At 70.7% G+C, this 115343-nt stretch carries 92 protein-coding genes (2 of these 92 running past the window's edge); 38 read left to right on the top strand and 54 right to left on the bottom strand.

Going from position 1 to position 115343, the window contains the following annotated elements; translation table 11 throughout:
• Positions 1-440: the 3' portion of a DUF5937 family protein gene (locus ACIRQH_RS27000; protein WP_388866543.1), read on the top strand. Its footprint begins 544 nt before the window's first position; the window shows 440 of its 984 coding nt (coding positions 545-984); its start codon lies beyond the left edge, outside the window; its stop codon occupies positions 438-440.
• A 53-nt stretch (positions 441-493) separates the two neighbouring features.
• Here the strand turns inward: ACIRQH_RS27000 and ACIRQH_RS26995 are convergent, their stop codons facing one another.
• From ACIRQH_RS26995 to ACIRQH_RS26975, 5 genes are all read right to left on the bottom strand, one after another.
• The gene (locus tag ACIRQH_RS26995; protein ID WP_388866546.1) at positions 494-1486 is read right to left on the bottom strand and encodes a glycoside hydrolase family 6 protein; all 993 of its coding nucleotides are present in this window, start codon (positions 1484-1486) and stop codon (positions 494-496) included.
• A 136-nt stretch (positions 1487-1622) separates the two neighbouring features.
• The gene (locus ACIRQH_RS26990) at positions 1623-3578 is read right to left on the bottom strand and encodes a galactose oxidase-like domain-containing protein (protein ID WP_404227166.1); all 1956 of its coding nucleotides are present in this window, start codon (positions 3576-3578) and stop codon (positions 1623-1625) included.
• A 3-nt stretch (positions 3579-3581) separates the two neighbouring features.
• Entirely contained in the window at positions 3582-5363 is a 1782-nt protein-coding gene (locus ACIRQH_RS26985) for a glycosyltransferase family 2 protein (RefSeq protein ID WP_404227164.1), read from the bottom strand.
• A 187-nt stretch (positions 5364-5550) separates the two neighbouring features.
• Complete coding sequence (locus ACIRQH_RS26980; RefSeq protein ID WP_404227161.1) at positions 5551-5844, bottom strand: MTH1187 family thiamine-binding protein; 294 nt, start codon at positions 5842-5844, stop codon at positions 5551-5553.
• Positions 5841-6185: a DUF3817 domain-containing protein gene (locus ACIRQH_RS26975; protein ID WP_358819403.1), complete on the bottom strand. Its 345-nt coding sequence runs from the start codon at positions 6183-6185 to the stop codon at positions 5841-5843. The genes ACIRQH_RS26980 and ACIRQH_RS26975 overlap by 4 nt, the downstream gene beginning before the upstream one ends.
• Before the next feature lie 226 nt (positions 6186-6411).
• Between ACIRQH_RS26975 and ACIRQH_RS26970 the strand changes: the two genes are divergently transcribed.
• The 4 genes from ACIRQH_RS26970 (at position 6412) to ACIRQH_RS26955 (ending at position 9062) form a co-directional block, all read left to right on the top strand.
• Complete coding sequence (locus ACIRQH_RS26970) at positions 6412-7044, top strand: AIM24 family protein (RefSeq protein WP_355875956.1); 633 nt, start codon at positions 6412-6414, stop codon at positions 7042-7044.
• 1 nt (position 7045) lies between these two features.
• Complete coding sequence (locus ACIRQH_RS26965; RefSeq protein WP_358819445.1) at positions 7046-7696, top strand: AIM24 family protein; 651 nt, start codon at positions 7046-7048, stop codon at positions 7694-7696.
• A complete protein-coding gene (locus ACIRQH_RS26960) occupies positions 7693-8493 on the top strand; it encodes an AIM24 family protein (RefSeq protein WP_388866556.1) in 801 nt (266 codons plus the stop codon). Before ACIRQH_RS26965 ends, ACIRQH_RS26960 begins: the two co-directional genes overlap by 4 nt.
• A 92-nt stretch (positions 8494-8585) precedes the next feature.
• Positions 8586-9062 carry a MarR family transcriptional regulator gene (locus ACIRQH_RS26955; RefSeq protein ID WP_355875657.1) on the top strand — a complete coding sequence of 159 codons (477 nt, stop codon included), beginning with the start codon at positions 8586-8588 and terminating at the stop codon, positions 9060-9062.
• Positions 9063-9165: 103 nt separating this feature from the next.
• On the opposite strand, the gene ACIRQH_RS26950 is transcribed toward ACIRQH_RS26955, so the two are convergent.
• Both ACIRQH_RS26950 and ACIRQH_RS26945 read right to left on the bottom strand, forming a co-directional pair.
• The gene (locus ACIRQH_RS26950) at positions 9166-10761 is read right to left on the bottom strand and encodes a sensor histidine kinase (RefSeq protein WP_388866560.1); all 1596 of its coding nucleotides are present in this window, start codon (positions 10759-10761) and stop codon (positions 9166-9168) included.
• On the bottom strand, positions 10758-11420 hold the full coding sequence (locus tag ACIRQH_RS26945) for a response regulator transcription factor (protein WP_358819406.1): 663 nt from the start codon (positions 11418-11420) through the stop codon (positions 10758-10760). The genes ACIRQH_RS26950 and ACIRQH_RS26945 overlap by 4 nt, the downstream gene beginning before the upstream one ends.
• A 162-nt stretch (positions 11421-11582) precedes the next feature.
• On the opposite strand from ACIRQH_RS26945, the gene ACIRQH_RS26940 reads away from it, so the two are divergent.
• The 4 genes from ACIRQH_RS26940 (at position 11583) to ACIRQH_RS26925 (ending at position 16453) form a co-directional block, all read left to right on the top strand.
• Complete coding sequence (locus ACIRQH_RS26940; protein ID WP_388866563.1) at positions 11583-12422, top strand: PepSY domain-containing protein; 840 nt, start codon at positions 11583-11585, stop codon at positions 12420-12422.
• Between the two features lie 514 nt (positions 12423-12936).
• The gene (locus ACIRQH_RS26935) at positions 12937-13704 is read left to right on the top strand and encodes a DUF4142 domain-containing protein (protein ID WP_404227157.1); all 768 of its coding nucleotides are present in this window, start codon (positions 12937-12939) and stop codon (positions 13702-13704) included.
• Between the two features lie 127 nt (positions 13705-13831).
• Complete coding sequence (locus ACIRQH_RS26930) at positions 13832-14614, top strand: TIGR04222 domain-containing membrane protein (RefSeq protein ID WP_388867101.1); 783 nt, start codon at positions 13832-13834, stop codon at positions 14612-14614.
• A 144-nt stretch (positions 14615-14758) separates the two neighbouring features.
• The gene (locus tag ACIRQH_RS26925) at positions 14759-16453 is read left to right on the top strand and encodes an alpha/beta hydrolase (RefSeq protein ID WP_388867104.1); all 1695 of its coding nucleotides are present in this window, start codon (positions 14759-14761) and stop codon (positions 16451-16453) included.
• A gap of 77 nt (positions 16454-16530) precedes the next feature.
• Here ACIRQH_RS26925 and hemQ read toward each other — a convergent pair whose 3' ends face one another.
• Both hemQ and hemG read right to left on the bottom strand, forming a co-directional pair.
• Entirely contained in the window at positions 16531-17262 is a 732-nt protein-coding gene (hemQ, locus tag ACIRQH_RS26920) for a hydrogen peroxide-dependent heme synthase (protein ID WP_358818416.1), read from the bottom strand.
• A gap of 4 nt (positions 17263-17266) precedes the next feature.
• Positions 17267-18757: a protoporphyrinogen oxidase gene (gene hemG, locus ACIRQH_RS26915; protein ID WP_404227154.1), complete on the bottom strand. Its 1491-nt coding sequence runs from the start codon at positions 18755-18757 to the stop codon at positions 17267-17269.
• A gap of 157 nt (positions 18758-18914) precedes the next feature.
• Here hemG and ACIRQH_RS26910 point away from each other — a divergent pair, with 157 nt between their 5' ends.
• Together ACIRQH_RS26910 and ACIRQH_RS26905 are read left to right on the top strand one after the other, a co-directional pair.
• The gene (locus ACIRQH_RS26910; RefSeq protein ID WP_388867113.1) at positions 18915-20009 is read left to right on the top strand and encodes a DUF4349 domain-containing protein; all 1095 of its coding nucleotides are present in this window, start codon (positions 18915-18917) and stop codon (positions 20007-20009) included.
• A 27-nt stretch (positions 20010-20036) separates the two neighbouring features.
• On the top strand, positions 20037-21446 hold the full coding sequence (locus tag ACIRQH_RS26905; RefSeq protein ID WP_404227153.1) for an FAD-dependent oxidoreductase: 1410 nt from the start codon (positions 20037-20039) through the stop codon (positions 21444-21446).
• 64 nt (positions 21447-21510) lie between these two features.
• Here ACIRQH_RS26905 and ACIRQH_RS26900 read toward each other — a convergent pair whose 3' ends face one another.
• Positions 21511-21843: a hypothetical protein gene (locus ACIRQH_RS26900; RefSeq protein WP_358818420.1), complete on the bottom strand. Its 333-nt coding sequence runs from the start codon at positions 21841-21843 to the stop codon at positions 21511-21513.
• Positions 21844-22043: 200 nt separating this feature from the next.
• Between ACIRQH_RS26900 and ACIRQH_RS26895 the strand changes: the two genes are divergently transcribed.
• Positions 22044-22862, top strand: a complete 819-nt coding sequence (locus tag ACIRQH_RS26895; RefSeq protein WP_358818484.1) for a rhomboid family intramembrane serine protease — start codon at positions 22044-22046, stop codon at positions 22860-22862.
• 45 nt (positions 22863-22907) lie between these two features.
• Here the strand turns inward: ACIRQH_RS26895 and hemE are convergent, their stop codons facing one another.
• Positions 22908-23975 carry a uroporphyrinogen decarboxylase gene (gene hemE, locus ACIRQH_RS26890; RefSeq protein ID WP_404227151.1) on the bottom strand — a complete coding sequence of 356 codons (1068 nt, stop codon included), beginning with the start codon at positions 23973-23975 and terminating at the stop codon, positions 22908-22910.
• A 184-nt stretch (positions 23976-24159) separates the two neighbouring features.
• Here hemE and ACIRQH_RS26885 point away from each other — a divergent pair, with 184 nt between their 5' ends.
• The 5 genes from ACIRQH_RS26885 to ACIRQH_RS26865 all read left to right on the top strand — a co-directional run bounded on the left by ACIRQH_RS26885 (position 24160) and on the right by ACIRQH_RS26865 (position 30898).
• Positions 24160-24828 carry a DUF3000 domain-containing protein gene (locus tag ACIRQH_RS26885; RefSeq protein ID WP_358818422.1) on the top strand — a complete coding sequence of 223 codons (669 nt, stop codon included), beginning with the start codon at positions 24160-24162 and terminating at the stop codon, positions 24826-24828.
• 326 nt (positions 24829-25154) lie between these two features.
• Entirely contained in the window at positions 25155-25817 is a 663-nt protein-coding gene (locus ACIRQH_RS26880; protein WP_358818423.1) for a response regulator transcription factor, read from the top strand.
• A gap of 156 nt (positions 25818-25973) precedes the next feature.
• Positions 25974-27272: a ribonuclease D gene (locus tag ACIRQH_RS26875; RefSeq protein WP_388867121.1), complete on the top strand. Its 1299-nt coding sequence runs from the start codon at positions 25974-25976 to the stop codon at positions 27270-27272.
• Positions 27273-27548: 276 nt separating this feature from the next.
• Complete coding sequence (locus ACIRQH_RS26870) at positions 27549-28775, top strand: acetyl-CoA C-acyltransferase (RefSeq protein ID WP_358818425.1); 1227 nt, start codon at positions 27549-27551, stop codon at positions 28773-28775.
• Positions 28772-30898 carry a 3-hydroxyacyl-CoA dehydrogenase NAD-binding domain-containing protein gene (locus ACIRQH_RS26865; RefSeq protein ID WP_358818426.1) on the top strand — a complete coding sequence of 709 codons (2127 nt, stop codon included), beginning with the start codon at positions 28772-28774 and terminating at the stop codon, positions 30896-30898. Before ACIRQH_RS26870 ends, ACIRQH_RS26865 begins: the two co-directional genes overlap by 4 nt.
• A 149-nt stretch (positions 30899-31047) precedes the next feature.
• On the opposite strand, the gene ACIRQH_RS26860 is transcribed toward ACIRQH_RS26865, so the two are convergent.
• From ACIRQH_RS26860 to ACIRQH_RS26835, 6 genes are all read right to left on the bottom strand, one after another.
• Entirely contained in the window at positions 31048-32064 is a 1017-nt protein-coding gene (locus ACIRQH_RS26860; RefSeq protein ID WP_404227148.1) for a hypothetical protein, read from the bottom strand.
• 52 nt (positions 32065-32116) lie between these two features.
• The gene (locus ACIRQH_RS26855) at positions 32117-33175 is read right to left on the bottom strand and encodes an NlpC/P60 family protein (RefSeq protein WP_404227146.1); all 1059 of its coding nucleotides are present in this window, start codon (positions 33173-33175) and stop codon (positions 32117-32119) included.
• Positions 33176-33210: 35 nt separating this feature from the next.
• The gene (locus ACIRQH_RS26850; RefSeq protein WP_358818429.1) at positions 33211-33693 is read right to left on the bottom strand and encodes a poly-gamma-glutamate biosynthesis protein PgsC/CapC; all 483 of its coding nucleotides are present in this window, start codon (positions 33691-33693) and stop codon (positions 33211-33213) included.
• Positions 33690-35516: a poly-gamma-glutamate synthase PgsB gene (pgsB, locus tag ACIRQH_RS26845; protein ID WP_404227144.1), complete on the bottom strand. Its 1827-nt coding sequence runs from the start codon at positions 35514-35516 to the stop codon at positions 33690-33692. The genes ACIRQH_RS26850 and pgsB overlap by 4 nt, the downstream gene beginning before the upstream one ends.
• A 6-nt stretch (positions 35517-35522) precedes the next feature.
• Positions 35523-37784 (bottom strand): cache and HAMP domain-containing protein, encoded by a 2262-nt coding sequence (locus tag ACIRQH_RS26840; protein WP_358818431.1) that lies wholly within the window; start codon positions 37782-37784, stop codon positions 35523-35525.
• A 405-nt stretch (positions 37785-38189) separates the two neighbouring features.
• Entirely contained in the window at positions 38190-39416 is a 1227-nt protein-coding gene (locus ACIRQH_RS26835; protein WP_404227142.1) for a CapA family protein, read from the bottom strand.
• Between the two features lie 104 nt (positions 39417-39520).
• Between ACIRQH_RS26835 and ACIRQH_RS26830 the strand changes: the two genes are divergently transcribed.
• Together ACIRQH_RS26830 and ACIRQH_RS26825 are read left to right on the top strand one after the other, a co-directional pair.
• The gene (locus ACIRQH_RS26830) at positions 39521-40414 is read left to right on the top strand and encodes a hypothetical protein (RefSeq protein ID WP_404227140.1); all 894 of its coding nucleotides are present in this window, start codon (positions 39521-39523) and stop codon (positions 40412-40414) included.
• Between the two features lie 4 nt (positions 40415-40418).
• Positions 40419-40793, top strand: a complete 375-nt coding sequence (locus ACIRQH_RS26825; RefSeq protein WP_404227139.1) for an NTP pyrophosphohydrolase — start codon at positions 40419-40421, stop codon at positions 40791-40793.
• 259 nt (positions 40794-41052) lie between these two features.
• Here the strand turns inward: ACIRQH_RS26825 and ACIRQH_RS26820 are convergent, their stop codons facing one another.
• From ACIRQH_RS26820 to ngcE, 9 genes are all read right to left on the bottom strand, one after another.
• Positions 41053-42591, bottom strand: a complete 1539-nt coding sequence (locus ACIRQH_RS26820) for an amino acid permease (RefSeq protein WP_358818433.1) — start codon at positions 42589-42591, stop codon at positions 41053-41055.
• A 148-nt stretch (positions 42592-42739) separates the two neighbouring features.
• Positions 42740-44671, bottom strand: a complete 1932-nt coding sequence (gene dxs / locus ACIRQH_RS26815; RefSeq protein ID WP_358818434.1) for a 1-deoxy-D-xylulose-5-phosphate synthase — start codon at positions 44669-44671, stop codon at positions 42740-42742.
• A 214-nt stretch (positions 44672-44885) separates the two neighbouring features.
• Entirely contained in the window at positions 44886-46178 is a 1293-nt protein-coding gene (locus ACIRQH_RS26810) for an ABC transporter permease subunit (RefSeq protein ID WP_358818435.1), read from the bottom strand.
• Positions 46175-46969, bottom strand: a complete 795-nt coding sequence (locus ACIRQH_RS26805) for an ATP-binding cassette domain-containing protein (protein ID WP_358818436.1) — start codon at positions 46967-46969, stop codon at positions 46175-46177. The genes ACIRQH_RS26810 and ACIRQH_RS26805 overlap by 4 nt, the downstream gene beginning before the upstream one ends.
• Before the next feature lie 182 nt (positions 46970-47151).
• Entirely contained in the window at positions 47152-48249 is a 1098-nt protein-coding gene (locus tag ACIRQH_RS26800) for a substrate-binding domain-containing protein (RefSeq protein ID WP_358818486.1), read from the bottom strand.
• Positions 48250-48381: 132 nt separating this feature from the next.
• Entirely contained in the window at positions 48382-49581 is a 1200-nt protein-coding gene (locus ACIRQH_RS26795) for an ROK family transcriptional regulator (protein ID WP_358818437.1), read from the bottom strand.
• Between the two features lie 244 nt (positions 49582-49825).
• Positions 49826-50764, bottom strand: coding sequence for a carbohydrate ABC transporter permease (locus ACIRQH_RS26790; RefSeq protein WP_388867147.1), 939 nt, complete (start codon positions 50762-50764; stop codon positions 49826-49828).
• A 15-nt stretch (positions 50765-50779) separates the two neighbouring features.
• Positions 50780-51712 carry a carbohydrate ABC transporter permease gene (locus ACIRQH_RS26785; RefSeq protein ID WP_388867150.1) on the bottom strand — a complete coding sequence of 311 codons (933 nt, stop codon included), beginning with the start codon at positions 51710-51712 and terminating at the stop codon, positions 50780-50782.
• Positions 51713-51746: 34 nt separating this feature from the next.
• Positions 51747-53198, bottom strand: coding sequence for an N-acetylglucosamine/diacetylchitobiose ABC transporter substrate-binding protein (gene ngcE / locus ACIRQH_RS26780; RefSeq protein ID WP_388867153.1), 1452 nt, complete (start codon positions 53196-53198; stop codon positions 51747-51749).
• A gap of 484 nt (positions 53199-53682) precedes the next feature.
• Here ngcE and ACIRQH_RS26775 point away from each other — a divergent pair, with 484 nt between their 5' ends.
• Positions 53683-57507, top strand: coding sequence for a GH92 family glycosyl hydrolase (locus ACIRQH_RS26775; RefSeq protein ID WP_404227136.1), 3825 nt, complete (start codon positions 53683-53685; stop codon positions 57505-57507).
• 88 nt (positions 57508-57595) lie between these two features.
• On the opposite strand, the gene ACIRQH_RS26770 is transcribed toward ACIRQH_RS26775, so the two are convergent.
• Positions 57596-60874, bottom strand: a complete 3279-nt coding sequence (locus ACIRQH_RS26770) for a GH92 family glycosyl hydrolase (protein ID WP_404227134.1) — start codon at positions 60872-60874, stop codon at positions 57596-57598.
• Positions 60875-61371: 497 nt separating this feature from the next.
• Positions 61372-64086 carry an aconitate hydratase AcnA gene (acnA, locus tag ACIRQH_RS26765; protein ID WP_388933323.1) on the bottom strand — a complete coding sequence of 905 codons (2715 nt, stop codon included), beginning with the start codon at positions 64084-64086 and terminating at the stop codon, positions 61372-61374.
• Between the two features lie 600 nt (positions 64087-64686).
• Here acnA and ACIRQH_RS26760 point away from each other — a divergent pair.
• Together ACIRQH_RS26760 and ACIRQH_RS26755 are read left to right on the top strand one after the other, a co-directional pair.
• Positions 64687-64878: a DUF4236 domain-containing protein gene (locus tag ACIRQH_RS26760; RefSeq protein WP_081219920.1), complete on the top strand. Its 192-nt coding sequence runs from the start codon at positions 64687-64689 to the stop codon at positions 64876-64878.
• Positions 64879-65118: 240 nt separating this feature from the next.
• Positions 65119-66648: a UDP-N-acetylglucosamine 1-carboxyvinyltransferase gene (locus tag ACIRQH_RS26755; protein WP_358818442.1), complete on the top strand. Its 1530-nt coding sequence runs from the start codon at positions 65119-65121 to the stop codon at positions 66646-66648.
• A 19-nt stretch (positions 66649-66667) separates the two neighbouring features.
• Here the strand turns inward: ACIRQH_RS26755 and ACIRQH_RS26750 are convergent, their stop codons facing one another.
• On the bottom strand, positions 66668-67753 hold the full coding sequence (locus tag ACIRQH_RS26750; RefSeq protein WP_404227132.1) for an IS630 family transposase: 1086 nt from the start codon (positions 67751-67753) through the stop codon (positions 66668-66670).
• Between the two features lie 1201 nt (positions 67754-68954).
• Between ACIRQH_RS26750 and ACIRQH_RS26745 the strand changes: the two genes are divergently transcribed.
• Complete coding sequence (locus ACIRQH_RS26745) at positions 68955-69464, top strand: nucleoside-diphosphate kinase (protein WP_404227131.1); 510 nt, start codon at positions 68955-68957, stop codon at positions 69462-69464.
• A gap of 76 nt (positions 69465-69540) precedes the next feature.
• A complete protein-coding gene (locus ACIRQH_RS26740; protein WP_404227130.1) occupies positions 69541-69840 on the top strand; it encodes a hypothetical protein in 300 nt (99 codons plus the stop codon).
• Between the two features lie 103 nt (positions 69841-69943).
• Here the strand turns inward: ACIRQH_RS26740 and ACIRQH_RS26735 are convergent, their stop codons facing one another.
• Positions 69944-70066, bottom strand: coding sequence for a hypothetical protein (locus tag ACIRQH_RS26735; protein WP_404227129.1), 123 nt, complete (start codon positions 70064-70066; stop codon positions 69944-69946).
• Between the two features lie 264 nt (positions 70067-70330).
• Here ACIRQH_RS26735 and ACIRQH_RS26730 point away from each other — a divergent pair, with 264 nt between their 5' ends.
• Positions 70331-74422, top strand: coding sequence for a HEAT repeat domain-containing protein (locus ACIRQH_RS26730; protein ID WP_404227128.1), 4092 nt, complete (start codon positions 70331-70333; stop codon positions 74420-74422).
• Here ACIRQH_RS26730 and pgk read toward each other — a convergent pair.
• The gene (gene pgk, locus ACIRQH_RS26725; RefSeq protein ID WP_404227127.1) at positions 74400-75800 is read right to left on the bottom strand and encodes a phosphoglycerate kinase; all 1401 of its coding nucleotides are present in this window, start codon (positions 75798-75800) and stop codon (positions 74400-74402) included. The genes ACIRQH_RS26730 and pgk overlap by 23 nt on opposite strands.
• Before the next feature lie 29 nt (positions 75801-75829).
• Positions 75830-76411 (bottom strand): class I SAM-dependent methyltransferase, encoded by a 582-nt coding sequence (locus ACIRQH_RS26720; RefSeq protein WP_404227126.1) that lies wholly within the window; start codon positions 76409-76411, stop codon positions 75830-75832.
• A 165-nt stretch (positions 76412-76576) separates the two neighbouring features.
• Between ACIRQH_RS26720 and ACIRQH_RS26715 the strand changes: the two genes are divergently transcribed.
• Both ACIRQH_RS26715 and ACIRQH_RS26710 read left to right on the top strand, forming a co-directional pair.
• Positions 76577-77677 (top strand): mannose-1-phosphate guanylyltransferase, encoded by a 1101-nt coding sequence (locus ACIRQH_RS26715; protein WP_404227125.1) that lies wholly within the window; start codon positions 76577-76579, stop codon positions 77675-77677.
• 25 nt (positions 77678-77702) lie between these two features.
• A complete protein-coding gene (locus ACIRQH_RS26710; protein WP_404227124.1) occupies positions 77703-78251 on the top strand; it encodes an HIT family protein in 549 nt (182 codons plus the stop codon).
• 37 nt (positions 78252-78288) lie between these two features.
• On the opposite strand, the gene ACIRQH_RS26705 is transcribed toward ACIRQH_RS26710, so the two are convergent.
• From ACIRQH_RS26705 to ACIRQH_RS26690, 4 genes are all read right to left on the bottom strand, one after another.
• Entirely contained in the window at positions 78289-78933 is a 645-nt protein-coding gene (locus ACIRQH_RS26705) for a hypothetical protein (RefSeq protein ID WP_404227123.1), read from the bottom strand.
• Between the two features lie 81 nt (positions 78934-79014).
• Positions 79015-80163 (bottom strand): amidohydrolase family protein, encoded by a 1149-nt coding sequence (locus tag ACIRQH_RS26700; RefSeq protein ID WP_404227122.1) that lies wholly within the window; start codon positions 80161-80163, stop codon positions 79015-79017.
• A gap of 127 nt (positions 80164-80290) precedes the next feature.
• Positions 80291-81400 (bottom strand): aminotransferase class I/II-fold pyridoxal phosphate-dependent enzyme, encoded by a 1110-nt coding sequence (locus tag ACIRQH_RS26695; RefSeq protein ID WP_404227121.1) that lies wholly within the window; start codon positions 81398-81400, stop codon positions 80291-80293.
• A gap of 238 nt (positions 81401-81638) precedes the next feature.
• The gene (locus ACIRQH_RS26690; protein ID WP_404227120.1) at positions 81639-82238 is read right to left on the bottom strand and encodes a DUF1707 domain-containing protein; all 600 of its coding nucleotides are present in this window, start codon (positions 82236-82238) and stop codon (positions 81639-81641) included.
• A gap of 141 nt (positions 82239-82379) precedes the next feature.
• Here ACIRQH_RS26690 and ACIRQH_RS26685 point away from each other — a divergent pair, with 141 nt between their 5' ends.
• Positions 82380-83612: an IS701 family transposase gene (locus ACIRQH_RS26685; protein WP_404227213.1), complete on the top strand. Its 1233-nt coding sequence runs from the start codon at positions 82380-82382 to the stop codon at positions 83610-83612.
• Positions 83613-84304: 692 nt separating this feature from the next.
• On the opposite strand, the gene ACIRQH_RS26680 is transcribed toward ACIRQH_RS26685, so the two are convergent.
• On the bottom strand, positions 84305-84730 hold the full coding sequence (locus ACIRQH_RS26680; RefSeq protein WP_358818443.1) for a DUF6299 family protein: 426 nt from the start codon (positions 84728-84730) through the stop codon (positions 84305-84307).
• A 263-nt stretch (positions 84731-84993) separates the two neighbouring features.
• Here ACIRQH_RS26680 and ACIRQH_RS26675 point away from each other — a divergent pair, with 263 nt between their 5' ends.
• A complete protein-coding gene (locus ACIRQH_RS26675) occupies positions 84994-85188 on the top strand; it encodes a DUF5999 family protein (protein ID WP_358818444.1) in 195 nt (64 codons plus the stop codon).
• 12 nt (positions 85189-85200) lie between these two features.
• Here the strand turns inward: ACIRQH_RS26675 and ACIRQH_RS26670 are convergent, their stop codons facing one another.
• Both ACIRQH_RS26670 and ACIRQH_RS26665 read right to left on the bottom strand, forming a co-directional pair.
• The gene (locus ACIRQH_RS26670; protein ID WP_358818445.1) at positions 85201-85599 is read right to left on the bottom strand and encodes a RidA family protein; all 399 of its coding nucleotides are present in this window, start codon (positions 85597-85599) and stop codon (positions 85201-85203) included.
• Positions 85596-86747: an acyl-CoA dehydrogenase family protein gene (locus ACIRQH_RS26665; protein WP_358818446.1), complete on the bottom strand. Its 1152-nt coding sequence runs from the start codon at positions 86745-86747 to the stop codon at positions 85596-85598. The genes ACIRQH_RS26670 and ACIRQH_RS26665 overlap by 4 nt, the downstream gene beginning before the upstream one ends.
• Before the next feature lie 139 nt (positions 86748-86886).
• Here ACIRQH_RS26665 and ACIRQH_RS26660 point away from each other — a divergent pair, with 139 nt between their 5' ends.
• Both ACIRQH_RS26660 and ACIRQH_RS26655 read left to right on the top strand, forming a co-directional pair.
• Entirely contained in the window at positions 86887-88572 is a 1686-nt protein-coding gene (locus ACIRQH_RS26660; protein WP_358818447.1) for an AMP-binding protein, read from the top strand.
• Between the two features lie 15 nt (positions 88573-88587).
• A complete protein-coding gene (locus ACIRQH_RS26655) occupies positions 88588-89430 on the top strand; it encodes a PaaX family transcriptional regulator C-terminal domain-containing protein (RefSeq protein ID WP_388867416.1) in 843 nt (280 codons plus the stop codon).
• Positions 89431-89464: 34 nt separating this feature from the next.
• Here ACIRQH_RS26655 and ACIRQH_RS26650 read toward each other — a convergent pair whose 3' ends face one another.
• Both ACIRQH_RS26650 and ACIRQH_RS26645 read right to left on the bottom strand, forming a co-directional pair.
• Complete coding sequence (locus ACIRQH_RS26650; RefSeq protein ID WP_404227119.1) at positions 89465-91810, bottom strand: bifunctional salicylyl-CoA 5-hydroxylase/oxidoreductase; 2346 nt, start codon at positions 91808-91810, stop codon at positions 89465-89467.
• Between the two features lie 7 nt (positions 91811-91817).
• Positions 91818-92645, bottom strand: a complete 828-nt coding sequence (locus ACIRQH_RS26645) for an enoyl-CoA hydratase family protein (RefSeq protein WP_388867419.1) — start codon at positions 92643-92645, stop codon at positions 91818-91820.
• Between the two features lie 403 nt (positions 92646-93048).
• Between ACIRQH_RS26645 and ACIRQH_RS26640 the strand changes: the two genes are divergently transcribed.
• Complete coding sequence (locus ACIRQH_RS26640) at positions 93049-93501, top strand: ATP-binding protein (protein ID WP_388867422.1); 453 nt, start codon at positions 93049-93051, stop codon at positions 93499-93501.
• Here the strand turns inward: ACIRQH_RS26640 and ACIRQH_RS26635 are convergent.
• The 3 genes from ACIRQH_RS26635 to ACIRQH_RS26625 all read right to left on the bottom strand — a co-directional run bounded on the left by ACIRQH_RS26635 (position 93458) and on the right by ACIRQH_RS26625 (position 97512).
• A complete protein-coding gene (locus ACIRQH_RS26635) occupies positions 93458-94912 on the bottom strand; it encodes an amino acid permease (RefSeq protein WP_388867425.1) in 1455 nt (484 codons plus the stop codon). The two genes, ACIRQH_RS26640 and ACIRQH_RS26635, sit on opposite strands and share 44 nt — an antisense overlap.
• Before the next feature lie 141 nt (positions 94913-95053).
• Entirely contained in the window at positions 95054-96061 is a 1008-nt protein-coding gene (gene argF, locus ACIRQH_RS26630) for an ornithine carbamoyltransferase (RefSeq protein ID WP_388867428.1), read from the bottom strand.
• Positions 96062-96288: 227 nt separating this feature from the next.
• Positions 96289-97512, bottom strand: coding sequence for an arginine deiminase (locus ACIRQH_RS26625; protein ID WP_358818454.1), 1224 nt, complete (start codon positions 97510-97512; stop codon positions 96289-96291).
• Between the two features lie 165 nt (positions 97513-97677).
• Here ACIRQH_RS26625 and ACIRQH_RS26620 point away from each other — a divergent pair, with 165 nt between their 5' ends.
• Both ACIRQH_RS26620 and ACIRQH_RS26615 read left to right on the top strand, forming a co-directional pair.
• The gene (locus ACIRQH_RS26620; RefSeq protein ID WP_358818455.1) at positions 97678-98757 is read left to right on the top strand and encodes an SPFH domain-containing protein; all 1080 of its coding nucleotides are present in this window, start codon (positions 97678-97680) and stop codon (positions 98755-98757) included.
• Positions 98754-99647, top strand: coding sequence for a hypothetical protein (locus ACIRQH_RS26615; protein ID WP_358818456.1), 894 nt, complete (start codon positions 98754-98756; stop codon positions 99645-99647). Before ACIRQH_RS26620 ends, ACIRQH_RS26615 begins: the two co-directional genes overlap by 4 nt.
• A gap of 539 nt (positions 99648-100186) precedes the next feature.
• On the opposite strand, the gene ACIRQH_RS26610 is transcribed toward ACIRQH_RS26615, so the two are convergent.
• The 3 genes from ACIRQH_RS26610 to ACIRQH_RS26600 all read right to left on the bottom strand — a co-directional run bounded on the left by ACIRQH_RS26610 (position 100187) and on the right by ACIRQH_RS26600 (position 105127).
• Positions 100187-102730: a polynucleotide kinase-phosphatase gene (locus ACIRQH_RS26610; protein ID WP_404227118.1), complete on the bottom strand. Its 2544-nt coding sequence runs from the start codon at positions 102728-102730 to the stop codon at positions 100187-100189.
• Positions 102727-104205, bottom strand: coding sequence for a 3' terminal RNA ribose 2'-O-methyltransferase Hen1 (locus ACIRQH_RS26605; protein ID WP_388867435.1), 1479 nt, complete (start codon positions 104203-104205; stop codon positions 102727-102729). The genes ACIRQH_RS26610 and ACIRQH_RS26605 overlap by 4 nt, the downstream gene beginning before the upstream one ends.
• A 283-nt stretch (positions 104206-104488) precedes the next feature.
• A complete protein-coding gene (locus ACIRQH_RS26600) occupies positions 104489-105127 on the bottom strand; it encodes a TetR/AcrR family transcriptional regulator (protein ID WP_388867438.1) in 639 nt (212 codons plus the stop codon).
• Positions 105128-105225: 98 nt separating this feature from the next.
• Here ACIRQH_RS26600 and ACIRQH_RS26595 point away from each other — a divergent pair, with 98 nt between their 5' ends.
• Positions 105226-105939 (top strand): SDR family oxidoreductase, encoded by a 714-nt coding sequence (locus tag ACIRQH_RS26595; RefSeq protein WP_388867441.1) that lies wholly within the window; start codon positions 105226-105228, stop codon positions 105937-105939.
• Positions 105940-105960: 21 nt separating this feature from the next.
• On the opposite strand, the gene ACIRQH_RS26590 is transcribed toward ACIRQH_RS26595, so the two are convergent.
• Positions 105961-106950 (bottom strand): alpha/beta fold hydrolase, encoded by a 990-nt coding sequence (locus ACIRQH_RS26590; RefSeq protein ID WP_388867445.1) that lies wholly within the window; start codon positions 106948-106950, stop codon positions 105961-105963.
• Between the two features lie 222 nt (positions 106951-107172).
• Between ACIRQH_RS26590 and ACIRQH_RS26585 the strand changes: the two genes are divergently transcribed.
• On the top strand, positions 107173-108096 hold the full coding sequence (locus tag ACIRQH_RS26585; protein WP_388867448.1) for an LLM class F420-dependent oxidoreductase: 924 nt from the start codon (positions 107173-107175) through the stop codon (positions 108094-108096).
• A gap of 343 nt (positions 108097-108439) precedes the next feature.
• Positions 108440-108604: a hypothetical protein gene (locus ACIRQH_RS26580; protein ID WP_404227117.1), complete on the top strand. Its 165-nt coding sequence runs from the start codon at positions 108440-108442 to the stop codon at positions 108602-108604.
• Between the two features lie 142 nt (positions 108605-108746).
• Here ACIRQH_RS26580 and ACIRQH_RS26575 read toward each other — a convergent pair whose 3' ends face one another.
• From ACIRQH_RS26575 to ACIRQH_RS26560, 4 genes are all read right to left on the bottom strand, one after another.
• Positions 108747-109226, bottom strand: coding sequence for a DUF6099 family protein (locus ACIRQH_RS26575; RefSeq protein WP_358818463.1), 480 nt, complete (start codon positions 109224-109226; stop codon positions 108747-108749).
• Between the two features lie 199 nt (positions 109227-109425).
• Positions 109426-109758 (bottom strand): nucleotide pyrophosphohydrolase, encoded by a 333-nt coding sequence (locus ACIRQH_RS26570; protein ID WP_358818464.1) that lies wholly within the window; start codon positions 109756-109758, stop codon positions 109426-109428.
• Complete coding sequence (locus tag ACIRQH_RS26565; RefSeq protein ID WP_404227116.1) at positions 109755-110912, bottom strand: AAA family ATPase; 1158 nt, start codon at positions 110910-110912, stop codon at positions 109755-109757. Before ACIRQH_RS26565 ends, ACIRQH_RS26570 begins: the two co-directional genes overlap by 4 nt.
• A gap of 256 nt (positions 110913-111168) precedes the next feature.
• A complete protein-coding gene (locus ACIRQH_RS26560; protein WP_358818466.1) occupies positions 111169-111558 on the bottom strand; it encodes a cell division protein SepF in 390 nt (129 codons plus the stop codon).
• 269 nt (positions 111559-111827) lie between these two features.
• On the opposite strand from ACIRQH_RS26560, the gene ACIRQH_RS26555 reads away from it, so the two are divergent.
• Entirely contained in the window at positions 111828-112607 is a 780-nt protein-coding gene (locus ACIRQH_RS26555) for an SDR family NAD(P)-dependent oxidoreductase (protein WP_388867459.1), read from the top strand.
• A gap of 243 nt (positions 112608-112850) precedes the next feature.
• On the opposite strand, the gene ACIRQH_RS26550 is transcribed toward ACIRQH_RS26555, so the two are convergent.
• Positions 112851-114119 carry a DUF2201 family putative metallopeptidase gene (locus ACIRQH_RS26550; protein WP_388867462.1) on the bottom strand — a complete coding sequence of 423 codons (1269 nt, stop codon included), beginning with the start codon at positions 114117-114119 and terminating at the stop codon, positions 112851-112853.
• Positions 114116-115343: the 3' portion of an AAA family ATPase gene (locus ACIRQH_RS26545; RefSeq protein WP_388867466.1), read on the bottom strand. The gene runs 47 nt beyond the window's last position; only the last 1228 of its 1275 coding nucleotides appear in the window; the start codon falls outside the window, past its right edge; the stop codon is at positions 114116-114118. Before ACIRQH_RS26545 ends, ACIRQH_RS26550 begins: the two co-directional genes overlap by 4 nt.

Raw genomic sequence — 115343 nt, 5'->3', positions numbered from 1 at the left:
GCCGGCTCGGCTGGCGCGCCCACACCCTCACGATCGAAGGAGGCGGCCGCCACGAACGCCACCTCGCCGGACAGGGCCTGGTGCTCATGCCCAGCGTCTTCTCCTGGCCCGACGTGATCAGCGGCTTCGATCCCCCCTGGCAGCCCACCCTCGCCTACCCCGCCCGCGGCATCGGCGGCCTCTGGGCCGAGCCCACCGACCGCACCTCCGACGCGCTCGTACGCCTCCTCGGCCGCGGCCGAGCCGCCGTCCTCACCGCCCTCGACGAACCCGCCACCACCACGGCACTCGCCCACCGGCTGCGCCTCGCCCCGTCCTCCGTCTCCGCCCACCTCACCGCCCTGCGCGACACCGGCCTCCTCGTCCCACGCCGCTACGGTCACCAGGTGCTGTACGAACGGACGCCGCTGGGGATCGCACTCGCCTCGGGGGGAGGGTGATGCGAGGGGGAAGGTGAAGGGGGCCCGGGCAAACGCCCGAGGGCGGCCGCCGGTCAGCCCCCGGAGTCGCGGGCCAGCGCCAACGCGTAGTCCGGCCACCACTGCCCGGCCGCCGGTCCGCCCTCGCACTCTCCGTCCGATTCGCCCGGCCTCTTGATCCACAGGTAGGCGTCCAGGGCCGGTTCGCCGGTGGCCGTGGCGGGGCGGGTGCCGAGGGCGCGGCCGGGTGGGTTGCACCAGGCTCCCGGGAGGGGGCCGTTGCCGTTGCGGCTGGTGTCGACGACGAAGTGTTTCCCGCCGAGTCTCCCCGCGAGCTCAACGCCGTACGTCCTGGTCACGGCGTCCGTCTGGAAGTTCGAGACGTTCAGCGAGAACCCGTCGGCGTTCGCGATGCCCGCCCGCGTGAGGGGTTCGACGAGTCTGCCGGAGTCGCGGATCCAGGCCGGGTTGCCGGCGTCCACGTAGACCTTGGTGTGGGGCTGGTGCTTGAGCCGGTTGACCGCGTCGCTGAGCAGCTGGGTGCGTTCGTCCTGGTATTCGCCGGGTGTGCAGCCGTCGACGATGTGGGCGATCGCGTCCGGTTCGAGGACGACCAGGGCCCGGCTGTCGGCGAGGGCGTCCGCGAACTGTCCGATCCATCGCCGGTAGGCGTCGGCGTCCGCCGCGCCGCCCGCCGAGTGCTGGCCGCAGTCCCGGTGGGGGATGTTGTAGGCCACGAACAGCGCCGTGCGGTCCTGCCGCGCGGCTGCCGTGGTGGCCGCCCGGACGGCCGGGCCCGGATCGGTCTCGCCGGCCGGCCACAGTGCGGTGGGTTCGTCGGCGATCCGCTTCAGCAGCGCGGCGTCCTCGCTACGGCCCTGGCGTCGCCACAGCTGGATCTGCGCCGCGGCGGGGCCGGCGGGGTCGACCCAGAAGGGGGAGTCGCCGGTGGCGGCCCGCTGTGTCGCCGCGGCGACGGCGGTCCCCTCGGCCCGGGGCCCGGACGAGCAACCCGCGGTGAGGCCGAGCGCCACGAGTGCCACGAGGGTGCGGATCAGCCGGGGCATGCTGCTGCTCCCTCGCGCGCAGGTGACGTCCGGTCACCGGTGGTCGTACGGGCCGGTGCAGCGGAACGAGATCGACGCGGCGGGCGCCGCTCCCCGGCGTCCGACCGTCCACGGCCCGCCCTCCGGCGCCCGCCCGTCACGTGATCCGCACCCACTTCGCCTCGGAAGGCGTCCCCTGAGCGTCCGTCACGAACAGCATGTACCAGCCCGGCGGTACCAGAGCCGGGTCCTTCGGCACCTCGACTGTCACGGAGTTCCCGGTCTTCGTCAGGCCGAGTTCGATGGACCGCTGTTCGACGTCCGTGGTGTGGGTGACGGCGCTGGGGCGCATCAGGCGGGCCTTGGTGACGCGTTCGGGATGGTCCGTGGCGAACGTCGCCCGCCCGTCCTTGTCCAGCCTGTCCGCCCCCTCTCCCAGGACCGGCCGGTTCTTGCCGTTCCGGTGCAGCGCGGGCGGGGTGTAGATCTCCATGCGCTGCTCGAAGTGACCCAGTTTGGTGTTCCGCTGGTCGTCGAAGAGCGGGTCGGAACCGAAGGTGGCGACCCGGCCGTCGGGCAGGAGCAGGGCCTCGGAGTGGTAGTTGCGGCCCACGGTCGGGGACGCGGCTTCGCGGAAGGTGTTGGCCTTGGGGTCGTAGAACTGGGCTTTGAGGATGTTGCCGGCGCTGCGCCCCCGGTAGTCCCGGGAACCGTTCGTGGTGAAGACGGTGTCGTCGGGCATGATCACGCTGTTCAGGTAGCGGGTGCCCTGGGGGAGGTCGGGTCCGTCCTGGAAGGTGGGGTTGTCCTTCTTCAGGTCGACGACCGCGGTGCGGGGGGTGGATCTCTTCGATTCTCCGACGCCTCCTCCGCCGAGGATCATGACCTTCTGGTCCTGTGCGGGGGGCAGGAGGAGCGAGGCGGAGGTTTCGGTCTCGTCGGCGTCCCGTAGTCCGGGCACCTTCTCGAAGGTGTTGGTCCTCAGGTCCCAGAGCCCGGCGTCGCGGCCCTGGTCGGCGGGGCCGTATCCGGCGTTGGAGGCCGGGTAGAACAGTTTGCCGCCCTGGGTGAGGAAGAGGGCGGGGTAGGTGGGGAAGTAGCGTTTGGGGCCGGGGGTCCACTTCTTGGTGCGGGGGTCGTAGATCTCGTTGTCGCCGGGGTCGATGGTTCCGACGTCGTCGAGGCCGGAGACGGCGAGGACGCGTCCGTCGTCGAGTCCGACCAGGGTGGGGTACCAGCGCGCCTTGTCCATCGGGTCGACGGGGAGGTACTTCTCGGCCCGGGGGTCGAACTCGTAGGCGGCTCTGATGCCTTGGAAGTCCTGTTTTTCGAGGGTGATCTTCTCGGAGAGGCCGTAGGTGTTGGCGGCGTCCTCACCGCGCAGGCCGGCGATCTCGTACTGGGCCTGGGTGTCGGTGACCGCCAGGGGCCCTTTTTCCGTGGCCTCGACGAAGACGCGTGCTTCGCCGGCGGTGACGGTGGTCCGCCACGGTTGCATGACGCCGGCCTGGTCGTAGGTGGCCGTCTGGTCGCGTCTGGCCCTGGGGACGGTGACGTCGAACCGGCTGACGTACGCGACGCCGGCGGGTGAGCGGAAGACGGTGCCCTTCTTGAGGACGATGTCCTTGTCGGGGTTCTCGTTCTTCACGCGCATGCCGCCGCCGGCCCGCCGGACCTCGCCGTCGAGTTGTTCGTAGCGGGCGGTTCCGCCGGCGACGAGCATTCTGCCGTCGGGAAGTTGGGCGTGGCCGGAGCAGAAGAAGTCGTCCGGGGTGGGGATCTTCTTGAAGGTGTCGTTCCCGGGGTCCCACAGGACGGTGTCGAAGGATCCCTTGTCGAACTTCCTCTGTTCGTTTCCGGAGCCGGCGACGATGAGCACTTTTCCGGTGTGGAGCAGGGCGGCGTGGATGGCGTTGGTGCGGTAGGCGCCGGGGATGTCGATCTGCGTCCAGGAGCCGAAGGCGGCCTGGTAGGAGGGCTGGGAGACCTTGTAGGCGTGATAGGTCTCGCCGGCGAGACCGAGTGCGGCGGGGGCGTTGAGTCCGGCGAGGACGGCGATCCCGGTGATGCCGAGGAGTCTCTTCCGGGCCTTCTTCGAGGGCGGGTGGGCCATGGCCTAGCTACCTCCTGGGGTGGAGCCGGTGACCGGGGCGGCGGTTCGGGCGGCGAGGGCCGGTTCCTTGGGCTGGGGGACGCGGACGGGGGCGGGGTGCGGCCGCCGGGTCCGGCGTTCCTTGAGGAGGGTGGTGATCCATACGGCGACGGGTGCCAGGGAGAGGGCCATGGCGAGGAGGGCCCAGGTCCGCATGGCCGCGTGGGTGTGACCGAGGGCGGTGGAGGCGCCGAGGGAGACGGCGAGGAGTGCGGCCCAGCCGAGGTGGATGCGGAAGGTGCGGAGCCGGTCGGGGCTGGTGTCGCCCCCTTTGGGGGTGACGACGAAACCGCTGGGGCGGCGGGTGAGGGCGTCGGCCAGCGCTTTGAGGTAGATGGGGGCCGAGAGCGCGGACATGGCCATGCCGGCGAGGCCGCCGGAGCCCTCGGGTTCGTGGGGGGAGACGTTGTGGCGCCGGTTCCAGAGGTAGAGGGCGATCCGGAGGGCGGCGGCGTCGCTGTAGAGCATGAGCCACAGGGAGGCGGTGACTTGTGTTCCGGAGGCTCCGAACCACAGGAAGAGGACGCAGCTGATGATGCCGAGGAGCCAGTTGACGGCGGTCATCGGGTAGTAGATGAGCATCATCGTGTAGGAGAAGAGGCGGCCCGGAGGCATGGTGAAGACCGCCTTCCAGTACTGCTTGATGAGTGTTTCGTAGGTGCCGCGGGACCAGCGCATCTGCTGGGTGAAGAAGTCGGTCCAGGAGGCGGGGCCTTCGCCGACGGCGAGGACGTCGGGTGTGTAGACGGATCGCCAGTGGCGGCCGGTGCGGGGGTTGCGGTGGCGGTGCAGTTCGAACCCGGTGGCCATGTCCTCGGTGATGGAGTCCTGGAGTCCGCCGATCTGGCGGAGGGCCGCGAGGCGTACGACGTTGTTGGTGCCGACGAACATGGGTGAGCGGTAGCGGTTGCCGGCGCGCTGGATCAGGGCGTGGAAGAGGAACTGCTGGGACTCGGCGCCCTTGGTGACGGGGTGCTCGTAGTTTCCGTAGACCTGGGGGCCGACGACGAAGGCGACGTCGGGGTCGCGGAAGTAGCCCATCATCCGGTCGAGGAAGCCGGGCAGGGGGGTGTGGTCCGCGTCGACGGAGGCGAAGTACTCGTAGGCGTGGCCGTGGAGGGTGAGCCAGGCGTTGTAGTTGCCGTGTTTGGTCCGGGCCTTGTGGGCGCCGTGGGGGCGGTTCCAGTCGGGGATGCCGTGGCGGGTGAAGTGGCGGACGCCGAGTTCGGCGCAGAGGTCTTTGGCCCGGTCGTCGTCGCCTTCGTCGAGGAGCCAGACGTGGAGGAGCCCGGCGTGGGTGACGCGGAGGGCGCCTTCGAGGGTGGCGCGGACGGTGGCGAGGGGCTCCTTGCCGGGGACGTAGGTGGTGAGGAAGGCGACCCGGGTTCCCTCCTCGGGGGCGAGGGGGACGGGGTCGCGGGCGGTGAGGGTGGCGTGGGCGATGCTCAGGACGTTGACGACCATGAAGAGCTCGATGAGGCCGATGGCGATGAGCATGATCGTGTCGAGGCCCACGAGCCAGGTCTCGCCGTTCTCGCGTTCGACCCAGTGGGTGGGCCACAGGAGGTAGACGAGGAGGGTGGCGGTGAGCGCGGGCGCGAGGGTCGTCAGGAGGAGAGCGCGTATTCGGTGCGGTCCGCGTGACAGGAGCTTGGTGTACTGCACCTGTTGGGCCGTGCCGGCGGGGTGGGTCAGGGGTCCGGCGAGTCGGCTGTAGGAGTCGTAGTCGTAGCCCTCGGGCCGCACGCGCCCTCCTGTGGTCGAGGCGGCCTGACTGGCCGTTATCAACACACAAGGTGAGTTTTGGTTGGGTGTCGAACGGGGTGCGTCCGATGGGGTGTGCGGGCCGGGCGGCCGGGTGGTCTTTGCTGCGGGCATACGAGAAACCCCGGTCCTGGGGGCCGGGGTTCTCGGGTGGTGAGGTGAGGCGCCGTCAGGCGGACAGGTACCGTTCGACGGTTTCCACCTTGGTGGTGAGACCGTCGGTGACGCCGGGCCGGATGTCGGCCTTGAGGACGAGGGAGACGCGGGGTGCGCGTTCTTCGACGACGGCGACGGCGCGTTTGACGACGGCCATGACCTCGTCCCAGTCGCCTTCGACGGAGGTGAACATCGCGTCGGTGCGGTTGGGGAGGCCGGACTCACGGACGACGCGGACGGCGTCGGCGACATACTCCCCGACGTCCTCGCCGACACCGAGCGGTGTCACGGAGAAGGCGACGATCATGCGTTGACGATCCCTTCCTGGCGGGCGCGGGAGGCGATGACCGCCCTCTCGGCCTCGTGCTTGAGCCTGCGCTCGGCGAAGAAGCCGCCGGTGGGCAGGACCGAGAGGACGAAGTAGAGGATGCCGGTGCCGACGCTCCAGCGGGCGCGGTTCCAGGCGTCGGCCCAGAAGATCACGTAGAGGACGAAGAGGACACCGTGGATCGCGCCCATGACGGGGACGGCGTTGAAGTCCGTGGTCCGCTTCAGCACCGAGCAGACGAGCAGCAGCAGGAAGGAGACGGCTTCGGGGGCCGAGACCAGGCGGAGGCGGCGGAGTGCGCTGGCGGTCTTTATGTCCACGGGTCACCTTCGGTGGGAGTTTCGCTGGCGGGGTGACGCTGCTTTGTGAACGCAAGCACAAGCGTCGTGCCCATTGTGGCATCCGGGGGTGTGGTGCCGGTCCGAGGGGCTGGGTGGGGCATTCGGACGGGTGTCCTGACGGTCCCCTGAGGGTCGGTTCGGGGGTGGGATCCATCCGGGGACTCTGTCGGTGGCCGGATGCTGGGGTTACCTTCGCTTCGTGGCGATGTTTCGACTTCAAGGCAGCAAGGTGCTGGCCGTCGATGTGACCGGGGACGCCGTGAAGGCGAAGAACGGCTCGATGGTCGCGTACGACGGCCAGATGGCCTTCAAGAAGCTGAGCGGGGGCGGTGAGGGGGTCCGGGGGATGGTCACCCGGCGCCTGACCGGTGAGCAGATGACGGTGATGGAGGTGAGGGGGCACGGGACGTGCTGGTTCGCCGACCGGGCCTCGGAGATCAATCTGGTGGGGCTTCAGGGGGACAAGCTGTATGTGGAGTCGAGCAATCTGCTGGTGACGGACGCGGGACTGCGGACCGGGACGACGTTCACGGGTCTGCGGGGCGCGTCGCAGGGCAACGGGTTGTTCACGACGACGGTCGAGGGGCACGGCCAGGCGGCGATCATGTCGGACGGGCCGGCGGTGGTGCTGCGGGTGAGTGCGCAGTATCCGCTGACGGTGGACCCGGGCGCGTACATCGCGCACCAGGGGAACGTGCGGCAGTCCCTGCAGTCGGGTGTGACGTTCCGCACGCTGCTGGGTGAGGGTGGCGGTGAGGCGTTCCAGATGCGGTTCGAGGGCGACGGTCTGGTCTACGTGCAGCCCAGTGAGCGGAACACGATCGCGGGGGATGTGTGAGATGCCGTTCCGCGAGGTGAACTCGAAGGTGGTCGAGGCGACGGTGATGCCGGGGCAGCGGCTGTTCAGTCAGCGGGGCGCGATGCTGGCGTACCGGGGCGAGGTGTCGTTCACGCCGAACGTCCAGGGTGGTCAGGGCGGTGTGATGTCGATGATCGGCCGTCGTCTGGCGAACGAGGCGACTCCGCTGATGACGGTGGAGGGGTCGGGGACGGTGCTGTTCGGTCACGGCGGTCATCACGTGCAGGTGATCGAGTTGTCCGGGGACACCTTGTACGTGGAGGCGGACCGGCTGCTGGCCTTCGACGGCGCGTTGCAGCAGGGGACGATGTTCCTGGGCTCGCAGGGCGGCGTGATGGGGATGGTCCGGGGCCAGGTGACGGGTCAGGGACTGTTCACGACGACGCTGAAGGGCCACGGCGCGGTGGCGGTGATGGCGCACGGGGGTGTGTTTGAGGTGCCGATCACTCCGCAGCGTCCGGTGCATGTGGATCCGCAGGCGTACGTGGCGCATCACGGGGACGTGCGGAACAAGCTGTCGACGGCGCTGGGCTGGCGGGACATGGTGGGGCGCGGTTCGGGTGAGGCGTTCCAGCTGGAGCTGAGCGGCAGCGGTTCGGTGTTCGTGCAGGCGTCGGAGGAGAAGCTGTGAGCGGGTACGGAGTCCCGGGCGGCCCGGTGATCCATGATCCGATGTCGCTGCCGGTCGACGACAACGTGAACAACTACACCTTCTGTGTGGAACTCAAGGGGAGCCAGTGGTTCCTGCAGAAGGGCAAGATGATCGCCTATTACGGATCGATGGAGTTCAACGGGATCGGGCACGGCCGTCTGGACCGTCTGGTGCGTACGTCGTTCCATTCACCTCTGCACGCGAGCGACTGGGTCGTGGCGGAGGGTTCGGGCAAGATGCTGCTCGCCGACCGGGCCTTCGACGTGAATTCGTACGACCTGGACGACGGCAACCTGACCATTCGCTCTGGCAACTTGCTCGCTTTTCAGCCAAGTCTCGCGCTGAAGCAGTCGATCGTGCCGGGCTTTCTGACACTGATCGGAACGGGCAAGTTCGTGGCCGCGTCGAACGGTCCGGTGGTGTTCATGGAACCCCCGATCCGGGTGGACCCGCAGGCCCTTGTCGGGTGGGCCGACTGCCCGTCCCCGTGCCACCACTACGACCATGGGTACATGACGGGCGTGATGGGCGGTCTACGTGCGATGACGGGCCTCGGCGGAGCCTCCGGGGAGGAGCACCAGTTCGAGTTCGTGGGGGCGGGTACGGTGCTGCTCCAGTCGACCGAGATCCTGATGGCGGAGCAGGCCACGGGGGCGGTGCCGCAGCAGGCCGGAGTGCCGGGTGCGGGCGGGATGCCGGGTCAGCACGGGCAGCAGCCCGGGGCACCGCGCCTTCCCGGACAGCTGGGGGACCTCCAGCGTCGCTTCGGGCTGTGAGCGATAGTGTGCGGGGTGTGACTTCGAACGCGTGCGCACCGTCACACCACCCTCACTAGTTCGCCTTTCAACATTTTAGGTAGACTTCATCTATGGAGACCGAGACGGCCACACCCTGGCTGACCGATGCGGAGCAGTGCGCCTGGCGCACCCACCTGGAGGTCAACAGGCTGTTGACGTACCAGCTCGAAAGGGATCTTCAGCCGTTCGGGCTGACGATGAACGACTACGAGATTCTGGTGAACCTCTCCGAGTCGGAGGGCGACCGTATGCGGATGAGCGACCTGGCGTCCGCCACCCTCCAGTCCAAGAGCCGCCTCTCGCACCAGATCACGCGGATGGAGAGCGCCGACCTGGTGCGCCGCGAGAACTGCGAGTCCGACCGGCGAGGGCTGTACGCGGTCCTGACCGAGCACGGCGCGGAGACCATGAAGAAGGTCTCCCCGCACCACGTCGCCTCGGTGCGCAGGCACTTCATCGACCTGCTCTCGCCCGAGGCCCTGGAGGATCTGCACAAGTCGCTGCGGCCGATCGCCGAGCACTTGCGCGGGCAGCGCGGCAAGCCGTAGTACCCCCCTCGGGGCATGGAACGAAGGCCGCAGCGCACTCATCGCGAGTGCGCTGCGGCTTTTCCGTCGAACACCCCGGAGAATCCGCGGGGTTCCGGGCGGCTCAGGGAGCCGTGAGCGGCAGCCGGAGCACGAACAGCGCGCCGCCGGAGGGCGCCTCGACGAGGGTGAGGGTTCCGCCGTGCCGTACGGCGACGTCCCGGGCGATCGCCAGACCGAGACCGGCGCCGCCGTCGTCCCGGCTGCGGGCGTCGTCGAGGCGTACGAACCGCTCGAAGACCCGTTCCCGCTGACCGGCGGGCACTCCGTCCCCGTCGTCGGCGACGGTCAGCTCCGCCCAGCCGCCGTCGGCACGCACCCGCACCTCGACCCGTTCACGGGCGTGGCGCCGGGCGTTGTCCAGCAGGTTGGCCAGCACTCGCGCCACCTGCCCGCGGGACCCGGACACCCGGACCCCGTCCTCGGCCGTGACGGCGATCCCGGTCCTGCGTTCCGCCTCCTCGGCCGCGAGGGCGCCCAGGTCGAAGCGCCCGTCGGCGGGCCGCTCCCCCGCGTCCAGCCGGGCGAGCAGCAGCAGGTCCGCTGCGAGCCGCTGCAGTCGTACGGTGTCCTCGACCGCGCCCGCCACGTCGAGCAGCTCCGGGTGGGCGGCGCCCACTTCGAGCTGGGTGCGCAGCGAGGCGATGGGGCTGCGCAGTTCGTGCGAGGCGTCGGCGACGAACCGGCGCTGCCGTTCCACCGACTCCTCCAGCGCGGACAGCGTCTCGTTGGTGGTGCGGGCGAGCCGGGCGACCTCGTCGTGCGTGTCCGGGACGGGGACGCGGCGTGCGAGGTCCTGGGAGGCGGTGATGGCGGCCATCTCGCCGCGGATGCCCTCGACGGGCCGCAGTGCGCGCCGGGTGACCCGCCAGGTCACCGCGGCGACCGTGGCGAGGAGGAGCGGGAGGCCGATCAGCATGGAGGTCAGGGCGGTGCGGACGGCGCCCTGTTCGGCGGCGAGGGGGGCGCCGGCCCAGACGGTGAGGGTGACGTCCTGGGGTGTGGTGACCTCGACGGCCGCGAACCGGTGGTCCGTGGTGTCGCCGTCGACGGTGGCGGTGCCCTGGCTGGTGTGCACGTCCTCGGAGATCTCCCCGACGGCGGGATCGTCGTCGTCCCCGCCGCTGTCGTCGGCCCCGCCGCTGTCGTCGCCGCTCCCCTTGCCCTTCCCGCTGTCGCTGTCGTCGCTCCCGCTGCCCTTGCCGCCTCGGCCCCGCCTGCCGTCGTCTCCGCCGCTGTCCTCGTCCTCGCCGTCGTCGTCCGTCGCGCTCGCGGAGGGAGCGGAGGACACCGAAGGAGCGGAGGACACCGAAGGAGCGGGGGACGCGGAGGGAGCCGGGGCCGGCCGTACGGCGGTGACTCCCGTGCCGCTGACGCTCTCCAGGTCCTCGCTCGCGGCGACGAGGCGTCCTTCCTCGTCGGCGACCTGGACCGGGTGTTCCTCGGCGTCGCCGAGTTCGAGGTCCTTGTAGGCGATGCCCGCGGCGAGCTGCGAGGCCACGTGGCGGGCCGCCGTGTCGGCCTGGGCGTCCGCCTGTCCGACGAGGTCCGCGCGCAGCGACAGGAGCACGGCGGTGCCCGCGGCGACGAGGACGACCGCGACGACCAGGGTGGCTCCGAGGGTCGCCTTCGCCCGTACGGAACCGAACAGCCGCCTCACCTCGCCTCCAGGCGGTATCCGGCGCCGCGTACGGTCCGGATGAGTTCGGCGCCGAGTTTGCGGCGCAGCGCGCTGACGTACACCTCGACGATGTTGGGGTCGCCGTCGTAGGCGAAGTCCCAGACGTGTTCGAGGATGTCGGCCTTGGAGACGACCTCGCCGGCCCGCAGGACGAGGTGTTCGAGGACGGAGAACTCCTTGGTGGTGAGGGCCACTTCCTCTCCGTCGCGCTGGACGCGGCGGGCGGCGGTGTCGACCCGGATCGGGCCGAGGACGTGCACTGGGGACGCTCCGGCCTGTCCGCGGCGGCGCAGCAGCGCCTTGATCCGGGCGACGAGGACCACGTAGGAGAACGGCTTCGTCAGATAGTCGTCGGCGCCGGTGTCGAGTCCCTCGGCCTCGTCGTACTCGCCGTCCTTGGCGGTGAGCATCAGGATCGGGACGTCGTGTCCGCCGGCGCGGAGCGCGGCGCACACGCGGTAGCCGTTCATGCCCGGCAGCATGATGTCGAGGACGACGAGGTCGTAGCCTCCCCCGGCGGCCCGGTGCAGTCCTTCGAGGCCGTCGTGCACGACGTCCACGGCGTAGCCCTCGGCCCGTAGGCCCCCGGCAAGCGACAGGGCGAGCCGCTTCTCGTCCTCCACGATCAACAGGCGCATGGAGACAGGGTCGCAAACCGAACCTGAAGACGGCTTCAGGTTCCTTCAGGCTGCCTTCAGCGTCCGTCCCGCAGATTGGTCCACGTCGTCCCGGTCGCACCGCTTCCGGCGGAACGTCCGGGACGGGACAGCGTGAACCAGTGGACTTCGGGAGGGCTTTCCATGAAGCGCAACATCGTCATCGCCACGGTCGCGGCCGCGGCTCTGATCGCCGGAGGCACGGCGACGTCCCTCGCCGTCACGGGGGGCGGCACGGCGGCGCCGGCGACGCGGGCGAGCGGACAGCCGGGGGCGGACGACCGCCGGGACGACAAGGCCGTCGAGGGAACGAACCTGACAGGCGGCAAGGCGGTGACGGCGCAGGACGCCATCGGCCGCGCCCTGGAGCACACGCCGGGTACCGCAGTCGGCGCGGAACTCGACGACGAGAACGGTTCCGTGGTCTGGGAGGTCGACATCATCGGCAGCGACGGCACCTGGCACGACGTACGGGTCTCCCCCGCCGCCGGTACGGTGCTCGGTTCCCGGACCGGGCACGAGGACGACGCCGCCCGGGTGCGGGCCGCGCTCGACGGGACGTCCGTCTCGGCCGCCGAGGCCGCCCGGGCCGCCGCCGCCAAGGGCCGGGTAACGGAGATCGACGTCGACGAGGACAGCAGGACGCCCGCCTGGAAGGTGGAGACCCTGACGTCGGACGGCGCCGAGCGGGAGTGGCGCGTCGGCCTCGACACGGCCCGGATCACCGCGGACCACGGGGCGGACGACCGGGCCGGCCACGACTCCGACGACGACCGTACGGACCCCACGTACGCTCCGGACGACCGTACGGGGCGTGAGCGCGGGTCGGACGACGGGGCGGCCCGCGGTTCGGACGACGGGGCCGGGCACACCGAGCGCCATCGGGCCGGGCACGGGTCGGACGACGGCCCGGAGCACCACGCGCGGCACGGCTCGGACGACGACTCGGACGACGACTCGGGCCACGGCTCGGACGACGACTGACCGGACGGTCGGGGATCGACAGGGCCGGGGGGGGGGGGGGGGGGGGGGGGGGGGGGGGGCCGGGGGGGGGGGGGGGGGGGGGGGGGGGGGGGGGGGGGGGGGGGGGGGGGGGGGCCGCCCCGGGGGCCCGGGCGCGGGGGGGCCGGGGGGCCCCCCCCCCCCCGCTGGGGGGGGGGGGGCGGGGGCCGGGCGGGGGGGGGGGGGGCCCCCCCCCCCCGCCACGGCCGGGAATCCGGGCCGCGCCCGGCTCCCGTGCACCGCTTCGAGCACTCGCGCGCGACACGGGACGTCCGCGGAGTGTGCCCGGACTAACACCGCTCCCTGTGAAGGTGATGTGCGCGTCCGTTTCCGGCGGGTTCCGTGCGGTCTGGCGTAGGCACGAACCACCGCAACCGGCGCCTTCCACCCTCCGCGCAACCCCATTTTCCTGTACGGCAGTTGGCGTAGCGCCCGCAGTAGCATGCCAATCCGCACGCGAAGCGCATTAGCGTACGGTGCCGCAACAGGAGGCACCATGCGATCCATCAACCGCACCGGATTGGTCAGTGGAACAGGGCTCATCATCACGGCCCTCCTGGCGACCCTGGCCGCCCTGGCCTTTCCGATCTGGTCGTACGCGGACCGCGCCGGCACCGGCCTGGACACCCTGAACGCGCAGACCGTGTCGACGCGGTACGGACCGCTGTCGGCGCTGGACCGGGAGTTCGTCACCAAGGTCCGGCTGGCCGGGCTCTGGGAGCTGCCCGCGGGCCAGCAGGCCCAGGAGCGCGGCACCACCCAGGCCGTACGGACGGCAGGCGAGCACCTCATCGAGGGGCACACGTTCCTCGACGCGCGCGTCCGCAACGTCGCGGCCCGCCTCGGCCTGGAGCTGCCCAACCAGCCGAACCCGCAGCAGCGCGGCTGGCTGGCCACCCTGAGCGCGGCCCACGGCTCCGAGTACGACCGGGACTTCGCGAACATCCTGCGCAAGGCGCACGGCAAGGTCTTCGCCGTCGTCGCCCAGGTCCGCGCGAACACCCGCAACTCCCTGGTCCGCGATCTCGCCGACGACGCGAACACCACCGTGCTCGACCACATCAAGGTGCTGGAGGCGACCGGTTACGTCGACTTCGACGCGCTGGCCGAGGACGCCGCGACCGCGAGCCCGCCGCCGCTCACCGGTTCCCCCGCGCCGCCCGGCCCGACCGAGGCCCCGCAGTCGCCGGTCCCGGTGACGCCGTCCTCGGGATATCCGCTCCCGCCGCCGGCGACGCGCCCCAGGCCGACGTCGAGTCCCTGACGGCACCGGTCCGCACGTCACCGGTCCGCACGGAACGGGCCGAGCGGAACGTCACAGACCCACAACGCTCCGTCCACATAGTGAATAAGGCATGGCGCCCGCCCCCCACTTCGCATAGAAACACGCCATGTTCTGGGTCCTTCTCCTGCTGCTGGCCTGGGCCGCGGCCGGCATATCGTGCACGCGGCTGTGCCTGGCCGCCGTGCGCGCCGCCACGGTCGACACCCGCGAGGCACGCGGGCACGACCTGACGCTGTACGAGGCGGCGTTCCTCTCGGGCGGGCCGGCGCGGGTGGCCGACCTGACCCTGGTGTCGATGGCCCGCCAGCGCCGGCTGCTGCTCGCGCACACCGGCTGGGCGACGGTGGTGGACCCGCGCGGGCGGGACGACATGGAGCGCTCGGTACTCGGGGCGATCGGTCCGCAGGGCCAGTCCCGGATAGCTCCGGTACGGGCGGCCACGGCCGCCGCGGGCTCGGTGCACCGGCTCGCGGACCGTCTGGTCGCGGCGGGGCTCGCCGTGCCCGACGGGGCCCGCACCACGGTGGCGGGCGCCGTCCGCCAGGTCCAGGCCGCCTCCGCGGCGGTCCTCGCGCTGGCCGTCGCGGCCCTGCTGCTGCCGGCCAGGACCAGCGGAAGCGGGGTCCCGGTGGCCGTCTGGTTCGCCCTCCCGCTCGTTCTGACCCTCAGCTGTCTCGCGATCGCCCGCATCGAGGTGCACCCGTACACGCGCTGGGCCTCGCCCGCCGGGCAGCGGCTGCTCGGCACCCTCGCCCGGCACTCCGACGCGTCCGGCGACGACCGCACGTATCTCACCTCTGTCGCCGTTCGCGGGGTGCGGGCGATCGGCGAGCCGGACGTGCGCGCGGCGCTGGCCCACCGGGACCGCGGCGCCGGTCACGGCGCCTGACGGCGGGGGCTCGCACGGGGGCTGAGGGGCGCCCCGGGGGGCGCATCGGGGTCATTGACGCCGACACCCGCGGCCGGTGCTTTACATCGCCGGCGGCCGAACGAAGCATCCTTCTGTCGCTGCCGTGCGCCGAAGGGATTCGCGATGAGAGCTGCCGTCCTCCACGGAACCGCGGGGTCCTTGCTCCTGACGGCCCTCGTCGCCGCCCCGGCCGGCGGCACCACCGCCTGGCCGGACGGGACCGGTTCCGCCCCGGCCGAGGCGCGCGGCACCGTCGTCGCGGCGCAGCGCGCGGCGGCCGCCGGCATCCGCTTCGGCGCGTGCCCCAAGGTGGAGGGGCTGCCGGGCAACCTCCAGTGCGGCACGGTGACCGTGCCCCTCGACTACGCGCACCCCGACGGCGAGCTGATCAGACTGACCGTCAGCCGCGTCAAGGCCACCGGCAAGGACGCGCGGAACCCGAAGCGCAAGGTGCCCCGCCAGGGCGCCCTCGTCTACAACCCCGGCGGGCCCGGCGCGTCCGGCATGTACTTCCCGCTGATCGGCTTCCTCCCCGAGTGGAAGCCGATCGGCGCGGCCTACGACCTCGTGGGCTACGCGCCGCGCGGCGTCGACCGTTCCGCGCCGCTGTCCTGCCAGGATCCGAAGAGGCTCCAGAAGGCGCCGTCACAGTCGCCGACGTTCCCGTCCGAGTCGTACAAGAAGGAGCGGATCGCGGAGGCGAAGGCGTACGCCCGCGGCTGCGCGCGGCGTTCCGGGGCGGGCCTGCGCCACTACACGTCGCTGAACAACGCCCGTGACCTGGACGTGCTGCGCGCCGGACTCGGCGAGCGGAAGCTGACGTTCATGGGCGCGTCGTACGGGACGTACTTCGGTGCCCTGTACGCGACGCTGTTCCCCTCGCACGTGCGCCGGATGGTCTTCGACTCGGCGGTGAACCCGGACCCCGCGCAGATCTGGTACCGCAACAACCTCGACCAGTCGGCCGCTTTCGAGGGCCGCTGGACCGACTTCCGCAGCTGGATCGCGCGCCACGACGACGTGTACGGCCTCGGCGGCACCGCCGAGGAGGTGCTGCACTCCTACGAGAAGGCGCGGGCCCTGCTCGCCGCGAAGCCCGCGGGCGGCAAGGTGGGGCCGGCACAGCTGCAGGGCGCGTTCCTCCAGGCCGGGTACTACGACGACTACTGGCCGCAGCGCGCTCTGGCGCTGTCCGCCTACCTGAAGGGTGACCCGAAGCCGCTGGTGCAGATCGCCGGGCCGCATCCGGAGGCGGCGGCCGAGCAGGAGAACGGCAGCGCCGTCTACACGGCCGTGGAGTGCAACGACGCGTCCTGGCCGACCGACTGGGGCACCTGGGACCGCGACAACACGCGGCTCGCGCGAGTGGCGCCGTTCGAGACCTGGGACAACGTGTGGATGAACCTGCCGTGCGCGTATTGGCCGGTGCCCCGGCAGAAGCCGCTCGACGTGCGGACGCTGCCCGGTCAGTTGCCGCCGACGCTGATCCTGGCGGCCGAGCGGGACGCGGCGACGCCGTACGACGGGGCCAAGGAGTTGCACAGGAGGCTGTGGGGTTCGGTGCTGGTGACGGAGAACGGCGCCGGGACCCACGGGATCGGCGGCGGCCCCAACAAGTGTGTCAACGGCTTTCTGGACGCCTACCTGCTGGAGGGGCGGCTCCCCGAGCGGAGCGCCGGATGCGCACCTCACAAGGAGCCCACGGCGCAGGCGCCCGACCGTCAGGGCGGCACCGGGGGCGCGAAGGATGCGGCGGCGGCACCGAAGGACTCGGAACAGGCGGAGCCGGCCGCGAAGAGCGTCGGACAGGCGCCCTGACCGGCGGCTCGGTGACATGACGACGGCGGGCGCCCCTCGAAAGGGGCGCCCGCCGTCGTCATGTCGTGTCGTGCCGGTCAGGCGAGGCCGGCCACCAGTTCGGCGACGTCCTTGCGGCGGCCCGTGTAGAACGGGACCTCCTCACGCACGTGCATCCGGGCCTCGGAGGCGCGCAGATGACGCATCAGGTCGACGATGCGGTACAGCTCGTCGGCCTCGAACGCGAGGATCCACTCGTAGTCGCCGAGGGAGAACGAGGCGACCGTGTTGGCGCGCACGTCCGGGTAGCCGCGGGCCATCTTGCCGTGGTCGGCGAGCATCCGGCGGCGGTCCTCGTCCGCCAGCAGGTACCAGTCGTAGGAGCGCACGAAGGGGTACACGCTGACGTAATCACGCGGCGCCTCGTCGGCGAGGAACGCCGGGATGTGCGCACGGTTGAACTCGGCGGGCCGGTGCAGCGCCATGTTCGACCAGACCGGCTCCAGGGCGCGGCCGAGGCGGGTGCGCCGGAAGAGGTTGTACGCCTCCTGGAGCTGGTCGCTGGTCTCGGCGTGCCACCAGATCATGAGGTCGGCGTCGGCCCGCAGCCCCGACACGTCGTAGGTGCCGCGGACGGTGACGTCCTTCGCGGCGAGCTGGTCGAACAGCTCCTGGACCTCGTCGGCGTATCCGGCGCGGTCCTCCGGCAGTACGTCCTTCAGCCGGAAGACGGACCACAGGGTGTAGCGGATGGCCTCGTTCAGGTCCTTGGCCAGCTTGCCCTTGTTCGGGACCCTGCCGGACTCGGTGGTGGGGGCGTCGTCACTCATGGGGCTATTCTCCCGCTCCGCCGTGCAGGCTCTGCACCGGGTCGGCCCGCAGCGCGTCCAGACCGCCGGAGTCGCCGCCGAGGCCGTCCACGGCGGCGTGCGCGGAGGCGATGCAGGCGGGGATGCCGACCCCGTCGTAGGCGGCGCCGCAGACCGCGAGGCCCGGGAGTCTGCGGACGTGCTCGCGGACGCGGGCCACGCGCGCGTGGTGGCCGACGGGGTACTGGGGCAGTCCGTCGTCCCAGCGCGTCACCCGGGTCTCCACCGGCTCGGCGTCGAGGCCGGTGGCCTCCCGCAGGTCGTGCCGGGACACCCGGACGAGGTCGGCGTCGGAACGGCCGAGCACCTCCGTCTCGCCGTATCGCCCGACGGACGTGCGCAGCACCGTCAGGCCGGGGTTCTGCTCGGCGATCCAGCCCCACTTGCGGGAGGCGAACGTCGAGGCCTTGATGGTGTGCCCGTCGACCGGCGGGACCAGGAATCCGCTGCCCTCGGGGAGGGTGGCGTCGGCGCTGCGGTAGGCAAGGGTCACGAGGGCCATCGACGCGTACTCGACGGCGGCCAGCTCGGTCGCGGCGGCGGGTGCCTCGGCGCGCAGCAGCGCGGCGGCGGCCGGCGCGGGGACGGCGAGGACGACCGCGTCGGCGTGCAGGACCCGGCCGCCTGCGACGATCCGCCAGGCGGACCGGGGCCGCTCACCGGACGCGGGGCCGGCCGGGCTCGTCCTGCGCAGTTCGGTGACCGGCGTCCCGGTGAGGATCTCGCCGCCGTCTGCGGTCACCGACTCGGCCACGGCGAGGGGCAGTCGGCCCACACCGCCTTCGATGCCCATGAACACCGGGCCGGTCTGCTGGGCGGCGGCGGCTTTGGCCTGGATCTCGCGGACCGCCTCGGTGAGGGAGGTGTGGGTGCGGGCGGCGGCGTACAGCTGGGGGACGGCGAGGCGCAGGGAGATGCGGTAGGCGTCGCCCGCGTACACCCCGCCCAGGAGGGGTTCGACGAGGCGGTCGACGACCTCGCGGCCCATGCGGGCCGCCACGTACTCGCCCACCGCGATGTCGTCGCCGACCTCGGTGCGGGGGAGGTCGGCGTCGCGCTCGACGCGGCGCAGGCCCTCTTCCGAGAGGACGCCCGCGAGGGCGGAGGCGCTGCCGGGGACGCCCATGACGTGGCCCTTGGGCATCGGGCGCAGGACGCCTCGGTTCCACAGCGAGGCCGAGGCCGTGGCGGGCGGCTGGAGGAGGTCGCCGAGGCCGGTCTCGCGGGCGAGGGCCACGGCCTCGGGGCGGCGCGCCAGCATCGACTCGGCGCCGAGGTCCACGCGCGCGCCCGCGATCTCGCCGGTCAGCAGCTTGCCGCCGAGACGGTCCGACGCCTCCAGCACGGTGACGCGGAACCCGCGCCCCAGCAGGCGGTGTGCGGCGGCCAGCCCGGCGATACCGCCGCCGACGACCACGACGTGTCCCGAACCCGTACGAACGTCCTCTTCGCGCATGTCTCCACCTTCTCAGACCTCGCCGGCACCTCCTCCGGGGAGCCCGGTGTCCTCCGCGAGTCCGGACCGTGACCCCATCGGGACCGGATCCGGCCAACGTCCCGCGCCGTCCGGGCGTCGAAGGAGCGTCAGAAAGTCATCACCCCGGGGGTAGGCCATGCGCACACGTACGTCAGCACGTCCGGCACGACCCGCGTCACCGGACCCGTCCCCGCATCCCTCCCGCCCGTCGGGGCCGTTCCGTGTCCTGGCCGGGGTGCTCCTCGTCAGCGCGCTCGCGCTGACGGGATGCGGCGCTTCCGACAACTCGTCCGACAGCGGTGGCGACAACAAGGCGGCAGCGGCCGAGGGCGGCGGGGCGAAAGCCGACGCGCAGAAGGCGGACTCGGGCGCCGCGGGCAGCGACAGCGCGACCGGCCGCACGGCCCCCGCCCCGCCGAAGCTGTCCACGAACAGCATCATCCGCACCGCCTCCCTGACCGTGCGGGTCAAGGACGTGCCCAAGGCCCTGGACGACGCCCGGACCACGGTCGAGAGCGCCGGGGGCTACGTGGGCAACGAGACGACCACGCGCGACGGTGCGGGCCGCGAACGCACCCGCGTCGTCCTGCGGGTGCCCACCGAGCAGTACGACCAGGTGCTCGCCGACCTGGAGGGCACCGGAAAGGTCCTCGAACGCACGGCCAAGGCGCAGGACGTCACCGACCAGGTGGTGGACGTGCAGAGCCGCATCGCCTCGCAGCGCGCGAGCGTGGCCCGGGTCCGCGAGCTGATGGACAAGGCCACCAAGCTCAGCGATGTGGTCACCCTGGAAGGGGAGTTGAGCAGCCGCGAGTCCGACCTGGAGTCGCTGCTCGCCCGGCAGGCCTCGCTGAAGGACCGCACGAGTCTGGCCACGATCACGTTGTCGCTGTCCCAGACGGCGGTGAAGCACGCCGAGAAGAAGGACGGCGACCCGGGCTTCCTGGACGCGCTCTCGGGCGGCTGGAACGTGCTGGTCACCATGGTCCGCTGGCTGGCTCTCGCGATCGGGGCGGTGCTCCCGTTCGCGGCGGGCTTCGCACTGATCGCCGTGGTGTGGCTGTTCGTGGTGCGGCCCCGGCTGCGCCGCCGGCCCGCCGCGGCCACCGTGTCGGGACCGGCCGCTGTCCCGGCCTCGCGCCCGTCCCCGGGCGCCGCTTCGGGGACCGTGGCTCCGAAGGCCGCTCCGCCGGCCGGCGGCAGGCCCGAGGACGGCGGTGAGCAGGACTGAAATGCCGGGCGCCCGTAGCGTGTTCGTATGAGCATGAGCCGAACGAGCGGTAGTGGCGGGGCCCGGGAACGACTGGTCGTGATCGGTGGTGACGCGGCGGGCATGTCCGCCGCGTCACAGGCACGCCGGCTGCGCGGGCCGGACGAGCTGGAGATCGTCGCCTTCGAGCGGGGCCACTTCTCGTCGTACTCGGCGTGCGGCATCCCGTACTGGGTGGGCGGCGACGTGCAGGACCGCGACCGGCTGGTGGCGCGGACCCCGGAGGAGCACCGGGAGCGCGACATCGACCTGCGGATGCGCACGGAGGTCACGGAGATCGACGTCGCGGGCGCCCGGGTGCGGTCCCGCGAGCTGGACACCGGGACCGAGGCGTGGACGTCGTACGACAAGCTCGTGATCGCGACCGGCGCGCGGCCCGTGCGCCCCGAGCTGCCGGGCATCGACGCGCCGGGGGTGCACGGCGTGCAGACCCTGGACGACGGGCAGGCCCTCCTCGACACGCTGGAGAGGACGGAGGGTCGCCGTGCCGTGGTCGTCGGCGCGGGCTACATCGGCGTGGAGATGGCCGAGGCGCTCATCAACCGCGGGTACGAGGTGACGGTCGTCAACCGCGGCCAGGAGCCGATGTCCACGCTGGACCCGGACATGGGGCGCCTGGTGCACAAGGCCATGGAGGGCCTCGGCATCACGATGGTCGACGACGCCGAGGTCACCGAGGTGCTCACGGGTGACGACGGCAGGGTCCGCGCGGTCGTCACGGAGGACGCCGAATACCCGGCGGACGTGGTGGTGCTCGGCATCGGCGTACGCCCCGAGACGGCGCTGGCCCGGGAGGCGGGGCTGCCCGTGGGCGACCACGGCGGACTGCTCACCGATCTCGCGATGCGGGTGCGCGGGCACGAGAACATCTGGGCCGGCGGCGACTGCGTCGAGGTGCTGGACCTGGTCTCGGGGCGCGAGCGGCACATCGCGCTGGGCACGCACGCGAACAAGCACGGCCAGGTGATCGGCACCAACGTGGGCGGCGGGTACGCCACGTTCCCCGGGGTCGTCGGCACGGCGGTGAGCAAGGTGTGCGACCTGGAGATCGCCCGCACCGGCCTGCGCGAGAAGGACGCGCACCGGGCGGGCCTGCGGTTCGAGGCGGTCACCGTCGAGTCGACGAGCCGCGCGGGTTACTACCCGGGGGCCGAGGTCATGACGGTGAAGATGCTGGCGGAGCGGCGCACCGGGCGACTGCTCGGCGTGCAGATCGTCGGCCGGGAGGGCGCGGCGAAGCGCGTGGACGTCGCGGCGGTGGCGCTGACCGCGGGCATGACGGTGGAACGGATGACGGCCCTCGACCTCGGTTACGCGCCGCCGTTCTCCCCCGTCTGGGACCCCGTCCTGGTGGCGGCCCGCAAGGCGATGGCGAAGGTGCGGGACGGCGCCTCGTAACGGCGCGCACCGGTCCCCCACGCCAACCGCCCACCGCATGACGGCCGTTGTCGCCCCGGACCGGTCAGGCGGACTCGTGGCCCGCTGATCCGTTGATGCGGTCTATCGCCTGGCGGGCCTGCTCCCCCGGCGGCCGGGCCGGCAGCGACGAGACGGAGGCGGGTGCCGTGACCACGGGGGGCGCCTGGGCGGGCTTGGCGTGCGCCGCCGACCGGGTGGACCGCAGGCGGTGGCTGACGGCCTCGTCCAGGGTCACCGGGCGCTGCATCCGGGCCGCGAGCCGTCCGGCCTCCTGGCCGAGCGCGGCGACGTCCTCCCAGGGGAGGTGCACCACCAGGGCGATCTCCGCCTCGCCGTCGGGCAGGGCCTGCATCGGAGGAGTAACTCGGTCGTTCATCGCCTGTGTCCTCACGTCATCACGTCGTCCCGTCGAACCCACGCCAAGACGTCCGTCACGGCGGGGCGGTTGAGGACACATACGGCCGGCGGGGCGAGTGTGTTCAGTGGGACGACTCGGTGAACTCCGGTCGGGCGCACGGGTCCCGGGGCACCGGGGGCACGCGGATTCACCCCGTGCATCGCGGGCAGTACTTCCTCGTGGTCATTCCCGTCCATGACGTGAACCCGGTGCGGCGCACGCCCTATGTGACGTACGCGCTGATCGCCGCCAATGTCATCGTGTTCCTCTACACACCCGGTCTGGCCGGATCCGCGGCGGGCGACAGCGCCCTGTCGCAGCTGTGCCACCTGCACGCGTTCATGGACCAGTACGCGGCCGTGCCGCAGGAACTGATCCACCATCGGATGGCGCGTCTGGTGCCGACCGGCGAGGTCGGTGCCGGGCCGCACGGCGCCGGGTGTGCGATGGGCCCGCCGGACTACGACAAGTCGCCCCCGCTGTCGGTGCTCACGGCGATGTTCCTGCACGGGAGCTGGCTGCACCTGCTGGGCAACATGCTCTTCCTGCTGATCTTCGGCAACAACATCGAGGACCGCCTCGGGCACGTCCGCTTCACGCTGTTCTACGCGGCGTGCGGCTTCGCGGCTGCCTACGGCTTCGCGCTGGTCAACGCGGACTCGGGCGACCCGCTGATCGGCGCCTCGGGAGCGATCGCGGGGGTCCTCGGCGCCTACCTGGTGCTGTATCCGAGGGCCAGGGTCTGGGTGCTGGTCCCGTTCCTGGTGTTCCTGCCGCTACGGCTGCCCGCCTGGCTCGTGCTGGGCTCCTGGTTCGTGCTCCAGGCCGCGTACTCGTCGGGCGCGGCCGTGCCGGACGCGGGCACCGTCGCCTACGCGGCGCACGTCGTGGGCTTCCTCGCCGGCATGCTGCTGGCCTGGCCGCTGCGCCCCGGCACCCCACCACCGCCGGAACCGCGCCGCCTGCTCTTCGGCAGACAGGCGCGGCACGGCTGGTGAGCCGATGGGCCGGCGCGGGCTGCGGCGGGTCCACGGACCGCCGGGCTAGCGCGCCGTCCGGGTGTGGACGTACTCCACGAGGCGGGTCAGGGAGTCCGGGTCCATCGAGGGCAGGACGCCGTGGCCGAGGTTGAAGATGTGGCCCTCAAGACCGGCGGCCGCGTCCAGCACCTCGCGGGTCTTGGCCTCCACGGCGGAGGTCGGCGCGAACAGCACGGCCGGGTCGAGGTTGCCCTGGAGCGCCTTGCCGGGGCCGACACGGCGGGCGGCCTCGTCGAGCGGGACGCGCCAGTCGACGCCCACGACGTCCGCGCCGGCCTCGCCCATGAGGCCGAGCAGCTCGCCGGTGCCGACGCCGAAATGGATGCGCGGGACGCCGTACCCGGCGACGGCGTCGAAGACCTTCGTGGACGCGGGGAGGATCGAGCGGCGGTAGTCCGCGGGGGCCAGGGCACCGACCCAGGAGTCGAACAGCTGGACGGCGCTCGCGCCCGCCTCGATCTGCACCTTCAGGAAGGTGGAGGTGATCTCGGCGAGACGGTCGAGCAGGTCGGCCCACAGCTGCGGGTCGCCGTACATGAGCGCCTTGGTGTGCTCGTGGTTCTTCGACGGTCCGCCCTCGACGAGGTAACTCGCGAGGGTGAAGGGCGCGCCCGCGAATCCGATGAGCGGGGTCTCGCCGAGCTCGGCCGTCAGGAGCTGGATCGCCTCCGTGACGTACCAGACGTCCTCGGGGGTCAGGTCGCGGAGCTGGGCCAGGTCGGCGCGGGTGCGGATCGGGTTCTGCACGACGGGGCCGACGCCCGGCTTGATGTCCAGGTCGACACCGATGGCCTTCAGCGGGACGACGATGTCGCTGAAGTAGATCGCGGCGTCCACGCCGTGCCGGCGGACCGGCTGGAGCGTGATCTCGGCGACCAGCTCGGGCCGCATGCAGGACTCCAGCATGGGGATGCCCTCGCGCACCTTGAGGTACTCGGGCAGTGAGCGACCGGCCTGCCGCATGAACCACACGGGCGTGTGCGGCACGGGCTCGCGCCTGCACGCCTTCAGGAAGGCGGACTCGTACGTGGCTGTCGGCTGCTGCCCGGCGGGGCTGTGGTTGGCGCTCACGACGGAAAGTCTCCCACGGCTCGCGGACCGCCCGGTCCCGGGCTCCGACGGCCCGCGGTGACCGCCGCGGCCCCTCGCGGAGGCCGCCCGGAAAGCGGTGTTCGCGCAGCACGATCCGGACAGGGGTCCCACGCACGGGTGTCTCTCCCTGCACGCGGGCTCCGTTCCCCTTAACCTTCCCCGCATGGCTGCGGCTCAGGGACGACTGTCGGACGGCGCTGGCGGAATGGACGACGCGAAGGAGGAGGACAGGAATGCGGTGGACACGGCCCCGTTGCCCTTCCGGGCTGCCGTCGACGCACTGAGGGCCGCGCGACTGCGGCCGGACATCGAGATCGACCCGACGCGACCACCGCAGCGACTGGCTCCTCACGCCTACGCGCTGGAGGCCGCGGTCGTCGCCGACGACGAGGATCTGGCCGACGGCCGGCTCGTCCTGCTGCACGATCCGGCCGGGCACGACGCCTGGCAGGGATCCTTCCGGCTGGTGACCCTGGTCCGCGCGGAGCTGGAACCCGAGATGGCCGCGGACCCGCTCCTCCCCGAGGTCTGCTGGTCGTGGCTGACGGGCGCGCTCCAGGCCCGCGGACTGTCGTACGGCGAACCGAGCGGCACCGTCACGCGTGCCAGTTCCCACTACTTCGGCGGGCTCTCGGAACGCCCTGCCGCCTCACAGATCGAGATCCGGGCGTCCTGGACGCCACGGGAGGGCCTCGGCGGCGTTCCGGACACCGCCGGCCACCTCACGGCCTGGTGCGACCTGCTGTGCCAGATCGCCGGACTGCCGCCGGTGCCCCCGGGCGACGCCTCGGTGGTCACCCTGCCGCAGCGCCGGGGACCGCAGTCCCGCTGATCCCGCTCTCCGCCTCCCCGAAAAAGGCGCGCGTCACGACGCGCGCCTTTCTCATGCCCTGACGGGTTTGGCCTCCGGCCTTCACCCTCTTGCCGGTTTCTTTGTCGATACGGCCACTTTCGGCCGCGTATCGACGCGGAGCGACTCGGTTCGATCTTCGGATGATCGATCGCGTGTCCGAATTGCACGGATTGTTACTCACCACATCGTGATCATTCTCTAAAGGTCCACGGGTTTGATGCCGAAGACGTCTGTGACCTTGAAAGCACGGTTCGTCCTGGCTCGCCCTCAGAGCCGGTCCCCGTCCCCGCACCCCAGGAGGCCTGGTGTCCGTTCTCCTCGAGCAGCCCGCAAGCCTGGTCGCCTACCGCCCGAACAAGCCGACCGCCATGGTGGTCGTGGCCGACCCCCGGGTCCGCTCCACCGTCACCCGCCATCTGTGGGCGCTCGGAGTGCGCGACGTCATCGAGGCGTCGTCCGTCGCGGAGGCCCGTCCCCGCATCGGCAGCCCGCGCGACATCTGCGTCGCCGATGTCCACCTGCCGGATGGTTCCGGCCTCACCCTTCTGTCCGAAACCCGAGCCGCGGGCTGGCCCAACGGCCTCGCCCTCTCCGCCGCCGACGACATCGGTGCCGTGCGCAACGCCCTCGCGGGCGGCGTCAAGGGCTACGTCGTCACCGGTACCCGTACGAACGTCGGGCTCCCCACCCGGCCGGGCGCCGCGCCCATCGGCTCGGCCGCCGCCCGTATGCACCGCCGCCCCCCGGGTGCCCCGAACCACCCGGGCGGCTACCGCGAACTGTCCGGCCGAGAGGTCGAGGTCCTGCGCCTGGTCGCGGAGGGCCAGTCGAACAAGGCCATCGGCGTCTCCATGGGCCTGTCCGCACTGACCGTGAAGAGCCACCTGGCCCGTATCGCCCGCAAGCTCGGCACGGGTGACCGCGCCGGGATGGTCGCGGTCGCACTGCGGACCGGCATCATCCACTGACCCCTCCCCGCACCGCTCCCGACTCCCCCACCCGGCCTCCTCCCCCCCGTGCGTGAACCGGATCTTTCACCGAGCTGACTGGTTTACGACCCTCAGACGCCCGTCGACGGAACGTTCCGTCGACGGGCGTTGTCCATACACGGATACCCTTGACAGGTGACCGACGCCCAAGAGACCGCAGCAGACAGCTCACTGCGAACCACCGGAGGCGGCCCTCCGGACGACGTCGAATCGGCGCCGATCCCCTTGCTCGAGCCCCGCGAGGGCATTCCACCGGTGATCGCCGACGACGCCGCCCTCGCCGAGGTGATCGCTGCCTTCGCCGCGGGCACCGGCCCGGTGGCCGTCGACGCCGAACGCGCGTCCGGGTACCGATACGGCCAGCGCGCCTATCTCGTGCAGCTGCGCCGCGAGGGCGCGGGCAGCGCGCTGATCGACCCCGTCGCCTGTCCCGACCTGTCGGGTCTCGGCGAGGCGATCTCCGACGCCGAGTGGGTGCTGCACGCCGCCACCCAGGACCTGCCCTGTCTCCGCGAGATAGGCATGATCCCCACCAGCCTCTTCGACACCGAGCTGGCCGGCCGCCTGGCCGGGTTCCCCCGTGTGGGCCTCGGCGCCATGGTCGAGAGCGTCCTCGGGTTCGTCCTGGAGAAGGGGCACTCCGCCGTCGACTGGTCCACCCGCCCGCTGCCCGAGCCCTGGCTGCGCTACGCCGCGCTCGACGTGGAACTCCTCGTGGACCTGCGCGACGCCCTGGAGAAGGAGCTCGACCGGCAGGGCAAGCTGGACTGGGCCCGCCAGGAGTTCGACGCCATCGCCGCCGCCGAGCCCGCCCCGCCCCGCAAGGACCCCTGGCGCCGCACGTCCGGGATGCACAAGGTCCGCCGCCGCCGGCAGATGGCCGTCGTGCGGGAGCTGTGGGAGACGCGCGACCAGGTGGCGCAGCGCCGGGACATCTCGCCGGGCAAGGTGCTCGGGGACGGGGCCATCGTCGAGGCCGCGCTGGGCCTGCCGGCCAACGTGCACGCCCTGGCCGCGCTTAACGGCTTCGGACACCGCATGGGACGGCGCCAGCTTGACCAGTGGCAGGCCGCCGTCGACCGTGCCAGGGAACTGCCGGACGCCGAGCTGCCGCAGCCCGGGCAGCCGGTGACCGGTCCGCCGCCGCCGCGCGCGTGGGCCGACAAGGACCCGGCCGCCGCCGCCCGGCTCTCCGCCGCGCGGACCGCCGTGTCGGCGCTGGCCGAGCAGCTGAACATGCCGCAGGAGAACCTGATCACCCCGGACACCGTGCGGCGCGTGTGCTGGGAGCCGCCCTCGACCCCGGACAACGACTCCGTGGGCGCGGCCCTCGCCGGGTACGGGGCGCGCCGCTGGCAGGTCGAGCTGGTCACGCCCGTCCTGGTGACCGCGTTGTCCCTGGAGGCGGTCCAGGAACCCCTGGACCGCCCCTGAAGGGACTCGCGGTGACGCCTGTGGCGGCCGGGACTACGCCGAACGGGCTCCGGAGGCCGTTTTGGAACGTCGAGTTCACGCCAAGATCCGCGGGCCGGGCCGGGGCGCACGCGGGTACGCCCGCGGATCCCTTCGTACGCCTTACGGATGTGACCTTCACCGCTCCCGGCCGCGGGACTGGGCACGATGGTTACTCGTAAGTAGCATGGGTGCTGAGCGCGCGCTCAGGCGTGTGCCCGCGCAGCAGTGCCATCCCGCATCTGGAGGAGAGCCATCGTGCCTCGTACCGTCAGGGACGTCGTCTTCGTCGACGGCGTCCGCACCCCGTTCGGCAAGGCGGGCCCGAAGGGCATCTACCACGAGACCCGCGCCGACGACCTCGTCGTGAAGGCCATCCGGGAGCTGCTGCGCCGCAACCCCGGTCTTGACCCCAAGAAGATCGACGAGGTCGCCATCGCGGCGACCACGCAGATCGGTGACCAGGGCCTGACCCTGGGCCGCACGGCCGGCATCCTGGCCGGGCTGCCCCAGTCGGTCCCCGGTTACTCCATCGACCGCATGTGCGCGGGCGCGCTGACCGCCGTCACCGCCACCGCGGGCTCCATCGCCTTCGGCGCGTACGACGCCGTCATCGCCGGCGGTGTCGAGCACATGGGCCGTCACCCCATGGGCGAGGGCGTGGACCCGAACCCGCGGTTCGTCAGCGAGAAGCTGGTCGACGAGTCCGCCCTGTTCATGGGCATGACCGCCGAGAACCTGCACGACCGCTACCCCACGATCACCAAGCGGCGCGCCGACGAGTACGCCGTGCGCTCGCAGGAGAAGGCCGCCAAGGCGTACGCCAACGGCAAGATCCAGCAGGACCTGGTGCCGGTCTCGGTGCGCAACACCAACGCGGAGGTCGGTGAGACGGGCTGGGGCCTGGTCACCGCCGACGAGCCGATGCGCCCGGGCACCACGCTGGAGAACCTCTCCGGTCTGAAGACCCCGTTCCGCGTGCACGGCCGGGTCACCGCCGGCAACGCGGCCGGTCTGAACGACGGCGCGACGGCCTCGATCATCGCCTCCGAGGACTTCGCCCGCGAGCACGACCTGCCCGTGCGGATGCGCCTCGTCTCGTACGCCTTCGCGGGTGTCGAGCCGGAGGTCATGGGTTACGGCCCGATCCCGGCCACCGAGAAGGCCCTCGCGAAGGCCGGTCTGTCGATCGAGGACATCAACCTCTTCGAGATCAACGAGGCCTTCGCCGTCCAGGTGCTCGCGTTCCTGGAGCACTACGGCATCGCCGACGACGACGCGCGCGTCAACCAGTACGGCGGCGCCATCGCCTACGGCCACCCGCTCGCCTCCTCCGGCGTCCGTCTGATGACGCAGCTGGCCCGCCAGTTCGAGGAGCAGCCGGAGGTCCGTTACGGCCTCACGACCATGTGCGTCGGCTTCGGCATGGGCGCCACGGTCATCTGGGAGAACCCGCACCACAAGGACGCCGGAGGCGACAAGTGAGCACCACCGAACTCCTCAAGGGCGCGGCCGAGCTGTTCCCCGACGAGGTCGTGACGTCCGCGCACGTACGCCACCTCGACCTGCCGTTCGGTGCCGGGCGCTTCGCGCTCATCACCCTCGACAACGGCTTCGACCACACCAAGCCGACCACCTTCGGCCCCGCGTCGCTGGCGAACCTCGACGCCGCCGTCGACCAGGTCGAGAAGGAGGCGGCGGCCGGGGAGATCGTCGGTGTCGGCGTCACCGGCAAGCCGTTCATCTTCGCGGTCGGCGCCGACCTCAAGGGTGTCGAGCTGCTCAAGCGGCACGAGGACGCGCTCGCCATCGGCAAGGGCGGCCACGAGGTCTTCAAGCGTCTGTCGGGCCTCGCGGTCCCGACCTTCGCCTACTACAACGGCGCGGCGATGGGCGGTGGCGTCGAGGTCGGTCTGCACTGCACCTACCGGACCGTCTCCGCGTCCCTGCCGGCCTTCTCGCTGCCCGAGGTCTTCCTCGGTCTGGTTCCCGGCTGGGGCGGCTGCGCGATCCTGCCGAACCTGATCGGCGCCGACAAGGCCGTCTCGGTGATCATCGAGAACTCGCTCAATCAGAACAAGCAGCTGAAGGGCGGCCAGGTCTACGACCTCGGCATCGCCGACGCGCTGTTCGAGGGCGCGGACTTCCTGGAGCAGTCGCTGCTGTGGACGGCCGCCGTCCTCAAGGGCGACATCGCCATCGAGCGCCCGGCGATCGACCGCGGTGAGGCCTGGGACCAGGCCGTCGCGCGCGGCCGGTTCATCGCCGACAGCAAGGTGCACGGGGCCGCTCCGGCCGCCTACCGCGCGCTCGACATCATCGCCGCGGCCAAGGACGGGGACCTGCAGAAGGGCTTCGACGCCGAGGACACGGCGCTCGCCGACCTGATCATGGGCGGCGAACTGCGTGCGGGCATCTACGCCTTCAACCTGGTCCAGAAGCGCGGCAAGCGCCCGGCGGGTGCGCCGGACAAGTCCCTGGCCCGCCCGGTCACCAAGGTGGGCGTCGTGGGCGCGGGCCTGATGGCCAGCCAGCTCGCCCTCCTCTTCCTCCGCCGCCTGGAGGTCCCGGTCGTCCTCACGGACATCGACCAGGCGCGCGTCGACAAGGGTGTGGGCTACGTCCACGCCGAGATCGACAAGCTGCTGCTCAAGGGCCGCGTCAACCAGGACAAGGCCAACCGCCTGAAGGCCCTGGTCTCCGGTGTGCTCGACAAGGCCGAGGGCTTCTCCGACGCGGACTTCATCATCGAGGCCGTGTTCGAGGAGATCGGCGTCAAGCAGCAGGTGTTCGCGGAGGTCGAGGCGGTCGCTCCGGCGCACGCGATCCTCGCCACCAACACCTCCTCGCTGTCGGTCAGCGAGATGGCGTCGAAGCTGAAGAACCCCGAGCGGGTCGTCGGCTTCCACTTCTTCAACCCGGTCGCGATCCTCCCGCTCCTGGAGATCGTGCGCGGCGAGCAGACGGACGACGCCTCGCTCGCCACGGCGTTCGCCGTCGCCAAGAAGCTGAAGAAGACCGCGGTGCTCACCAAGGACGCCCCGGCGTTCGTCGTGAACCGCATCCTGACCCGCTTCATGGGCGAGATCCAGAACGTCATCGACGAGGGCACCTCGGTCGAGGTCGCCGAGAAGGCCATCGAGCCGCTCGGGCTGCCGATGTCCCCGCTGGTCCTGCTCGAACTGGTGGGCCCCGCGATCGGTCTGCACGTCTCGGAGACCCTCAACCGGGCCTTCCCGGACCGCTTCACGGTCTCCCCGAACCTCGCGGCGGTCGTCAAGGCGGGCAAGCGCGGCTTCTACGTGTACGACTCCGGTAAGCCGGAGCTGGACCCCGAGGTCGCCGCGCTGCTCCGGCAGGGCGATGTCGTCCTGACCGAGGAGCAGGTCCGTGACCGCGTCCTGGACGCCGTCGCCCAGGAGATCGGGCTCATGCTCGACGAGGGTGTCGTCGCCGAGGCGCAGGACATCGACCTCTGCCTGATCACCGGCGCCGGTTGGCCGTTCCACCTCGGTGGGATCACGCCGTACCTGGACCGGGAGGGTGTCTCCGAGCGGGCCACCGGCAAGCGTTTCCTGGCCCAGGGCCTCGCCTCGGTCCCCGCGTAACGCCCCACGGCCTGTACCGGTGCCCCGCACGTCAGTCGACGTGCGGGGCATCGGTGCAGGCGGAGACACTGAAAGGCTTGGCCCGTCCGGGCGATTGAGGACGAGGCCCGTTCAGGCCGGAGCGGGGCGCCGGGGGCGGCGCCCCCGGGTCACACCTGCTGCCAGGGTTCCAGGGCGAGGACCGGTTCGGGCTTGCGGCGGGTGACGAGGAGTTCCCCGGTCCCAGGGGAAAGGCTCGCGGCGACGACGCGCCCGTACTCGTCCTCCGCCAGCGACACCAGCGCGTCGGCGGGAAGTTCGGGCCCCGACTCCGTCCACCACGCCCCCGCCGCCTCGTCCTCGGTCGGATACGCGGCGAACGCGACCCGCCCGCTCGCGGACCGCTGCGCGAGCAACGTGCAGTCGTGCCCGTCGAGTTCGCAACGGATGGCGCAGACGGGCCCCGACCCGGCGGAGGCGAGGACGGGTACGGGCTTGGTGCCGGGACGCCAGGCGCACACGTCGCCCGACTCGTCGGTGAAGAAGAGCGTGGTGGAGTCGAAGGAGGTCGCGAGCGCGCGCAGGGTGTCCGCGCGGACCGGTGCCTCCAGCGCCTCCTCCAGCGCCGGCTCGGCACCCGCCTCCTGCTGGCGCCAGTGCAGGACACCTCCTGGGACGGCCGCGTACAGCTCGACCAGGCCGGATGTCCCCGTGACGGCCGCCAAGTCCCCTTGGACATCGTGCCCCTTGAGGTCGCGCCAGGGCCCCCAGCCGCCCTTGAGTTTCTGGGCGATCATGCTCACCCCGCCGCCCTTGTTGCGGACGAAGACGTGGGCACGCCCCTCCGCGTCGACGGCGACGGCCGGGGTGCCGGTCCGGCCCCCGGTCCGGTCGGGATGCCCGATCGGGTGCCAGTCGAGCGCGGCGAGGTCCGGCCGGTAGTGGGTCGAGTGGACGAGCCCCGACTCGTCACGGACCGTCGGGCGCCAGGAGACGAGGTGGGCATAGCGGTCGGGCCCCTGGCCCAGGGCCAGTACGGGGTGCAGGCGTTGACCGCCGCCCACGGTGCGCGGCGGATCCCAGGGGCCACCGGGTCCGCGCTCCGCCCGGCAGCGGACGGCGGCCTCCGACAGCAGGTACACACTGAGCCTGCCGTCGCGGCCGCGTATGAGCCAGTCGACGTTCACCGCTTCACCTTAATCGGGGACGCCCCGCACACCGAGGCCCGCCCCCGCCCGCTCACAACCGCTTGGCGCTGCGCAGGAGACCGGCGTAGAAGCCGTTCCCGTCGATCCGGGACGCGCCGCCCTTGTCGCCCATGGTCGGCCCGTTGACCTCCTTGCGGCTGGAGATGAAGACGCGGTGACCGTCGGTGTCGACACCCAGGTACAGGGCCACGTGGTCGAGGTGGTTGCCGGTGCGGTGGTCCATCTTGAAGAAGAGGAGGTCACCGGGCTGGACGACGTCGATGTTCTTGGGGCGGGTGTACCAGGGGGCGGGGCCGGAGAGCTTCAGGATGTCGACGCCCACCTTGGAGCGGGCCATGCCGTCGGCGCTGCGTGCCAGTCCGTCGCCCGACGTGTTCGTCGCCATCAGGGGGTAGCGGGCCCGGTAGCCCCAGATCATGCGCATGAAGCCGGAGCAGTCCAGGGCGCGGTAGCGCTCCTTGCGGGCCTGCATCGTGGAGCCGTCGCGGAACGAGTAGTTGATGCCGAGGTAGTCGTAGAAGTCGTTCTGTTCGAGGCGGTCGACGCCGTCGTCCTTGAACGGGCCGAATACCGCGTCACCCGCGTACGGAACGCCCTCGTCGTCCTTCTTCACCGGCGCGCCGGCGACGTACTGGAAGGCGATGGCGAAGATGTCGTCGGCCTCGCTGCCGTAGAACTCCTTGAACCAGTCCTTGAACCACTTCTCCTTCTCGGCGCCCTTGCGCCAGGCCTCCGGCATGAGGCGCACCCAGTCCTGGGTGACCACGCGGGACTGGGTGTTGGCCGGTTCGGTGAAGGTGCGGGAGGGGCCGCGCAGGGTCGCGGTGCGGGCTCCGTCCGTGAAGGTGGCGAGGATGTCGCCGTTCTCCCCGCGCAGTACGGACCGCGTGGGGTTGTTCAGGCGCTCCCAGGTCTGCTTGCCGGTGGCCTTCCCCGAGTTCTCCAGGTCGGGCCGGTCGGTGACGGCCTGCACGGCCGGGACCTTCGCCTCCTCGTCCTTGCGGAGTTCGAAGGTGAGGAAGGCGCTGCCGGTGAGCAGCACGAGGACGGTGGCCGCGTGAAGAACGGGACGGCCTTTGCGCTTCGGCATGGTGACGGCTCCAATGGTTCCGAAGAGAAGGCGGGTCAGGCGGTCGGCATGGCGCCGAGGAGGATTCCGGCGGTCAGCACGACGTAGGTGGCGAGCGTGACCGAGCCGGTCGACAGCAGCGTGGCCCCCTTCGGCTGGCGCACCAGCTGGTAGCCGATGAGACCGGGGACGATGAAGCCCAGGGTCTGGTTGGCGTAGAGCAGCGGGAACTCCATCTGGAGCACGATGATCACGGTCGCCTGGATCAGCACGCCGGACAGCACGACGGCCGCGAACAGACGCTTGCCGTAGAGGATCACGAAGCGCTGGAGGAGCAGCGTGGTGACGTACGTCAGGACGGTGACGCCCACGACGAGGGCGGCGCGCTGCAGGTCCTCGATGAGGGTGAGCGCCAGCCAGCCCGGTGTGATCATGCCGCCGGGCGAGAGGTTGGTCGTGAGGTAGCAGATCAGCGAGAACATCAGGCCCAGGCCGATGCCGATCGCGGCGATCTCGGGGGTGAGGACGGAGGGGATCAACGGGGCTCTCCTGGGCTGTGCCACTGCTGGTCGTCGGTGGGGTGTGTGGGAGGTACGCGGGGTTCGAACAGGCCACGGGACGGGGGCTGTTCACCGTGCTCGGGCGGCTGGGGCCGCGCGGCGCCGGGTCCCTGCGACACGTCCGGCCAGGCGGCGGGCGCCTGCTCCGGCCGGCGGCTCTGGTGGGCCGCCCCCTCGGTCTGCTGCGGATGCTGCGGCTGGTGCGGGTACTGCGGCTGCTGCGCCTGCTGCGGGAAGTCGTGAAGCGTCGGCCCGCGGCGGGTCTGCGCGCGGCCCTCCGGCGAGAGCACCGTCTGCGGGTGGTTCTGCTGCGGGTGCCCGGTCTGCTGGTGGGCGTCCTGGCGGTGGCCCTGCTGCGGCCGGCCCTGCTGCGGGTACGGGTTGTCCGCGGAACGCTGCACGGGGACCTGGGGCTGGGACCGGTCGGCCTGCGGTGCGTACCGCGTCTCGTACGCCTCCGAGTACCGCTGGTACGGGTCGATCCGCGGCGCGTACAGCTGAACGGTCTCGACGTGCTCGCGTACCGCCACCGTGGTGCGCGGTGCGGCGGAGACCCCGGGCCCCTTGCCCTTTCCGTCCCCACGGCCGTCGTCGACACTCTCGGCGCTGTCGTCGGCGCTCTCGTCGGCGGGAAGTTCGGCGAGGTGCTCCAGCAGGTGCTCGCCCTGGCCGTGGATGTTGCCGATGGCCACCAGCGAGCTGTCCGGCCCGAGTTCGGCGAGGAGCCGCCGCATGAACTCCTCCGGGTCGCGGCGGTCGCCACCGAGGTCGACGGCGCGGGAGCGGTACTGGGCGGGCATGGCGTCGATGGCGCTCTTCGCCGGGTGACCGATGACGAAGACCTTGTCGGGGTCCAGCTGCGGGATGATCTCGCCCATCTGCCCGTTCCGCTCGACGCGGTCGGGGCGGCAGTTGATGACCACGTTGAGCGGACGGTGGACGGCGCCGAGGTCGAGCAGCTGGTTGATGTTCATCAGCGTCGACTCGGGGTCGTTGGCCGCGAAGACGTTGGCGAAGCGGACCTTCTTGCCGTCCTCGGTGACATACCGCTCGACGGAGAGGACACCGGGGTCCGGCGGCGCGTCGTACATGCCCTGCAGGGCCGTCTCGCGCTCCACGCCGAGCAGTTCGGCGACGGTGAGCGCGATCGCCACGTTCTCCTTGAAGGTGAACCAGCTGAAGCCGCGCAGTTCCTCGTCCGAGACCGTTTCCGGGTCGGCGTAGATCAGCTTGCAGTCGCGGGAGTCGGCCTCCTCCTGGAGGATCGCGAAGCGTTCCTGCTCGGCGGTGACACAGATGCCGCCCTCCGGCATGGACCGGGAGAGCGAGCGGGCCACGTCGTCGAGGGTGGGGCCCATCTCCGCGAGGTGGTCCTCACGGACGTTGCACAGGACGCCGATCGTGGAGCGGATCAGCTTGGACTGGTTGATCTCCTGGAGCGCCGGCATCACGGCCATGCACTCGATGACGAGCGCGTCCGGGTTGTACGCGGCGGCGCGTCGGACGATGCCGATCTGCTCGACCACGTTGGCGATGCCGAACTTGCGGTAGACCGGCTCCTCGGTGGCGTCGGGATGGATGAAGCGGGCGGCCGTGCCGGTGGTCTTGGCGACGGTGGCGAGGCCTCCGCCGCGCAGCGCGCCCGCGCAGAGCCGGGTGATGGACGACTTTCCGCGGATGCCGTTGACCAGCACCCGGGTCGGGATGTTGTCCAGGTTGGTGAAGTGGCGCCGCTGTTCGACGATGCCCGCCACGAGCAGGATCGCGCAGCACACCATCAGGACGGTGTAGAGGAAGAGCACGGCCGATCAGTTCCTAACCTGCTGCTGCTGGGCCGTGCCGGGTGCGCTCCGGCGTGGCGTTGGCTGCTGTCTGCGCTGTTCCTGGAGCTGCTGGCGGACGAGTTCGAGGGAGCGGGTGACCGCGCCGACCTCGTCGTGGTTGCGCGGGAACAGGACGGTCTTGCGGTCGCCGTCGGCCAGCGCCTCGGCCTGGCCGGCCAGGGCACGCAGCGGGCGGGCCACCACGATGTGCATCCACCCGAGGCAGGCGGCCGCCGCCGCGGCGCCGAGCAGTCCGGCGAGCACCGTGCGGTGCTGGACGTCGTACTCGGGGATCGCGAGCCGGTCGGCGGGCTGCCAGCTGACGACGGTCCAGCCGAGCTGTTTGGCCGCGCCGCCGCCCACGAACGGGGCCGCCGCCGCGATCTGCACGCCGTTCTCGCGGTAGAGGACACCGGCGGCGTGCGCGGACTTGCCGACCTTCTGGCCGGATGCGGAGACCAGGTCCTTGAGACGCTCGTCGGGCAGCGACTGGAAGGCGAGGTAGCCGGTGTTGCCGGCGATGACCTCGCCCTTGTCGTCGACGAGGCGGACGACGCCGAGGCCGGGCCGCTTGAGCACGGAGTTGAGGAAGTCGATGCGGAACTCGCCGACCAGCGCGGAGCCGTCACGGCCGGGGATCTCCGCGGTGCCGACGACGAGCGGCTTCTTGCCGCCCTGGCCGAGCAACTGCAGCGGGTCCGCGGTGGCGGGCTTGGGCCGGGCCTCGCGGGGCTCGTCGCCGACTCCGGCGACCACGTCCCCTGAGGCGTCGACGACGTAGAGCGCCTGGTAGCGAAGGTGCTGGTTGAGGGTGCGGTCGAGGACCTTGGTCATGTCCGCGGGGGTGGTGCGGTCGCCGATCAGCGTGGCGACGGACTGGAGGTCGGCCTCGCCCTCGTTGAGCGCCCGGCGCACCCGGTCGGTGAGGGTGTCGGTCCGTTCCCGCTGGTCGTTGACGAGCTGCTGCGGGACGACGACGGTGCCGTCGGCGCGGTTCAGGATGAGCAGCAGCGGGGCGGACCAGGCGAGGAGGAGGACCGCGCAGACGGCGAGGAGGGCGCGGGTGCCGACGCGGCGCAGGCCTCGCGGGGGCGGCGCGGAGTCGTCCCGGTCCGCCGGTCCGCCGAGCAGTTGTCCGCGCAGCCTTTCGAGGGAGAGGCCGATCCGACGGGCCTCGCCGTAGCCGGGGACGCTCACCGGGCGTGCCAGGTCGCCGCGGGTGAGGCGGCGCGACTCCAGGAAGAGCCGGATGAGCGGTCGCTGCACCGTGCCGAGCAGTACGGCGACGGCGATGCCGCCGACGACGAGGAGCGCTCCGGCCGCGATCAACCCGAAGACGGGCGAGGTGGAACGGGTGGGGTCCTCGGCGACCTTCACCATGGCGACCACGGTGAGTCCGAGGGCGGTCGCGGTGGTGGTCTCGCCGGGTTCGGGCGAGGAGAGGCCGGCGTAGCCGCCGACGGACCGGTCGCTGAGGAAGCTGCCGCCGAGCAGGCTGCCGCTGACGCCCAGGTAGCCGCCGGAGCCGGGCTCCTTGGTGCTGAGCGGGTGTTGAGCGGCGCGGCCGGCCGCCTTCTTCGCGAAGGCCTTGAGCTGCTTGTTGGAGGCGGCGACCTCCTCGCGCTGGAGGTCGGTGAGGACCTGCTCGGGCTCGGGGATGCCGTCGCTGCTGAGGATCGTGCCGGAGCGGTCCACGACCGCGATGGAACGGAACTGGCCGAGGCTGATGCCGGGGAACTTGAGGCTGTTGGAGGCGACGAGCAGCAGCTGCGGCTTCCCCGGCCACGAGAGCAGCGCGAACGACAGCAGCCGGACCTCGCCGTTCTCCAGGCGCACCATGCGCGGCGCGAGCCCGCCCTCGGCGCCGAGCGTGGACCGGTCGAGGGAGGTCAGCGGCACGGTCTCGCCGCGGGTCGCGACGAGCTTGCCGGACCGGATCTCGACGACCGCCGTGCCCATCCACTTCTGGTACGTGTTGCCCAGTTTGTCGAGGACGGTGTCGGCGGAGACCGGTGCGCCGGCGCTGAACAGCGCGGCCGAGCGGTCCAGGTCGGTCACCGACTCGTCGATGGAGGCGCGCATGGCGATCGCGCCGTCCTCCGCGAAGTGCTGCTGCGACGTCTGCACGGCCTTGGGCACCGAGGTGTCACCGGCCGGGCCGAGAACCAGTGCGGTGACGGCCGCCAGGGAGAGGAGGAGCGCCGACAGGACCGCGATGGGCGGTCGTATGCCGCCAAGCAGCGACATGTCAGCTCTGCGGCGAGCACGGTGCTGCCGCGCCGGGGGCGATGGCGCCAACGGACAGGTCCTCTCAAGCGGTTGTACGGGCGTGCGGGCACGGAAACGGCCCGCGTGCGGGTGCGGGTGCGGCGCGGGGACACGGCTGGGAAAACTGAGTCTCCGCGCGTGTCAGACCCGCCGGGGTGTCAGAAAGTTGCACGGATCAAAAGTGATCTGGACAACATCATGTTTTAGTTGGGCATCTTCGGGCAGGAGTCGTCAATTCCGGTTCAGATGAAGTTCAGCCGGATGTCGGGCTCTGGACATGTCCGGCCCTGACATGTCGGCCCCCGCCCAGGCCGGTCCGGCCCAGGACGTGCTTCGCGCCCGGCCCGTCGAGGGGGCCGGGCGCGTTCAAGACGCCGGGTGTTCTCAGCCGGGCAGCTCCGTGAGGGGCTTCAGGCCGTCCTTCGCCGCTCCGCGGTTCAGCATGGTGCCCTCCGTCCGCTCGAAGGCCAGCCGGAGGCGGGAACGTTCCTGGTCGCTGAGGTCGTCCCGCTTGAGCTCGGCCGCCACGTCCACCAGCCGGTAGTTCTCCACCCCGCCCTTGGCGGGCTCGGCCGGGGTGCCGTCCGTGGTGACCTCGGGGTCCGGCGGGATCTCCACGAGGGTCGGTTCGTAGCGGGCCTCGACGTCCCACTTGCCGCCGCGCTGCGTGAAGGTGAACCACCCGATCACGCCCTCCTCGGTCAGCCCCGTGGGCACGTCGTGACGTGCGACCTGATTGCCGAGGCCGTACGCGATCCATGTGCCGTCGACCTTCTCCATCGGCTGCACGACGTGCGCGTGGTGGCCGATGACGAGGTCGACAGTGGTCTCACGCGCGAGCCGGCGGGCGAACTCGAGCTGCGGGGTCGACGGGTTGGGGTGGTGCTCACGGCCCCAGTGGATCGAGAGGATCACGACCTCGGCGCCGGCCGCGCGGGCCTGCTTCTCGGCCTTCTTGATCCGGCTCAGGTCGTTCTGGTTGACCAGCCAGGGCTTGTCCTTCGGCAGCTCGTGGGCGTTGAAGCCGAAGGCGAAGGAGATCTGCGCGACCTTCACGCCCTTGACGTCCATGACCAGCGGGGTGAGGGCGTCCTTCTCGGTCCGGAAGGAGCCGGTGTGCTTCAGTCCGGCCGCGTCCAGGGTGTCCAGGGTGCGCTTCACCCCCTCGTACCCGTGGTCGATCGAGTGGTTGGAGGCGGTGGAGCAGGTGTCGTAGCCGACGTCCTTGATGGTCCCGGCGATCTGCGGCGGGATGAGGAAGTTGGGGTAGCTCTCGAAGGGCCCCTTCGGCTTGCCGATCACCGGCTCCATGTGGCAGATACCCAGATCGGCCATGCTGATCACGGGCTTGATCCCGGCCATCAGCGGACCGAAGTCCAGGCCGTTCGTCCCCTTGCCGGTCTTCTTGGCGTCGGCACTGGCCTGGTCGATCAGCTGAGGATGGATCAGGATGTCCCCGGCTGCGGCGACGGTGAACGACCGGCCGCCCCCCTTCGACGAGGAGTCGGAGTCCTCGCCGCCTCCGACGAGCCCGCACCCCGCCAGTGCGGCGACAAGGGCCAGCGGGGTGAGGAGAGTGGGCAGGGTGCGGCGGCTACGACGTCTGGTCACCGAGATATCTTGATACAACCATGAGGGCAAACCGCTCCAGAACGATAACGATCGCAACACTTCTCCTGGTCCTCACCGCTCTGGGCGGTTTGGGGACAGTTGTCGTGCGCGGGACCCACACCAAGGGGGAGAATCCCTCCGCCGACCGGCACGGGGACGGCCCTCCGTCCGTCGACCTGGCGCGCTCCGTCGCCGCCTACACCGCTCGGTTCGCGCCGCACGGCTCCTTCCGTCCGCCGTCCCGAACCGATCGGGAGACCATCGCGGACGGCGTCGGCCTGCTCCTCGACGGCCACCGTGAACAGGCCGAACAGCGTCTCGCCGAGGTGGACTTCGCGCTGCGCACCGTCGTCGACAGCTCGACCGGCCGACGATTCGCAGAGGTGTACGACCGCGTCGACCAGGGGCCCGCGCCGCGCGGCTGGGGCCGCGTCCTCGTCGACCTGGAGCACCCGGTCCGATGGTCGGTACAGGTGCCCCATCCGGTCGCCGACCAGGACACGGAGTTGCTCGGCGTACGAGTTCTGAGGGGCGCTCCGGGGGGCCTGCTCGTGATTGCTGGCGCACATCGCAAATCCGGAGAGGGGAATGCGGCGGACGTGGCCCACCGGCGGGACACGGTGTTCCACGCGATCTGCGCCGAACTCGTCCGGCGCCATGTCCCGGGCGTCCAGCTGCACGGGTTCGCCGAGAAGTCGGCCCCGCGGTACGACGTCATCGCCTCGACGGGAGCCGGCGAGGACGGTCTCACCGCCGGCCGCCGGCTCGCCGACGCGCTGGGCGACCGGGACTTCGCCGTGTGCCGGGCCTGGACCCGCTCCTGCCCGCTCGCCGGGCGGGACAACGTGCAGGGGCGGGCGGCCGCCGACGCCGGGGTGCCGTTCCTGCATGTGGAGTTCGCCCCCGGACCGCGGACGAACGATGGTCAGGCCGCCCGGGCCGCCGAAGCCCTGTCCTTCGTGACGCGCGCCTGGGCCGGGAGTGCTCTGGCAGGGTGAGGGCATGACGACTCTGCTCATCGTGGACGGCGCCAACGTGGTCGGATCCGTGCCCGACGGATGGTGGCGCGACCGGCGTGGAGCGGCCGAGCGGCTCCGGGACGGGCTGGCCGGCCTCGCGGAGGCAGGGGTGCCCGGTCGTGCCGGCCCACTGGAGATCGTCCTCGTGGTGGAGGGCGCCGCCCGGGGAGTGGGCTCCGTCCCCGGAGTCCGGGTGGACGAAGCACCGGGCAGCGGTGACGACCGGATCGTGGAGCTCGTGGCCGGGGCGCCCGACCGTCCCCGCCTGGTCGTCACGGCCGACCGCGAACTGCGGCGGCGGGTGACCGAACTGGGCGCCGAGGTCACCGGGCCGCGGACCGTACGCCCCGGTTCCTGAACCGGCCCCCTCACGCTTAGGGGGCTGCAACCCGCCGCCGCGGATCCCCTCGCGGCACGGGCGGGCCCCCGAAGCGCTACGCCGGACCACCGGGCCTTCCCGGCTCCCCGGCTCCCCGGCTCCCCGGCTCCCCGGCTCCCCGGCGGAGCGTGGACACATCACCGGCCCCGCACGTCCGCGCCGAGACGGGGGACGTACGAGGCCGGAGGGCTCCCGGGCGGTAGCGCGGCGTGCAAGGCCGAGCCGGGCGGCTGGACCGCTAGGCCGCGGGGCCGCTCGGCGGGGGGCCTGCCGGAGGGGTTCCGCCGGTGCTGGGGGCCGGTTCCTGGGGGCCGGCCAGACGGCTGTGCGTGCGGCCGTACAGGAAGTACACGACGCAGCCGATCACCATCCAGATCGCGAACCGTAGCCAGGTCTCCGCGGGCAGGTTCAGCATCAGCCACAGGGACGCGAGCACCGACAGGATCGGCACCCAGGGAACCAGCGGGGTGCGGAAGGCGCGGTGCAGGTCGGGGCGGGTGTGGCGCAGGATGATGACCCCGATGGCGACCACGACGAAGGCGAAGAGCGTGCCGATGTTGACCAGCTCGGCCAGCGCGCTGAGGCTCGTGAAGCCCGCGACGATCGCGATGATCACGCCGAGCAGGATCGTCGGCCGGTGCGGGGTGCGGAACCGCGGGTGGACGCGGGAGAAGAACCGCGGCAGCAGCCCGTCGCGGCTCATCGCGAAGAAGACACGGGTCTGGCCGAGCAGAAGGATCATGCAGACCGTGGTGAGGCCGATGGCGGCGCCGAAGCTGATGACGCCCGCGTACCAGGGATGTCCGGTGGCCTTGAACGCGTCGGCGAGCGGGGCGTCGACGGACAGCTCGGTGTACTTCTGCATGCCCGTGACCACGATCGACACCAGGACGTAGAGCGCGGTGCAGATGAAGAGCGAGCCGAGGATGCCGCGCGGCATGTCCCGCTGCGGGTTCTTCGTCTCCTCGGCTGCCGTCGCGACCACGTCGAAGCCGATGAAGGCGAAGAACACGACGGACGCGGCGGTGAAGATGCCGAGCAGTCCGAAGTTGGTGGGTGCCCAGCCGAACATGAGCTGGATCAGCGGGGATTTGATGCCGCTGCCCGCCTCCACGTTCTGCGCCTTGGGAATGAACGGCTTGTAGTTGTCGCCCTTGATGAAGAAGGCGCCCGCGATGATCACGATCATGACGACGGTGACCTTGATGGCCACGACCAGCGTGGTGATCCGGGCGGAGAGCTTCACGCCGATGACGAGGATGGCGGTCAGGACGAGCACCAGGCCCGCGGCGAGGATGTCGAACCCGAACCCGGTGGCGCCCTCGCGCCCGCTGAGGGACTCGGGCAGATGCCAGCCCGCGTTGTCCATCAGCGAGCGGACGTAGCCCGACCAGCCGACGGCGACCACCGCCGTGCCGAGCGCGAACTCCAGGACCAGGTCCCAGCCGATGATCCAGGCGGGCAGCTCGCCGAGGGAGGCGTAGGAGAAGGTGTAGGCGGATCCCGCGACCGGCACCGTGGAGGCGAACTCCGCGTAGCAGAGGGCCGCCAGGCCGCAGGCGACACCCGCGACGACGAAGGCCAGTGAGACGCCGGGTCCCGCGTTCTCCTTGGCGACCTTGCCGGTGAGGACGAAGATGCCGGTGCCGATGATGACGCCGACACCGAACACGGTGAGATCCAGAGCGGACAGCGACTTCTTGAGTGCGTGCTCCGGCTCCTCAGTGTCGGCGATCGACTGTTCGATCTTCTTCGTCCTGAAGAGGGTGTTCCTCACGGGCGTACCTCCCACGCTTGTCGTCCTCGACATCATCGAGAGGGCGGGTGACACCTATGCCCCGACGCGGGCCCCGTTAACGCGAACGGCCGGTTTCACCACCCGTCCAGGGTGCTGAAACCGGCCCTTCGGCCCTGCTGTCGGTGCGTCAGTCGCGCGCCGGCTCCACCGCGTCCACGGCCTGCGGGGTGTTCCGCTCGTAGCGCCCGTCGAGCTTGGCGACCAGGCCGGTGACCTGCCGGGCGATGTCCGGCGCGGTCAGCCCGATCTCCGCCATGACCTCGGCGCGGGAGGCGTGGTCGAGGAAGCGCGGCGGGATGCCGAAGTCGCGCAGCGGTACGTCGACGCCCGCGTCGCGCAGCGCCTGGGCGATCGTGGAACCGACGCCACCGACGCGCGAGTTGTCCTCGACGGTGACGACGACGCGGTGCTGTTCGGCGAGCGGGGCCATGGCCTCGTCGACCGGCTTGACCCAGCGGGGGTCCACGACGGTGGTGGAGATGCCCTGCTGGTCGAGGAGCGTGGCGATCTCCAGGCACATCGGGGCGAGCGCGCCGATGGAGACCAGGAGCACGTCCGGTGCGTCGGTGCCGGGCGCCCGCAGGACGTCCATGCCGCCGATCCGGCCCACGGCGGGGACGGCCGGGCCGACCGCGCCCTTGGAGAAGCGGACCACGGTGGGCGCGTCCGTCACCTCGACGGCCTCGCGCAGCTGGGCGCGGACCTGGTCGGCGTCACGCGGTGCGGCGAGCCTGAGGGTGGGGACCACCTGGAGGATCGACATGTCCCACATGCCGTTGTGGGAGGCGCCGTCGGTGCCGGTGACACCCGCGCGGTCCAGTACGAAGGTGACGCCGCACTTGTGCAGGGCCACGTCCATCAGGACCTGGTCGAAGGCCCGGTTGAGGAACGTCGCGTAGACGGCGAAGACCGGGTGGAGGCCGCCGGTGGCGAGGCCCGCCGCGGAGACGGCGCCGTGCTGCTCGGCGATGCCGACGTCGTAGATGCGGTTCGGGAAGGCGTCGGCGAACTTCTTCAGGCCGACGGGCTGGAGCATCGCGGCGGTGATCGCGACGATGTCCTCGCGCTCCTTGCCGAGCGCGACCATCTCGTCGCCGAAGACGGAGGTCCAGTCGGCGCCGGAGGCCTTGATGGGCAGGCCGGTGTCGGGGTGGATCGGGCCGATGCCGTGGAAGCGGTCCGCCTCGTCCTGGAGGGCGGGCTGGTAGCCGCGGCCCTTCTCGGTGAGGCAGTGCACGATGACCGGGCCGCCGAACCGCTTGGCGCGGGCGAGGGCGGACTCCAGGGCCTCGATGTCGTGGCCGTCGATCGGGCCGACGTACTTCAGGCCGAGGTCCTCGAACATGCCCTGCGGGGCGATGAAGTCCTTCAGACCCTTCTTCGCGCCGTGCAGCGTCTCGTAGAGGGGCTTGCCGACGACCGGAGTACGCCCCAGGAGGTCCTTGCCGCGGGCCAGGAAGCGCTCGTAGCCGTCGGTGGTCCGCAGGGTCGCCAGATGGTTCGCGAGGCCGCCGATGGTCGGTGCGTACGACCGCTCGTTGTCGTTGACGACGATGATCAGCGGGCGGTCCTTGGCGTCGGCGATGTTGTTCAGCGCCTCCCAGGCCATGCCGCCGGTGAGGGCGCCGTCACCGATGACGGCGACCACGTGGTCGTCACGGCCGAGGACCTCGTTCGCCTTCGCCAGGCCGTCGGCCCAGCCGAGGACGGTGGAGGCGTGCGAGTTCTCGATGACGTCGTGCTCGGACTCGGCCTGCGAGGGGTAGCCGGACAGGCCGCCCTTCATCTTCAGCCGGGAGAAGTCCTGGCGGCCGGTGAGCAGCTTGTGCACGTAGGACTGGTGGCCGGTGTCCCACAGCACCCTGTCCTTGGGCGACTCGAAGACGCGGTGCAGGGCGAGGGTCAGCTCCACGACACCGAGGTTGGGGCCGAGGTGGCCGCCGGTCTTGGAGACCGCGTCCACGAGGAAGGTCCTGATCTCGCCGGCCAGCTGGTCCAGCTGCTCCAGGCTGAGCCGGTCCAGATCGCGCGGTCCCGTGATGCGGGTCAGCAGCGGCACCCGTGCCTCCTTGCAGTAGAGCTGTTGCCGGGCTTTGTCGAGTCTAATGTTCCGCCTTTTCGGGCGCGGGCCGGGCCCGTCGAACTACGTCACACGATCGGCGGTACCGGGCGAGAACGCACGTTCGTGTCCGAACCTGACGGCGTCGGGTCCGGACGTGACTGTGCCCGGCACCGCCATTGGCGCCGGGCACAGGACTGAGTGGGTCGGGACCCTACGCGCGACCCGCCGACTTCTGGGTCTTGCGGGTGACGGCGTCGATGACGACCGTGGCGAGAAGCACACCACCGGTGATCATGTACTGGACCGGCGAGGCGATGCCCTGCAGAGCCAGGCCGTACTGGATCGAGACGATCACCAGAACACCGAGCAGGGCGTTCCAGGTGCGACCACGGCCACCGAAGAGGCTGGTGCCACCGATGACGGCCGCCGCGATGGCGTTCATCAGCAGGTCACCGGCACCGGCGCCCTGGTTGGCGGAGGCGATCTTCGAGGCGATGAACAGACCGCCGATGGCGGCGAAGGTGCCGGAGATCGCGAAGACCGAGATCCGGACCATCTCCACGTTGATGCCCGCACGCCGGGAGGCCTCGACGCTGCCACCGAGCGCGAAGATCTTCCGGCCGTACGCGGTGCGGCGCAGCACGAAGTCCGTGAGCAGCAGGACCGCGACGAAGATCACCACGGCGAGCGGCAGGCCCTTGTACTGGTTGTACACAGCGCCGACGGCCAGCGTGAGGACCGCCAGAAGCGCGGTGCGCACGATGATCTCGCCGAGCGGCTGGGACGGCACGCCGGCGGCCTCGCGGCGACGGTTGCCGAGCAGCGAGGTGACGAAGTACCCGGCGGTCACGACGATCGCGAGCGCGTAGGCGGCGGCCACATCGGAGAAGTAGTAGCTGGTCAGCTTGGCGACGATGCCGTTGCTGTCCAGGTTGATGGTGCCGTTGCTGCCCAGGATCTGGAGCATGAGGCCGTTCCAGAACAGCAGACCCGCCAGCGTGACGGCGAAGGCCGGCACACCGATGCGCGCGAAGAAGAAGCCCTGGATGGCACCAGCGACCGTGCCGGTGAGTACGGCCAGGACGAGGGCGAGCCACTCGTTCATGCCGTGGGTGACGCTGAGTACCGCGAACGTCGCCCCGGCCACACCGGAGAGCGAACCGACCGACAGGTCGATCTCACCGAGCAGCAGCACGAAGACGATGCCGACCGCGATCATGCCCGTGCCGACCATGGCGACGGAGATGTCGGAGAGGTTGCCGGCGGTGAGGAAGTTCGAGTTCAGGCTCGCGAAGATCGCCCAGATGATGATCAGGCCGATCACGACGGGGATGGAGCCCAGGTCGCCGGACTTCACCTTCCGCTTGAACTCGGTGACGTAGCCCTTGACACCCTGCTCGCGCACGAGCAGTCGCGGGTCTACGACGGGGACCGCCGCAGCGGCCGCCTCCGGGTTCGGTACCGCGTGGTCCTCAGGGGACTCGGAGGTCTTGTCGATGCTCACTTCTGAGCCTCCCCATTGCTGCTGCGCGCCGCACGACGGGTCACGGCGTTCTCCGTGGCGCCCGTGATGGCGGAAATGATCTCTTCCTGGGAGGTCGACTTGACCTCGAAGACGCCGTTGTTGCGCCCGAGGCGCAGGACGGCGACCTTGTCGGCCACGGCCTTCACGTCAGCCATGTTGTGGCTGATGAGGATGACCGCGTGACCCCGCTCGCGCAGACGCTCGACCAGGTCGAGAACCTGGGCGGTCTGCTCGACGCCGAGCGCGGCGGTGGGCTCGTCGAGGATGACGAGCTTGGGCTCACCGAGCATCGAGCGGGCGATCGCCACGGTCTGGCGCTGACCGCCGGAGAGCGAGGCGATCGGGATGCGGACGCTGGGGATGCGGATCGACAGCGTGTCCAGGAGCTCGCGGGAGCGGCGCTCCATCTCGACCTCGTCCAGGATGCCGCGCTTCTTCACCTCGCGCCCCAGGTAGAGGTTGCCGACGACATCGATGTTGTCGCAGAGCGCGAGGTCCTGGTAGACCGTCGCGATGCCCAGGTTCTGGGCGTCGTGCGGGCGGTTGATCTGGACGGCCTTGCCGTCCCACTCGATCGAGCCCTCGTCGATGGGGTGCACGCCGGCGATCGTCTTCACCAGCGTGGACTTTCCGGCGCCGTTGTCGCCCACCAGGGCGACCACTTCACCGGCGTGGACTTCAAGCTCTACATCGGTGAGCGCCTGGACGGCACCGAATCGCTTGGAGACCCCGCGCAACGCCAGAACAGGCGTAGCGGACACGTTAACCATCTCCTTCGCCGCCTGACCCGGCGGGAGGTTGTGCAGAAGTTTGTGGAGGGGTGTTCTCTCCGGCGCCCCGCTTAGCTTGCGGGGCTGTTGGATGCGGGGCGCCGGAGGGGCTTTGTTCAGCAAGTCACGTACGGGAATTCAGGTACGAATTCCCGTACGCGGTTCGTGACTTGCGGTTGGTTCTACTGGAGACCGATCTTCTTGCAGGCCGCGGCGTAGGCCGTGGTGCAGATGTCGTTCACCGTGTAGACGCCGTCCTTGACGACGGTGTCCTTGATGTTGTCCTTGGTCAGCGAGGTGACCGGGACCAGGACGGACGCGACCTGCTTGGTGGTCGGGCTGTCGACCTTGTCCTTGGCGATGGAGTCGAGCGACTTGCCCTGGGCGAGCGCGACAGCCATCTCCGCGGCGGCGTCGGCCTCCGGGGCGTACGGCTTGTAGACGCTCATGAACTGGGTGCCGGCGACGATGCGCTGGACACCGGCGAGCTCGGCGTCCTGGCCGGTGACCGGGACGGAGATGCCGGCGGCCTTCAGAGCGGTGATGATACCGCCGGCCATGCCGTCGTTGGCGGAGTAGACGCCGACGATGTTCTTCTTGCCGAGAGCCGAGATGGCGCCCTCCATGTTGGAGTTGGCGTTCTCCGGCTTCCACTCCTTGGTGTCGTACTCCTTGCCGATGTTCACCTTGCCGTCCAGCACCTCGTGGGCACCGGCCTTGAACAGGGCGGCGTTCGGGTCGGTGACCGAACCGTTCATCATGACGATCTTGCCGGACTTGGCCTTGGAGCCGAGCGCCTTGAGAAGCGCCTCACCCTGCGTCTTGCCGACAGTCTTGTTGTCGAACGAGGTGTAGGCGTCGATCGGACCCTGCGCGAGGCGGTCGTAGGCCACGACCGGGATGCCGGCGTCCTTGGCCTTCTGGACCGAGCTCTTGATGGCGGCGGAGTCCACAGCGTCAACGATCAGCACGTCCACCTTGTTGGTGATCATGGTGTCGACCTGCTGGTTCTGGGTGCTCGCGTCCTGCTTGGCGTTGGCGTAGACGATCTTGCCCTTGCCGTTCGTGAGCTCCGAGACCTTCTTCTCGATCAGCGGCTTGTCGAACTTCTCGTAGCGGGCCGTCTGGTTCTCCGGAAGGAGCAGACCGACCTTGATCGCGTCGCCCTTCTTGGCGGAGCTGGAGCTGTCGCTCCCGCCGCCGGAGTCCTTGGCGCTGCCACAAGCGGCCAGCGAGACAGCCATTGCACCAGCGGCAACGGCAACGGCGGCACGACGCATCTGCGTGTTCACTTTGAAACCTCCCTGACGAGGCCGCGTCGTTGCGGCCGAGGTGGCTGGAAGTCAACTCGGCCACACGTGCGACGTCAAGAAGTAAATACTTAACGAGATGGCAACGGTGCCATGCGTTCTCTAAGTGAAGGCAGGCGTAGCAGCATTCAGAGAACCGTCCAAAAGCGACGAATCGCCCATCTCGCTGAGCGCGAGAGCGAGCGCTCCGAGCACCTCCGCACGGCCTCCAAGTGCCCCTGGCAACACCGAGAGTTGACGTGCCGCGCTGGGGATCGCATACCGGCCGACAGACTCCCTGATGGGCCCGAGAACGAGCTCCCCGGCCTCGGCGAGATCGCCGCCGAGGACGACCCGGCTCGGGTTCAGCAAATTGCAGAGATTCGCGACTCCACTCCCGATATGTCGGCCGACGTCGGCGATCACCCGACGGCAGCCCGGATCACCGTCCCGCGCGAGCCTGACCACCCCTTCCATGGTCAGGTCCGTGCCGTGACTGGACTGGAGGAGCGGCAGCACATAGCGCGCCGCCGCAAAGGTCTCCAGGCAGCCGCGGTTGCCGCAACGGCACACGGGGCCGGATTCATCAAGAGTAATATGCCCGATTTCTCCCGCTGTGCCACCCGGGCCGCGGTAGATCTTCCCGTCGATCACCAGGCCCGCGCCGACACCGCTCGCGACCTTGATGTACGCGAGGTCCCTGACCCCGCGCCCGCTCCCCCAGACCATCTCGCCGAGCGCGCCCAGATTGGCGTCGTTGTCCACGTGCACCGGCACGCCGAGCCGCCCCCGCAGCTCCTCGGCGGGCCTGGCACCGGTCCAGCCCGGCAGGATCGAGGTGGACCCGAGGGTCCCCGACTCCACGTCGATCGGACCCGGCACACCGAGCCCCACACCCGCGATCTTGGACCGGTCGACGCCGGTTGCCGCGATCAGACGACTGACCAGCTCCTCGGCCCGGTCGAAGCCCTGTGCGGCCGAGGCGTCGACGTCCAGCGGCTCGGACTCCTCCGCGAGCACCTGGTGGGCCAGATTCCCGACCGCGACGCGCAAATGGGTGTGACCGAAGTCCACCCCGATGACGATGCCGGCGTCCCCGCTCAGGGACACGCTGCGGGCCCTTCGCCCGCCCGCCGAAGTGGGAGTGACCTCGACCGTTCCCCCGTCCTTGAGTTCACGGACGATATTGGAAACGGTCGCGGCCGACAGGCCCGTCGTCCTCGCGATCTCCGCCTGCGTGAGCGATCCGGCGAGGCGCACCGCTCTTACGACGCGCTCCAGATTGGCTCGGTGCAGCGACGACTGCGACCCCGGAGTCTCCATCGACTCATCCACTCCTGCCCTCAGCCGGGCGGCCCCGATGCCACCCGTGTGATCCGGGTCACAGCAACGGGACGCCGGTCACTTACAAGTTGTGAACTCCAAGCTCCGCTGAACGGGTTACCGCAGTCAAGTCCTTGACGGAAATCGGGTCCGTCCAGTCTTGTTCGATTTCCGTCACCGTCCGGACACGCGGACGCCACCCCCGCGGGACGGGGGTGGCGTTGGCACGGAAGGGGCCGGAGGGCTACTTGAGCGTCGCCGAGGTGAGGCCGGCCTGTACCTGGCGCTGGAAGGACAGGTACACGATGAGCATCGGGATCATCGCGATCGTCACGCCCGCGAAGAGGACGGGAAGGTCGGTGGCGTACCCCTGCTGCTGCTGGAGCTGGATGAGTCCCTGCGTGAGGACGTAGCGTTCCGGGTCCGAACTGCTCTGCGGCTGCATCAGCACCGAGGGCAGGATGTACTGGTTCCACTGGCCCAGCACGTTGAAGATGCCGACGCTGAGCAGTCCGGGCTTGGCCATCGGGAGCATGACCTGGAAGAACGCCCGGGTGTGCGAGGCCCCGTCGAGGACCGCCGCCTCGAAGACCGCCCCGGGCAGTGTCCGGAAGAACGCGTGCATGAAGAACACGGTGAACGGCAGCGAGTAGGCCACGTACACCAGGACCAGGCCTTGGTACGAGTTCAGCATGTCGAGGCGCTTGACCATGAAGAACAGCGGGACCAGGGCGAGGAAGACGGGGAACATGGCCCCGCCGACGAAGAAGAAGTAGATGATCCGGTTGCCCGGGAACTCGTAGCGGGCCAGGACGTACGCCGCCATCGCCCCGAGGAGCATGGTCAGCGGGACCGAGAAGACCAGCACGATCAGGGTGTTGGCGAAGTAGTCGCCGATGCCCTTGTCCCAGGCCCTGCTGAAGACGTCCAGTTGCCAGTTGGACGGCCAGCCGAGGGCCGAACCGCCGATCTGCGCATCGGTCTTGAACGAGCTCAGGACGAGCCAGAGCAGCGGCAGGATGATCAGGACGGCCCACAGGGCCAGGAAGCCGTGCGAGAAGACGTTGAGGGCCATTCCCTCGGTGCGCTTGTCGCCCGGCCGGGGAGGGGCCTTCTTCACCGTTCGTTGCGGGGGTACTCCGGCGCCGTCGACCTTCGTCGGCTCCGTGATGGGTGCGCTCATAGTCGTGTCTCCCGCTCAGAACTCGATGCGCTCGCGGCGGGTGGCGCGCAGCGTGACCACGGACAGGATCAGGGTGAGAAGGAGCATGACGACGCCCATGGCACAGGCGTAGCCGCTCTTCCCGTAGTAGAGGAAGTTGCGCATCATGACGTTCGCCATGACCTCGCTGTGGTGGTCGGGCCCGCCGCCGTAGCCGGTGCCCTGCGTCGTGGTCGAGACGAGCACGAACATGTCCATCGCGATGATGCCGAGATAGACCCAGGCGGTCTGCACCGTGTCCCACAGCAGGGGCAGGGTGACCCGGAAGAACGTGTGGGTGCGGCTCGCGCCGTCCAGCAGCGCGGCCTCGTAGATGTCCTTCGGGATGGACTGCATGGCGGCGGAGAACAGCACCAGGTAGAAGCCGACGCCGTGCCAGACGACGACCGCCATCAGGCACCAGAGCACCAGGTTGGGCTCGTTCATCCACTCGATGGGGTTGTTGACGTCGACCAGGCCGAGCTTGATCAGCAGGCCGTTGAGCAGCCCGCCGCCGTCACTGCGGTAGAGGGCTCCGAAGAGCACCGCCACGATCGCGAGCGACAGCACCTGCGGGAAGAAGTACACGATCTTGTAGAAGCGCGAGCCGGCGACGCCCTGCACGCCACCGGCGCCGCCCCGCCCGCCCGCGTTCACCATGAAGGCGAAGAAGAGGGCGAGCAGGATGGTGATCACCGGGATGAACACCAGGAACAGGATGTTGTGCCAGATCGCTCCGAGGAATACGTCGTCCTGGAACAGCGCCTTGTAATTGTCCAGGCCGACGAAACTGAACGTCTGCGACTGGCCTCTCCAGTCGGTGAAGGAGTAGCCGATGGTCTGTATGTAAGGCCAGATCACGAAGATCAGATACAGCGCCAAAGGTGCGAGGAGAAACCCCGCGACGAACCGGTACTGCCCTTTTCGCATGGCATCCTGCCCCTGGTGTGCCGGGTTTACGTGATCAGTCGCGGTGGTTCTTCTTGGAGTCCGGGTCCTTGGCCGCCTTGTCGACCGCCGCCTGGGCCCGCTTCAGCCATTCCTTCGGCTGAATGCGCTTCGACATCAGCTCGTTGGACGCGTTCTCGATGGAGGTGCCCATCTCGCTGTACCAGTTGGGGTACAGGTAGTTGAACGTGTTGTCGCCGGCCGCCTTGGAGGCCTCGACCGTCGACTGCGTGCCGGGGCGCAGCTGCACGCCGTCGGCGACACCGTCCTTGAGGATGGTGAGCGAGTTGGCCTTCTGCGCGAAGAGCGTCGACCACTCCTTGGAGAGCATGGAGCGCATGAACTCCTTGGCCTCGGGCAGGTTCGCGGCCTTCGCCGGGATGATGAACGGCTCGCCGGAGCCGGCCCGGATCGCCTCGAACGGCAGCGCACTGTCCGGCAGGTTGGGCATCGGCATGAACTTCATGTCGAAGTCGTCCGGGGTCTGCTTGAGCTGCTCGTTCTCCAGCCAGGAACCACAGGTGATGAACGCGGCCTTGTACTGGTTCCACCGGGTCTGCGACTCGGTGTGGGTGAGGCCGTTGGTACCCGGCATCAGGTAGCCCTTTTCGACGATCTCGTAGATCGCCTCGACGGCCGCCTGGGCCGCGTCGCTGCCGACGAACGCCTTGGGGTCCAGGTTGTCGATCGCCTTCATGGCGTCCAGACCGCCCTTCTTGGCGATCAGGTCCATGATGGCGACGTTGATGTAGTACGGGTACTTGCCCTGGTGGGCGAGGCCGCCGATGCCCTGCGACTTGGCGTCCTTGCAGATGGCCAGGAAGTCGTCCCAGGTCTTGGGGACGTCCCAGCCCTTCTCCTTGAAGAGCTTGCCGGAGTACCAGAGGCCCCACACCGTGTAGATGTAGTTCAGGGAGACGACCTTGCCGCCCTGCAGGCCCGGGTCCAGCGTGCCCGGGATCAGGGTGTCGCGGACCTTCTTGCTCGGGTCGTCGATGGACGGAGCGTCGAGGACGGCCGCCAGGTCGAGGAGCTGACCGCTCTTGTAGAGCACGTCCAGCTTGATCTGCTGGGCGCCCGAGTCGTCGACGACGTCCGGCGGGTTGCCGCCGTTGAAGCGCGGCTGGAGCTTGCCGGTGATCTCCTGGGTGCCGGTGTGGGCGCTCTTGCTGCCCCACTTCTTGTCGAAGGCCGCTTCCCAGGCCTTGGCGTACTCGTCGCCGTAGCCGCCCTTGAAGACGACGACGTCGAGCTTGCCGCCGCCCTTCTTCACGCCGAAGGGGTTGTCCTTGCTGGTCTTGCCGGTGCCCTTGTCTCCGGAGTTGTCGTCGTCTCCCCCGCCGCTCGCACACGCGGACAGGAAGCTCATCGTCGGAACGGAGATCAGACCAAGTGCGGCCGACCTCTTGATGAGGTCACGGCGGCCGACACCCTCGGGGCTGCTGTTCTCGGCGGAAGTGGATCCCATGCTCAAGTCCTCGCCTTCTCCAGGACTCAGGCGGTGAACCGGATCCTCCCCGGCACCGCGGTTAGGTCAAGCTGGGGTCGTGCATGGGGGATTCACTGGGACGAATCGGCGGTAGGTGTATCGACCACGGTCCGCCGGCCCTCGAATTTCCCCCCTGGGTCCTGCCTGTCCAGAGCCTGTCGATCGACAGGCCGGACGCGACAGGTATAGTCCACTTCCCGCCAGCGGAGCAAGATCGAATGCAGGTTTGCCCGTCGGTCTTTTCCGAGTTGAGACCTCCCGGAAATATGGGGCAGCCACGGATCACCCCGACGAAGGCCCCCTGGGGGCCAACCTCCCGCAATGGAACCAATGCCTGGTTCGTCGCACGCATTCACCCCGGATGCCACATCCAACACCCTTGACAGCACAGACAACTTGACGCACCAATGGTCCTTGCGTACTGAAATTGACAACGTTGTCGATGTCCTGGGAGGGCTCGGGCATGCAGCAGAGAGCTCGGTACAGACGGAGTTCCACGGGTCGCGCCGGACGGCTTTCCCCGATCGCGCTGGGGGTGGCGGCACTTTCACTGGTGGCCGCCTCGCAGGGCGTGGCGGTCGCCCTGCCGGTCCAAGCGGCGGCACCTGAAGGGGACTTCAGCTCGTCGTTCGAATCGGGCGATCCGGCACCGGACTGGATCAACACGGTGGATACGGCGCCGGACGGGACGAAAAGGTCCTCCGGTGTCGACGGCGGCTACAGCACCGGCATCCCCGGGAACGTGACCGACCACGTCACCGACGTGCGTGCCAGTGACGAGAACACCGGCGGCGGGGAGGTCAAGGAAAACCTCGTCGACGGCGAGCCCAGCAGCAAGTGGCTGACCTTCGAGACCACCGGCTGGGCGGAGTTCGACCTGGACGCGCCGGTCAAGGTGGTCACGTACGCGCTCACCTCCGCGAACGACCACGACGAGCGCGACCCGAAGGACTGGACCCTCCAGGGCTCCACCGACGGCAAGGACTGGAAGACCCTAGACACCCGCTCCGGGGAGTCCTTCGGCGAGCGGTTCCAGACGAAGTCGTACGACATCGCGGGCCCGGCCGAATACCAGCACTTCCGGCTCGACGTCACGAAGAACAACGGCGGTGACATACTCCAGCTCGCCGACGTCCAGTTCTCGACCGGGCAGAGCGACGACCCGACGCCCAAGGACATGCTCTCGCTGGTGGACCGCGGACCGAGCGGCTCGCCCACCGCGAAGGCGGGCGCGGGCTTCACGGGCAAGCGGGCCCTGCGCTACGCCGGCACCCACAAGGGCGACGGCCGGGCGTACTCGTACAACAAGGTCTTCGACGTGAACGTGCGCGTAGGCCGGGACACCGAGCTGGGGTACCGGATCTTCCCCGCGATGGCGGACGGTGACCGGGACTACGACGCGACCAACGTGGCCGTGGACCTGGTCTTCACCGACGGCACGTCGCTGAGCGGGCTGAACGCCGTGGACCAGCACGGGTTCGCGCTCACTCCGCAGGGCCAGGGCGCGTCCAAGGTGCTGTACGTCAACCAGTGGAACAACGTGGCCTCGCGCATCGGCTCCGTCGCGGCCGGGAAGACCGTCGACCGGATCCTCCTCGCGTACGACTCGCCGAAGGGCCCCGCGAAGTTCCGCGGCTGGCTGGACGACGTCTCGCTGAAGACGGCAGCCCCGGAGAAGCCCAAGGCGCATCTGTCCGACTACGCGCTCACCACCCGCGGCACCAACTCCAGCGGCGGCTTCTCCCGCGGCAACAACTTCCCGGCGACGGCCGTCCCGCACGGCTTCAACTTCTGGACGCCGGTGACCAACGCGGGTTCGCTCAGCTGGCTGTACGACTACGCACGTGCGAACAACGCGGACAACCTGCCGACCATAGAGGCGTTCAGCGCGAGCCACGAGCCGAGCCCGTGGATGGGCGACCGGCAGACCTTCCAGGTGATGCCGTCCATCGCGGCCGGTACTCCTGACACCGCCCGGGACGCCCGCGAGCTGGCCTTCCGGCACGAGAACGAGACCGCGCGGCCGTACTACTACGGCGTGACCTTCGAGAACGGCCTCAAGGCGGAGATGGCGCCGACGGACCACGCGGCGGCTCTGCGCTTCACCTATCCCGGTGACGACGCGAACGTGGTGTTCGACAACGTCACCGAGCAGGCCGGGCTGACGCTCGACAGCGACGCGGGCGTGGTCACGGGCTACTCCGACGTGAAGTCCGGCCTGTCGACCGGCGCCACCCGGCTGTTCGTCTACGGGGTCTTCGACGCCCCCGTCATCGAGGGCAGCTCCAAGGGCGTCAAGGGCTACATGAAGCTCAAGCCCGGCGCCGACCACTCCGTCACGCTGCGCCTGGCGACCTCGCTGATCAGCGTGGACCAGGCCAAGGACAACCTGCGCCAGGAGATCCCGGACGGCACCTCGTTCACGGCAGTGAAGGCCGGGGCACAGAAGCAGTGGGACCGGCTGCTCGGCAAGGTCGAGGTCCAGGGCGCGACGCCGGACCAGCTGACGACGCTGTACTCCAGCATGTACCGGCTGTACCTGTATCCCAACTCCGGCTTCGAGAAGGTCGGTTCGACGTACCAGTACGCCTCGCCGTTCGCCCCCATGCCGAACCCTGACACCCCGACCCATACCGGCGCGAAGATCGTCGACGGCAAGGTGTACGTCAACAACGGCTTCTGGGACACCTATCGGACGACCTGGCCGGCCTACTCGTTCCTGACACCGAGTCAGGCGGGCGAGATGGTCGACGGGTTCGTGCAGCAGTACAAGGACGGCGGCTGGACCTCGCGCTGGTCCTCCCCCGGCTACGCGGACCTGATGACGGGCACCTCCTCGGACGTGGCGTTCGCGGACGCGTACGTCAAGGGGGTCAAGTTCGACGCCAAGGCGGCGTACGAGGCGGCCCTGAAGAACGCGACGGTCGTCCCGCCGACCTCCGGCGTCGGCCGCAAGGGCATGACCACCTCCCCCTTCCTCGGCTACACGAGCACCGACACGGGCGAAGGCCTGTCGTGGGCCATGGAGGGCTACAACAACGACTACGGCATCGCCGAGATGGGCCGGGCGCTCTACAAGAAGACGGGCGAGAAGCGCTACAAGGAGGAGTCGGACTACTTCCTCAACCGCGCCCAGGACTACGTGAACCTCTTCGACTCCAAGGCCGGCTTCTTCCAGGGCCGTGACGCGAAGGGCGACTGGCGGGTCGACTCCGCGAAGTACGACCCGCGCGTGTGGGGCTACGACTACACGGAGACCAACGGCTGGGGCTACGCCTTCACCGCGCCGCAGGACTCCCGGGGGCTGGCCAACCTGTACGGCGGCCGTTCCGCGCTCGCGGACAAGCTCGACACGTACTTCGCGACCCCCGAGACGGCCTCGCCGGACGTCGTCGGCTCCTACGGCGGTGTCATCCACGAGATGACCGAGGCCCGGGACGTCCGGATGGGCATGTACGGGCACTCCAACCAGGTCGCCCACCACGTCAACTACATGTACGACGCGGCCGGGCAGCCCTGGAAGACGCAGAAGAACGTCCGCGAGGTCCTCTCCCGGCTCTACGCCGGCAGCGAGATCGGGCAGGGCTACCACGGTGACGAGGACAACGGCGAGCAGTCGGCCTGGTACCTGTTCTCCTCGCTCGGCTTCTACCCGCTGGTGATGGGCAGCGGCGAGTACGCCATCGGCTCCCCGCTGTTCACGAAGGCGACAGTCCACCTGGAGAACGGACGGGACCTGGTGATCAAGGCCCCGCGCAACAGCTCGAAGAACATCTACGTGCAGGGGGTCCGGGTCGACGGAAAGCGCTGGAACTCGACGTCGCTCCCCCACTCGCTGATCTCGAAGGGCGGCCTGCTGGAGTTCGACATGGGCGCCAAGCCGTCCTCGTGGGGCACCGGAAAGAACGCGGCACCGGCCTCGATCACCCAGGACGACAAGGCGCCGTCGCCGCGTGCGGACACCCTCAAGGGTGACGGCGCGCTCTTCGACAACACCTCGGCGACCGACGCCGCCGTCACCTCGGTGGACCTGCCGGTCGGCGACGCCACCAAGGGGGTGCAGTACACGCTGACCTCCTCGGACCACACCAAGGCGCCGGCCGGCTGGACGCTCCAGGGCTCCTCGGACGGCACGACGTGGAAGGACCTCGACAAGCGGTCCGGCGAGTCCTTCCCCTGGGACAAGCAGACCCGGGCGTTCACGGTGGCGCATCCGGGCTCGTACGCCCACTACCGTCTCGTCCTCGACGACGCGGCGACCCTGGCGGAGGTGGAACTGCTCGCCTGACGCGCACGGCACGGCAGAAAGGGGCGGGCCCGGAGGAGACTCCGGGCCCGCCCCCGTTCGTGGCGGATCAACTCGGCTTGCTATGACCTCACTTGTTCACGGCGAGGGTGAAGACGTGCAGGTCCGCGTTGTCCGGGAGCTTGACGCTCTTGACGGTACGGCCGGCCGGGGCCTCGAAGGGCTTGGTGGCGAAGACGTACGTGGCCACCGGGTCCTTGTCCGCGCCGGCGACGTTGCGGTACGCGGCCTTGGCCACGGTGGCGTTGCCGTACTGGACGGTGCCGCCCCCGCCGCCGACGGTCCAGTCGGTGAAGGCCAGTTCGACGGAGTCGGTGCCGCCGTCGGTGTAGGTTACGGTCGCGTGGCTCTCCTGGTTGCCGTTGACGGCACTGCCGACGAAGGACAACCGGCCGACCGGGTCGGCGAGTTCGATGGTCTGGCCGGTCGCCGAGGCGTTGTCGGGGCGACCGGGGGGCGAGTCGGGCCAGGTGAAGGTGAGGCCGTCCACCGTGCCGTGCCCGCCCGGGGTCAGCCCCGCGTCGGCGAGGGCCTGGCGGGAGTAACTCCAGCCGCCCCCGTCGAAGTCGGCCTCGTCGTGGTCACCGGCGTCGTCGGAGACCCCGGTGTTGTCGTACGCCGCGAGCAGGGAGCCCGGGGCCGCGACGGTGAGGGCCACGGGCTGCGCGTACGAGGTGTCGGCGGAGGTCACCGTGACCTTGACGTCGTAGAACCCCTGCTCGGCGTCGTCGGCGGCGGTGAGGGTGATCCGCTGGGCGCCGTCGGTCACCGTGCCCTCGGCGGGTGTCGCCGTCACACCGTCGGGGGTGTCCACGTGGAAGCGCACGTCGGGTCCGGTGCCGCCGCTCAGCGCGAGGGCGCGGATGTCGAGCGCGGTGCTGCCGCCGGGAGCCAGCGTCGCCGCCGTCGGGCCGACCCCGATCTGGTACGGCTGCTCACCGGTGCGGAAGGAGGGCGGCGCCTCCTTCTCGGCGCTGCCCCAGGCCGTGTCGGGCGTTCCGGACAGCGTGTAGTCCAGCGTGCCGCCGTCGCGGACGAAGGAGGCCGGGAGCCAGGGCCGGTCGCTGGTGTGGCCGTCGACGCGCAGCGAACGGACGTAGGGGGCGTCCGCCGCCGCGCCCCGGGCCCGGATCTCGATGTCGCCGCGGCCCGGACGGTCGATCTCGATCCTCGGGAACAGCGGTGAGCCCAGGGTGAGTTCGGCGCGGGAGGGGACCTGGGGGTACATGCCGAGCGCGGAGAAGACGTACCAGGACGACATCTCGCCGAGGTCGTCGTTGCCGGGGATGCCCTCGGGGCGCGTCGACCAGAGCCGGGTCATCGCGGCGCGGACGGTCTCCTGCGCCTTGTACGGCGCGCCCGCGTAGTCGTACAGGTAGGGGACGTTGATCGACGGTTCGTTGTCCAGCTCGGACTTGTCGCCGCCGCTGCCGGTGAACGCCCAGCCGCCGTCGGCGTCGTGGAAGAAGGTGTCGAGGCGGTCGAGGGCCTTGTCGCGGCCGCCCATCGCGGCGAAGAGGCCCGCGGGGTCGTGCTGCACCATCCAGGTGTACTGGGCCGCCGTGCCCTCCACGAAGCCGTTGCCGGTCGCCGGGGTGAAGCCGGTGACCCAGCTGCCGTCGGCCTTGCGGTTGGCGACGTAGCCGCCTCCGGGGTCGGCCGCGATGTTGAAGTTGTTCTGCCACCACTGGGAGCGTTCGGCGAACTCGGTGGCGGTCTTCGTCTCGCCCGCCGCGGTGGCGAGCTGGGAGATGGCGAAGTCGGCGCCGGACATCTCCAGGGTCTCGGCCGCGCCGCCCCAGGCGTTGGTCACGGACGGCATGTAGTGGTGGTCGAGGTACTTGTCGAGGGAGGGCCGCTGGCCGACCGACAGGACGGGCTTGCCCGCCGAGGACAGGTCGCCCTCGGTCGGCACGGTGGCCGCCTTCACCAGGGAGGCGAGCGCGCCGCGCAGGTCGAAGTCGGTGCCGCCGAAGGCGCGGATGCCGGCGAGGGCGGCCGGTGAAGGGTCGCCGTTCATGACGTGCGTGCCGCTCGCGCCGTGCAGCCAGCGGTCCCAGACCCCGCCGTTCTGCCGGGCGAGTTCGAGCAGGGACTGCGCGATGTCGGAGCCCGTGTCCGGGTCGAGCAGGGTCAGCAGCTGCACCTGGGAACGGTAGACGTCCCATCCGGAGAAGGTGCCGTACTGCGCGGCGTGGCCCCGGCCCACGGTGTGCACCTCGTCGTCGGCGCCCCGGTATCTGCGGTCGGCGTCGCTGATGACGTTCGGGTGCAGGAGGGCGTGGTAGAGCGCGGTGTAGAAGGTGGTGCGGTCGCTGTCGGTGCCGCCGCCGACGCCGATCGCGCCGAGCCGGTCCCGCCAGGCGCGGTGGGCGGCGCTCCGGACGGAGGCGAAGGAGCGGTGCGGCGGGTTCTCGGCCGCGAGGTTGGCCGCGGCGCCGGCCTGGCTGACGTACGAGATGCCGACCTTGACGTTCACCGGGTCGACGCCGGGCTCGAACTGCACATAGCCGCCGGCGCCCTTGCCCGCGACGGGACGGCCGCCCTGCGCGAACCCACCGGTGCCGCCGCTCGCCTCGGTGGACCCGGGGCTGAGCCGGTCGTCCTGCCAGGTGCCGGTCGACGTGAAGGCGCGGTCGAAGCGGGCGGTGAAGTAGAGCGTGTAGTAGGAGCGTTGGCCCTCGGGGTCGAGGTAGCCGCAGAAGTTGCCGGAGGTGACGGAGCCGGAGACGGTGCGGGTCTTCGGGTCGATCCGCACGGTCGAGTCCGCCGAGCCGACCTCGGAGTTGGCGGTGCGGATCAGCAGCGAGGCGGCCTTGTCCTCGGGGAAGGTGAAGCGGCCCGAGCCGGTGCGCGCGGTGGCGGTGAGGTCGGCGGTCACCCCGGAGGCGAGGCCGACCGTGTAGTGGCCGGGCTCGGCCTGTTCGTCCGCGTGCGTGAAGTCGGCCGCGTAGACGGCGTCCTTGGTGTCGCTCGCCGGAGAGGAGGTGACCTCACCGGCGTAGGGGAAGAACGGGATGTCACCGCTGCCGCCCGCGCAGCCCGTGCCGGACATGTGGGTCAGGCTGAAGCCCCGGATGCGGGTGGCGTCGTACTGGTAGCCGCCCGGCGCGGCCGTGCGGGTGGCGTCCCCGCGGGTGTTCTCGGGGCTCCAGGAGAGCATGCCGAAGGGCGTGACGGCGCCCGGGAAGACGTTGCCGCCGTTCTTGGTGCCGATGAGCGGGTCGACGTGGACGGTGGGGTCCTGGACGAGTTCCGGTGGACCGGACGGGGGTGCGGCGAGCGCCGGAGTGGCGCCGGCGACCGTCAGGGCGACGGCCAGCAGGACGGTTGACGGACGGAAACGCATGACGCGGCCCCTCCTCCTTCGGACGGGTCGCGCACCACGGGTCGCACAAGCCGCTGGGACAGTAACGTGCGCCACGGGTACCACGGAAGACCGCCTGCGCCCCGGGGGACGCGCCCATGGCCCGCTCCGGTGATTCGGCCCGCGGGGGCGGGTGCGGCGGACGGTGTGGCCGGGATGTCCGTCAACTGCCTTGACATCGTTGTCCGTTGAGACGATAGAGTCATGCGCAGACCATGCAGACAACGTTGTCGCACACCATGGTCGTCACAAGCCGCACCATCCCGGGCTGGGCCTCCCCCGACCCGTCCGGGCTCGCGGACCGGGCGGGCCCGAACCCACCCGCCCGGTCCGCCCCGAGCTTCCCCGCGCCCACCGGTCCGGCAGGGCGCGGCTGTCGCGGGCCCGCCGGGCGCCCGCCCGCCTCTGGGGCGGGACAACGCGAAGGGCCGCACCCCCGCCGAACGGGGATGCGGCCCTCGACTCGCTTGCCGGACCGCTTACTTGCGGATCAGGTTGCGCAGCACGTACTGCATGATGCCGCCGTTGCGGTAGTAGTCCGCCTCGCCGGGGGTGTCGATGCGCACGACCGCGTCGAAGTCGACGCCGGTGTCGGTGGTGACCTTCACCGTGCGCGGGGTGGTGCCGTTGTTGAGCTCCTCGACACCGGTGAAGGAGAAGGTCTCCTCGCCGGTGAGGCCCAGGGACTCGGCCGTGGCGCCCTCCGGGAACTGGAGCGGCAGGACGCCCATGCCGATGAGGTTCGAGCGGTGGATGCGCTCGTACGACTCGGCGATGACGGCCTTGACGCCGAGGAGCGCGGTGCCCTTGGCGGCCCAGTCGCGGGACGAGCCGGAGCCGTACTCCTTGCCCGCCAGGATGACCAGCGGGATGCCCTGGTCGATGTAGTTGCGCGAGGCGTCGTAGATGAAGGAGACGGGGGCGTCGTCCTTCGTGAAGTCGCGGGTGTAGCCGCCCTCGGTGCCCGGCGCGATCTGGTTGCGCAGGCGGATGTTGGCGAACGTACCGCGGATCATGACCTCGTGGTTGCCACGGCGCGAGCCGTAGCTGTTGAAGTCACGACGCTCGACACCGTGCTCCGTGAGGTACTTGCCTCCGGGGGTGTCGGCCTTGATCGCACCGGCCGGGGAGATGTGGTCGGTGGTGACCGAGTCGCCGAGCTTGGCGAGGACGCGCGCGCCGGCGATGTCGGAGACCGGGGTGGTCTCCATCGTCATGCCCTCGAAGTAAGGAGGCTTGCGCACGTAGGTCGACTGCGGGTCCCACTCGAAGGTGTTGCCCTCTGGGATCGGCAGCGCCTGCCACTGGGCGTCGCCCGCGAAGACGTCCTGGTAGGACTTGTTGAACATGTCCTCGCCGATGGCGTTCGCCACGACGTCGTTGACCTCGGCCTCGGAGGGCCAGATGTCCTCGAGGTAGACCGGCTTGCCGTCCTGGTCGGTGCCCAGCGCGTCCTTGGTGACGTCCACCTTCATGGACCCCGCGAGGGCGTACGCGACGACCAGCGGCGGGGAGGCCAGGTAGTTCATCTTGACGTCGGGGTTGATGCGGCCCTCGAAGTTCCGGTTGCCGGAGAGGACCGAGGTGACGGCGAGGTCGTGGTCGTTGACGGCCTTGGAGACCTCGTCCGGCAGCGGGCCGGAGTTGCCGATGCAGGTGGTGCAGCCGTAACCGACCAGGTTGAAGCCGACCTTGTCGAGGTAGGGGGTGAGCCCCGCCTTGTCGAAGTAGTCGGTGACGACCTTGGAGCCCGGGGCGAGGGTGGTCTTGACCCACGGCTTGCGGGTCAGGCCCTTCTCGACGGCCTTCTTCGCGACGAGCGCGGCGGCGACCATGACGTACGGGTTCGAGGTGTTGGTGCAGGAGGTGATGGCCGCGACCGTCACCGCACCGTGGTCGATCTCGTAGGTCGAGCCGTCGGGGGCCGTGACCATGACCGGGTTGGAGGGGACGCCGTTCGTGGCGGCCGGGGAGTCGGAGGCCGGGAAGGACTCCTTGCCCGCCTCGTCGTCGTCGGCGACGTAGTTGCGCACGTCGCTCTTGAACTGCTCGGAGGCGTTCGCGAGGACGATGCGGTCCTGCGGGCGCTTCGGGCCGGCGATCGAGGGGACGACCGTGGAGAGGTCGAGCTCCAGCTTCTCGGAGAAGTCGGGCTCGGCGGCCGGGTCGAGCCAGAGGCCCTGCTCCTTGGCGTACGCCTCGACGAGCGCGATCTGCTGCTCGGAGCGGCCGGTCAGCTTGAGGTACTTGATGGTCTCGCCGTCGATCGGGAAGATCGCGGCGGTGGAGCCGAACTCCGGCGACATGTTGCCGATGGTGGCGCGGTTGGCCAGCGAGGTGGCGGCGACGCCCTCACCGTAGAACTCGACGAACTTGCCGACGACGCCGTGCTTGCGCAGCATCTCGGTGATCGTGAGGACCAGGTCGGTGGCGGTGGTGCCGGGGGTGAGCTCACCGGTGAGCTTGAAGCCGACGACGCGCGGGATGAGCATGGAGACCGGCTGGCCGAGCATCGCGGCCTCGGCCTCGATGCCGCCGACGCCCCAGCCGAGGACGCCCAGGCCGTTGACCATCGTGGTGTGCGAGTCGGTGCCGACGAGGGTGTCGGGGTACGCCTGGCCGCCTCGGACCATGACCGTACGGGCCAGGTGCTCGATGTTCACCTGGTGGACGATGCCGGTGCCCGGCGGGACGACCTTGAACTCGTCGAACGCGGTCTGGCCCCAGCGCAGGAACTGGTAGCGCTCCTTGTTGCGGCCGTACTCCAGCTCGACGTTCTGGGCGAACGCGGTGTTCGTGCCGAACTTGTCGGCGATGACGGAGTGGTCGATGACCAGCTCGGCCGGGGCCAGCGGGTTGATCTTCGCCGGGTCGCCGCCGAGCTCCTTGACGGCCTCACGCATGGTGGCGAGGTCGACGACGCAGGGCACGCCGGTGAAGTCCTGCATGATCACGCGGGCCGGCGTGAACTGGATCTCCTGGCTGGGCTGCGCCTGCGAGTCCCAGCCGCCGAGGGCCCGGATGTGGTCGGCGGTGATGTTCGCGCCGTCCTCGGTACGGAGCAGGTTCTCCAGCAGCACCTTCAGGCTGTACGGAAGGCGAGCCGAGCCTTCCACCTTGTCCAGCCGGAAGATCTCGTACGACTCGTCGCCCACCTGCAGCGTGCTGCGGGCGTCGAAGCTGTTCGCCGACACGACAGTCTCCTTCATTGATGTGCGCGTTCCCACCGCATCCTGCCGCCACGGCGTCCTGGCCAATCCGCTAAGGTAAGGCTAAGTTAGGTAACCCTTACCGTCGGATGGACGACGCAGTGCGGCCGCGGTACGCCTCGGCAGATATCTCGATGTCGAGATAACTCTAGTACATGGGCGCGGGCAGGTCATGTCCGGGCGCCCTGATGTCCACGCGGGTCCCCCTTGTCTCCGCCATGATGACCCTCCTGCCTCACCCCGCCTCGCGGACACGTCCGCGAGCGCCGACGGGCGCCGACGGGCGCCGACGGAGGGAACGGACGAAGCAGGAGACCGACCCCTCTCCCGTACCCGCGGGCGCCGACCCCTCTCCCGTACCCGCGGGCGCCGACCGCGTTCCCGGCCGCACCCCGGCCGCCCCCCTGACCGTGCCCCTCCATCAGCCCCTCAGGGACCTCGGTTTCCGCGACGCGGGACCCAGCGGGACGGTCACGCAGGGAAGTTGGCGGTCTCCGCTCGACAGAGGCAGGCACATCGGAGCACTTTCGGGGTACCAGGTGTTCTGCCGGGATCGCCCGGCGCAACCGAGGCGAAGGGGCAGTCATGCCGCTCACGTTCCGCAAGAGCTTCAAGATCTTTCCCGGCGTGCGACTGAACATCAACCGCAAGTCGATGTCCATCACCACGGGCGGCGACCACGGTCCGAGGTACACGCACAGCACCACCGGGCGCAGGACGACGTCGATGGACCTGCCGGGTCCGTTCGGTTGGCGCAAGACCCGTAAGGCAAAGTAACGCAAGAGCGACATAGGGCGGCAGTCTCGACGAACCGTCACAGACGCGTTTCTTCACGGCACTCACCGGCGGCGACGTCGACGGGCGGCACCTTCGGGAGCCCCTCGACGGTCGCCGCCGTGCTGTTGCGTGGCGCGCCACCACACCCGAACTCCCCCGCCCTCACCGGCCGATGGGGCCCATCACCCGGAAGGCGGCGCTCCATTTCTTTTTATCTCACATCCGATATACGGTCGCGCCATGGCAGACGACTACCTCGTACGTATCGGCAAGCTCATCCGTGACGCCCGGCAACACCGGGGCTGGACACAGGCGCAGCTTGCCGAGGCGCTCGGCACCAGTCAGAGCGCCGTCAATCGCATCGAGCGCGGCAACCAGAACATCAGCCTTGAGATGATCGCCCGTATCGGCGAAGCGCTGGACAGCGAGATCGTCTCGCTCGGCTACGCGGGTCCGATGCATCTGCGCGTCGTCGGCGGACGTCGTCTGTCCGGCTCGATCGACGTCAAGACCAGCAAGAACGCGTGTGTCGCGCTGCTGTGCGCGACGCTGCTGAACAAGGGGCGCACGGTGCTGCGCCGGGTCGCCCGCATCGAAGAGGTGTACCGCCTTCTGGAGGTGCTCGGTTCGATCGGTGTCCGCACCCGCTGGATCAACGGGGGCGTCGACCTGGAGATCGTGCCGCCGAGCGAGCTGGACATGGAGGCGATCGACGCGGCGGCCGCACGCCGCACTCGCTCCATCATCATGTTCCTGGGCCCGCTGCTGCACCGCCTGGACGCCTTCAAGCTGCCGTACGCGGGCGGTTGCGACCTCGGCACCCGGACCATCGAGCCGCACATGATCGCGCTGCGTCGGTTCGGGCTCGACATCGCGGCGACCGAGGGGCTCTACCACGCCCAGGTCGACCGGTCCGTCACTCCCGGGCGGCCGATCGTGCTGACCGAGCGCGGGGACACCGTCACCGAGAACGCGCTGCTCGCCGCCGCCCGCCACGACGGCGTGACCGTCATCCGCAACGCCTCGTCCAACTACATGGTCCAGGACCTGTGCTTCTTCCTGGAGGCCCTGGGCGTACGGGTGGAGGGCGTCGGCACCACCACGCTCACCGTGCACGGCGTGCCGAACATCGACGTCGACGTCGACTACTCGCCCTCCGAGGACCCGGTCGAGGCGATGAGCCTGCTCGCCGCCGCCGTGGTCACCGAGTCGGAACTGACGGTGCGGCGGGTGCCGATCGAGTTCCTGGAGATCGAGCTCGCGGTCCTGGAGGAGATGGGCCTCGACCACGACCGCACGCCCGAGTACTTCGCGGACAACGGACGTACGCGGCTGGTGGACCTGACCGTGCGGCCCTCCAAGCTGGAGGCGCCCATCGACAAGATCCACCCGATGCCGTTCCCCGGTCTGAACATCGACAACGTCCCGTTCTTCGCGGCCATCGCGGCCTCCGCGCAGGGCAAGACGCTGATCCACGACTGGGTCTACGACAACCGGGCGATCTACCTGACGGACCTCAACCGCCTCGGCGGCCGGCTCCAGCTCCTCGACCCGCACCGCGTCCTGGTCGAGGGCCCGACCCGCTGGCGCGCCGCCGAGATGATGTGCCCGCCCGCGCTGCGCCCCGCCGTGGTCGTCCTGCTCGCGATGATGGCCGCCGACGGCACCTCGGTGCTGCGCAACGTGTACGTCATCAACCGCGGCTACGAGGACCTCGCGGAACGCCTGAACTCGATCGGCGCGCAGATCGAGATCTTCCGGGACATCTGACCGCCGGAGTGTCGTGCCCCTAGTGAGCCGGTCCGGAGATGCGTGAGCAGTAGCGGCAGATGCGGTCGATGATCTGGTCGGCGGTCCTGGTCCATTTGAAGGGTCTGGCCTGGTCGTTCCAGACCTTGATCCAGTCCTCGAGTGCGGCCTTGAGGTCGTCGAGGGAGCAGAACACCCCGCGTTCGAGGCAGCGCCGTTCCAGTTCGGCGAACCACCGCTCGACCTGGTTGATCCACGACGAGTAGGTGGGGGTGAAGTGGAGGTGGAAACGGGGGTGCGTGAGCAGCCACTTGTGGGCCACCGGCGCCTTGTGGGCGGAGAGGTTGTCGCAGACCACGTGGACCGCCAGGCCCGGATCGGTCTGGCGGTCGATCTCGTCGAGGAAGTCGCGGAAGTCCACGGCCCGGTGCTGCGCGGACAGCTTCGTGATCACCTTGCCCGTCGCGGTGTTCAGGGCGGCGAACAGATCGACCGTGCCGTGGCGGACGTAGTCGAAGCTGCGCCGCTCGGGGACACCCGGCAGCATGGGCAGGACCGGCGCGGTCCGTTCAAGCGCCTGGATATGCGGCTTCTCGTCCACCGCGAACACCGCCGCGTTGGCCGGCGGGGCCAGGTAGAGGCCGATGACATCGCGGATCTTGTCGATCAGAAGCGGATCCGGGGAGATCTTGAAGGTCTCGGTCCGCCATGGCTGCAGGCCGAAGGCGTGCCAGATCCGCAGCACGCTCGCCGGCGAGATTCCCACGACCTTCGCCAGTTCCCGCTTCGACCAGTGTGTCCCGCCGTCGGGTGTCTGTTCCAGCGTGCGGACCACCACCTCTTCGACCCGGGCATCGGTGATGGTCCGTGGCACGCCGGGCCGCGGCTCGTCCGCGAGCCCGTCGAGCCGGTCACGCAGGAACCGCGTGCGCCATTTGGCGACGGTGCTCCTGTTCACCCCCAGCCGGGCCGCGACCGCCAGGTTCGGCCCGCCCTCCGCGCACGCCAGCACGATCCGTGCCCGCAGGGCCAGTCCCTGCGCGGTCGTCCGACGCCTGGCCCAGTTGCTCAACACCCGCCGCTCGGTCTCGCTCAGGACCAGCGGCTCCAGCCTGCTGTCACCCACAACCAACAGCAGACCGAAGCCAGTCGGCACCCGTCAGGCGAACCCGTGAATCGGTGCGGAAAGCACCTCACGTGGTGCCCAACGAACTCACAACCAGATCACTAGGAGATGAGGGGCACGACACTCCTAAATGCCTACTGACCTGCCGTTACACACTTGCGGGACCCTCCATTGATAGTCGCTGTTTTTCATCACCTTGTGCAACGCGCGTGCAAGATGATCTTAAATTGGTGACGATGCATCAGAGACATCTGAGTGACCGTCAGTATTCACGGAGAGTGCTCGCCAAAGGGGCCTCGCAATATCCGCACCGACGGTGCCACTGGCGTTCCTGAGATTCGGAGTTCAGTCCTAACCGCGCACGCGCATCAAGCGCACTACACCGCTACGGCCAGTTCCAGCCCGGACCTCCACGCGCACCGGCGCTCCTTCGATCATCCGGCTGACCCCCACGTCCGGGTCGGTGACCTGCTGACCGAGGCGCCCGCTGAGAGCATCCGCGACGACCCTGCCCGGGAACACGTCGTCTTGATGACCTGCCGGCCTCGACGTACGCGTCCGCCCTCCCATCCCGTTGGCGAAGGACACCTGCGCGGACATGTCCGTCAAGTACAAGGAGACGGCGCGGGGCGGGTTGGCTGTGAACATCATCGAGTGCTGAGCAAGTAGGCCCTGACCAGCGCGTTCTTATCTTTCAGCGCTGTCAGGGCCTCCCCTGCTTAGGCCGCGGCAAGTCCCCGGAATGTCCCTGGGACAGGCTTGAAAGTCCCCGAAAAGTCCCCGGATAAATTGCCTAAGACGGGCTTCCGACCTGAGGGTTCGTACACGTACTCAAACGTCGAACACCCCTCGGGCGCAGCCGCCCGGCAGCTCGCCCCTGTCCGACCCTCTGGCCGGATGAGCTTCGAGAGCGTGCGGTACGCATGGGCGTAGTGATCCGCAACCGATTGGAGATGGTCCACAGGTACTTCTGTTCCTCTCGGGTGAGCGACCGGGCGAGGGCCTGTACCTTTCACTGCTGGTACGCGCTCACACGGCGGCGCGCCCCTGCCTGCGCCGTAGCTCATGCACCGACCTGACGTCCTCCGGATCGAGGATCTTCGCATGTCCGGCAGACAGCGTTCCGGGCGCCGGTAACCTCAGAACTGGTGGCGCTCTGAGCGTCCGTCAAGTCGCCTATTCGAAAGCTGAAAGGGAAGCCATGGGCCAGATGCAGGAGCAGCCGGTGGAACGCACTCTCGTACTGCTGAAACCGGACGCGGTGGTACGCGGCTTCGCAGGGAAGATCATTTCCAGGTTCGAGGATGCGGCACTGAAAATCGTCGGCGTCAAGATGAAGCAGATGGACGCCGAGTTCACACGGCGCCACTACTTCGACCTCGAGGAACGACTCGGCCCGCAGGTGTACGGGATGACCTCCACGTTCATGCAGCAGACTCCCGTCATCGCGCTCGTCCTGGAGGGCGCCGACGCAGTGGCCACAGTGCGGAAGATCGTCGGCAACACCTACCCGAACGAGGCGGCGGCGGGGACGGTCCGTGGCGACTTCTCCCACTACAGCCGGTCGGCCAGCCTCGCCTCCGGCAAGGCCGTGGCGAATCTCGTCCACGCGTCCGGGAACAAGGAAGAGGCGGACATGGAAGTAGGGCTGTGGTTCGACAAGGGCGAACTGCACGACTACCGCACCCTCGCCGAGAACTTCACTTATTAAGCCGTGGGGAGCGTCACCATCGGACTGTCACTGCGTTGAACCCCACCGGGAGTTCAACGTATGAAAAGAGGGCACCATGACCAGCGAGACCCGTGTCGCCTCTAGCGACGACCTGGAGGCCGGCTTCCTGCGGGAAATGGGCGACGATCGATGGGCCGCCACAGAGACCGCCTACGCGCTGGCCGTGCTCCACCGCGACCTCGGCAACTGGAATCGGTCACGCGAATGGGTGAAGCAGTGCCTCCACCTCTTGGACGGCTTCCCGAGCGACACCGAGGAGCAGGTGGCCACGAAGCGCCTCACGGCAGGCGGTGTTCCGCTGCCCACCTACCTGCACGACGGGGTCGTACGAGGACGCTTCGGGGACCCGGCCTGACGGAGCCGACTCTGGCCGGACCGCCCTCTGAGCGGTGGCGTGAACTTCCGAAGTCGTCCACGCCACCCTCGCGGCACCCCGGTGCAAGACCGGGACGTGCGGATCAGCCGTCCGTCGTCCGGCTGCGCCTGCGATTGTCGAGCACCACCGTGACCAGGTCGGTCAGCACGGCTACTAGGTTGAGCACATCGCCGACTACGGAAAGGACATCGAGCCACTGCTGCATCGGGATCTCCTGGTGACGTCAGGGGGGCGGGCGCCTGCACCCCGGGTGGACATGTCCAGTGGACGGTTCCGGCCCCGTCCTCCGGTACGGCGTCGGAGCAACTCGGAGCCCCTGCAGCTACGTTGCCTCTGGTGAGCTGCGACGATGTACGGTCGGCCGGAGGCCTTCCGGGCCGTGTACCGGAGGGGCACGGGAGCGTCGGAGGGCAGAACGGGAGGGCTCATGAACCAGCCGGCCCCGGTTCCGGGCGTTGACCCCTCGAGAGTGAACACACCCGGCCAGCTGGCCATCTGCCTGGACGGACTGAGACTGCGCCGCGGCCTGTCGTACGAGGCGATGGACCGGATCGCGCAGAGCCTGCCACGCAGGCAGGACGGGCCTGCGTGGGAGTCCCTCGGCAAGAGCACCGTCGGTGAGATCGTTACCGGCAAGCGCCTGCCGGTCCGGGGAAAGCTGCTGACGTTTCTCGCCGTGTGCCAGGTCGCCGGCCCCGACGTGGCCCAGTGGCTGGCCGCGTGGGAGCGGGCCCGCACCGCGGACCTCCCGCCCGCGGACGCGCCGGACGGCGAGACCCCGTCACCGCAGGACCACCGACTGGGCGACTACCTGCGACGCGTTCAGGAGTACTACCAGCAGGTCAACCTGGAGATGCTGTTGGCCATGACCAACGTCGAGGACCGGCTGCGGGTGCCGCTCCAGGAGGTTTTCACCCCGCCGCTGGCCCGCGCCGACCCGCCCGCAGTCGAGTTGCCCAGGGAGTTCCGCCGACGTCTCCTCCTAGGCGAGGAGGCCGATCCGCGCGGCATGCCGCGGGATCTGGAGTCGGAGATCCTCGGCCCTGCGCTCACCGACCAGTGGCAGCCGACGCGCCCCGTGCTCGGCCTGATCGCGGGCCCGGACCACCGACACCTGGTGCTGCTCGGCGATCCCGGATCGGGGAAGTCGACGATCGCCCGCTATCTGGTCCTCAGGCTGGCTGAACTCCACTCGGCCGCCCTCACCGGCCACATCGGCGTCGCCGTCGATCCGCTGCCCGCGCTGGCCGGCACCCTGCCCCTCCTGGTGGAACTCCGGCTCTACAGCGCCACCGGCCTCACCTCGTTCGTCGACTTCATCGACCAGCTCCACCACGCCCAGGGACTAGGACTGCCAGCGTCCGTGCTGAATCCGTACCTGGAAAGTGGCCGCCCCGTGGTCGTCGTCTTCGACGGACTCGACGAGGTCTTCGACCGGGACCGGAGAAACGCCGTGTGCCGCGAGATCCGCGAGTTCGCGCGCCGCTATCCCAACGCGCGCACGGTGGTCACGTCCCGGCCGGTCGGCTACCACCGCCAGACTCTCGACGACGCGGGCTTCGAGTTGTACCAGTTGCAGGACCTCGACGTTGGCCAGATCTCCTCGTTCGTCACCGCTTGGTACGAGATCGCCTGCGCCGACGACCGCGCAGAGGGGGAGCGGCTGAGAGGCCGTCTGATCTCGGCCGTGGGCAGCTCGCCGGCCGTGCACGAACTCGCCGGAAACCCACTGCTGCTCACGCTGCTCTGCATCATGGGACGCCGCCGCGAACTGCCGCGCGATCGCGTGCACGTCTACGAGTTCGCGGTCTCGCTGCTGGTGGAGCACTGGGACGTGGAGGCACACAGCTTCCCCAACCAGGAGGGGTTGCTGTATGACGACAAACTTGACCTCCTGCGGATCCTGGCGCGCACCATGCTGCTCGGCAAAGCGAGCATCGGCGGCAACCGAATCACCGAACAGGACCTTCAGGACGCGTTCGAGATCTACCTTCGAGACGAGCGCGGCTACCAGCGGCCGGTCGCCCGAACCGCCGCCCACTCGATGATCGACCAACTGCGCACCCGCAATTACATCCTGTCCCGATTTGGCGCTGGAATGTATGGATTTGTTCACCGCGCCTTTCTCGAATACCTCGCCGCCCTCGACATCGTGCACCAGTTCGACGACCGGCTCATGGACGAAAACGACCTCCTGACGCTGTTCGAGGAACACGGCGCCGACCCGGCCTGGTCGGAAGTCCTCCTGCTCGTCGTCCGGATGAAAGAACGGTTCGCGGCCGCGATCATCGGCCGGCTCCTCACCGCGGACCAGGCCTGGCGCTTCGACGAGGCGCACCTGCCCGCCGGCAGCCTGCTAGCAGTCCGCGCCCTGCACGAGGTCCGGCCGAGCGTACGGCTGACAGCCCAGGTCGACGCCGTCATGGCGAGGATCTTCGAACTGCTGCTGATGCTCGATGCGAACCCCGACGGCGCGCTCCAGGCAGCGTTGCAGGAGGCGGCCCTGCCTACCTTCACAGCGCTCGGTCACCGATGGTTCGGTGCACGGCTCTTCCGCGCCTGGTACGCCGGAGCGGGCAAGTCCCTCTCGGGTCCCGTGGCACAGTTGGCCGCCCGGATGAACGCGCCGCTGGGCGACGAGGCCGAACTGACCCGGGATGCCCGCCTCAATCACGATCCGCTCGTCCGTGCCGCCGCCGCCGACGTCCTGGCAGACCACCGGGAATGCGACGCCGCGGTGTACGCGCAGTTGGTCCGGCGCGCCGACACCGATCCGGCGGGCGAGGTACGCCGCACCTGCATCAACGCACTGGTCTCCCGCTGGTGGGCCGAGCCGACTGTCCGCACCCTGCTGGAACAACGCGCCGAGGTCGACCCGGAGCCAATGGTTCGGCGGGCCTGCGTAGAACTCCTGGACGGCTTGTGGCCGACCCATCCCGAGCTCCGCGCCGTCGTACTGCGCCGGGCAGAGCTGGACGCCGACCCGAGGGTGCGAGCGGCGGCAGTAACCACCCTGTCCAACGGGTTCGGCGTCGACCCGGAGGCCGACGCCATTGTCCGCGACCGCCTGCAGGGGGACGCCGACGCCGTCGTACGCAGGGCCGCCGTCGACGGCATCGTGTCGGTCGCGCATGGCAGCGCAGAGTCCCTCGCCCTCATCGTGAGGCGGACGACCGAGGACCCTCACCGGGCTGTCCGGCAGGCTGCCGTACGGGCGCTCTCGGTACTCGCGGTGGGTGGCGCCGACGTCCAGGACGTGCTCGCCGGACGTGCCGTCGACGACGGCGACGCCGGGGTGCGCAAGGCGGCTCTGGAGGGAATGGTCACCGCCTGGCCGCAGGCCGGCCGCACCCGGGACCTTCTCATCGGCCGCGCAGTGAGCGACGCGCACTGGACTGTCCGCGGAGCCGCGCTCAAGTCCCTGGCCGGCGTGTGGTCGCACCACCCTGGGACCCTGCCCTTGTTGGTGGAACGCGCCACCGACGACGACGAGGACGTGCGGACCGTGGCGCTCCTCGGAGCCAGTTCGCCGCTGGTGGACTACCCGGACGCCTATGAGCTGCTGCTCACGGCATATGCGACGGATCCGAGCCCTTCGGTACGTCAGGCGATCGTGACCATGCTGGCCGACGCCGAGCACGAGGAGGCGGCCACTCGGGCCGGTCTCCTGCGGTGGGCAACCGAAGATGCCGACTGGGCGGTACGCGCACACGCCATCGAAACGCTCGGCGTGCAGTGGCCGGACGACGCGGCGGTACATGAAGTGGTCCTTGTGCGAGCCGCCGAGGACCACGACGAGGACGTACGCCGCGCTGCGCTTTCCTGCATCGCCCGGAACTGGTCGGATCTGCCGGAGACCCACCGCCTCATCGCCGACCTGGCCGAGTCGGACGACAGCGACATCGTCCGCCGCGCCGCCCTCGGCTGTCTGGCCTCCGGTTGGCGTGACGATCCGAACACCCGACGGGTGCTGCGGGCTCACGCCGCCGAGGATCCGGAGGAGTCGATCCGGCGAGCGGCGCTGCGGGCGTTGGCTGCCACCTGGCCCAGCGACCCCGGTGTACGACAGCTGGTGGCCGCGGCCTCCGAGCAGGATCCGGACTGGGCCGTCCGCCAGGCGTCCGTGCTTCTATTGGCACAGGCCTGGCCGCAGCACGCCGAGACGGTACCGCTGGTTCTGGACCGATCGGTGCGCGACCAGAGCCTCGGTGTCCGGCAGAGCGCCGTTCAGGCGCTGGCCATCGGCCATCCGCCGGATCCGCGCGTCGCCGCGGGCCTGGCGGAGCTGGCCCGTACGGATGCCGCCGCGTCCGTACGCGGAGCCGCCCTGCGCGGACTGGCGGCGGGCTGCGGCGACCCCGGGGAGACATTCCGGCTGGCGGCAGACCTGGCCGTGGACGATCCGCATGCCACTGTCCGGCTGACAGCCGTGGAGACCCTCGCCTACTTCTGGCCGGACAACACCGATACTCGCCCGCTCGTGGCACGGTGTGCGACCCACGACCCGGACGCGACGGTGCGCCGGGGGGCGGCGGGGGTCATCGGCCTGACGTGGGGGTAGTCACGTCCGGGTCCCCGGTCCTGTCGTGGTCGCCCGGCCCGCCGTCGGCGTCGGCCTTCCGAAACGGCGCCAGCCCGGGCACCTGTAGGCCACTCAGCAGCGAACTGGCGGTCTGCGCACCAGTGCTGCGACCGCGCAGCGCCGACACCAGCCCGATGTCGTGAGCGATCTCCAGGATGTGATCGCCGGCCATGTAGACCTCGGCCGTCGACTTGAGGTTGGTGCGGATCACCGCCTCGGTGTAGGCGACGTACGGTCGTTGACCCGCGCTCATCATGCCGAAGTGGAAGATCAGCCCGGCTTGGCGCGTCTCCTCGGCGAAGGCCTTCAGAGTCTCGGGGCCGATCGACATGATGCGGTCGTCCTCCGCGAGTTCTCCCAGGCCCTCCGGGGTGACGCGGCGCGCCTTGCCTCGCCCGGCCCGGTTCGCGACCATGAAATCGGTCGGCAGGACGAGGCGGTCGTGGTGGTCCGGCGCGAAGCTGGGTACCGCGCGCGGGGCCACCACAGCCCTGTGGGTCCGAACGAGTGACTCGAGATCCGCGGTTGGCCCCGCCCCCAAGGCGTAACCCAATTCCTGATAGATCGTCAGTGACGGCATCGGCCCCAGCACGATCCGGTCGAACACGTCAGCGGTGAGCAGGGAGCGGGCCACGGTGACATCCTCGGGACGAGAGCTGCCGATGAAGCAGACCCGGCTCCGTCGGCTGTCGTCACGCAGGGCTCGGCTGCGTGTCACCAGCCGTGCCAGGCTGTCGAGGTCTCCCTGGAGACCGAGGCCCACCGCTCGAGGCTTGTGGGCGGCGAGCCCGACGTTGGAGGGCAGTGCCCGGACGGTGGACCGGAAGTCATCGAGGACGAAGACGTCGAAGTGGCCCCGCAGCAGCGTGGGGAGCAGCGCCTCACCGAGGGCGTTCTCGCCGGACGGGGGAACGTCCTCCTCCCGGCTCAGCTCGGCCAGGTTAGGCAGCAGGGCGACCGTGCCGGGAGCGGGGGCGACAGCCGAAAGATCGTCCAGCCGGTCGAAGCGCGTGACGGCCCGGCCGTCGGGCAGGGCGCGGGCGAGCGCCTTGCGGTGCCACTCCAGGCCCTGGGTGTTCCCAGGTTCGAGTACGCGCACGGACGTGCCGCCCTGAGCGCCCAACACCAGGACGACGGCGTTGCGCTGCAGCAGGTACTCGACAGTTTCGGCCAGTCGCGCGATCTTGAAGTGCGATTCGTTGCTCGTCTGCCGACGGGCCACGTCGATGTCGGCGGTGATGAGAACGCGCCTGCCGTCGAGTGTGTCCTCGCCCAAGTCACCCAGGGTCCACAGGCCGCTGGTCGACGGCAGGCCGTCGCTCCAGGGCCGACGGGGGTGCGCCTCATGGCTGATCATCGTTGGTCCGTACGCCGTCGCGGCACGCTCTAGATACGCTCGAAGACCGCGAGCTGGTACACCGGTTCGCCCTGCTGGCCGTAGCCGACGAAGCTCGACGGCGCCTGTTCGGCCAAGCCGATCTCCTGGCACAGCCGGGAGATGAGTTCGGGAGCGTCGGTCCGTGCCCGGGTGTGGCCTGGTTTGCTGCTCTGGAGCTTGTCCACCGTGGTGACAAACCGTCCGCCGGGCTTCAGCACCCGCGCCATCTCGGCGATGAACGGGGCCGGGTCCTCGACGATGTGCAGCAGCCAGATCATGATCACATTGTCGACGCTGCTGGAGGGGAAGGGCAACGAGGTGGCGTCGGCGTGCACCGCAGGCGCGGTTCCGCGCGCCTCGCACATCCGAATCATCTCGGCGGAGGAGTCGACGACCGTGACCTCGTGGCCGAGCTTGAGTAGGAAGTTCGCCACAATGCCGGTGCCACCGCCGATGTCAAGGATCCGCGATCCGGCCGGCAGGAGCTCGTGAACGGCGTTCGCCACGGCGGTCGCGCGGGCGTCGCCGCCCCGGGTCGCGTCGTAGTTCCGCGCCTCTTCATTGTAGTCGTAGTCGCGGTGCTCGGGCATGGAACGGCTCCTTCGACGCGGCGGGCCCAGCGGTTCGACGAGCCTGGGTGGGAACCACCACAGGGCTCGAAACCGCCGTTGTAGGGTACAGCCCGGACCTAACTTGCTTGGCACGTTTGACCGTTGTGTGCGAGTCCCTCCATTCGGGTGAGGACGGTGGACGGCATGAGGTTCGACCGGGACGCACTGCACGCAATCATTTTGGCGGGGGGGTCCGGGACACGGCTGTGGCCGTTGTCGACTTCCCGGCGACCTAAGCAGTTTCTGGATCTGACCGGCAGCGGCCGCACCATGCTGCAGGAAACCGTCGTACTGCTCGACGGCCTGGTGCCGATCGAGCGGGTCGTCGTCGTCACGGGTCGGCGGTACGCCGGTCTGGTGCGCGCGCAGCTTCCCGAACTGCCGCCGGAGAATCTGCTCGTCGAGCCACGAGCGCTCAACACCGCGCCGGCCATGGCCGTGGCGGCCGCGCTGATCCGGGCGCGCCGCCCTGACGCCGTGATCGTCAATCTGCCGTCCGATCACTATGTGGGGCAGGCGGCGGAGTTCCGGGCCACGGTCACGGCCGCCGCCACCTGCGCCGCCGCCCGGCCCGTCATCGTGGTGGCCGGAGTCGTACCGACCTCGGCCAACACCGGCTTCGGCTACATCGAGCTGGGGGACGGCGGTCGGGAAGCCGGTGGGCCCACGGTCCACCGTGCCCTGAGTTTCACAGAGAAGCCCAGCAGGGGTCTGGCACGGTCGTTCGTCGCGTCGGGCCGGTACCTCTGGAACGCCAACTATTACACGTTCCACGTCGACACGTTCGAGGCCGGCCTCGCGACGCACGTCCCACGACTCAGCGGTCTGTTGTGGCCTGCCGACGGCACCGGGCAAGCGTTCGTCGACAAGGTGTACGCCGACGCCGAAGCGGTCTCGATCGACTACGCACTGACCCAGCGGGCACGCAACCTCTATGTGGTGGCCGCGTCGTTCGACTGGAGCGACCTCGGGAGCTGGGACCAGCTGTACGCGGTCCTGGCCGCACGGTCGGCGGACGGCGCGGGCAACGTCGTGGTGGTCCCGGACACCCGTCTGATCGTCACCACGGACAGCGCGCGCAACCTCGTCATTCAGACCTCTCCGCGGGCGATCGCGCTCGTCGGTATCACGGACAGCATCGTCGTGGACACCGCCGACGCCCTGATGGTGGCACGGCGTGACGACCTCCAGCAGGTGCGCGCCGTGGTGGCTCGACTGGCCGAGGTCGACGAGCTGTATCGGTGAGCGAGCCGGTCTAGGATTCCCTGCCATGACGCAGTTCCGACCGAAGGACGACCTGACGGGCATCACAGCGTTCCCCACTTTTCCGTTCAAGTCGCCGGTGCTTCCCCAGAACCTCGTCGGCGAGGCCGTGGAGCTCGTTCGGCCGGGTGAGTCGGGACCGGAGGACTGTGAGTTCTGCGCGGCTGCGGAGGAGGAATTCATCTGGACCGACCGGAATTGGCGACTCCGATTGCGTCGACCCTCACCGTTTCCGGGCACCGTAATTCTGCACACTCGAGCGCACTGGGAATCGTTCGCCGATATGCCGAGCGAGTTGATCTCCGAGTTCGGGCCATTGTGTGCCCGCATAGAGCGAGCGATCCTCGGGCTCGGAAACGTCGGACGCGTTCATGTCTACCGGTCCGGGGACGGGCACGCTCACTTCCATGTCTGGTTCCATGCCCGGCCTCTGGGTTTCCAGCAGTTCCGCGGTTCGTTCCTGCCGACCTGGGCTGAAATCCTGGAATCCCGCTCGCCAGCTGAGGTGGAGGGCGCGGGCGAGGCCGTCGCACGAGCCCTGGCACAGGAGGACTGAGACGGGGTAACTACGGCGGGAGCGGACGAAGAAGGGCTCAGCCGCTGCGCCGGTCCACCATCTTCGGTGTTCCGGCCTGCCGGTACAGGTCGAAATCGTCTTCCCACAGCGCCTCGACGGCTCTGCGGGCGCCTTTGTCAAGCCAGTCGGTCCAGTCCGGATGACCGGTCCGATTCAGCCGCGCAAGCGGCGGGACCGCCGCGTCGACCCGCTCCAGCAGCCCGGACCAGCCCTCGTCGAGGCTCTCGAGCGTGACGACGGCACTGACAACCGGGGTGCGAGCCTCCGAGCACAGGAATGCCCACTGGCTCCCGCTGGCGCTGGCCGGCTGGCCCCGCCTGTCGGCCAGAATGGCGTGGACGCGCCGTACGTCGTCGTTCGTCAGCCGACGGCCCTGCGGCACCGGAAGGCCCAGACGGCGGTAGTTGTACGTCAACTGGGACACCAGCCAGTCACAGGGATGGCGTACCACCCCGAAGGTGAACATGCGGTCCCATTGGCTCGGACCAATCCGCTCTCGTATTTCCACCGCAGGCATATGTCGTGCCGTGTAGAAACCCGGGCACTCGATCGCGTCCAGGTCGGCTCGCTCCTGGAAGGCGACGAGGGCGGTCTCAATACTGGTCGACGCGGCTTTGGGGTTCGAGGCAAAGACGAAATCGTGCAGATAGGAAACAATCACGGACGGAGGTCTCCTTTCCGTTCCGGCGCTGGAGTGAGCGTACACTTGGAGGAGATCTAACTCCAGGGAAGTTCGGGCCTATTAGAAGCGGAATTCTGGAGTGTTCTTCGACCCGAAGCACCGCACGCGCCGACCGCCGCGGTAGACGGCCGCGACGGCCAGGATCGCGGTGATGTCACGGAGCGGGTCACCGGTCACCGCGAGGAGATCTGCGTCGAATCCGGGGGCGACACGTCCCTTCCGGACTAGACCGCACGCTTCAGCCGCGGTCGATGTGGCGGCCCGCAGGGCTTCCGCCGACGAGAAGCCGGCCTCAACCAGCCGGATGACGCCGTGGGGCAGCAACCCGTGCTGCTTCTGGTCGGATATCCCGGCATCGCTGGCACAGACGATCCGCACGCCGGCGTCCCGCATGTCGACGGCCGCTGCGAGAGTCCGCTCGATCCGCACGCGGGCCGATTCGTCGAGCGGCGGGCCAGCCGGAGAGAACCCCGTGGTCACGGACACAGGGAGGCGGGCCTCGGCGACGCGCTCGATCAGCCGGCGATCCGGCTCCACTCCGGTCGGCGTACGGAACGTGCCGTGTTCGACGGTGTCCACACCGGCCGCCAGCGCGCGCTCCATGGCGTCGACCGCGTGCGCGTGGGCGGCTACTGGAAGCCCCAGCCGGTGCGACTCGACGACTACCGATCGCAGCTCGGCTGCCGTGTACTGCGCCTGCCACGAGCGGCTCCCGGGGGTGATCTCGCCGCCGCTGGCCATGATCTTGATGAGGTCGACGCCACGCGTTGCACGGACCCGGACGGCCTCGGTCAGGCCCGCAGGGCTCTCCAGCGCGCCGCCGAGGAACCAGCAGTGGCCCCGAGCAGTAGTGATCGGCGGGCCGGACACCAGGAGATGAGGCCCCGCATGAGGACGAAGCGCGATTTCTTCCCGGAGCCGGAGGGTCACGTAGTCGCGGTCTCCAAGGTCGCGGACCGTGGTGATCCCGACGTCGAGACAACTTGCCGCCGCACGGAGGGCGTTCATGAGCAACGTGGCCTCCGGTGCAGCAGCCGCGGCGACGGGGTCGGGCACCCCGGGCAGCACCAGGTGCACATGGGCGTCGACGAGACCGGGCAGGAGGGTGCGGTCACCCAGGTCGACGACCGGCATCCCGGCCGGGGGAACCCCGTTCTCGTCCACCGCGACGATTACGCCGTCCTCGACAACGACGAGCGGGGACCTCATGTACCGGCCCCTGACTCCGTCGAACAGGCGGGCTGCACGTAATGCTCTCATCGCTGCCTCCGTCAGATGAAGAGCGGCCGTAGCAGGTGGAGCGGTCGGCCCCGGCGCTCACGTCGAGCGCTCTCGCTCACCGGTCGTCCACCGAGCCGAAATCGCGGAAGTCGGCCTCCAAGTGGGCCAATACGCGCTCCAGAGCGGCCATCAGGTCGTCCCACTCCTGCTCGGTCACGTTGGACAGCCCCAGCCGAAGGAAGGGTCGGGACGTCCGTGGAGCGGACCGCGGATAGAAGTGGGCGGCGTCCAGCCCGCCGATCCGTTCGGCCGCCAGGATGTTCCGCAACCGTACGTCCTGTCCGGTGAGCAGCGCGAGATGGGCGCCGCCGCTCGGCGGAACGAATGGCCAGTCGAGCGTGCGCAGGAGCGCGGCCACGGCGGCGCGGCGAGACGTGAGCAGGGCATCGCGTCGGCGACGGATCCCGACCGCCCGGTCAGTCGTCAGCACCGCCGCGAGATCGACGAGCGCGGACGCCTCGGGAGTCGGCGCGGCGGCACGCAACTTCTCGGCACTGCGGCAGCCGCGCGGCCAACCGACGAACCCGATCTTGACTGGCCACCCCAGTACCTTCGTCCAGCTGCCCAGATAGACGGTGCCCTGCGGATGTAGCGACAGCAGTGTCGGCCACCGGTCGTCCCGCGGGCCTATCCCGCGGAACGGATCGTCTTCCACCAGCAGCAGCCCCGTGCTCCGGGCGTACCCCGCGACATCGGTCAGGAACCCGGGCGACAGGCTGGACGCAAGGGGGTTGGCGTGCAAGGCGTTGACGACGAAGAGGCCCGGCTTCTGAGTCGGTGGTGTGAAGCGAGCCCGGGACCAGTCGGGCGCGGCGACGTCGATCGAGGTGACCGGAGCGCCGTCCGGCAGCGCGCCGGCCACCCGCTGATACGTCGGGAGCACCGCGCCGCGCTGTGCCCTCGGTACCGATCCGAGCAGGTGATCGAGCATACGGCCGCTGCCTGGCGTGTAGGCCCAGTCGTGCGTGTCGAGGACGCCGGGGCCGAACCGCTCCACCACGAAGGCGCGGAGCGCCGCGTTGGCGTCCCGCGCACCGCCACCGGCTGCTCCTACTTGCTGGACGACCCACCGGTGCCAGTCGGGGGCGTTGTCGCACAGATCCATCGGCAGTCGCACGGGCTCGCCCGTCCAATCGGTGGAGTTGTTGCCTGACGTTGCGGCCAACACCCACTCCTCGCCACCGGACCGGCGCGAAGTTTAGCGGGCACGTGGGACACGGGAGGATTCCGAGCGTGAGTTTCGGCGTCCCAAAGCCCTGAGCCGGGAGCCGAGTTGGCGCGGCGGTCAACGCACACGAAGCGCAGGGCAACTGTGTCCGCGTCGGCCGTCGCCAGTTCGCCGAAGTGTCCGGCTGCCCCGGTGGGGCTGCTAGTACTCCAGCCGTAGATCGTGATCTTGTTGCTCAACGTGGCTGATCGCGCCTCAGCTTGCGGCGCTCTCGGCCGTTGGGGTGGCGGATGACCACGCCCGCTGAGCCGCCGGTGCCGGTGAGGCGGATCAGCGGTGTGCCCGGGAGCCGGTCGGGAGTGGTCGTGTCCTTCAGACCGCTGAAGCCGAGTTCCATCCCGCCGATCTCAACGGCCCAGCCGTCGGGGATGATGACCGTGACACCGGCCTCCTCGCCATGCACCTCGACCTCGACCTCAGAGAGTCGGCAGGTGGCCTGGGTGAAGTCGAGCTTGGCGCCACCCCTGCCTCCGTACACGGATACTCGTGCGGGCGCCTGCCAGCGCCCTGCGCGTACCGCCCCAAGATCGCCACCCTTGAGGACCAGCGGCTGTCCAGGATCCGACGCGGCTACCGGCGGCAGATCGGCGGTGACTGGCGCCAGATCAGCGTGGGTCGTGGCGGTTAGTGCCTGGTTCAGCCTCGCGTCCAGCTCAGTGAAGTCGATACGGCCCTCGGCCGCCGCCTCGTTCAGCCGCTCCACCACCGCCTCGCGATCGGCATGGGAGACGCGCAGCTCACCGAGGTGGACGGGTTCCGGGAGGTCGGCTGTCATGGACTCGATGATACGGAGAGGGCGGGTGCGAGGACGGGTACGGCCACCGTCGATCATCGGTGTGTGAAGACTGAAGATCAGGCGGTGGCCGCAGGCCACAGCGTAGACCCAGCTCGCTGGCAGGAGTTCTTCGAGTGCCTGATGGGACGGATCGCGGGCCGTTTCGCGCGGGTCGAACCCCGGCGGCGAGCCAGGCGGTTGATGCTCGGGCTCCTGTCGGACCTGCCGCGCAAGAACTGCTGGACCATCGCCGAGTGGGCCCGAGAGACCACCCCGGACGGCATGCAGCACCTGCTGGGGCGGGCCAAGTGGGACGCCGACGCCGTCCGTGACGACGTGTGCGGCTACGTGGTGGAGCACCTACACGACGACCAGGCGGTGCTGGTCGTCGACGAGACCGGCGACGTGAAGAAGGGTGTGGACACGGTCGGCGTCCAGCGCCAATACACCGGAACCGCCGGCCGGATCGAAAACTCCCAGGTCGCCGTCTACCTGGTCTATGCAGGTCAGCGCGGCCACGCCGCAGTGGACCGGGAACTCTACGTTCCGCGCTCCTGGACCTCCGAACCCGACCGCTGCCGCGCCGCGGGCCTTGCCGAGGAAACCACCTTCGCCACCAAGCCGGAGCTGGCCGCTCGCATGATCACCCGGTTCCTGGACGCCGGCCACCAGGCCGCCTGGGTTGCCGGCGACGAGGTCTACGGCGGCAACCCGAAACTACGAACCGCACTGGAGGAACGCGGCACCGCCTACGTCCTCGCGGTGGCCTGCTCGCACGAAGTCACCACCAGTGCAGGGAAGTTCAGTGCGGACACCCTGGCCAAGAAGGTGCCCAAGCGGGCCTGGCAGAAGCTCCCCGCAGGGGCCGGAGCCAAGGGCCACCGCTTCTACGACTGGGCAGTCATCGGCCTCGCCGACCCCCGCCCCGGGAGTCGGCAGCTGCTGGTCCGCCGCAACCGCAGCACCGGCGAACTCGCCTACCACCACTGCCACTCGCCCGCATCCGTGCCGCTGACCATGCTGGTCCGAGTCGCTGGATCAAGATGGCGGGTGGAGGAGTTCTTCCAGTCCGGCAAGGGCCTGGCCGCACTCGACGAGCACCAGGTCCGCCGCTATGCCTCCTGGTCACGCTGGGTCACCCTCGCCATGCTCGCGCACGCCTTCCTCGCGGTCGTACGCGCAGACGGGCACACCCGCCCCGCACCCGATGCCCTCATCCCACTCACCTGCAACGAAATCCAGCGTCTGTTCATCACCCTCGTCGTCCGACCCGTCCACGACACAGCTCACCGGCTAGGTTGGTCAAACTGGCGGCGCCACCACCAGGCCCGATCCCAGGCCAGCCACTACCGGCAACAAGCCGCTCGGGCATGAAGATCACGATCTACGGCTGGAGTACTAGGACGCGAGGGCGTCAGGCGCCTGGGATGTAGGCGCCCTGCTGCTGGGGTGCGGTACTCAGTGGGCTCAGCGCCGTGTTGGAGCGGGAGTCGGCCTGCCCCCGTTCGCGGATCCAGCTGTCGAGGGCTTCGCATCGGTACATGACACGGCCGCGAGGACCCATCCGGAAGCTCGGCGGGCTGCCGCCGGTGCCGCCAGACGTAGAGAGGGGTTCGACGACCGTCCACTGGTCGGGTGCGTACGACCGGTGGTTCCCGCCGACGCGGGGGTGGTACGGCGGTCATGGACGTGGCCACCGACGCGGGCCGGTGATCCCGCTGGCACAGGGGTGGATCCAGACAGGGCGGGTCAATTTGGCTGGATCCTGTGTCGTGTCTGAGCCCGAAGGAGCGACTGTCGGCAGTGGGGGTTCTCTGGGGCTTTTCTGGGACTTCCATCTGCATCAACGGGCACGAGCGTGAAACAGCCGAAATGCCATACACCCAGGTCAACGACCCGCAACCGCTCAACACAGCAGCTCACGCGGCCGACCGGTCTCTTCCGGGACATCTGAGCACGGCTCACACGGGTGCCGTCGTGACCGGCCCCGGCCTGCTGCACGCAGGACGGGGCCGGGTGCGGCGGCACTCGCGTGTCCCGGCGGACACGGTGTGCTCGGGCCGGCCTCAGCCCCGCACGACGGTGACGTCCTGCTCTCGGCTCGCGTGGAACGTCGGGAGCGGGAGGCCCGTGCCCGCCAGTTCCGTCAGGGTGGCCTCGACGTGGGCCGGTCCCGGGACCAGCGTGCCCTGAGCTCGCTTCTCGGAGTTGGTCCAGCGGTGCTCGGCGCCGTCGCAGAGGGCCGAGGAGCCGCCGATGCCGTGGTGGACCCGGGGGTCGCTCTGGGACACCGACGAGGACACGAACACGGGTCCGGCGGCACCGGCGCAGCGGTAGGTGCCGGAGAGGGTGATGGTGCCGTCGGCAGCGACCGTGGCCGTGGGGTCGACGGTCACCTCGTCGAGCACGGCGGACCGGGCGACGGCGGAGGGGGCGAGCAGCAGCAACAGCGCCGCGGCGGCGGCCGTACCGACGGTCTGGCGGACGAACATGGGGTACCTCCTGGAACGGGGCCCGCTGAGGGCCCGGGAACGAGCGCTCAACAGGTACCGGTCCGACGCCCCCGGGCCGGTGATCATCACCCCATTGGTGGCGAGTTGGCCACGTCCGTCGCGGCCGCGTTCGAGAGTTGTCCCCGTGTTGTCACGCTTCACCGCCCGCTGTTCCGGTGAGTTCGCGGAGCGCGCATGGTCTGTACATGCGAGGGCGACGACAACGCCGCCGACACTCTTCGCATCCGACGTGGAGGTGCACCATGTGTTCCCACCAGTCTTCGTGCCCGTCCGTGGACTCCGTCGCCCCGCACATCGTCTCGGCCCACCCCGAGCAGGGCTGGAATCTCCTGTGCAACGGCGCGATCGTGTTCGACGACAGCGGTGAACTGCTCCCCGACGGCAGCGTGGTCGCTCCGCACCGGGTGTTCGCCGGACAGCTGACCGTCGCCGCCTGATCCGTTCTCGTCCTAGGGGAGCACGGCGAAGCCGTCGAGTTCGACCATCGCCCGCTCGTCCCACAGCCGCGTGACGCCGACGACGGCCATCGCGGGATAGTCGCGGCCCGCCAACCGGTGCCAGATGCGGCCGAGTTCGGGCGCGTTGAGCCGGTAGTCGGCGACGTCCGTGGCGTAGACGGTGACCCGGGCGAGGTCGGCGGGAGCGCCGCCCGCCTCGCGCAGCGCGGTCAGCAGGTTCGTCAGCGCCCGTTCGAACTGGAGGGGCAGGGTCTCCCCCACCACCTTCCCGTCGCCGTCGAGCGCGGTCTGCCCGGCCAGGAAGACGACGCGGGAGCCGGTGGCGACGACGGCGTGGGAGAAGCCGGTCGGCGGGGACAGCTCGGGCGGGTTGACTCGGTCGGCGGTCATGCGGTCTCCGTTCCCATCGGCTGGACCTGCGGGGCCTGCCGGTACAACTCCTTCGCGATGACGGCCCGTTGGACCTCGCTCGCTCCTTCGTAGATACGTGGCGCGCGCACCTCGCGGTAGAGGTGTTCGAGGAGGTGGCCGCGTTGCAGGGCGCGTGCTCCGTGCAGTTGGACGGCGGCGTCGACGACGTACTGGGCGGTCTCGGTGGCGAGCAGCTTGGCCATGGCCGCGCGGCGGGGAACGTCCGCGGCCCCGGCGTCGTGGGCCGCGGCCGCCGCGTACACCATCAGGCGGGCCGCCTCCGTGCGCAGTGCCATCTCGGCGACCTGGTGGGACACGGTCTGGAGGTCCTTGAGCGGGCCGCCGAACGCGTCGCGTCGCGCGGTGTGGGCGAGGGTGGCGTCCAGCGCGGCCTGGGCCATGCCGACGGCGAAGGCGCCCACGCTGGGCCGGAAGAGGTTGAGGGTGCGCATGGCGACCCGGAAGCCGTGGCCGGGCTCGCCGAGGACGTCGTCCGCGGTGACGGGGACGGCGTCGAAGGCGAGGGCGCCGATGGGGTGGGGGGAGAGCAGGTCGAGCGGGGTGCCGGTGAGGCCGGGGCGGTCGGCCGGGACGAGGAACGCGGTGACGCCGCGGGCCCCTGCGGCGGGCCCGGTCCGCGCGAAGACGGTGTAGAGGTCGGCCTCGGGGGCGTTGGAGATCCAGCACTTCTCGCCGGTGAGCCGCCAGCCGCCGGAGCCGTCCTCGTCCGCGCGGAGGGCCAGCGCGGCCGCGTCGGAGCCGGCGCCGGGCTCGCTCAGCGCGAAGGCGGCCACCGCCTCGCCGTCCGCCACGCGGGGCAGCCAGCGCTCGCGCTGAGCGGCGGTGCCATGGGCGTGCACCGGATGGGCGCCCAGCCCCTGGAGGGCGAGCGCGGTCTCGGCCTCGGTGCAGACCTGGGCGAGGGACTCACGCATCAGGCAGAGGTCCAGGGCGCCGGAGGTGAACAGGCGGCCGAGCAGGCCGAGTCGGCCGAGTTCGGCGACCAGCGGACGGTTGACGTGGCCCGGCTCGCCCTTGTCGGCCAGCGGACGCAGATGGTCGGCGGCGAGCGCGCGCAGTTCGGCGCACCAGGCGGTCTGTCCTGGTTCAAGTGAGAATGCGGTCATTGCCGGTCCCTCTCCCCGTCGGACTCCGTCCCACGTTATCGCGAACCGTTGACTGTCGTCACCAACACGATACGCTCCCTGTGCGAGCCCACCACGACGCCCACGAGGGCGGCCCACAAAGGCAAGGGGGCGAACCGCCATGCATCCCGTGGACCCCGCGGACACCTTGGCGCCGGCACACTCGGCGCACGTCGACACCTTCGCGCGCGACCATCTCCCGCCCCCCGAGCAGTGGCCCGAGCTCCTCTTCGACCTGCCCGCACTGCGCTACCCCGACCGGCTGAACTGCGCCGCCGAACTCCTCGCCGGCACCGATCCCGGACGCCCCGCCTTCCACACCCCGTCCGGCCCGCCCTGGACGTACGGGCACCTGCGCGACCGCGTCGACCGCATCGCCCACGTCCTCACCGGGCAGCTGGGCGTCGTCCCGGGCAACCGGGTGCTGCTGCGCGGCCCCACCACCCCGTGGCTGGCCGCGTGCTGGCTGGCGGTGCTGAAGGCGGGCGCCGTCGCGGTCACCGTGCTCGCCCAGCAGCGGTCGCACGAGCTGCGGACCATCTGCGGGATCGCCCGGGTGACCCACGCCCTGTGCGACCTCCGCTCGGTCGACGACCTGGCCCGGGCGGACGTCCCCGGCCTGCGGATCACGCCGTACGGCGGTGACGCGCCGGACGACCTGCTGCTGCGCATCACCGGCGCGCCCGACGAGCCCTTCGACCCGGCGGACACGGCCGCCGACGACGTGGCGCTGATCGCCTTCACCTCCGGCACCACCGGCCGGCCCAAGGGCTGCATGCACTTCCACCGCGACCTACTGGCGACGGCGGACACCTTCTCCGAGCACGTGCTGCGCCCGCGTGAGGACGACGTCTTCGCGGGCAGTCCCCCGCTGGGCTTCACCTTCGGACTCGGCGGACTCGTCGTCTTCCCGCTGCGCGCCGGAGCAAGCTCCCTGCTGCTCGAACAGGCGGGCCCCCGGCAGCTGTTGCCCGCGATCGGCGAGCACCGCGTCTCCGTCCTGTTCACGGCACCGACCGCCTACCGGGCGATGCTGACGGAACTGGACGGCCACGACACCGGCTCGCTGCGGCGCTGCGTGTCCGCGGGCGAGAACCTGCCGGCGGCCACCTGGCGGGACTGGCACGAGCGCACCGGGCTGCGCATCATCAACGGCATCGGCGCGACCGAGCTGCTGCACATCTTCATCTCCGCCGCCGACGGGGACATCCGCCCGGGCACGACCGGCCTGCCGGTGCCCGGCTGGCAGGCGCGCGTGGTCGACGCCGACGGGACCGCCCTGCCGGACGGCGAGCCGGGACTGCTCGCGGTGCGGGGCCCGGTCGGCTGCCGCTACCTCGCGGACCCCCGGCAGCGGGAGTACGTGCGCGGCGGCTGGAACATCACCGGCGACACCTACGTGCGCGATCCCGACGGCTACTTCCGCTATGTGGCCCGCGCCGACGACATGATCATCTCGGCGGGGTACAACATCGCGGGACCCGAGGTCGAGGACGCGCTGCTGCGGCACCCCGACGTGGTCGAGACGGCGGTCGTCGGGCGGGCCGACGAGGAGCGCGGCCAGATCGTGGTGGCCCATGTGGTGCTGAAGGAGGGCGCCCGCCGGGACGCCGAGGAACTGCGCGTCTTCCTGAAGTCCGAGCTGGCGCCGTACAAGTGCCCCCGCGAGATCGTCTTCCTGGACGCGCTGCCGCGTACCGCCACGGGAAAGCTCCAGCGGTTCCTGCTGCGCGCGGAGGCAGTCGCTGACGCACCGTCACCAGTCGCACCGGAGGGTGATATGTCCCCCCACGGCGGTCCCAAGTGATCTTCGAGCACTAGAATGATCAACGTGTCAGACCAGCACGCTCCCCGGTCCCTCATCGTCACGTTCTACGGCGCGTACGGTCGCTTCATGCCCGGTCCGGTGCCCGTGGCCGAGTTGATCCGGCTGCTCGCGGCGGTCGGCGTGGACGCGCCCTCCGTACGCTCGTCGGTGTCCCGGCTCAAGCGGCGCGGGCTCCTGGAACCGGCACGCACGACAGGGGGCGCGGCGGGGTACGCGCTGTCGCCGGACGCGCGGCAGCTGCTCGACGACGGCGACCGCCGGGTGTACGCGTCGGCGGCGCCCGAGGACGACGGCTGGGTGCTCGCCGTCTTCTCCGTGCCCGAGTCGGAGCGGCAGAAGCGGCACGTCCTGCGCTCACGGCTCGCCGGCCTCGGCTTCGGCACGGCCGCCCCCGGCGTGTGGCTCGCCCCCGCCCGGCTGTACGAGGAGACCCGGCACACCCTGGAGCGGCTGCGCCTCGATCCGTACGTCGAGCTGTTCCGCGGCGAGCACCTCGGGTTCGCCGCGACGGCCGACGCGGTCGCCCGCTGGTGGGACCTGGCCGCGATCGCCAAGGAGCACGAGGCGTTCCTCGACCGGCACGAGCCCGTCCTGCGCGCCTGGGAGGCACGCGCGGACATGGTGCACGAGGACGCCTACCGCGACTATCTCCTCGCCCTGGACTCCTGGCGCCACCTTCCCTACACGGACCCGGGACTGCCCGCGGCCCTCCTCCCCGAGGACTGGCCGGGCTCCCGCTCGGCCCAGGTCTTCGGGGCCCTGCACGAACGACTGCGGGACGCGGGCGGCGAGTTCGCCGGGGTGTCCCCGCGGTCGGGGCACGACGCGGCGCAGTGAGCCGGAAACCGGCCTCCGCCGCCCCCTCCCCCGCCTACGTCCCCAGCGTGAGACGGGGTCTGGGCGCGTCGGTCCGGCCGGTCTGCGGGCGCCTGTTGCCCGCACGGTAGGGCTCCGGCCAGCTGACACCCGGCCCTTCGTAGCCCTGTTCGGCGGCCGCGTGGAGCGTCCAGTTCGGGTCGTACAGGTGTGGCCGGGCGAGCGCGCACAGATCCGTCCGGCCCGCGAGGATCAGGGAGTTGACGTCGTCCCAGGACGAGATCGCGCCGACGGCGATCACCGGGACGCCGGTCTCGTGACGGATCCGGTCGGCGTAAGGAGTCTGGTACGAGCGGCCGTAGTCGGGGCGTTCGTCCGCGACCACCTGGCCGGTCGACACGTCGATCGCGTCGGCGCCGTGCGCGGCGAAGGCCCGTGCGACGGCGACCGCGTCGTCCCCGGTGGTGCCGCCCTCGGCCCAGTCGGTTGCGGAGATGCGCACGGTCATCGGCCGCTCCTCCGGCCACACGGCCCGTACCGCGTCGAACACTTCGAGCGGGAAGCGGAGCCGCTTCTCCAGCGAACCGCCGTAGGCGTCGGTGCGTCGGTTGGTCAGCGGGGAGAGGAAGCCGGAGAGCAGATAGCCGTGGGCGCAGTGCAGTTCGAGGAGGTCGAAGCCGCAGCGGGCGGCGCGGCAGGCGGCCTCGGTGAACTGCTGCCGCAGGTTGGTGAGTTGGGCACGAGTCAGTTCGCGGGGGGTCTGGCTGTCCTGCCGGTACGGGAGCGGGGAGGCGGCCACGAGCGGCCAGTTGCCGTCCGGCAGGGGCTCGTCGATGCCCTCCCACATCAGCCGGGTCGAGCCCTTGCGGCCCGCGTGGCCGAGCTGGAGGCCGATGGCGGTGCCGGGCGCCTGCCGGTGCGTGAAGTCGACGATCCGCCGCCAGGCGTCGGCCTGCCGGGGCGTCTGGAGCGTGGCGCAGCCGGGCGTGATGCGGCCCTCGGCGCTCACGCACACCATCTCGGTCATCACCAGTCCGGCGCCGCCGAGGGCGCGGGCCCCCAGGTGGACGAGATGGAAGTCGCCGGGCACGCCGTCCTGGGCGGAGTACATGTCCATGGGCGAGACGACGACCCGGTTGCGCAGGGTCAGGCCGCGCAGCCGGAAGGGGGTGAACATCGGAGGGGTTCCGGGCGGGCAGCGGAACTCCCGCTCGACCGCGGCCACGAAGTGCGGGTCGCGCAGCCTCAGGTTGTCGTGCGTGACACGGCGGCTGCGGGTGAGCAGGTTGAACGCGAACTGCCGTGACGGCTGGCCGAGATGGCGGTCGATGTTCTCGAACCACTCCAGGCTGGCGCGGGCGGCCCGCTGGGTGGAGGCGACGACGGGGCGCCGCTCCTCCTCGTAGGCGGCCAGCGCCCGGCCGAGCGAGGACTGCTCCTCCACGCAGGCGGCCAGCGCGAGCGCGTCCTCGACGGCGAGCTTGGTGCCGGAGCCGATGGAGAAGTGCGCGGTGTGCGCGGCGTCGCCGAGCAGCACCAGATTGCCGTGCGACCAGCGGGTGTTGACGATCGTGCGAAAACGCGTCCACGCCGACTTGTTGGAGGTGAGCGGGCGTCCGCCGAGCGCGTCCGCGAAGATCTTGCCGCACCGCTCGACGGACGCGTTCTCGTCGAGGTCCGCGAACCCAGCCGCCCGCCAGACCTCTTCGCGCATCTCGACGATGACGGTGGAGGCGTCGGCCGCGAACGGGTAGCCGTGCAGTTGCATCACGCCGTGTTCCGTCTCGGCGATCTCGAAGCGGAAGGCGTCGAAGGCGAAGTCCGCGGCCAGCCAGATGTAGCGGCAGCGGTGCTCCTCGACGGACGGGCGGAACACGTCCTCGTACGCCGCGCGGGTGAGGCTGCCCACCCCGTCGGCGGCGACCACGAGGTCGTAGGAGGTCATGAGGTCGGCCACGGGCGGGGCCTCGGTCCTGAAGCGGAGGTCGACGCCGAGGGAGCGGCAGCGTTCGTGAAGGATCGCGAGGAGCCGGCGGCGGCCGAGCGCGGCGAAGCCGTGGCCGCCGGAGGTGTGCCGGACGCCGCGGTGCACGACGTCGATGTCGTCCCAGCGGACGAACTCCGCACGGAGCGCCGCGTAGACGACCGGGTCGGCGTGTTCGATGCCTCCGAGGGTCTCGTCGGACAGGACGACGCCGAAGCCGAAGGTGTCCTCGGGGGCGTTGCGCTCCCAGATAGTGATCTCGCGGGCCGGGTCGAGGCGTTTGAGGAGGGCCGCGGTGTAGAGGCCGCCGGGTCCACCGCCGATCACCGCGACGCGCAGCGCGCCCTTTCCTGCTCCTGGGTCGTGCCCGGCGCCCGTGTCAGTGGTCCGGTTCCCGTGTCCGTCGTCCGCGCGCATCCGCCGGTCACCTCCCCCGCCACTTCGGTGCCCGCTTCTCGGTGAACGCGGCGTGGAACTCGGCGTAGTCCTCGCCGTTCATCAGGAGAGCCTGGGTCGCGGCGTCGAGTTCGACGGCGGCGGCGAGCGGCATGTCCAGTTCGGCGGTGAGCAGCGCCTTGGTCTGGGCGTGGGCGAGGGCGGGGCCCTCGGCGAGCCGGCGGGCCAGGGCCTGCGCGGCCTCGTCGGCGTGCCCCTCGTCGGTGAGTTCGCTGATCAGGCCGATGCGTTCGGCCTCGGGCGCGCGCACCGGTTCGCCGAGCATCAGCAGCCGTGTCGCGTGGCCGAGCCCGACCACCCGGGGCAGCAGGTAGGCGGCGCCCATGTCGCCGCCGGACAGGCCGACGCGGGTGAAGAGGAAGGCGAAGCGGGCGCTCGGGTCGGCCACCCGGAAGTCGGCGGCGAGCGCGAGTACGGCTCCGGCGCCGGCGGCGACGCCGTGCACCGCGGCGATCACCGGGAACGGGCACTCCCGGACGGCGCGGACCACCTGTCCGGTCATCCGGTTGAAGTCGAGGAGCTGGGCGGTGTCCATGGCGAGGGTCGCGCCGATGATCTCGTCGACGTCGCCGCCGGAGCAGAATCCGCGCCCCTCTCCGGCCAGCACCAGGGCGCGGACGGACCGTTCGCGGGACAGCTCGGCGAGCAGGTCCCGCAGGTCGGCGTAGGCGCCGAAGGTGAGGGCGTTGAGCTTCTCGGGGCGGGCCAGGGTCACCGTGGCGACGCCGTCGGTGAGCTCGTAGCCCAGGTGCTCCCACTCGGGTGTGGGGGCGGCGGAACCGGTGAAGGGACTCATGAGGTGCGGCCTCCTCTGGCGGGGGCGACGCTGCGGCTGCCTTCCGAAGTTATCACTCATCCGTGACTGTCGTCACGAGTGCGCGATAGGCCGGTCGAGGTGTGTCGGGTCCGGGCCCGCGCCACGAGGGGGACCCGAGGTCCGACGGCCCTGGAGGGACGGGAGAACGGTCGCCGCGTCCGTCACCGCGTCACGGATCCTCGATAGCCGTGTAACGGCGGGAGCACACACGGGAGGGGGACCGTTCCCCTGGGTACAGAGCCCCGTATCGGACCGAACGTCCCGAAAGGAGCCCCCGGACGGCCCGGGGACACAGTGGCAGATGTCCGGAGAAAGCCCGCCGAGCACGTTTGCCCGACAGCGCCGTACCATTCCTAAGGTTGAAAGCAGGACAGCCTGCTCCATGAACGGACCCGCCTTGCACGACACCCCCGCCCCCGCCTCCTGGCGCATCGCGCTGCCGCACTCCGTCGCGGCCGTGCCCGTCGCCCGTGCGCTGGTCCGTACCGCACTCGCCGAGCTGGAGCACGCGGCGGACAGCGACACCGCCGAGCTGCTCACCGCGGAGCTGGTCGCGAACGCCGTCGAGCACACCGCGGGCGAAGGGCCGATAGAGCTGGTCGTGGAGCTGCTGCCGACCGGCTGCCAGGTCGAGGTGCACGACCCCGACCCGGCGCCGCCGGGCGACCTCACGGTCCCGCACCCGGCCGAGCCCGACCCCTGGCAGGAGCACGGGCGCGGCCTGCTGCTGATCCGCACCCTCAGCTCGTCCTGCGGGCACCGCCCCACCGACTCCGGCAAGGCGGTCTGGTTCAGACTGCCTGTGGTTCCCGCTCAGCGGCGTCCGGTGCGCTGACGGCCGCGTCGGCCCCGGCACGGGCCAGCCGGGAGTTGCGGCGCCCGTAGACGACGTACACCAGGAATCCGGCCGCCAGGAACCCGGCGAACTGGATCCAGGTCGTCCAGCCGGTCTCGTACATCAGGTAGAGGCAGAAGCCCACGCCGAGCACCGGCACCACGGGGTAGAGCGGCACCCGGAAGGTGCGCGCGAGGCCCGGCTCGCGGCGGCGCAGCGCGATCACCGCGATGTTCACGGCCACCATCACGGCGAGTGTGCCGATGGTGCACAGGTTGACCACGGAGTCCAGCGACGCGAAGGCCGCGGGGAGCGCGAAGACGAGCGCGACGATCAGCGTGCCGGCGACCGGTGTCGAGGTCTTCGGGGAGACCTTCTCGAAGACGCGCGGGACCAGGCCGTCACGGGACATCGACATCAGGATCCGGGTCTGGCCGTACATCACGGCGAGCACCACGGAGGCGATGGCGACGACCGCGCCGAAGGCGATCACCCCGCCGCCGACGGTGGAGCCGGTCACCTCGTTGACGACGTACGAGAGTGCGGCGGGCCTGCTGCCGACCTTGTCCCCGCCGATGGCGCCGATCGCGGCGAGGGCCACGGCGCAGTACAGCACGGTGACCACGCCGATGCAGACCAGGATCGCGATGGGGATGTTCCGGCGGGGGTTCTTGGCCTCCTCGCCGGCGGTGGTGATGGCGTCGAAGCCGATGTACGAGAAGAAGGCGGCCGTGGTGCCGGCACCGACGCCGCCGAGTCCGGCGGGCGAGAACGGCGTGAGGTTGCCGTCCTTGAAGGCGCTGAACCCGATCGCGCAGAACAGCACGAGCACGACGATCTTCACCACGGCCATGGCGGCGGTCGCGCGGGCGCTCTCGCGGACACCGCGCACCAGCAGGACCGAGGCGAGCGCGATCACGACGACGGCCGGGAGATTGATGATCCCGCCGTCGGACGGGCCCGCGGAGAGCATGGCGGGGAGGTGCAGCCCGGTGAGACTGACGAGCAGCTCGTTGACGTACTGGCTCCAGCCGACCGCGACGGCCGACACGGAGACGCCGTACTCCAGGAGCAGGCACCAGCCCACCAGGAAGGCGGTGCTCTCGCCGAGCCCGGCGTAGGCGAAGGAGTACGAGGATCCCGAGACCGGGATGGCGCCGCCCAGCTCGGCGAACGCGAACGCGGTGAAGACGCAGGTGATCGCGGCGAGGACGAAGGAGACGACCACGGCGGGTCCGGCCTGGGCGACCGAGTCGGAGAGTCCGACGAAGATGCCGGTGCCGACGATGGCGCCGACGCCGAAGCAGATGAGCTGGAAGAGCCCCATCGTGCGCTTGAGTCCGTTGCCTTCGAGGTCGGCGCCGGACTCGGCCATCAGCTGAGCGGGGGACTTGATGCGGGGAGCGGGCATGCGGGGTGGTGCTCGTTTCTGGTGGTGCGGTGCGACATGGGGGTGCCCCCTGCTCTGGCGGAGCCGAGCGCTCGGGGAAAGTCGCGCGTCACGCCTCGGAAGGGATGATTCCAAGGCCTGACAGACATCGTACGGATGATTTCAAGCCAGAGTGGCGACCAGGACCGCCTTGATCGTGTGCAACCGGTTCTCCGCCTGATCGAAGACGACGGAGTGCGCGGACTCGAAGACCTCGTCGGTGACCTCCAGTGAATCGAGGCCGTGGGCCGCGTGGATCTCGCGGCCGATCTCGGTTCCGAGGTCGTGGTAGGCGGGAAGGCAGTGCAGGAACCTGACGTCGGGGTTGCCGGTCAGGCGCAGTACGTCCATGGTCACGGCGTACGGGGAGAGGGCGCCGATGCGCTCCGCCCACACCTCCTTGGGCTCACCCATGGAGACCCAGACGTCGGTGACGACGAAGTCGGCGCCGCGGACACCGTCGGCGACGTGCTCGGTGAGGGTGATGCGGGCGCCGCTCTTCTGGGCCAGCTCGCGGGCCTGCGCGACGATCTCGTCGGCGGGCCAGTAGGCGCGCGGGGCGACGATGCGGACGTCCATGCCGAGCAGCGCGCCGGTGACGAGGTAGGAGTTGCCCATGTTGAAGCGGGCGTCGCCGAGGTAGGCGAAGACGGTCTCGCCGAGCGGCCTGGCGCAGTGCTCGCCCATGGTGAGGACGTCGGCCAGCATCTGGGTGGGGTGCCAGTCGTCGGTCAGCCCGTTGTAGACGGGCACGCCCGCGTAGGCGGCCAGTTCCTCGACGGCGGCCTGGCTGTCGCCGCGGTACTCGATGGCGTCGAACATGCGGCCCAGCACACGGGCGGTGTCCTTCACGGACTCCTTGTGGCCCATCTGCGATCCGGACGGGTCCAGGTACGTCGTCGAGGCGCCCTGGTCCGCCGCGGCGACCTCGAAGGCGCAACGCGTGCGGGTGGAGGTCTTCTCGAAGATCAGCGCGATGTTCCTGCCGGCGAGGTGCCGGGTCTCCGTCCCGGCCTTCTTGGCGGCCTTGAGCCCGGCGGCCAGCTCGACCAGACCGAGGAACTCCTCGTCGGTGAAGTCCAGCTCCTTCAGGAAGTGGCGGCCGGCGAGGGCGGTCGGGACTGTCGCCATGGGGGCGCTCCAGGGATACGGGGGACGGGGACAGGGACGATTGGAATTCTATACGACGCTCGACATTTATATACGGCCTCGTGTTCGACTTCACCCGGAGACCCCGCCCGGGCCCCCGCAACCGGCCCCGGGAGCGCCCCCGACGCCCCTCACCGCCCCTCCGCCCCGCCCCTCACGCACCCGGACGGGACTGATGGGACCGACGGGACCGACGGGACCGATGGGCCCTAGACGGGATCGCGCTCGACGGGGCAGCTCATGCAGCGCGGGCCGCCCCTGCCCCGCCCCAGCTCGCTGCCGGGGATCTCGATCACCTCGATGCCCTGCTTGCGCAGATGCGTGTTGGTCGTGGCGTTGCGTTCGTAGGCGATCACGACACCCGGCTCGACGGCGAGGACGTTGCAGCCGTCGTCCCACTGCTCCCGCTCGGCCGCGTGCACGTCCTGGGTGGCGGTCAGGACCCGGATCGCGTCGAGGCCGAGCGCCGCGGCGATGGCCCGGTGCATGTGCTCCGGGGGGTGGTCGGTGACCTTCAGCTCCTTCTCCCCCACGCCGGGCTCGATGGTGTAGGAGCGGAGCATGCCGAGGCCCGCGTACTGGGTGAAGGTGTCGCCGCCGACCATCGTCATCACGGTATCGAGGTGCATGAACGCGCGCCGCTTCGGCATGTCGAGCGCCACGATCGTGGTCGCCGATCCCGCCGCGAACAGCTTGTGCGCGAGCATCTCGACGGCCTGGGGGGTCGTCCGCTCGCTCATGCCGATGAGCACCGCGCCGTTGCCGATGACGAGGACGTCGCCGCCCTCGATCGTGGACGGGTAGTCGGCCTGCCCCTCCGACCAGAGATTGAAGCCCTCGTCGCGGAAGAGCGGGTGGTGCCGGTAGATCGCCTCGAAGTGCACGGTCTCCCGCTGCCGGGCCGGCCAGCGCATCGAGTTGATGGAGACCCCGTCGTATATCCAGGCGGAGGTGTCCCGGGTGAAGAGGTGGTTGGGCAGCGGGCCGAGCAGGAAGTCGTCGAGATCCATGACGTGGAAGCGCACGGAGGTGGGCTCCGGGTGCGCGTCCAGGAACTCCCGCTTGGTCATACCGCCGACGAGGACCGAGGCCAGCTCGGGCGCGGGCAGGGTCTCGAAGGCCGCCCGGAGGTGGTCGGTGGCGAGCGGCCCGTACTCCTTCTCGTCGAAGACCCGGTCCAGCACGAGCGCCCGGGCCGCCGGGATCGCCAGGGTCTCGGCCAGCAGGTCGCCGAAGAGATGGACGGCGACCCCCCGGTCGCGCAGCACGTCGGCGAACCCGTCGTGCTCGGCGCGCGCCCGTCGCACCCACAGGACGTCGTCGAAGAGGAGGGCGTCCTTGTTGCTGGGGGTGAGCCTTTTGAGCTCGAGGTCGGGCCTGTGCAGGATGACGCGGCGCAGCCGCCCGGCCTCGGAGTCGACGTGGAATCCCATGTCCCCATCCTGACCATCCGGACGCGCGTTCACCCGCGGATCGCCGTGAACCGCGTCGCATTCATTTCGTCCTCTTGACGATAAAGACACCCCCCGCTTATCGTCTCAGTGACGACAACAAGGAACGAGAGGTCGCCGGGAACGCCCGGCGCCGAGGGGGTACTCATGGCCGACATCACCCGCCGTCTTGGCTGGCGCCATCTGCGCGGGGGGCCCACCGCCCACGTCCGGCACCACCGCTCGGGGCAACTGGTGCACGACGGCCCGGGCCTCAGCTTCTGGTACCGCTCGCTGACCGCGGCCCTGTCCGAGATCCCGGTGGACGACCGTGAGCTGGCGATGACCTTCCACGCCCGGACCTCCGACTTCCAGGACGTCGCCGTGCAGGCCACCGTCACGTACCGGATCAGCGACCCCTCCCTCGCGGCCGCCCGGCTCGACTTCTCCATCGACCCCGACACGGGCGCCTGGCGCGGCACCCCGCTCGAACAGCTGGGCTCGCTGCTGACCGAGACGGCCCAGCAGCACGCGCTCGACGTCCTCGCCCGTACGTCACTGGCCTCCGCCCTGGTCGACGGGGTCGCGGCGGTCAGGGAGCGGATCGCCGGAGGGCTCGCCGCGGAGCCCCGGCTGCCCGCGACGGGCATCGAGGTGGTCGCCGCGCGCGTCGTCGCGCTGCGCCCGGAACCCGAGGTGGAGCGCGCGCTGCGCACCCCGGCCCGCGAGCAGATCCAGCAGGACGCGGACAAGGCGACGTACGAACGCCGGGCGGTCGCCGTCGAGCGGGAGCGCGCCATCGCCGAGAACGAACTCGCCAGCCAGATCGAACTCGCCCGGCGCGAGGAGCAGTTGGTCGACCAGCGCGGTACGAACGCGCGCCGCGAGGCCGAGGAGCACGCGGCGGCGGACGCCGTGCGCGCCGGGGCGGAAGCCGCCCGTACCGTCCGGCTGGCCGAGGCGGAGGCCACCCGTTCGCTGCGCCTCGCCGAGGCCGAGGCGAGCCGCAAGGTGCGGCTGGCGGGGGCCGAGGCACAGGCGGAGCGCGAGGTCGGCGCGGCCCGGGCCGAGGCACAGGCGGCCTGGCTGCGGGTGCACGGCGATGCGGACATCGCCACGCTGCACGCCCTCACCGGCACGCGGCTGGCGGAGAACCTGCCGCGGATCGAGAGCGTCACGGTGTCGCCCGACGTGCTGACCGGGCTGCTCGCCAAGCTGGGCAACGGAGCCGGCGGAGAGCAGGCGTGAGCCTCGCTCCCCGGGTGGTCCTCGTCCATCGCACCAGCGAGTACGAGGAGTTGGTGGCCCGGCACGGTACGCACGGGCAGGCCGCGTTCTTCCTGTCCTCGCGCGGCCGGGACATCACGGAGGTCGCCGAACGGCACCGGCGGGCCCGCGCGGCGCTCGCCGAGGTGGTCGCCGCCGTGCCGCTGACCTGGCGTCAGGCGCGGGTGGAGCGGGCCGATCTGGACCGGTTCCTGTTCGCGCCGGAGGACGTCGTGGTCGTCGTCGGACAGGACGGGCTGGTCGCGAACGTGGCCAAGTACCTGGCGGGCCAGCCGGTCGTGGGGATCGACGCCGACCCGGGGCGCAATCCGGGCGTGCTGGTGCGGCATCGACCCGGGGACGCGAAGGCACTGCTCGGCTCCGCGTTCACGGGCGCGGCCGACGAACTCACCATGGTCGAGGCGGTCGCCGACGACACGCAGCGGCTGGTCGCCCTCAACGAGATCTACCTGGGAGCCGCGGGCCATCAGACGGCCCGCTATCGGCTGGGGCTCGACGAGTACGGGGGTGCCGTCGAGCCCCAGGCCTCCAGCGGGGTCCTGGTGGGGACCGGGACCGGTGCGAGCGGGTGGCTCCGGTCGGTGTGGCAGGAGCGCGGCGGGGGGCCCGCGTTGCCCGGCCGGACGGACCGACGCCTGCTGTGGTTCGTCCGCGAGGCGTGGCCCTCGCCGGCCACCGGTACGTCGCTGGTGGCCGGTGAACTGAGCGACGCGGGGCGGCTGTGCCTCACCGTCGAGTCGGACCGGCTCATCGTGTTCGGGGACGGGATGGAGGGGGACGCGGTGGAACTGACGTGGGGCCAGACCGTTCGGGTGGGGGTGGCGGGGGTTCGGCTGCGGCTGGTGGGCTGACCGGTCCCGGCGGCGTTCTCCGCCCCCGACTTCGCCGGATCCCGCCCGGTCCCTGTGCCCCTCGCGGGGGCGGGAGTTGCTCGTCTGCGGCCCGGTCGGTTCCCGGGCCCCTGGGCGGCCTCCTCCCGCGGGAGCCCAAGTGGATGGTCGAACGTCCGCCGGTGGGGGTTGCTCGCGCCGCCCCTCGCGCCCCCGGGCGGCACGTCCCGGTCCCCCGAGCGGGCCCCCCCTCCCCGGCGACCAGGTCGATGATCGACCGACCACCGGTGGGGGCCGGCCGCGCAGTTCCCCGCGTCCCTGAGCCGGCCGTCGGCGGGCGGCGTTGCCTGTGCTGCCCCCTCCAGACGGCCACCTGGTCGATGGCCGGCAGCCGGTGAGGGGTGCTCGCGCCGTTCCCCGAGCCCCTTGACCCGGCGGCCGGGTCCATTGTCGGGCGGCCGGCGGAGGCGGGCCGAGGGGCGCGGTGAACTGCGCGGTGAGCCCCCACCGGCCGGCGGACGACGCTCCACCCCCTGGCGGAGGGCAAGGAGCGGTACCCGCTACAGGCGGGGGTCCACCGGTTCTGATTCCAGGGCCAGGGTGGCGAAGACCGCCTCGTGGACGCGCCAGAGGGGTTCTCCCTCCGCCAGCCGGTCCAGGGCCTCCAGGCCGAGGGCGTACTCACGGAGGGCCAGGGACCGCTTGTGGTTGAGGAAGCGGCCGCGCAGGCGGGTCAGGTTCTCCGGGCGGATGTACTCCGGACCGTAGATGATCCGCAGGTACTCGCGGCCCCGGCACTTGATGCCGGGCTGCACCAGGCGCCCCTTCTCGCTCCGCACCAGCGCGCCGGCCGGCTTCACGACCATGCCCTCGCCGCCCCGGCCGGTCATCTCCAGCCACCAGTCGACGCCGGCCCGCACCGACTCCGGGTCACCGGTGTCGACGAAGAGCCGCCGGGTGGTCTGCAGCAGTCCGCTGCCGTCGTGCTCCACGAGCCGGTCGATCAGGGCCAGTTGCGCGTCGTGCGGCAGCGCCGCGAGGCTCCGCCCCCGCACGGCCAGGATCTGGAACGGCGCGAGGCGGACGCCGTCGAGGCCCTCCGTGGTCCAGCAGTAACGCCGGTACGCCTCCGTGAACGCGCCCGCGTCCACGGCTCGTTCGCGCTGACGCGTCAGCAGGTCCGCGACGTCGATCCCCCGGGCGGCGGCCCCTTCGAGTGCGGACAGCGCACCCGGGAACACCGCTGCGGACGCGGCGCCGACGGCCGCGTACTGGTTGCGCAGCAGCCCGGACGCCTTCAGCGACCACGGCATCAACTCGGCGTCGAGCAGCACCCAGTCGGTGTCGAGCTCCTCCCAGAGTCCGGCCTCGGTAGCGGCGGCGCGCACCCGGCCGAGGATCTCTTCGGTGACGGCGGCGTCGTCGAAGAAGGGCCGTCCGGTACGGGTGTACAGGGACCCGGTGGGACCGTCCACGCCGAACCGCTCGCGCGCCGCGTCCGCGTCCCGGCAGACCAGGGCCACCGCCCGCGATCCCATGTGCTTCTCCTCGCACACGACCCGGTCGACCCCGTCCTCCTTGTACTGGGCGAAGGCCTCGGCGGGGTGCTCCAGGTAGCCCTCGACGTGCGAGGTAGCGGTGGGAGCCATGGTCGGCGGCAGATACGGGAGCAGCCGCGGGTCCACGGCGAAGCGGCTCATGACCTCCAGGGCCGCGGCCGCGTTCTCCTCACGGACGGCGACCCGGCCGGCGTGCCGGGTCTCGACGGCCCGGCGGCCGTACACGTCCGCGAGGTCCAGCGGCCGGCCCTCGTGACCGCCCGGCGCCTCGGTCGCGAGCGGCTTGGCCGGTTCGTACCAGACCTGCTCGGCCGGTACGTCGACGAGTTCGCGCTCCGGCCAGCGCAGCGCGGTCAGCTTGCCGCCGAACACGGCGCCGGTGTCCAGGCAGATGGTGTTGTTGAGCCAGGTAGCCGTGGGAACGGGGGTGTGGCCGTAGACCACGGCCGCGCGGCCCCGGTAGTCCTCGGCCCACGGGTAGCGCACCGGCAGGCCGAATTCGTCGGTCTCGCCGGTGGTGTCGCCGTACAGCGCGTGCGAGCGCACCCGGCCCGAGGTACGGCCGTGGTACTTCTCGGGCAGACCGGCGTGGCACACCACGAGCCCGCCGCCGTCGAGGACGTAGTGGCTGACGAGGCCGTCGACGAACTCCCGTACGGAGGCGCGGAACTCGTCGCTCTGCGCGTCCATCTGCTCGATGGTCTCGGCGAGTCCGTGCGTGTGCTGGACGTTGCGGCCCTTGAGGTAACGGCCGAGCTTGTTCTCGTGGTTGCCGGGGACGCACAGGGCGTCGCCCGAGCCGACCATGGACATCACGCGGCGCAGCACGCCGGGGGTGTCGGGTCCGCGGTCGACGAGGTCGCCGACGAAGACGGCGGTGCGGCCCTGCGGGTGCACGCCGTCGACGTAGCCGAGCTTGCCGAGCAGGGTCTCCAGCTCGGAGGAGCAGCCGTGGATGTCGCCGACGATGTCGAAGGGGCCGGTGAGGTGGGTCAGGTCGTTGAACCGCCTCTCGGTCACCACCGAGGCGTTCTCCACGTCGGTGACGCCGCGCAGGACGTGTACCTTGCGGAAGCCTTCGCGCTCCAACTGCCTGAGCGAGCGCCGCAGTTCGCGGACGTGGCGCTGGATGACGCGGCGCGGCATCTCGGCGCGGTCGGTGCGTGCGGCGTTCCGCTCGGCGCACACCTCCTCGGGCACGTCGAGGACGATCGCGATGGGCAGCACGTCGTGCTTGCGGGCGAGTTCGATCAGCTGCCGGCGGCTGTCCTGCTGGACGCTGGTCGCGTCGACGACGGTCCGGCGGCCGGCCGCGAGGCGCTTGCCCGCGATGTAGTGCAGGACGTCGAAGGCCTCGCCGCTGGCGCTCTGGTCGTTCTCGTCGTCGGCGACCAGGCCGCGGCAGAAGTCGCTGGAGATGATCTCCGTCGGCTTGAAGTGGCGTCGTGCGAAGGTCGACTTGCCGGATCCCGACGCGCCGACCAGCACCACGAGGGAGAGGTCGGTGACGGGCAGGACGCGCCCCTGGTAGGTCTCGTCGCTCATGCCGCCTTCTCCTCCTTCTTCGCGGTCGGGGTGGCTGTGGTCAGGGTGAAGACGGCCATCTGGGTCGGCGGGCCGACCTCGGGGTCGTCGAGCCCGACGGGGGTGAACTCCACGGCGTAGCCGTGCCGTTCGGCGACCGCGCGGGCCCAGCCGCGGAACTCCTCGCGGGTCCATTCGAAGCGGTGGTCGCCGTGCCGACTGTGTCCGGCCGGGAGAGTCTCCCAGCGGACGTTGTACTCGACGTTCGGGGTGGTCACGAGGACGGTCCGGGGGCGTGCGGAACCGAACACCGCGTACTCCAGGGCGGGCAGCCGGGGCAGGTCGAGGTGCTCGATGACCTCGCTGAGCACGGCGGCGTCGTACCCCTTGAGCCGGCGGTCGGTGTAGGCGAGCGAGCCCTGGACGAGCTGGACGCGTGCGGCCTGCCGCTCGCCCATGCGGTCCAGCTTGAGCCGGCGAGCGGCGATGGTGAGCGCGCGCACCGACACGTCGACGCCGACGATCTCGGTGAACCGGGTGTCCTTGAGGAGTGCCTGCACCAACTGGCCCTGACCGCAGCCGAGGTCGAGGACGCGACCCGCGCCGGACGCGTGCAGCGCGGCGAGGATCGCATCCCGGCGCAGCACGGCGAGCGGCACCGGCTTCTCCTCGGTGTCGGTCTCCTCGTCGACCGCGTTGTCGATCTCCTCGACGTCGGTGTCGTCGGTCTCGGCGAGGCGGACGAGTTCGAGCCGTTCCATGGCCTCCCGGGTCAGCGACCAACGCCGGGACAGGTAGCGGCTGGTGATCAGCTTCTGCTCCGGGTGGCCGGGCAGCCAGCCCTCGCCCGCGCGCAGCAGTTTGTCGACCTCGTCGGACGCCACCCAGTAGTGCTTGGCGTCGTCGAGGACGGGAAGCAGGACGTAGAGGTGGCGCAGCGCCTCGGCGACCGTCAGCCCCCGCGCCTCCAACTCCAGTCGCACGTAGCGGGAGTCGCCCCACTCCGGGAACTGTTCGTCCAGCGCGACGGCCTCGGCCGACACGGTCCAGCCGAGCGGTTCGAAGAGTGCGCGGACGAGGTCGGCGCCGCCGCGGGCGGGCAGTGCGGGCACTTCGACGCGCAACGGCCGCACCTCGGCGGGCAGTTCGGGCCGGGCGGCGCACTGGCCCTTCATCGCGCTGGAGAAGACGGCGCTCAGCGCGACGGCCAGCAGCGAGGAGGCGGCGTACGGGCGGTCGTTGACGTACTGCGCGAGCGCGGCGTCGGGTGCGCCGCCGCGCCCCTTGCCCTTGCCGCGCCGGACCAGGGCCACCGCGTCGACCTCCAGGAGCAGCGCGGCCGTGCACCGCTCGGCGGTCGCCTCGGGGTAGAGGACGTGGGCCGTGCCGTAGGACGTCGAGAACGTCTGCGCCTTGTCGGGATGCTTGTGCAGCAGAAAGCCGAGATCGGTCGCTGGGCGCTCTGGGGTACCGGTGGTACTGATCGTCAGGAACACTGTCGTCTGCCTCGAAACGTCTTCTGAGCTGCGAGAACCCCTGCGGATCGACGGATCGGCACACACGAGTGCGCACCTCTCCGGCGCCGCCCGGCCGCAGCGATGGGCGAGCGCGCCTCGGGGTCGCCGCCGCGGGCTCTCCCCCGGCCCGGCGGCCGGTGGCCACGCCGCGCCGCGGTCGGCCGCGGGGGCGACGCCTGGTCTCGGCGCGCCCCCACAACGTACCGCCGCCGTCCCAGGTGGGCTCGGGTTTTTTCGTGCTGCCGGGGGTGGGTGACGGGGGTCAGCCGGAGGTGCCGGAGGACCGCGGTACGGCCTCGTTCCCGTCGCCGACGCCCGCGGCGTCGAGGAGGGTGCCGGCCATGGTGACGGCGAGGCCGTCGAGCCCCCGGCCCTGCATGACGGCGCGGACGCCGGATCCGTCGAAGGTGACGGTCAGCTGCCGGGCGAGCAGCGCGGGGTCGTCGGCACCGCCGCGCTGCGCCTCCTCCTCGAAGAAGTCGGTCAGGGTTTCCTTGCACCGGCGGGCGACCAGGCTCGCGGGGTGGTCCGGTGCCTTCAGCTCGGCGGTGACGGACACGAAGGGGCAGCCGAGGAAGCCAGGGCGGTCGGCGAGCTCCTCCAGGCGCTCGAAGACGTGCAGGATGCGTGCCCGCGGCGAGCGGTCGTCGGCGCCGGGCACCAGGAACGCCTGGTGGGCCGGCGCGCTGCGCTCCAGGCTCGCCGCCAGCACCTCGTCCTTGCTGCCGAACAGCTGGTACATCGAGCGCTTGGAGACCCCGGCCTCGCGGCACAGCGCCTCGACGCCGATGCCGACCCCCTCGCGGTAGAAGAGCCCGGCCGCGGCGTCGAGCAGTCGGTCCCGGGTCGTGGAGGCAGCGGTCGAGGAGGCCCCGGTCACGGTCGGTGTCGCCTGTGTCATGGGGACAGCCTACGGCTTCCTGTTGCTTTTCGGAAACCGATCGGTTTACAGTTCCCGGAGACGAGGGAAACCGATCGGTTTCCGAAAGGGGAAAGCTCATGACCAGCATCGAAGGTTCCGTGGTACTCGTGACCGGTGGCAGCCGCGGCATCGGCAAGGCATTCGTGGAGTCCCTCTACGAGCGGGGCGCCGCCAAGGTGTACGCGACCGCCCGCGACCCGAAGTCGGTCACCCACCCCGACGCGGTGGCGCTGGCGCTGGAGGTCACCGACCCCGCGTCGGTCGCGGCCGCCGCCGAGCGCGCCCAGGACGTCACGATCCTGATCAACAACGCGGGCGGATCGGGACGGACGTCCTTCCTCGACTCCCCCGTCGAGGACGTGCGGCGCGAGTTCGACATCAACTTCTTCGGCCCCCTGCTCACCACCCGGGCATTCGTCCCGGTCCTGGAGCGCAACGGCGGCGGACACATCCTGACCGTCCACTCGGTGCTGTCGTGGATGACGGTCCCCGGCACCGACGGCTACAGCGCCTCCAAGGCCGCCCTGTGGTCGCAGAGCAACGCGCTGCGCCTGGAACTCCGGCCGCGTGGCATCAAGGTCACCGGGCTGCACGTCGGCTACGTCGACACCGATCTGACCGCGGGCCTCGACGTGCCCAAGGTCTCGGCGCACAGCGTCGTGGCGGAGGCTCTCGACGGCATCGAGGCGGACGCCCACGAGGTCCTCGCCGACGCGGTGACCCGGCAGGTAAAGGCGGGGCTCTCGGGCGACCTCAGCGCCCTGTACCCGCAGCTCGCCGAGCAGCGGTAACCCCCCGTGCGGCCCGGGCCGCTACGGGGTGCCGCGACCGATCACGCCGAGCCACTCGGTCAGCAGCCGGCCCGTCTCCTCAGGGCGCTCCTGCTGGATCCAGTGGCCGCAGCCGTCGAGGACATGCGAGGAGACGAGGCCCGGCAGCGTGACGGGGAAGGCCTCGACGGCGTCGGCCATCCATGTGGTGGAGGCGTCGAGGGCGCCGCCGATGAACAGCGAGGGCTGGGTGATCGGGGCACCGTCGTGGTCGGCGAGGTCCTCCCAGTCCCGGTCCATGTTGCGGTAGCGGTTGAGCGCCCCGGTCAGTCCGGTGCGCTCGAACTCGGCCGCGTAGACGTCGAGTTCCTCCGCACCGAGCCAGCCGGGCCGGACATCGGCCGGGAAACGGTCCCGGAGCGTGCCGCCGGGTGCGGCGAAGTGCGGGTCGGGCGCGCCGGGCGTGGGCATCGTGTCGCCGGACATGGCGGCGTAGAAGCCCGCGAGCCAGCCGCGTACGTCCGGCTCGATCTCCGCCTCCGCGCGGCCGGGACGCTGGAAGCGGGAGACGTAGAACTCCTCCTCGCCGCCCATGCCCGCGAAGATCTCGGAGGGACGCGGGCCGCCCCGCGGCGCGTAGGGGACGCTGAGCAGCCCCACGGCCCGGAACACGTCGGGGCGCAGCAGCGCGGATCCGGCCGCGATGTTCGCTCCCCAGTCGTGGCCGACGATCACCGCGTGCCGCTCGCCCAGCGCCCGCACGACGGCCACGTTGTCCTCGACCAGGTGGGGCATCCGGTACGCCTCGACCGCCTCGGGCCGGGACGAGCGGCCGTAACCGCGCACGTCGACGGCGACCGCCCGGTACCCGGCCGCGGCCAGGACCGGCAGCTGATGGCGCCACGAGTACCAGAACTCCGGGAAGCCGTGCACGAGCAGGACCAGCGGCCCCTCGCCCTGCTCGACGAGATGGAGCCGGCCCGCGGGTCCGGGAACCACCCGGTGCGTGACGTCCGGAATCTGCTGCTGCATGAGTCCTCCACGGGCCTCGGTCCTGCTGGTGCGGGCGCCGGGTACCGGGTACGGGGGCGCTGCGCCAAGATCGCTTCCGATCCTCGTGGAGCGCCCCCGCCCTCGCGAGCGATGTTGCCGCTTCGGCAAACGACCCGACGGGGCGATGGGGGCGAACGATCGGGGCGGAGGGGACAGCGGTTCGGCACGGGACGCCTGATGTGACCGGTGCATGATGGATACATGGATCTTCGAGTCTTCACAGAACCGCAGCAGGGCGCGACCTACGACACGCTGCTTCGCGTGGCCAAGGCCGCCGAAGACCTCCACTACGGCGCCTTCTTCCGCTCCGATCACTATCTGCGCATGGGCTCCGCCGACGGCCTCCCCGGCCCCACGGACGCCTGGATCACCCTGGCCGGCATCGCCCGTGAGACGAGCAGCATCCGTCTGGGCACGCTGATGACCGCGGGCACCTTCCGTCTTCCCGGCGTCCTCGCCATCCAGGTCGCGCAGGTCGACCAGATGTCGGGCGGCCGCGTGGAACTCGGCCTGGGGGCCGGCTGGTACGAGGCCGAGCACGCGGCCTACGGAATTCCCTTCCCTAAGGAGAAGTTCGGCCGGCTGGAGGAGCAACTCGCCGTCGTCACCGGGTTGTGGGGCACGCCCGTCGGGGAACAGTTCAGCTTCGACGGCACGTACTACCAGCTGAAGGACTCGCCCGCGCTGCCCAAGCCCACGCAGTCGAAGGTGCCCGTACTGATCGGCGGCCACGGGGCCAAGCGCACGCCGGCTCTGGCGGCGCGCTACGCAGACGAGTTCAACATCCCGTTCGCGTCCGTGGCGGACTCGGAGCAGCAGTTCGGCCGGGTGCGCGCGGCGGTGCAGCAGGCCGGGCGCAAGGCCGACGAACTCGTCTACTCCAACGCCCTCGTGGCCTGTGTCGGCCGCACCGACAGCGAGGTGAAGCGGCGCGCGGACGCGATCGGCCGTGACGTCGACGAGCTGAAGGCGAACGGGCTCGCGGGTTCTCCCGCCGAGGTGGTCGAGCGGATCGCCCAGTACCAGGCGGTGGGTTCGCAGCGGATGTATCTCCAGATCCTCGACCTCGACGACCTGGACCAGCTGGAGTTGATCGCGGCCGAGGTGATGCCGGCGCTCGGCTGACCGGGACATCACGCCGCACGGTCGGGCCGTCGAGCGGCACGCGCCCCGCTCCGGCCGGACCGCGGCGGTCCTGCCGGGTTCCCGCCGGCTCCGTCGGAGCCGCGACGGATCGGGTCAATCCCGGTCGCCCGTGCGGCAATCACCGACGCAACGTCGGTGTCCTTGTCCACGGGTGGGTGAAAATCAGTCAGTCCCGGCCGCGGTGCGGTGCCACGCCAGTGACCCGGGTCGACGGTGATCGTTGGCTCGGGCGGAGCCGGACCGCCCGGCCCCCGTCGCCGGCGGTCGCCGGGGCGTGACCCTCGCCAGTGGCCCTCCCGTCGCGAGGGCCGAGGAGGCCGTCGTGACTCAGGAAACCGTGCCCCAACAGGGCTCGTTCGCCCAGCCGAAGGGGCTGCTCCAGCAGATGGAGGAACTGATGGCGGCACTGAACGCGGACCTCTCCCAACTGGACGCGGACCTGTCGGCACCACGGCCCGCCCGTGCGCCCGAACCCGGGAACGCCTGACGAACCGACCTCGCGGACGGGGCTCACCCGTCCCCGTCCCTTCGTCCAGGACATTTCGTCCAGGCCACGCGTCGCTGCTCCACGGCCCTTCGTCCCGTCGCTCGCGTCCTCCCGCCCCCGGGGCCGGATGCACGCCGCATGGCTACCCCGTGGCCGAACCCCGTTCCACCACGCGTTTCTCGTCCCGGACCGCGAGGCGCCTGAGCATCTCCAGGACGCGGTCCCGGGACTCGTCCGCCGCGTCGATCGCCTCCATGCACTGCCAGTACGTCCCCTCGTCGTCCGCCGCGCAGGCGACGCCGACCAGGGCCATTCCGACCTCGCCCAGGAGTCGGCCCAGACAGAGGAGCGCATCGCGCGGATCGCCCAACTCGGTGAGCTGGGCGGCACGTAAGGCGCCGAGGCCGAGCGCCGGAGCGCCCAGGACCCCGCAGCCACGGCCCGCCAGCTCCGTCAACCCCAGGGCCTCACCCCGGAGTTCCGGCGGACCGGAGACCGCGAACCGGCTGCCGATCGCCTGCGCCAGTGAATGCGCCTGCCACGCCTCGGCCATCACCTCCGGGGTGTCCCCGCTCTCCGCCAGGGCCCGTCTGCTCGTCACGATGAGCCGCACCGCTTCCATGCGCTGCCCCCGTCTGTCGCGACGCGTTCGCACGCGTCCGCCCGAACTCACTGGTTCACTACCCAGAGTGAAGTCCCTTGAGACGAAAAGCCAGAGGAAGCCCGAAATCTGTGGACACGGAGTTGAGAGTTGACGGCTGTACGACTCCGGAGAGTGACAGTCTCCTTTGGGGTGATCCCGCGGACGTCCTCCGCTCCCGTCAGGAGCCCCCGGGAGCCGGGAACCTGAGCTCGTTGCGGTCGATCTTCGCGTCGAGCGCGGCGAGCGGATCGACGCCCATCACCTCGCAGAACTGCAGCAGATAGGCGAGGACGTCGGCCACCTCGTCACGGACGCGGTGCGCGCGGTCCGCGTCGTCCATGACGCGGGCCGACTCCTCCGGGGTCAACCACTGGAAGATCTCGACGAGTTCGGAGGCCTCCACACTCAGGGCGGCGACCAGGTTCTTCGGGGTGTGGTACGGCTGCCAGTTCCGGGCGGCCGCGAAGTCGGCCAGCCTGCGCTGCAGTGTCGCTACGTCCAGTTCACTCACGGCGTCAGGTCTACCACCGTCGCCCCGGCCGCCCCGAACGCCGGGGCACCGTCACTCAGCGCGGCCACCAGCCGGATGTGGCCCCGCTCGCGCATCCGCTGCGCCAGCCGCACCAGTTCGCCGGTCTGCCGTGCGTCCAGCCCGCGGTCGAGCCCGTCGGCGAGCACCGTCAACGACTGGAACGCCGCCGGCACCTCACCCGCCGGGTCGACCTCCAGGACCCCGGGCCCGGTGAGCAGGACGAGGGCCAGCGCGAGATACCGCAACTCGCCGTCACCGAGCAGCCCCAGCGGCGTACGGGCGCCGTCGCCGCGGTCGAGGAGCCCCTGGACCCGGCCGTCGCCGACCACCTCCGCGAGGACGTCGGTGACGGTCCCGGCGCAGCCGGTACGGACGGCGGCGACCAGGTGGGCGTACCGGTGGCCGCATTCCGACCTCGTACGCCACAGCACTTCGGCGAGGTTGCCGCAGTTCCGCAGCAGGCGTCCCGTGCCCAGCGGCGCGGGGACGCGCATCGCGTGCGGGCTCGGGTCGCAGGCGTAGACGGAGCGCAGCGCGAGCACCATCTGCTCGGCGGCGGCGAGGACCTGGCACTCACCCGCGGTGCGGCCCGCGACGCGCAACGGCAGCAGGGCGGTGCCGAGCCGGTCGTCGGGGAGCGGCCCGCGGGTCACGGCGGACGATCCCCCGGTGTGCCAGGCCGCCTGCACGGACGGGCGGCCCGGGTCACGCAGCGCGGTCTCCAGCAGGGTCTGCCCGCCGGCCGACAACCGCTCGCCCACGATGCGCAGTTCGGGTTCGGCCTGGACGGCGACGTCGAGGCGGACCGGTCCTTCGGGGCCGTCCACCGTGCAGCCGATGCGGAAGCCTCGGCGCTGCTGGGCATCGGGCCTGGCCCGCTCGGGCACACAGGCGACCGGGTCGGGGAACACCTCCCGGAGTTCGGCGCCGCCACCGAGCCGGGCCAGTGCCTCGTAGGCCCGCAGGGCGGCCGTCTTGCCGCTGCCGCTCGGGCCGGTGACGAGGGTGAGCGGTCCGAGGGGGAACCGGACGCGGCGATGGGTGGCGAAGGCCGCGAGGCGCAGCTCGGTGAGGCCGGGTCGGTCGGGGCGCGCCTGCGCCGCCATGGGCGCTTCCGGCGTGGACAGGGTCATATGCGGACGGTATGCCTCCGTCACCGGACGAACCGTTCCACTAGGTGAACCTTCCTACGATCGGGGGACGAATCCACCGGTTCGTGGGGCGGGTTCACCGGACCGCCGGCCCCGTTCGCCCGGGCCTGGGGTGAGTTCACCACGGTCGCGGGGTGAACCCGCAGAGGGCAGGGGGCGGCACCCGGTCACGGTGCCGGTCGCCGGTCCCCCGTCGCGGATACCGTGGGGCACCGTCGCACGGCCCGGCGGCGCGGCGTCAGACCCCGGGGACCCCCGCCTCCTTCATCAGTCCGCGCACCTCGGTTCCCGGCGGGGTCAGCAGGAACACGTTCCGGTCGACGCGGTGCATGCCGCTCGCGAGGCCGAACACCACGCCCGTACTGAAGTCGAGGACCCGCTTGGCGACTTCGCTCTCCGCGCCGGTCAGGTCGAGGAGGACCGGGATGCCGGCCATGAGGGTCTCGGCCACGTCGCGGGCGTCCGCGAAGACGTTGACCCTGAGGACCACGAAGCGGCGCCGCGCCTCCGTCGGCGCCTCGGGGATCGACCGGTGTCCGACCGAGGAGGGCCAGGCGTCCCGGCCACGCAACGGAACGACCTGGGCGAGCCCTCTCCACTGTTCATCGGTGACGTCGTGGCTGTTCATCGATCCACCCCGTCCTGGCTCGCACTCGTAGTCTGCACCGGGCAATTCTTACGCATGGTCACCCGTTCGGCCCAACAGCGACACGGTCCGCGACCCGGTTCACGCGTTCCGCGCCTGTTCCTCCGGCGCCGTGCCTCTGTTCGTCGGAGGCGCTCCGTGCTGGAATACCCCGTCGCCGCAAGGCCGTTCGCGGACGGGCGGCGTCCGGCACCGTGCCGGGAGCAGCGAGGTCGTGAAAATCAAACATCGCCGAACCCCTGGGGACCGTGATGGCCGGGACATCGGATTTCTCGCAGCGCAAGGGTGTCGCGTTCGTCGCGGGCGGCACCGGGGGCATCGGCTCGGCGATCGTGCGGACGCTCGCCGAGCGGGGCAGCGACGTGGTGTTCACGTACCGCTCGAGCCGGGCGGCGGCGGACGCACTCACCGAGGAGGTCGCCGGACTCGGGTGCCGGGTCCGGCCCTTGCGGCTCGATCTGACGGAGGAACGGGCCGTGGCCGCCGCCGTGTCCGAGACCGCCGTCACGCTCGGTGGTCTGCACACCCTCGTCCACGCGGCGGGACCACACGTTCCCATGGTGCATCTGAGCCGGGTCGCGCCGAGCGAGTACCGCGCCCAACTCGACGCCGAGGCAGGGGCGTTCTTCAACCTCGTACACCCCGCGCTACCCCTGTTGCGGGAGAGCCGGGGCAGTGTCGTCGCGGTCACCACGGTGGCCACGCGCCGGTTTCCCGTCCGCGACGGACTCTCCTCGGGCACCAAGGGCGCCGTCGAGGCGGTCGCCCGCGCGCTCGCCGCCGAGGAGGGCCGCTACGGCGTCCGCGTCAACTGCGTCGCCCCCGGCATGCTGACCGACGGCATCGCCGCCCGTCTGATCAGCTCCGGCGAACTCGACGACGCCGCGCTGGAGATCACCCGCCGCAACATCCCCCTGCGCCGCTTCGGCACCGCCACCGACATCGCCGAAGCGGTCGCTTTCCTGGCCTCGGACCGCGCGGGCTTCATCACCGGCCAGGCGCTGGGGGTGGACGGGGGGTACAGCGTGTAGGGAGTGCCGTGGAGACCGGCCCGGGAGGCACTGACGTCGTTCACGCCCGTCGGGCAAAGCCCCCGGCAGGTGGGGGGGCGACCGGGGGCGCCGGGCAACACCCTTAGCGAGTGCGGGCGTCGATCGAAGGCGCCGGGCAAGGCGCCCAGCGGGTGCGGGTGTCGACCGTGGCTGGTGGGCAAGGTCTCCGACGGGTGCCTCGATCGGCCTCACGCGTCGGGTCCGCCCCCGCGTTCTCGGCGCTCACCTGTCCGCCCCCGTCGTCGTGCCGATCTCGACCACGCGGGCCCAGGCCGGAGGCGCGTCCGGGACGTAGTGGGGGTCGTCCTCGTCCCAGGAGCCGTCACCCCCGTACCGGGAGAAGAGGCCCACGACCGTGCGGCACGGTGGGCGCGCGTCCGGCCACGGGGTCTGTCCGTCGGTCAGGACCACGACGACGTCGGGACGGGGCCGGGCCCGGAGCGCGGCGGCGAACCCGGAGCGCAGGTCCGTGCCCCCACCGCCCGTCAGCGAGATCCCCTCGGCACGGCACAGCGGGTGGGCCACCCGGGCCGCCGCGTCGCAGGCCGCCACGGTCACGAGGTCGCGACGGCCGCCCACGGCACGGGAGATGGCGGACACCTCCAGGAGCGCGCTGCCCAGTTCCGCGTCACTGACCGAGCCGGAGGTGTCGATGACCACGAAGACCCGAGGCGGTCTGCGGCGCAGGCTCGGCAGCACGACGCCGGGCAGACTGGCCGCGCGCCGCGACGGGCGGCCGTACGTGTAGTCCTCGCCCGAGCCGGGCCCCGACGCGGCGGAGCGGACCGCCGCACCCAGCAGCTCCCGCCAGGGCTGCGGCGGATGGAAGGCCTCCTCCGCCCACCGCTTCCAGCCCCGGGGAGCGCGGCCGGGGCGGGCGTTGATGCCCTGTGCGACCCGGAAGCGGACGGCGTCGCGCTCCTGCTCGCTGAGCCCGTGTGCCCCGTCCGGCCCCAGGTCCCAGTCCCGTTCGCCCCCGTCGGCTCCGCTGCCGCAGTCCAGCCAGGCCAGGCTCTGGGTGCGCGGCCCGAGCCGGAACCGGGTCAGGTACTCCTCCATCAACTCGCCCGGCGGCAGGTGCAGGAACTGCGGCGTGACGGCTCCCTCGGGCCGGACCAGCCCCTCGCCGAACGCGTCGTCGTTGATCTCGCAGTCCGCGGCGATGTTCATCCGCAGCCGCTCCCCAGGGCCGGTCAGGCCGCGTTCGCGGGCCACGCGGTCGCTGCGGCCGTGGTGGTCGCGCAGCAGGTGGGACACCTCGTGCACCCAGACGCCGGCCAGGTCCTCGACGGGCGTACGGTCCACGAAGCCCGGCGAGACGTAGCAACGCCAGTGCCGGTCGACGGCCATCGTGGGGACCTGCCGCGACTCGACGGTGTGCAGGGCGAACAGTGCCGTCGCGAGGTAGGGGCGGGCCCGCGCGGCGTGCAGGCGGGCGGCGAAGAGCTTGTCGAGGTCCAGGGCCCCTCCCGTCGGGCCGGACGCCGTCATCGGCCCACCGCCCTGACGCCGGACGCGGCGCGGGCCGCCGCGTCGTCCGCGCGCCGGGACAGGGTCACCGCTCCGGCGAGCCGCTCGATGGCGGCGGGCACGTCCCAGTCCTGCTCGCGCAGCGACGCGAGCGTGGTCGCGGGGACGACCACGAGGTCCGGTGCGCCGGTGTCGAGCGCCCGGACGAGCAGGGCCCAGGCGGCGTCCCAGCGGGCCTTGTCCGGCCGTTCACGGACCGCGGCGACCACCCCGTCGAGAACGGCCTGGCGCAGATCACCCCGCTCGGGGAGTTCCGCGCTCCCCGGGTCGGCGAGCAGTGTCTCCGGGTCCGGCAGGTCCATCCGGTCCAGGCAGGCGAGGAGTTCGAGTCCTGGACCGTCGCCCACGGCGCCCCGGACGAGCAGGGACAGCACCTCGCGGGAGGAGCCGGCGGCGGTCGCGAAGGCGATCAGGCGCAGGGTCGTCTCCCAGCTCCGCGGCGAGGGCCACGCACCGCCCCGCCGGGTCTCGCCGCTGGGCAGCCGGTGGACGAGTCCGGGGCGGGCGGTGAGCAGGGCGCACACCGCGCGCCGGGCGAAGTCGACGGCCTCGCGCAGTCTCCGCGGGTCCAGGCGCGGCAGGGTCGCCCGTGGCCACGTGCCGCCGAGGCCCCGGACGACGACCTCGTGGTCGTGGGTCCACTGGAGGTGGACGAACCGGTTGGCCAGCGGCGGGCTCAGCTCCCAGCCGTCGGCCGCGGAGGACCGCGGGTTGGCGGCGGCCACGATCCGTACGCCGGGCGGCAGTTGGAGCGCGCCGATCCGCCGCTCAAGGACCAGCCGGAGCAGGGCGGCCTGCACGGCGGGGGGCGCCGTGGACAGTTCGTCGAGGAAGAGCAGCCCCCGCCCCGCCCGTACGAGACGGACCGCCCAGTCCGGCGGAGCCATCGGGACGCCCTGTTCGGCGGGGTTGTCGCCGAGGACGGGCAGCCCGGCGAAGTCGGACGGTTCGTGGACGCTGGCGATCACCGTGGTCAGCGGCAGGTCCAGGGTCTCGGCGAGCTGGGTCAGCGCCGCGGTCTTGCCGATCCCCGGCTCGCCCCACAGCAGGACGGGCAGGTCGGCGGCGACGGAGAGGGTCAGTGCCTCCAACTGTGTGTCGGTGCGCGGTTCGGTCCCCGTGTCACGGAGGAGGGACAACAGCGTCTCCGCGACGTCGAGTTGGGTCGGGCCCGCCGGATCGGCC

This window comes from Streptomyces sp. NPDC102279 (assembly GCF_044766365.1).
Classification (GTDB): Bacteria; Actinomycetota; Actinomycetes; order Streptomycetales; family Streptomycetaceae; genus Streptomyces.
This window is presented reverse-complemented; position numbering and strand designations above follow the sequence as displayed.

Coding starts and splice junctions, on each gene's coding strand:
- ACIRQH_RS26995 (WP_388866546.1), bottom strand. CDS start 1,486: ATGCCCCGGCTGATCCGCACCCTCGTGGCACTCGTGGCGCTCGGCCTC.
- ACIRQH_RS26990 (WP_404227166.1), bottom strand. CDS start 3,578: ATGGCCCACCCGCCCTCGAAGAAGGCCCGGAAGAGACTCCTCGGCATC.
- ACIRQH_RS26980 (WP_404227161.1), bottom strand. CDS start 5,844: ATGATCGTCGCCTTCTCCGTGACACCGCTCGGTGTCGGCGAGGACGTC.
- ACIRQH_RS26970 (WP_355875956.1), top strand. CDS start 6,412: ATGTTTCGACTTCAAGGCAGCAAGGTGCTGGCCGTCGATGTGACCGGG.
- ACIRQH_RS26965 (WP_358819445.1), top strand. CDS start 7,046: ATGCCGTTCCGCGAGGTGAACTCGAAGGTGGTCGAGGCGACGGTGATG.
- ACIRQH_RS26955 (WP_355875657.1), top strand. CDS start 8,586: ATGGAGACCGAGACGGCCACACCCTGGCTGACCGATGCGGAGCAGTGC.
- ACIRQH_RS26945 (WP_358819406.1), bottom strand. CDS start 11,420: ATGCGCCTGTTGATCGTGGAGGACGAGAAGCGGCTCGCCCTGTCGCTT.
- ACIRQH_RS26940 (WP_388866563.1), top strand. CDS start 11,583: ATGAAGCGCAACATCGTCATCGCCACGGTCGCGGCCGCGGCTCTGATC.
- ACIRQH_RS26935 (WP_404227157.1), top strand. CDS start 12,937: ATGCGATCCATCAACCGCACCGGATTGGTCAGTGGAACAGGGCTCATC.
- ACIRQH_RS26930 (WP_388867101.1), top strand. CDS start 13,832: ATGTTCTGGGTCCTTCTCCTGCTGCTGGCCTGGGCCGCGGCCGGCATA.
- ACIRQH_RS26925 (WP_388867104.1), top strand. CDS start 14,759: ATGAGAGCTGCCGTCCTCCACGGAACCGCGGGGTCCTTGCTCCTGACG.
- hemQ (WP_358818416.1), bottom strand. CDS start 17,262: ATGAGTGACGACGCCCCCACCACCGAGTCCGGCAGGGTCCCGAACAAG.
- hemG (WP_404227154.1), bottom strand. CDS start 18,757: ATGCGCGAAGAGGACGTTCGTACGGGTTCGGGACACGTCGTGGTCGTC.
- ACIRQH_RS26910 (WP_388867113.1), top strand. CDS start 18,915: ATGCGCACACGTACGTCAGCACGTCCGGCACGACCCGCGTCACCGGAC.
- ACIRQH_RS26905 (WP_404227153.1), top strand. CDS start 20,037: ATGAGCATGAGCCGAACGAGCGGTAGTGGCGGGGCCCGGGAACGACTG.
- ACIRQH_RS26900 (WP_358818420.1), bottom strand. CDS start 21,843: ATGAACGACCGAGTTACTCCTCCGATGCAGGCCCTGCCCGACGGCGAG.
- ACIRQH_RS26885 (WP_358818422.1), top strand. CDS start 24,160: ATGGCTGCGGCTCAGGGACGACTGTCGGACGGCGCTGGCGGAATGGAC.
- ACIRQH_RS26855 (WP_404227146.1), bottom strand. CDS start 33,175: ATGCCGAAGCGCAAAGGCCGTCCCGTTCTTCACGCGGCCACCGTCCTC.
- ACIRQH_RS26840 (WP_358818431.1), bottom strand. CDS start 37,784: ATGTCGCTGCTTGGCGGCATACGACCGCCCATCGCGGTCCTGTCGGCG.
- ACIRQH_RS26825 (WP_404227139.1), top strand. CDS start 40,419: ATGACGACTCTGCTCATCGTGGACGGCGCCAACGTGGTCGGATCCGTG.
- ACIRQH_RS26805 (WP_358818436.1), bottom strand. CDS start 46,969: ATGGTTAACGTGTCCGCTACGCCTGTTCTGGCGTTGCGCGGGGTCTCC.
- ACIRQH_RS26800 (WP_358818486.1), bottom strand. CDS start 48,249: ATGCGTCGTGCCGCCGTTGCCGTTGCCGCTGGTGCAATGGCTGTCTCG.
- ACIRQH_RS26795 (WP_358818437.1), bottom strand. CDS start 49,581: ATGGAGACTCCGGGGTCGCAGTCGTCGCTGCACCGAGCCAATCTGGAG.
- ACIRQH_RS26790 (WP_388867147.1), bottom strand. CDS start 50,764: ATGAGCGCACCCATCACGGAGCCGACGAAGGTCGACGGCGCCGGAGTA.
- ACIRQH_RS26785 (WP_388867150.1), bottom strand. CDS start 51,712: ATGCGAAAAGGGCAGTACCGGTTCGTCGCGGGGTTTCTCCTCGCACCT.
- ngcE (WP_388867153.1), bottom strand. CDS start 53,198: ATGGGATCCACTTCCGCCGAGAACAGCAGCCCCGAGGGTGTCGGCCGC.
- ACIRQH_RS26775 (WP_404227136.1), top strand. CDS start 53,683: ATGCAGCAGAGAGCTCGGTACAGACGGAGTTCCACGGGTCGCGCCGGA.
- ACIRQH_RS26770 (WP_404227134.1), bottom strand. CDS start 60,874: ATGCGTTTCCGTCCGTCAACCGTCCTGCTGGCCGTCGCCCTGACGGTC.
- ACIRQH_RS26760 (WP_081219920.1), top strand. CDS start 64,687: ATGCCGCTCACGTTCCGCAAGAGCTTCAAGATCTTTCCCGGCGTGCGA.
- ACIRQH_RS26755 (WP_358818442.1), top strand. CDS start 65,119: ATGGCAGACGACTACCTCGTACGTATCGGCAAGCTCATCCGTGACGCC.
- ACIRQH_RS26745 (WP_404227131.1), top strand. CDS start 68,955: ATGGGCCAGATGCAGGAGCAGCCGGTGGAACGCACTCTCGTACTGCTG.
- ACIRQH_RS26740 (WP_404227130.1), top strand. CDS start 69,541: ATGACCAGCGAGACCCGTGTCGCCTCTAGCGACGACCTGGAGGCCGGC.
- ACIRQH_RS26735 (WP_404227129.1), bottom strand. CDS start 70,066: ATGCAGCAGTGGCTCGATGTCCTTTCCGTAGTCGGCGATGTGCTCAAC.
- pgk (WP_404227127.1), bottom strand. CDS start 75,800: ATGATCAGCCATGAGGCGCACCCCCGTCGGCCCTGGAGCGACGGCCTG.
- ACIRQH_RS26720 (WP_404227126.1), bottom strand. CDS start 76,411: ATGCCCGAGCACCGCGACTACGACTACAATGAAGAGGCGCGGAACTAC.
- ACIRQH_RS26715 (WP_404227125.1), top strand. CDS start 76,577: ATGAGGTTCGACCGGGACGCACTGCACGCAATCATTTTGGCGGGGGGG.
- ACIRQH_RS26710 (WP_404227124.1), top strand. CDS start 77,703: ATGACGCAGTTCCGACCGAAGGACGACCTGACGGGCATCACAGCGTTC.
- ACIRQH_RS26700 (WP_404227122.1), bottom strand. CDS start 80,163: ATGAGGTCCCCGCTCGTCGTTGTCGAGGACGGCGTAATCGTCGCGGTG.
- ACIRQH_RS26690 (WP_404227120.1), bottom strand. CDS start 82,238: ATGACAGCCGACCTCCCGGAACCCGTCCACCTCGGTGAGCTGCGCGTC.
- ACIRQH_RS26685 (WP_404227213.1), top strand. CDS start 82,380: ATGGGACGGATCGCGGGCCGTTTCGCGCGGGTCGAACCCCGGCGGCGA.
- ACIRQH_RS26680 (WP_358818443.1), bottom strand. CDS start 84,730: ATGTTCGTCCGCCAGACCGTCGGTACGGCCGCCGCCGCGGCGCTGTTG.
- ACIRQH_RS26675 (WP_358818444.1), top strand. CDS start 84,994: ATGTGTTCCCACCAGTCTTCGTGCCCGTCCGTGGACTCCGTCGCCCCG.
- ACIRQH_RS26670 (WP_358818445.1), bottom strand. CDS start 85,599: ATGACCGCCGACCGAGTCAACCCGCCCGAGCTGTCCCCGCCGACCGGC.
- ACIRQH_RS26665 (WP_358818446.1), bottom strand. CDS start 86,747: ATGACCGCATTCTCACTTGAACCAGGACAGACCGCCTGGTGCGCCGAA.
- ACIRQH_RS26660 (WP_358818447.1), top strand. CDS start 86,887: ATGCATCCCGTGGACCCCGCGGACACCTTGGCGCCGGCACACTCGGCG.
- ACIRQH_RS26655 (WP_388867416.1), top strand. CDS start 88,588: ATGATCAACGTGTCAGACCAGCACGCTCCCCGGTCCCTCATCGTCACG.
- ACIRQH_RS26650 (WP_404227119.1), bottom strand. CDS start 91,810: ATGCGCGCGGACGACGGACACGGGAACCGGACCACTGACACGGGCGCC.
- ACIRQH_RS26645 (WP_388867419.1), bottom strand. CDS start 92,645: ATGAGTCCCTTCACCGGTTCCGCCGCCCCCACACCCGAGTGGGAGCAC.
- ACIRQH_RS26640 (WP_388867422.1), top strand. CDS start 93,049: ATGAACGGACCCGCCTTGCACGACACCCCCGCCCCCGCCTCCTGGCGC.
- ACIRQH_RS26635 (WP_388867425.1), bottom strand. CDS start 94,912: ATGCCCGCTCCCCGCATCAAGTCCCCCGCTCAGCTGATGGCCGAGTCC.
- argF (WP_388867428.1), bottom strand. CDS start 96,061: ATGGCGACAGTCCCGACCGCCCTCGCCGGCCGCCACTTCCTGAAGGAG.
- ACIRQH_RS26625 (WP_358818454.1), bottom strand. CDS start 97,512: ATGGGATTCCACGTCGACTCCGAGGCCGGGCGGCTGCGCCGCGTCATC.
- ACIRQH_RS26620 (WP_358818455.1), top strand. CDS start 97,678: ATGGCCGACATCACCCGCCGTCTTGGCTGGCGCCATCTGCGCGGGGGG.
- ACIRQH_RS26610 (WP_404227118.1), bottom strand. CDS start 102,730: ATGAGCGACGAGACCTACCAGGGGCGCGTCCTGCCCGTCACCGACCTC.
- ACIRQH_RS26600 (WP_388867438.1), bottom strand. CDS start 105,127: ATGACACAGGCGACACCGACCGTGACCGGGGCCTCCTCGACCGCTGCC.
- ACIRQH_RS26595 (WP_388867441.1), top strand. CDS start 105,226: ATGACCAGCATCGAAGGTTCCGTGGTACTCGTGACCGGTGGCAGCCGC.
- ACIRQH_RS26590 (WP_388867445.1), bottom strand. CDS start 106,950: ATGCAGCAGCAGATTCCGGACGTCACGCACCGGGTGGTTCCCGGACCC.
- ACIRQH_RS26585 (WP_388867448.1), top strand. CDS start 107,173: ATGGATCTTCGAGTCTTCACAGAACCGCAGCAGGGCGCGACCTACGAC.
- ACIRQH_RS26575 (WP_358818463.1), bottom strand. CDS start 109,226: ATGGAAGCGGTGCGGCTCATCGTGACGAGCAGACGGGCCCTGGCGGAG.
- ACIRQH_RS26565 (WP_404227116.1), bottom strand. CDS start 110,912: ATGACCCTGTCCACGCCGGAAGCGCCCATGGCGGCGCAGGCGCGCCCC.
- ACIRQH_RS26560 (WP_358818466.1), bottom strand. CDS start 111,558: ATGAACAGCCACGACGTCACCGATGAACAGTGGAGAGGGCTCGCCCAG.
- ACIRQH_RS26555 (WP_388867459.1), top strand. CDS start 111,828: ATGGCCGGGACATCGGATTTCTCGCAGCGCAAGGGTGTCGCGTTCGTC.
- ACIRQH_RS26550 (WP_388867462.1), bottom strand. CDS start 114,119: ATGACGGCGTCCGGCCCGACGGGAGGGGCCCTGGACCTCGACAAGCTC.